Here is a 115,343-nt window from a genome sequence, read left to right as displayed (position 1 = left end):
ATACAACGTCCCGGTATCGGCCAGTTGGGAGATCGATATCTTCGGCCGGCTGACAAACGCCAAACGCCAAGCGAAAGCCGCCTTGTCGCAAAGCCAAGCGTATAGCCAAGCCGTACAAACACAACTGATCGCCAACATCGCCAATTTATATTATACCCTATTGATGCTGGATCGGCAATACGAGATCACGACGGAAACCGCCGTGAGATGGCAAGAGAGCCTTCGTGCCACCCAAGCGTTAATGGCAGCCGGCATGACTACCGAGGCGGCCGTATCGCAAACCGAGGCTACTTGCTACTCCATCGAGACCTCTGTTAAGGATCTGGAACAGACCATCCGGGAGACCGAGAATACGCTTGCCGTCTTATTAGGAGAAACACCTCAAGATATCGAGCGAGGAAGATTGGAAGAGCAGTCCTTGACCCCGGATCTGGCGATCGGCATCCCGGTGCAGCTGCTATCGAACCGTCCGGATGTACGTAGCGCCGAGTACGCATTGGCGCAAGCGTTCTACGGGACAGCCTCCGCACGCTCCAATTTTTATCCCTCGCTACGTCTTAGCGGCAGCGCAGGGTGGACAAACAGCGCAGGCAGTTACATCGTAAATCCGGGTAAACTATTACTATCGGCGGTCGGCTCCCTCACGCAACCGCTATTTAACAAAGGAGCGAATATCGCCCAATTGAAAATAGCGAAAGCGCAGCAAGAGGAGGCCAAGCTCACTTTCCAACAAACCGTGCTCAACGCCGGAAAAGAGGTGAACGACGCACTTACCCAAGCCCAGACCGCAAAGGGAAAGATCGACTTGCGTACACACCAAATCGAATCGCTTGAAGATGCCGTGCGTAGCACCCAATTGCTGATGACGCATGGAAACACTACTTATTTGGAAGTGCTCACGGCACAGCAAACCCTGCTCAGCGCCCAGCTCTCCCAAGTAACGGATCGTTTTGACGAGCTTCAAGCCACCGTAAACCTCTACCAAGCCTTAGGAGGAGGCAGACATTAAAGAGAGTCCTTTCAGACTTGTATATAATTATGATTGTAACCTCCTTTTGTGCGTGACGCATAGAAGGAGGTAAAAAAATACCCGGTTTATGGTATATGCCGTAAACAATCCATCCACTATCTTTGTCATATAAATAAAAGAATCCAGAAACAACAAAATTCATTTGTATATGGCAAGAATAGCAAGACAACTGACCGACCTTGTCGGCAACACTCCCCTGTTGGAGTTCTCTAATTTCAACGCGAGCAAGGGCCTTAAAGCCCAAGTAATCGGCAAGCTGGAATATTTCAACCCGGCTGGTAGCGTAAAAGACCGCATCGCCTTGGCGATGATCGAGGACGCCGAGGCTAAAGGCTTGTTGAGACCCGGCGCTACCATTATCGAACCGACCAGCGGTAATACCGGAGTCGGACTCGCTTTTGTCTCCGCCTCGAAAGGCTACAAATTAATCCTGACCATGCCGGATACCATGAGTGCCGAGCGTCGTAACTTATTGAAAGCGTTAGGTGCCCGGCTCGTCCTCACCCCCGGGGCAGAAGGCATGAAAGGAGCCATCGCCAAAGCGGAGGAACTGCGTGATGCGACTCCCGGTTCCATCATCCTACAACAATTCGAGAATCCCGCCAACCCGGCCATGCATATCCGCACGACCGCCGAGGAGATCTGGCGTGATACGGATGGTAAAGTAGACCTGTTTGTAGCCGGCGTAGGAACCGGAGGCACGGTCAGCGGTGTCGGTGCCGGATTGAAAGCTCACAACCCGAACGTACAAATCGTAGCGGTAGAGCCTAGCGATTCACCGGTACTTTCCGGAGGCAAGCCCGGCCCGCACAAGATACAGGGCATCGGAGCTGGCTTTATCCCCAAGACCTACAACGGGGAGGTAGTTGACAATATCCTGCAAGTAACGAACGATGACGCTATCCGTACCAGCCGCGAACTGGCCGGGAAGGAAGGGTTGCTGGTAGGAATATCTTCCGGCGCCGCTGTATACGCCGCCGTGGAACTAGCTAAACTTCCGGAGAATGAGGGAAAAACGATCGTGGCGTTGCTTCCGGACACAGGAGAAAGGTATCTCTCCACGGTTCTATATGCTTTCGAGGAATATCCTCTATAGGCTTTTATCGGTTTATCTGATGTCATAGAATCTGAGTCGAAAACACTATAGTGTTTGTGGATAAACACAATAGTATTCAGACTAAAACACTACTGTATTCGTGCACAAATACAGTAGTGTTTTTTACAGATTACAAGAGCCCTTTCGTACTCGGTAGCTCAAACCGATAAATATCTCGTCGGATCGCCATCTTGATCGAGCGGGCCAAAGCCTTGAAGATACCTTCTATCTTATGATGCTCGTTCGTACCCTCGGCACGGATATTCAAATTCATGCGGGCAGCGTCGCTCAAGCTCTTGAAGAAATGGAGGAACATCTCCGTAGGCATATCTCCCACTTTCTCACGGTGGAACTCAGCGTCCCAAACCAACCAAGGACGGCCACCGAAATCCAGCGCCACACTACACAAGCAATCGTCCATCGGAAGGCAATAGCCATAACGCTCGATCCCTCGCTTATCACCCAGCGCTTTCAGCATCGCCTCGCCAAGGGCAATCGCCGTATCCTCTATCGTATGATGCTCGTCGACCTCCAGGTCGCCTTTTACCCGTACCGTCAGATCCGTACCGGAATGCTTACCGATCTGATCCAACATATGATCGAAGAAACCAAGCCCGGTAGAGATCGATGTCTTTCCGGTTCCATCCAGATTCCAGTCCACATAGATGTCCGTCTCCTTCGTGGCACGCCGTACGACCGCACGACGCTCGCCGGCAAACAGATACTCGGTGATCTTATCCCAATCATCCGTGATATAGGCGGGAGACAATGAGGTAGCGTAAGCCGCCAACTCACTCTCCGCTCCCTCCTCCGGGCGCAACCAGATACCTTTAGCGCCCAGATTATGGGCCAACTCCATATCCGTAAGGCGGTCCCCGATCACGAAACTATTCTCCAGATCGTATTCACCGGTCATATATTTCGTGAGCATTCCCGTACGAGGCTTACGATTCGGGGAATTATCCTCGGGAAAGGAAGGATCGATCAAGATATCGTCGAACACGATCCCCTCGCCTTCCAGCGTCTTTAGCATCAAGTTATGGGCAGGCCAGAAAGTCTCCTCCGGGAAAGAGGGCGTTCCCAGCCCGTCTTGGTTGGAGACCATCACGAACTCGAAATCCAACCGCTCGCGAATGAAATAGAGGTTACGCATCACCTTCGGGACAAACTCTAGTTTCTCCAAGCTATCCAATTGATAATCTACGGGCGGCTCTTTTACAAGCGTGCCGTCCCGGTCGATAAACAACGCTCTTTTCCTCGTGCTCATAATTTCATGTTTTTCATCGCGTTCAATAAGCTATCATTCTCTTTCGGCGTACCGATCGTAATACGAAGGCAACCCCGGCATTTCTGCACGTTACTACGGTTACGCACTACGATCCCTTTCTTCACGAGCCCATTATACATGGCATCCGCCTTGGCGACATTCACCAACAAGAAATTAGCGTCCGAAGGATATACTTGATAGGAGAAAGGAGGCTCGGACAGGATCTTCTCCAGCCGGTTACGCTCCGTGAGGATCTCGTTCACTTGGTGCTTCATGGTCGCCTCGTCGTTCAAGAGCTCCAAAGCTTTCTCCTGTGTAAGCTGGTTGACGTTATACGGATATTTGATCTTATTCAAGACACCGATAATCTCCGGAGAGGCGAATGCCATACCCAAACGAATACCCGCCGCTCCCCACGCTTTCGACAAGGTTTGAAGAACGATCAGATTCGGGAACCCGGATAATTCCTTCAAGAAAGAGGGATAAGCGGAGAAGTCGATATAAGCCTCATCGATCACCACGATTCCTTCATAATTCTTCAAGATCTTATAGATCGAGCCACGATCCAGACTGTTGCCACTAGGGTTATTCGGAGAACATAGGAAGATCACTTTTGTCCACTCGTCCGCCGATTCCAATACGGCTTCCGCATCCAAATCAAAGTTTTCGTCCAAAGAAACCTTACGGCATTCCACGTTATTTACATTCGCTGCCACCTCATACATGCCATACGACGGCGAGATCGTCACTACACTATCCAACCCCGGCTCGCAAAAAGCACGGATCACCAGATCGATGGCCTCGTCACTGCCATTGCCCAAGAAGATCGAGCTACGGTCCACGCCTTTCAACACGGCCAGACGATCCTTCAATTTCCACTGCAAGGGATCGGGATAACGGTTATACGGCATATTCCACGGATTCTCATTCGCGTCCAGAAAAACGGAGGCATCCCCATGAAACTCATCACGTGCGGATGAATACGGTTTCAAATTCCAGACATTCGGTCTTACTAAATCTTTTAGGTCTTTCATATCGTGTTCAATCTAATTGTTACTGCGTTGCGGTGAGCATCCAGCTGCTCGTTGGCCGCCATGGTTTGGATCGTACTACCCAAGGCACGGATACCATCGGAAGTGATCTCTTGGAAAGTGATCTTCTTGATGAAACTATCCAAGTTCACGCCGCTATATGCCTTGGCATAGCCGTTGGTCGGCAAGGTATGATTCGTGCCGGAAGCATAATCGCCTGCGCTTTCCGGAGTATATGGACCCATAAAGACACTGCCGGCGTTCTCGATTCGCTCCGCGATAGCGGTGTAATCCGATGTTTGGATAATCAAGTGCTCGGGAGCGTATTGGTTCGTGAAGTCTACGACTTCCCGCGAATCTTTCAATACGATGATACGGCTGTGCGCTAATGATTTCTCGGTAATCTCCTTTCGGGGCAAACGATCGAGTTGCTCTTGGATGGCACGGGCCACGGGTTTCACGATCGTTTCCGAAGAGGTTACGAGGATCGCTTGGCTATCCACCCCATGTTCGGCTTGCGAGAGGAAATCGGCGGCGATAAAATCGGGATTCGCCGTCTCGTCCGCGATCACCTCTACCTCGGATGGTCCGGCGGGCATATCAATGGCGACCTCTTTCAGGCTTACTAATTGCTTTGCCGCCGTCACGTATTGATTACCGGGGCCAAAGATCTTATACACCTTGGGGACCGATTCCGTCCCATAGGCCATCGCCGCTATCGCTTGGATTCCTCCAGCCTTGAATATCTTACTTACACCTGCGACCTCTGCGGCGAACAGGATAGCGGGATGTACTTTCCCTTCCCGGTTCGGTGGCGTACATAATACGATCTCCTTGCAGCCGGCGATACGTGCGGGCACTGCCAACATCAATACCGTGGAAAACAAAGGCGCCGTTCCGCCCGGAATATATAAACCGACTTTCTCAATCGCTACCGCTTTCTGCCAACAAGTGACTCCCGGGGTAGTCTCCACTTTCTTTCCCTCGAAACGCTGCGAGGCATGGAACTTCTCGATATTCGCCTTTGCCGTACGGATCGCCTGTTTCAAGTCCTCAGCGACCAAGGCATCCGCTTCCCGCATCTCCTCTTCCGAGACTTGAAGGGAAGAAAGCTGCACCTTATCAAACTTTTCCTCATACGCTTTTACGGCGATGTCACCCTGCTCACGTACCTCGTCCAATACCGTACGGACCGTATCGAACAAGGTGGTTACATCCAACGCGGGACGTTTGATTAGTGAGCTCCATTCCTCACGTCCGGGATATTTTATAATCTCCATATTATACAATCATTTTCTCGATCGGAAGCACTAAGATGCCTTCAGCCCCCAATGATTTTAGTTTACCAATAATTTCCCAGAAATGCTTCTCGGCGATCACGGATTGAACAGAGACCCATTCATCGTTCGCCAAAGGCGTGATGGTCGGGCTCTTCATACCGGGAAGCACCTCGATAATCTCATCCAGCTTTTCTTTCGGAGCGTTCAGCAACACGTACTTCTTGCCCTCGGCGACTTGAATCGCTTCAAAGCGGAATAGAAGCTCATCCAATATCTCCAGTTTCTCTTTGGATAGATTATTGTTGGCGATCAATAAAGCCTCACAAGGAAGGACTACCTCCACTTCTCTCAATTGATTGCTTACCAAAGTACTACCGGAGCTTACGATATCAAAGATAGCGTCCGCCAAACCAATGCCCGGGGCGATTTCCACAGAGCCGCTGATTACATGAATATCCGCCTTCACGCCTCTCTCCTCCAAGAAAGACCGTAGGATCGCAGGATAGGAAGTAGCGATCGTTTTTCCCTCAAACCACTCAGCCCCCTTATATTCCTCATCTTTGGGGATCGCTAAGGATAGACGGCACTTACTAAAGCCCAGACGCTTGATCAATTTCGCCTCTTGCCCTTTCTCTACGTACTCGTTCTCTCCGACAATACCAATATCCGCCACACCGTTAGCTACAGACTGAGGAATATCATCATCACGAAGGAATAATACCTCTACCGGAAAACCTTTTGCCGATAATAACAGGATGCGTTTGCCCCTGTTTAGTTTAATACCTGCTTCTTCAAGCAACATCATGGTCTCGTCGTACAGACGGCCTTTCGATTGTACCGCAATTCTCAACATAACTATATCTTATTTTTATATTATAAATATCAACAAAAAAAGGCTTACCGCAAAACGGCAAGCCTTTATCTTTTTATCATGAGTACATACATACCATTCAGCCCACCGAACTATTGCCCGCTGTAATGATGATGGTGATATAATGTAGTCGTTATTTTCATTTCTTTTGTTATTTACGTCGCAAAGTTACAATAATAATTGAAAGAACAAATATTTCTGACAAAATATTATCACAATATCGATATTACTTCAATCCGTTCTTACGAAGCAACTCTTCTATCTCTTTCAAGCTTATAGATTCACGTTCTGCTTTGTCGTAGATGTTAGAGCAAGTTGATCTCTGTCTCATCGATGCTTAACAATTCTTCGACCAAATCCATCTTTAGGCATTTTAGTTCCATTGCCGTCATACAAATGCTCCTTTCTTATTAATTCGTTCTCAAGGACAAATATAATGATTTACTTTAATACAAATGACTCGCTTGCTGCTTAATCTTATTGGAAAGCATCAAGGGGAAGTCCGGATGCGCGGTAAAAAACGCATCAACTTCTTCCCGAGCTTCCTTCGATGTATGGGCGGAAAGCAAGGAGCGAACCCAAGCGGTGGGGAAAAAGATATCGCCAGTCCGCTGTACTTCCGGCATCGCTTCCAAGGCCGGACGGATATAAGCGACCGACTCTTGTTCTCGTAGGCGATGGTTCAAATTAGCGAGAGCGGAAGAGGCCCATGGCTCCACCCTACGATTCCCGGCGATCAACAAGGAAGCGAAGACACTGTCACGTTCCGCCTTGCGGGGCGATACGGATGGGGAGATAAATTGATACTCCTTCTTCCGGTCCGGATTCTGTATGCGGGATAATTGCGTAGCGATAATCTTATCCGCTTTTTCCGGCAAATGTATCGCCAATATATAGGACAAGCCAATATAATCACTCTCGCTCAATGCGCAATCTTTCGGAGCTTTCCGTTCCTGCCATAACGTATACAGACGTTGTACCGCCTCCTCCGAATCCGCTATCGAACGATACAAACGAAACGCCTGCAAGCGATGTTGGGATACGGGATTCGTTGTCACGATCCTCCACAAGGCCTCTTCCAACGGACGAGAATCCGACGGGAATATCCGCTGGCAATCTCCTAAATAGCTTAAAGCCATCGAGAACAATAAAGAATTAGACTCATTCGGTAAATACGCTAACATTTCATCACGGAACCCTTGTGGAGAAATCGTTTTCCAACGAAGATTCTCATAAAGGGTAATCAGCAAAGATCCCTTCAACACCTCATCTTCCGATAAGCGAAGCACAGACCATAGACCGGAAGACTCCCCCTCTGTTATTTTAAAGAAGCCATAGCCACGCCCATTTGTATTCGGAAGAATGACACAATTTCCATTCGGAAGAAAACTTAATTTCATTCGGAAGGAATCAGAGTTTCCTTCGAGAGAAACCGGGATTTCTTCCGAATCCGTTCCACAGATCACCCGATAGGTTAATTCTTGCGGCCATTTTAAACCCCGGCCCAACGGATCACGCTGCTCTACGACCAACTCGCCGTCCTTAACCGAAGCCGTAATCTCCGGCATACCCTTCTGATTCACCCACACCTCACTCCAAGCGGCCAGATCCTCTTCCGTATATTTATTCAAGATACGGATCAAGCCCTCCCACGTAGCGTTCCCATACGCATAAGTAGTCAAGTACTCACGGATTCCCTGCTGGAAAGCCTCTTCTCCCAGAACACGTACCAACATTTCCATAACCACGGGAGATTTATCATAGATGATATTACCATATACCAAACCGGCGTTCCGCAAATTATCCAAATCTTGCTTGATCGGATTCGCACCTGACGTACGGTCTTCCGAATAAGATGCGGGAATATAATCCCGAATAAAATTCAACCGGTGATTCACGTCCGGATATAAAGGTTCTACGATACGGGAAGCAAAATAATTAGCGAAAACCTCTTTTGTCCATACATCATCAAACCATTTCATCGTTACATAATCGCCAAACCACATATGAGAGGTTTCATGCGCGATCAAGGAACTCCGACTCAATCGCTCATTTAAGGTAGGATGCTCATCCAGAAACATCCGACGATCCGTATATAAAGTAGCACCCGTATGTTCCATACCCCCATATTGGAAACCGGGTAAGATAATCACGTCATATTTAGCGAAAGGATAAGGAATACCAGTAAAGTCTTCCTGCCATTCCAACGCATCGAACACCTCATCGGCGATGGCTGGGCATTGAGCGATCTTTTTCGGGTCCGTCTCCCGATGATAAATAGAGATATCCCGCCCGTTCCGGGAATAAACCTCCCGAGTCAGTTTACCGGCCACGAATGAGAACAGGTAGGTACTAAGCGGTTCCGTCTCCTTGAAAGAAATACGATTCCGACCGGAGACGCCCGTACTATCCGTTTGTGTGATAGCGCCATTCGCCACGGCCTGCCATGTGGAAGGAACTTCCAAGGTCAAGGTAAAAAGCGACTTCATATCCGGCTGGTCAAAACAAGGGAATACCGTACGTGCCCGGTCCGGAACCAATAACGTATACAGGAACTCATCTCGTCGATTCAAGGATTGATCCGCCGGAGTAAAAGTGATCGCTACCCGGTTCTCTCCCACCGCTACCCAATCTGAGGCAATCACGATATGCTCATCTTTCACTTCATAGGGAATATCTCCTCCGTTCAAGGTTACGGAGGTCACTTGCTCCGGTTCTCCGCGGAAATCAATAATAAGCGGCTGTTTCTCGTCTAATCGCAAGGATAGCTCCACTTTTCCCCGGATCGCCTCGTCACGAGATTCCGGGATCGAGAAGAAAAGATTATAACGGACATTTGAGAAATGCTCCTTCCGGAATTGAGCTAGCTCAAGGCTCACACCGGGCCGGGACAAACCGGCCTCATCTTGTTTAACAGAGCTACAAGCAACCAGACCGGACAGTACGCAAGCTCCGATAAATACCTTTAGATTCATATCTCGTAATTATTCTCTTAAGTATTCTGCTATACCCATAAAATTTCGTTCCAACAAATACATCTGGCTAGCCATAAAAGTAAAAAAATCTCCCCAATGCGCTCTCCGATGCAAATCCAATCCTTCTTTTGCTACATAGATACGGGCCACTTGTCGGCCATTCTCACGGACAAAACAAATATCCCAGATCAAGCCTTCGGGAAAATCCTGTTCCAACGTCTCTTTATACCAAGTCAGGCGCTCAAACATTTCCAGACGTAAATCCTCGCTACGGTGGTTTACCTCAAGAATAACGTAAGCCCCTTGGCGGTTCGCGTCGAATTTCAACTCAACGCCCTTTACCTTCGTATCATATAATGTCCAAATTTTCTTACGCCCCCGCAAATAGGGTTGCACCTCACAAAAAGCGGCGAAGCTTTCCCAAAACTCCAATTTGAGATTCTTCAGTTCCTCCTTACTATACATTACCTATAAATGTCTTTCTTTGTTACCTTAACGATCTGTCCGAATTTAGAGAGTTTCTCCATATCCATACTCTTTGAATTACCGACTATCGCATATATCATTAAATGATCTTGTATATTCTCCCTATAAAAACGAAGGATATCCTCCATAGTCATCCGATCGATAACCTCCAGATAATCCTTGTTCGGATCGCTCTCGTACCCTTCACGCCGGAAACCGGCGATCTTCAAGGAAAGGGAGCGACTAGTAGGATATTCATTATTCACCCAATTACGAATCGTCTGCTTCACCGACTCCACCCGTTCCGGACGTTCCGGCATATCATGCACCAAATTCTCCAACACTTCCATCGCATCGATCATCTTATCCGTCTGTGTAGCCAATTTCATCACGAAACTAGCGGGCTTCTCCGATCGATTCAAAGGAGGATGTTTCAAACGGGCATTTACTTGATAAGCGAACGAACGAAACTCACGGATCTCCTGAAACATCAAGGATGACATATCCCCTCCGAAATAAGCACTAAACAACCGGGAAATAGGACGATCTTCCTTAGCCTTCAACGGATCGATATACATATAGGCATAGATTATGCTTTGCGTGACATCCTCCATGTCCATGAAAAAGACAGTCGGCTTATCATACGTCATAAGATCACGGATATAGGGAGAGTTCGATGGAATACTTACCTCCTCCAAGGGTAAATGCTGCTTGATCTGCCGGGCGGCCTCCTCCATAGACAATGTACCACAATAATGCAGGTTACAAGCGACCGAACGTACCTTACTGAAAGTGTCCAGCAACATCTTTCCTTTTAGTTTCTTGATTTCAGCGAACGATAATTTAGTCAAATAACGGGATTGCTCCCCAAATTTGACTTTCTCTAACAGCATATCGGCTACGTTCTCGCTGGAATTGAACAACGATTTCTCCGTTACCTTCGCCTCGTCCACAATCTGCCGTAACTTCTTGTCATCTGGCTTGGCGTGCCGCAAGAAATCGCCGACCAAAGCCATTGTTTGGGTAAAATGCCCATCAAAACCATTCACCACCACCAGAAACTCAGAATCCGTGGAATCAAAAGTCAATGTACTACCAAGTTCCTGCAATTTACCCCGAAAGACCTCAAAAGACATCGATTCCGTCGCTACGAAAGGTAGATAAGCGGACAATTTATCAAGATCACGAAGCTCCAACTGCCCCACTCCATAAGATAGTGTCAGCGAGAATATATCATTTACGGAATTATGAGTCTTATACAACGTGACAAGCGGACGCAAGGATACGACCTCGGCGTCTTTCTCAAAATCGAGAAAATGCGGTTTCAATTCTTGTACGGGTATCTTTTCCAGACGTTCCACATAAGCGGAGGAAGCATCGGAGTTCTTCGGTATAATCGGTGAATAATCCGGCTTGGGCAAGATCGTTTTCGGATAGCGTCCGGTCTTCTTCGTGACGTACATATAATTCTCCGTAAAATATTTCTTGGCGATCTCAATCACGTCTTCTCTCGACAAGGCATCGATACGGGTGACCTCATCCAAATAATCCTGCCAGCTTTTCCCTTGAGAGAAAATACGCATCATCACCTCGGCCCTTGAGTTTATGTCTTCCAATTTGGAGGCATATTCGCGTTTCTGTTCCAATTTCAAGCTTTGAAACATCTCATCGCTAAAATCCCCCTCCTTAATGCGGTTGATTTGTTTCCATACTAATTTCTCGGCTGCCGCATAGGTCTGGAAAAAGAACTTCGGAAATACCAACAAGCCTAATATTCCAGCCTCATTCATACTTTGGTTAACCGCCATCGCACCCATCACCTTATGATCTACCGTCAGCTTATCCAAAAATCCCGTACCATTGGAGTTATTCAATAAAGATACGGCGATATTGAGCGCAACTTGATCCGGATGATTCGCGGGAACTCCCCGGAATCCCAATGCCATAATTTTCACGAAAGGCATAGGAATACGTACGCTCACCTTCTCCCGTCCCTTGAATGGCGGTAATGTAACAATATCCCGGTGAGGCGGCTTCCCTTTTCGTATCCGTGAAAAAGTAGATTCCAAGATTGGCAAGACCTCCTCCGTATCGAAATCCCCGCTTAAGATCAATCCCATATTGGAAGCGACATAGTATTTCTCGAAGAACCGGCGCATCTCCGAAAGACGGGGATTCTTCAAGTTCTCCGCACTTCCGATAATCGGATAAGCATACGGATGCGGATAGAAATAACGCTCTGTCAATTTCTCGATGGCGACACTAGCCATCGTATCTCCATACATGTTCTTTTCCTCATAGACCGTCTCCAGCTCACTCTGGAAAAGACGAAATACGGGATTTACCAAACGCTCACTATTGATCTCGGCCCATTGGGAGATATATTGCGGAGAGAATGTATTGAAATATAATGTATAGTCGTAAGAAGTCCCGGCATTCAACTTCGTACCACCGAAACGAGAGATCAACCGGTCGAACTCATTCGGTATTACATACTCAGCGGCACGTACGCTCAGGTCGTTAATGATTTGCTGCAAATGGGCACGCATCTTGGGATCCTCGGTATCCGCCAAAGCGTCATATTTCTCGGCGATAATGTCCAGCAAGACTTTCTCGGACTCATAGTCGATCGTCCCGATCTTATCCGTTCCTTTAAACATCATATGCTCGAAATAATGCGCGATACCTGTGTTAGGGGAATCTTTAGCTCCGGCTTTTACAACTACGGCTCCGAATATCTTAGGTTGGCTATGGTCCTCATTCAACCATACCGTCAAATCATTACTTAATTTATGCTCTCGTACCTGTAGAAAATCTGAGGTTGACAACAGAGATCTCATGGAATCCATTTAAGTTTATATTATTTCACAAAGATACATTTTTCAATTGGATTAATACGCTTACATTTACAAGCAATCTTAACAAAAGGGCAAATTTAACGTAGGATTGAACCTATTTTTAAGAGTAGTGTTATATCAAAAAACGATTATTATGATAAATTTAGGTAGTTGGATGAACAAAGTCCTCACCGGATGGGGTGTAGACGAGAAAATAGCGAACACATTTGACGAGGCGATCATCGCCATCTTACTAGTGGCGGTCGCTATCGGATTAGATTATTTATGCCAAGCTATTTTTGTCGGAGGGGTACGTAGTATCGTTAAGCATACGCATTATAAATGGGATACGTTATTAATTAAACGTAAGGTCGTACATTATCTCGTACATACGATTCCCGGCATTTTAGTATATGTTTTGCTCCCGATGGCTTTTATCCGAGGAAAGGAATTATTATTCATTTCCCAGAAGATTTGCGCGATCTATATCATATTTTCCCTGCTGTTAGCGCTCAACGGTCTTCTCTTAATGATGCTGGATTTGTTTAACCAACAGGAGAAAATGAAAAACAGGCCGATGAAAGGTTTTATACAAGTATTACAAGTGCTTGTTTTCTTCGTTGGCGGCATTGTCATTATAGCGATTCTCGTCAATAAATCCCCGGCTACCCTTTTCGCCGGATTAGGTGCATCGGCAGCTATTCTTATGTTGGTCTTTAAAGATAGCATATTAGGTTTCGTGGCAGGTATACAGCTTTCGGCGAATGATATGTTGCGCCCCGGCGACTGGATCACGATGCCTTCTGCCAATGCGAACGGTATTGTTCAAGAAATAACCCTAAACACCGTGAAAGTTCAGAACTTCGATAATACGATCTCGACAATCCCGCCTTATAATCTAGTGAATAGTTCTTTCCAAAACTGGCGCGGGATGGTTGAGTCTGGAGGACGCAGGGTTATGAAGTCCATTTATCTCGATTTGAATACGATCAAGTTCTGTACGCCGGAGATGCTAGATACCTTCCGCAAGGAAATTCCTTTATTAGCGGATTACCAACCGGATAAGGATGTAGTACCTACAAACTCCCAAGTATTCCGTGTATATGTAGAGCGTTATCTGACAAGTCTTCCTGTCGTAAATCAAGATTTGGATTTAATTATCAGCCAACTTCAATCCACGGAATATGGTGTTCCCGTCCAGATTTATTTCTTCTCCCGGAATAAAATATGGAAAGAATATGAACGGATCCAGTCGGATATATTCGACCATTTCTTCGCTATGATTCCTAAATTTGAATTGAAAGTATATCAATATTCAGACTAAAGTACGTGTTCGGATTATTTTTCCTATCTTCGTCTCCGGATTGTCTACTTAAAGTTTAAAATCGTATTTATGAGCAAGATACAAGAATGGGTATATAATTTATTAGTTCAAATGGGGTTGATAAGCGAAAATTCCAGTTACCTAGACAATATAGTGATCTTATTACTTATTATAGCCGTCACCGTTGGGATCGATTATAGTTGCCGGTATATTTTCCTAGGTATGTTCAAACGATTAGCGAGGAAGACGAAAAATCAACTGGATGATTTAATCGTGGATCGTAAGATCATCAATAAGATGATGCATATGATCCCGGCCATATTGATTTATATATTGTTACCATTCGCCTTCTCAGCCGAAGAGACACCGAAGATTTTAATAGTACTCCAAAAACTTTGTCAGATTTATATCATAGCGGTTTCTTTAAGGTTTATAAACGCTTCCTTAAATCTGATCCACGAGATCTATAATAAAAAAGATTCCTTTAAGAACAAGCCGTTAAAAGGCTTCATACAGATCTTGCAGGTTACGGTTTTCTTTATTGGGGTGATATTGATTATCAGTATTCTTATCAATAAATCCCCGGTTTCTTTACTGGCCGGATTGGGTGCGTCTGCCGCTATCTTGATGTTGGTCTTTAAGGATACGATCTTAGGTTTCGTTGCCGGCATCCAATTATCCGCCAATGATATGCTCCGGGCCGGAGACTGGATCACGATGAGTAAATATGGTGCGGACGGCACGGTTATCGAGGTGACATTGAACGCCGTGAAAGTAAGAAACTTTGACAATACCATTACGACCATCCCTCCTTACGCCTTAGTAAGCGACGCTTTCCAAAACTGGAGAGGTATGAGCGAATCCCCGGGCCGCCGTATCAAGCGCTCTATCAATATCGATATGAACAGCGTACATTTTTGTACCCCGGAAATGCTAGAGAAATTTCGTAAGATCTCTCTTATCACGGATTACATCGATGGAAAAGAACAGGAATTAGATGAATATAATGAAGAACATCATATCGATAGTTCCATTTGGGTGAACGGACGTAGACAAACAAATCTGGGTGTCTTCCGTGCTTATCTCGTACGTTACCTAAGAAGCCTCCCGGAAGTAAGTAAGGAATTAGTCTGCATGGTAAGGCATCTACAACCGACTGATACAGGTATTCCCATCGAACTTTATTGCTTCTCATCCAATAAGGTATGGGTCGAATATGAAGGAATTCAAGCGGATATATTCGACCATGTACTTGCAGTAATACCGGAGTTTGGGCTAAGCGTATTCCAAAATGTATCCGGGGCGGATTTGAAGAATATCATCATCAAACTTCCCGCCGGCTCACAACCCTCAGAGTGTTTCTAGAAACTCATGTACATGTTTTTCCGGAAATGATAGGAACACTCTAAGATGTCAAAAAAATATCTTAGGTGCATCGGCCGACGATCCTAAGATACTTCGCCAGTGAACCTAAGATACTTCAGTAATGAACCTAAGATACTTTGCCTATGAAATCAGTATCGGCGTAGCCTTACGGCACTAGTGGTGTAGGGTTGTGCCTATACTGGCGTGAGGCTATGCCGATATATGTATTTGTCCCCTTAGAATTGGAAATAAATAAACGGCTGCACTCCCGCACTCTTAAACTGAACAACAATGAAAATCGCTATCGCCAATATAGCGGCCTGTATCAATAATGGGGAACGGGTCACGACTCCTCTCAAGGCATCCTCAGAGCGTTTAGGCATAAAATGCAGCACATAACCGATCACCATCAGCGCAAACACCCCTTTATATCCTAAGACGAATTGCATGAACACCTCCGGATGAAAATTCGTGAAGATCTGGCGAAGCATCTCTCCCACGGCCTTCATCGAGGTAGCTCGGAACAAGATCCATCCGAAACAAACCACATGGAAAGTAATCAGGACACCTAATACCCGTCGCCAAGGCTTCATCTCGCATCCTAAGGCCTTAAAGCTACTGAAATGCCCCATGATGAACTTATGCGCAGCCAAAGCTATACCATGTAAGGCTCCCCATAAGATGAAACTAATGGAAGCCCCATGCCATAACCCGCCTAGCAGCATCGTTATCATCAGATTCATATAGGTACGAATCTTCCCCTTCCGGTTCCCCCCTAAGGATATATACAGATAATCTTTTAACCAAGAGGAAAGGGAGATATGCCAACGACGCCAAAACTCGGTAATCGTAGCCGATTGATAGGGAGAGTCGAAGTTTATATTAAAGCGGAATCCCAACAACAGAGCGATACCGATCGCCATATCCGAATAACCCGAGAAGTCACAATAAATCTGTAGCGCATACCCATAGACACCCAATAAATTCTCCACACCCGTATAAAGCAACGGAGCGTCAAAAATACGATCCACGAAATTCATACTGATATAATCCGAGATAACCGTTTTCTTGAAAAGACCACATAAGATAAGGAACAATCCCTCACCAAACTCAGATCGCGTCACCGTAGGATTCTTATACATTTGAGGGATAAAATCCCGGGCACGAACGATTGGCCCGGCAACCAGTTGAGGAAAGAACGATACATAGAAAACATAATCGATCCAACGGCCGAGAGGTTGGATTCGTCCCCGATAAACATCTATCACATAGCTTATACTCTGGAAGGTAAAGAAAGAGATTCCTACCGGAAGGAAGATGTTCATCTTAAGCCATTCTCCCCCGGCGGCCATAGTAAACAGTTCGCCTAGGAAATTGAAATACTTGAAATACCCCAGCATACCTAGGTTTATGCAGAGACTAAGCGTAACGAATAATTTACGTTTTAATACCGATGTCGTATGCGAGATACATTGCGCTATCAAGAAATCGGAAGTAGCCGTAAATACCAGCAGCCCGAACCAAAGTCCACTACTTTTATAATAGAAATAAAGGGAAAACAATGTCACATAAATAATACGAGCCAACGTATGTTTCCTTAGCGACATATAAATCATCAGGAAACCGATAAACAAGAAGAAGAACAACCCGCTACTAAACAAGATCGGGGCATTATGATGATACGTCAGGATATCTCCCAGTTTCTCCCACGTGAATTGATGATTACTAAGCCAATCTCTAAGTATATTATATTCCATATAAGATTCTTATCGGTTATTATATGATTCCATGAACGCCCTAAACAAAAGCGTTCCTTGTTCTTGATACCCTTCTTTCGTAAAGTGAATCCGATCCCGTCCCATCAAACGAGAACTATGCCATTTGCGGCACGAGTTTTTCCCTCCCGTCGTAGTGAATAAATCCCAGCAAGCGACCTCTTCTTTCTTCGCTACATTCCGGATAGCACGGGCAGCCCGCTCGGTATTATCATTACGCACATACGTTCGCTGTTTTCCCGATCGGACTCTCCTATAACATTCCGGAGGAGTCGTCAGTAAGATCGCCGTATTCGGCAGCTCCTTCTTGACGATCGCCAAGAAAGCCTCTATCTGACCGGAAAACTCATCGGTATTAAAACGTCTGCCGAATGTCTCGTTGGTCCCCATAGAGATGATTAATAAGGACGGTTTTAATAAAGCCAACTGACGTATATAAGCCTCGTCCGTATAATTCACATACATCGCCCCATTCACTCCGATGGAATGGTATAAGATACCCTTGCCTCCATTCTTCAGTGTCAGGCCATAATATAAATTCGTAAAGGATGAGGCCGGTCGCAATGTATTCGTGCCCTCTTTCCGTCTCGTACTCTGCAATTGTAGAGTATCGGTCAAGCAGGAGATCCGGAAAGTGTCGGCTAATACACCAGGAACACATACGGTATCCGCACGGAATGTTTGGACCGAGTCTTTCAAAGCGCCAGCAGGAAGCATGGGCATCGACTTCTCCCCTCTATATAAGATCGCCTCATTAAACTCGTATCCGGCACCATTATTCGGAGTTATCACGACATCAAAATTAATCGAGGGGGAAACAGACTTAATCCCGATCCCACCGATCCCTATCGGGGTTTTCCGGACATGCTGAATACAACGTCCGGCAATCCAATCCTTAGCGACGGATTTGATAAAGTAATCATCCGGCTCGTTGGTCCTGCTCAACTTAAAAGGAGCGATCCAGCCTCGTCCGGCATTCCCGAACGCCTGTTGGAAAAGGCGCATGACACGACCGCTTAAATGTCCGGCTTGGATATGCGAATCCCCCAACTGGACGATCGTGATAGCCGTATCTTTCCCTGCACGCAACGAATCCAGTTCATTGAAAAAATTATTCCACGCCTTACTAGAATCCGGTAAGATCAACGTATCTTTTCCCACTTTCATAGAATAAGATAAAGGAGGCAACGCTACAGTATCCCGAACCGCCAAACTATCAAGAGATACATCCCCGTTTATTCCGGCTTTAGGTTTCGGAACAGAGAAGCCCATGATCACTCCTAAAACAACCAGACTAATTAACCACTTTCTCCGCTTCATCATAAAAATCTTTTTCTGATAATAACGCTTTCAGCAAGGCATCGGCAATCTCCCGTCCACCCCTGAAGCTTAAATGCGTATAATCCTTACTAGCCCAGTTTAATTCTACGAAACGGACCATACTATTCTCTCCTCCCATGGCACCGAATACATTCCAGAAAGGAACCCCTGCCTTTTTAGCAGCTTGCCTTTGCGCATGCAGCAAGGCTAACACGGCTGGCATCGTCTCGAATTCGCCATCGTCTTGACGGCTTCTGTCCGACACCCCCAACATCAATATATCAGCTTCCGGAAAACAAAGTTGTATATGGTTAATGACCTTTACCATCCGGCTACTATACCATCCATAATTCATCACGCTATCGCTCACGACATTCAACCCATACTGCAAGACAATCAAGTCATACGGACGGATCTTATTCAATGCTTGGCAACGGGAGACATCCAATCGCTCCAATATCATACCCGAGTTTCCCCGAAGAGAGAAATTATCGACCACAACACCTGAATGATCCTCCATAGCGACCCCTAATGCCCGGAACTCCGGAGTATTCTTAAAAGTGAAATCCGCTTCGGTGAACATCCCTTCCAACTCGTATTGGGTTACGATCGATGTGGCGGGAAGCATCTCTTGTAGGGTATCGGCGGAAGCGTTGCAAACCAAGCGCATCTCCGTATTCTTATTCTGCTCATAAATCAGTTTCAAAGAAGAGAACGTCTGGAGCTCCGGATAACGCTTAGTCGTCTTCACATGGATAGAGGCGTTCTCCTCGTTTGCCTCGAACATCATCCCGGATAAAGTATATCCATGCTCATGATCTGTCAGCATAGACCAAGTAGTCCATCCGGAGGCACGTTGCTCCACGGTTGGACGGAACTGTGCCGCTACGGATGTGACCGGTACAAAACCAACACCCCGCCCCCCAAATTCCTTCTGCATCCCGGAACGGAAATCGGCCACCATAATATCTCCTTCAATAAAAGAATCTCCAAGGAAGGCCACACGTACCGGACGATTCAATTCCCGCCTGTTTTTTAAGGCGGCGAAAAATCGTTGCAAACCGATATGTCCAAGAGAATAGTCCTCGATATGAGCCCCCAGCGAATCCGCCCCTTGAACAGCATAGACCGCTTTGTATAACGAATCACGAAGGGCCAAAGCCGCAGAATCTATTCCGGCGGAACGCATGATAGAATCCCTTAATGCTACCGAATCTACTTGAAGGGTGTCCGCTTGTTCCAATTGTTGTTTCAAAGAATCCAAGGAGAGCTTTTCCTCTTTCACCTTGAAATCCGATAAAAGATCTACCTTTTTGATCTTATACCCGAACAATGTATCCGGAAGGCTATATAAACCAAAGCTCATCAACAACGTCAGCGACAGTAACGCTAACACTCTACCCAAATTATTATCTTTGTTCATCTAACTTTTGCTTATAAGGGGACAAAGATAGACAAGTTTACCTACCCGGAAATAATCTTCGGACAAAAAATAACCTTAAATTATCCGTTCAGGGTGGATCATCCCTTAAACGTAAGTTGAGACAAAAAGAGATGCAATAACGAAGGCTCCAGCAGCATTGGGAAAATCAATCCATAAATAGCCCCGTAGAAATGGGCATTATGATTTATGTTATCTCCTGTTTGTTTCGCCATATACTGGCAATAGGCCAGATATAGCAAGCCGAATACGATTCCGGGGACAGGCAGCACGGCGAAAAACAAGATCTTTCCCCAAGGATCAAGGAATATAGAGGTAAATAGAACCGCCGATACCGCTCCAGACGCACCGATAGAGACATAATACGGATCATTACGTCGTTTTATCAAATCATAAAGCGAAGCCACGATCATTCCCCCGAAATAAAGAGCCAGATAAGCCCCTTTGCCGAATCCCATATATCGAAACGTTCGTTCAATATAGAGACCAAATGACCAGAACGTGAACATATTCACTAGCAAATGTGTCATATCCGCATGGATAAATCCATGTGTCACGATACGATAATATTCATGATTCCGGATCGTACGATATGGGATAAACGCTAATTTCATAAATAACTCCCTATTACTAAAACAGATAAAAGAGAGAACCACTGTTATTCCAATAATCAAATAAGTAATCATATATTCTATTATTTTTCTGATGAGCCACAAAGCAAAGCATAAATTCCGGTTTATACAAATATCAGGTATATATTATCTAAGCCAAAGGAAAAACAAGAATCCCCAAAGAAAAACAGATAACAGTAAAACCAAAGGCTTCAAAACTTTATCGCAAAAATAGCTCCTTACTTTCTTTCGATAAGGAATATTTTCCACTGCGATAACACGATTCACCTTATTCGTCCTATCAAAATAGGAAGAATATAGAATCAATATATAAAAACCGAATATTTGCAAAAGAAATAGGATGGAGACTAATGGCTTTTCATATCTTTTCTGTTTCTCTTCTATTTTAAATTGCTTTAAGTCAATCTCTTTTATAACCCGAATCAATGTTTTCTTTTCTTCCAATATTAAAGAATCTAGATTCTCTGAAAAAGAAGAATCTAGACTTTTTAAATTCTCATAGTACCGGACCATACTATCAATTCTATTTCTTTCTGTATTCAAAGAACTCAATTTCATACTTTCAGCAGTCATATCTATATATGATATAGAAAAAGGGAAAAGTAAGAAAGCTAAAGACAACACATTACCACTAATAACAACAAATGTTTTATTCAAGCCTCTGTTTAGTTCCTTCCAAAAAATATTTGTCAAAAAGAACACACTAAGCTGTATAATACAAGCAATACATAAAGTACGTATGGTATACCCCACTAATTGCAGCCAATTCTCCATCGCTTCTACATCTACAGTAATACCAAAGAGGGTCACCGCATAAATCAATGTTATAACTATCATTAATCTATGTTCTTTCTTTAATCCAAGTACCAGATCAAACATTCTTTCCCACATACTATCCTTATATTTTTTCGCCAAAGATACAAAGATTGCTTTAAGCACATGGTATATAATAAAAAAGTGGATAAGCCTTTTCTCATATCCACTTTTTATTTGTTACTTGAATAAGAAGCTATTTCTTGCTATCGATTACCAATAACGGAGTATCGGTGTGGAATAACATCTTTCTCGCGATCGAAGGATTGAACATCCGGGCTAGGATATTACGGCGATATGTGCTTAGGGCTATAACATCAATTTGTTTATCACGAACAAATTTCTCGATGGCTAACAGCAAGTCACCATCGGCTAGAACCGTATGGGAAATATGGGCATGTGGATATTGTTTCTTGAAATATTCACGAACGCCCGTTAAACGAATCTCATTCCATTCATCATTACTGGTAGAGATATTGAATAGATGGATATTAAGATCAAAGCCTTTGATGATTTCCATAAACTCGTCAAACGCAACCAAATCTCTCTGGTTAAACGATGTCGCGAAAGCGATATTCTTAGCGTCTCTCAAATCCGTGAAAGGAACATTCTCCGGTATCGCCAATACAGGAACCCGGTTCACCTCGATAACCTCTCCGGTCACGCTACCGATCAGATCCATATCTTTTTGGCTCTTACCTCTCGTTCCCATCACGATCAATGTCGGATGATACTCCTTACTATAAGCGATGATCTCCTCTTCCGGCAAGCCTTCACGTAATACATAATCGTATTTTACCTTTGGTAATTCGCCAGAGGACATCTTCCGGTTGATATGCGTACAAATATTCTCCATATCGATACGGACACGTTGTAAGATATGCTGTACGGATTCCTCCTCGTTTACTTGGTAAGCCAATGTATCTCCCATCGGGATAGCGGATGGAAAATAGGGGCTGAAATAGGCGTGCATGATCATCACCTCCGCACCTACCGCATGAGCGTAATTAATTCCCAACTCACAAGCCTTGGCGGAATAATCCGAGAAATCAATCGGGATCAGAACTTTCTTGACCGCATTAACCTTCGCCTCTTCCTCCTTTGGTTCCTCAAACCACTTATTGTCTTCAATAATGCGTAAAGCATGCGGTAAATCACTCTCCTTAATACGCACACGTACTCCTGCCGAAACGACAGGCTGGATCTGGTTTACATTATGTATATAGACCTCTATGCCTTCTGTTTCGAGGATTGTCTTGAGAATCTGGGCTTTCTCAAACGTGTGGATAGCCAATGTCACTAATTTATCTTCCATACTCAATACATTTTTATAGATGAAACAATCGGGATTTATGAATTGTTGAATATAAAAAAATCCCAAAGCGTTCTTTCATTTAGCTATGGGATTTTTTATACGAATGAATTTCTCTTACGCTTTTTGTGCTTCGGCATCCTGACTCTCGGCCAGTATCTGCAAAGCACGCTCGAAAATAGTCGTGTCATCTAAAACAACCAACCCTCCGTCCGGACCGGGCTCGATATGGAAACCACAACTCCGTCCATCTTGAAAATTATGTCCACCGAAATAGTTACGAACTGTCTCTACCTTTAATCCCAGCTCATCGGCGATGCGTTGTGTACTTCCGTCAGGTAACGAATCTTTAATTCTTCTCAGTTCGTTAAATGTAATCGTCTTTGTCATGGCTTTCTTATTTTGAAGGTTAATACTTTTGTTTAATATTATGGCACTAACTTAGTCATTTAATAGCATTGAAACAAATTATTATTGAGAAAATGAGCTGAAAACAAATATGCTTTACGACATACTTAACGAAAATCTCTTATATTAAGCACGATACCAATTGCTCATTAAATAGGGCTATTAAAAGGATGGTCAACCAAATCGCATAGGTGATCCAGCGTTTCCGGATATCCGAGTAAATGGCCTCCGGACATACCCAAGAATCTGCCGGAATCAATTTAGGCCTTATATAGTGGTATAACAGATATACAAGATACCCGAATAGCAGACCGGATAAAGCTCCCGGAATAATATCCGTGATAAAATGCACTCCTAAATAAATACGAGTATAGGAAGTCAAAATCGCCCAAAAGAAAATAGTCCATCCGAATAGTTTATTCCTGAAGATCAGCGCCATCAAGGTCGCAAAGCCGAAAGCATTCGCCGCATGGCTGGAGATAAATCCATACATACCGCCCCGATAACCGAACACCACCCTTACCTGATCCATAAAGTCAGGGTGATGAGTCGGACGGAAACGGGTGAAGATGGGTTTACAAACATGCGAAGCGAACTGGTCGCATAACGTGATCGTCAAGACAATGGCCAATAAGATCAACAACCACTCCTTCCAGTTCTTCTTATAGCACAATACCACCAATATAAAAAAGGCTAACGGTAGCCAAACCGCCTTGCCTGAATAGATCCACATAAAGCGATCTAAAAAAGCGGAGTCGCTACCGTTAAGCATAAAGAACGCATCACGTTCCCAAACCAATAATTGTTCTAGCATGTATCAGATTTTTTCTATGTCTTTACTAGGCATCCATCCTACGTTCCCGTCCTCAAGCTCGATCTCGCTCCATTCGCCGAGCGTGCTCTTCACGGTCACGTTCGTTCCCTCGTGTAATACGAAAAGATCCGTACCGCTAGCGTCAGGCGAGCTTTTCACCGTAACGGTCGGGGCGAATACGATAGCGTGTTTACGGTTTATCATCTCATCCTTCTGGTCGCTGGCGAATATATTGGCAAAAACAACCATGATAATAAATAGGACACCCAAATAGAAACCGATCTTCTTCAAGCGTACCCAACGAGAGAAAAAGAACAAGATCAAGCAACCGATAAACAACAGGAAGCACACGATACCTGTCTTCGCCCAAGAGTCTGCGGAACCGAGGTTCTCCACGCTCTTAAACCATTTGACCAAGAAGAAATCACCAACCGGCTCAATCTTATCGATGGTCTTCTGACGGGCCATCTGTAAATTGAAGCGAGCATCGCTATCACCCGGATCCAGCAGAAGACAACGTTCGTAGTTCAATATAGCCGGAGCGATCTTACCCGCCTTATAATAGGTATTTCCCAAATTATAATAAACGGCGGCAGACTCGCCATTGCTCTTCAAGATTCCCTCATATAGCTCGATCGCCTTTGCGTAATCTTCTTTCGTGTAAGCGACCTCGGCCTCCTTCAAGGCGGTATCTTGCGCATAAGCAGATCCTATCAGACATAGAGTCAATAAGAAAAACAATACCTTTCTTAAATTTATAGTCATCTTCATCTTCTTACTTTTTAATTGTATTCTCCATTTTACCAATAGCGTCTACCGTCAGCTCATACAACTTATCCATAGCGTCCGACGCTTGGGACGGAGCGTAACGAGCGAACTCACAAGTATTCAAGATATCCATGAACTCATTCGTCAAGGATTCGTCTACACCGTATTTAGCCAATTCTATCTCTACGTTATCCTTGGTCAGATCGGATTGCGGGATACTCAGCTTATCGCTCAAATAGCCCCACAACGCACGCAGCACCTCGTCGTAGAATTCTTCCTTCTTATTCTCTTTCATCAGCTTGCCAGCGTTCTTCAGACGTCTAACCGCCATCTTGTTCGCCTTCTTGGTACGAACCAAGGCGATGTCGGCGTTTTCCTTCACCTGCTTACGATAAATAAAGAAGAATACGATAAACAAGATAGCTGGTACGATATAGCAAAGATAATACATAAAGGAACCGAAGAAAATACCATCACCTCCCTCGATAAAGGAGAAATCTTTCGTCTTCAAGTAACGGATATCCTTGCCTAAGTATTTCACGCTCTCTTTATTACTAAAGTTCGATACGACCGGGGAAGAACCGCTACCGCCCTTACCTTGCTCCACATGCAACTTATAAGGCTCGGACTTGATGGTCTTGTACGAACCGGACTTGATATCGAAATAGGAGAAAGCGATCGCCGGGATCTCGAAATCACCTGCGTAACGGGGTATCGCCATATATTCGATCGTCTTGCTTCCACTGACACCGGCGGTCGTGGTCTTGATGTCCATCTCTACTTTCGGATCGTAGACATCGAAATCGTTCGGGAAAACCACTTCCGGATTCTTCACCAACTTCACGTTTCCGTTACCCGTGATTTTCACCTTTATGGTTACAGCCTCGTCTGTCTTGACGTTGTTCGAGCTGATATCAGCCGTCATGGAGAACGTACCTACGGCACCGGAGAAAGAAGCGGGCTTACCGGAGGGCAAAGGCTTCACGTCGATAGTAACCGGAGAAGTGGTCAACACCTTGCTCACATCCCGATACGAGTCGAAAAAACTATCGAAGATGCTACCGCCGCCCGCTTGTTGCATACGGACACGCACCACGGCATCATACTTTCCACCTTCGATCGTGATCTTACCGGAACGTTGGGGATACAGGATCACTTGACGCATTACGGCCGACTGGTAGTTACGCCCGTTGTAGTTTTCCAAGGTCAGTTGTTTCTCTTGCGGCAACTCAACCTCTTGTACCAAGAAACCCTCGAACTCCGGATATTTCAATCCCGTAATCGAGAAATTTTCCAAGGAATAGACCTTGAAAGTCACCAAGAAACCTTCTTGCTCGAACACGCTTCGTTTGGATACGTCCATCTTCACGAACAGCCGATCGTTAGAGATCGCCCCGCTCGCCGTCGTTGTCTCCGCCTCTTGCTTACCCGCCTTATCAGCAGGAAGCACCTTGATGGCCAAGCCATTCGATGTATAATTAGAGCCGTTCACCTTGATCGTTGCCGGAGCGATATTAAACGTACCTTCCTTCTTCGGCATCAAGACATACGTATACGTAACGGTTGTCTCGCTGGTACTCTTCCCGTTCACCCAGCTACTGCTATAGGAGGTGGATTGGGAGGGACCCATTAATACGTCAAAGTCTGGCATCTCCTGTACTCTCAAATCCCTGCCTTCGGCATTGACGGTGAAAGTCAAGCGAAACTGCTCTCCCATTACCACCGCTTGGGGCGCCGAGGCCTTGAAGGTCACATCCGCGGCCTTTGTCGCCACCCCTACCGTTAACATCAGGATGAATAAGAAAATTAATTTCCTCATTGTGTATCTCATTTTTTCGTTAATTATCCAGTTTACCACTCCTTCTCGGTCTTCCGGCGTTGTTGCTGCTGCATCTGCGCCTTCTTCACCTTCTCTTGGGTGTCTTTCTCGTCTTGCAGGAAGGCGTCCAACATCTGCTGGGCATTGTCCTTGCTCATTTGCTCGTTGGATTGCTGTTGCTCTTGGGTCTTATCCTGCTTCTGGTCGTCTTGCGGCTGTTGTTGTTGCTGTTGCTGCTGATCGTCCTTCTGATCCTTGTTCTCCTGCTTGTCGTCGTTCTGTTGATCTTGGCTCTGATCCTGATTCTGCTGATCCGACAGCAGTTTCTGGGCCAAGGCCAAGTTATAACGGGTCTCGTCATCTTTCGGGTTCAAGCGAAGCGATTGCTTATACACCTCCACGGCCTTGCCGTAATCCTTGTTCTGCATGAAGATATTCCCCATATTATGATACACCTCCGACAAGCGTGCCTTCCCTTCCGGCGTAGCCACCATCTTCTCCCCTTGCCCGGCGATCAATTGATATTGCTCGGCGGCCTCGGGGAACTTGCCTTGCTTGTATAGGGAATTCCCCAGATTATAGGTTCCTTCCGTAGAGCGGGGATTCACCTCCAAGCTCTTGCGATAAGCGATCTCGGACTCGGTGTATTTCTCGCTCTCATAAAGCTTATTCCCCTCACGCACGTTCTTCCGTTCCGCTTTCTGGGCAGAGACCGCCCCAGCGCTGAGCGCCAAGACCGATACCCATATCATAGATTTATATATACGTCTCATCACTTCGTCGAATTAAGAGAATAATTTTACTTTCCTAAATATATGGTTCTTACGATCCAAGGTCATGAAATCGGCGATCAAGAGGAACAAAGCTATCCAAGCGAAAATCTGGAACTGCTCGTCATACTCGGAATAGACCTTGCTATCCAGCTCCGTCTTGTTCATTTTCTCGATTTCTTTCTGAAGGGCTTTCAAGGCGGAGTTCGTATTGTCCGCACGTACGTACATACCGTTTCCGGCGGCGGCGATCTCTTGACCCATCTGCTCGTTCAGCTTCGTGATCACCACGTTTCCGTCCTTATCCTTCATATAATTATTGCTTCCTTGGATGGGGATCGGAGAACCTTTCGGATCACCCATTCCCACGATGTTCACGTGGATGCCCTTCTCGGCGGCGGCTTTGGCGGCACCGATAGCGTCGTCCTCATGGTTCTCGCCGTCGGTGATCAAGATGATCGCCTTATCGGTCGTCTCGTCCGGGGTAAAGGAACGGGCGGCCAAGTTGATGGCGGCACCGATCGCCGTACCTTGCGTAGAGACCATCGACGGGTTGATAGAGGACAAGAACATCTTGGCGGAGATATAATCCGAGGTGATCGGCAACTGCGTGAAAGCGTCGCCGGCGAACACGATCAAGCCTACCTTATCATTCGTAAAGCCGTCCGTCAATCGGGATAGCATCTGTTTGGCCTTATCCAAACGGTTGGGCGACACGTCCTCGGCCAACATGGAGTTGGATACGTCCAGACACACCATGATCTCTACTCCCTGACGCTTCACCGTCTCCAGTTTCGAGCCGAATTGAGGCCCCGCTATAATAAAGATAACCATGGTAATGGCTCCGAACAACAGCCAAAACTTCAGATGCTGGCGCTTGGTCGATACCTCGGGCATCAACTCGGCCAACAACGTAGGGTTACCGTATTTCTTTATCGCTTTCTTCTTCACGATCATGGCGTACACGTAGAACGCCACCAACGCGGGAAGGAGAAAAAGCAAATATAAAAAGTCCGGATGCGCAAATCGAAACATAAGCCTTTTATCTTTATGGTATATTTCTCAACAATGTATTTCTCAATAAGATCTCCACCAGCAACAGGGCGAACACCAGCAAGGCCCAGTTCTTATACTCCTCCTGCTTCTTGCTGTACTCTTGTACGCTGATCTTGGTCTTCTCCATCTGGTCGATCTCGGAATAGATCTCCTTCAGGCTGGCGTTGTCCGTAGCACGGAAATATTGCCCTCCCGTGGTAGAGGCGATCTGCTTCAACGTAGCCTCGTCGATCTCTACCGGTATATTCTGGTACTGCACGCCGAAAGCGGTCTGGAACGGATACGGCGCCATGCCTTTCGTTCCGACTCCGATCGTATAGACACGCACGCCGAACGTCTTGGCGATCTCGGCAGCGGTAACCGGAGCGATCTCGCCGGCGTTGTTCGAACCATCGGTCAGAAGGATAATCACCTTCGACTTAGCGTGGCTGTCCTTAATACGGCTCACGGCATTCGCCAAGCCCAACCCAATTGCCGTTCCGTCTTGGATCATACCGCTTTGGATATCCTTGAAGAGGTTCAGCAAGACCGTATGATCGGTTGTCAACGGGCATTGCGTAAAGCTCTCAGCAGAAAAGACCACGAGACCGATGTTATCGTTCGGACGGCCGTTGATGAACGACGCGGCCACATCCTTCGCCGCCTCCAAGCGGTTCGGTTTCAAGTCTTGCGCCAGCATACTCCCCGAGATATCCATCGCCAACATGATATCGATACCTTCCGTGGAAGAATTGGACCAACTATTCGTGGATTGCGGACGGGCCAAGATCACGATCAGCAGCGCTACCGCTACCATACGCAACACGAAAGGCACGTGACGCAAGTACACGATCCATGATACCGCTCCCGGCGCCTCGAACGCCTCCGACGAGGAGACCTGCAAGCTGGCCTGACTCTTGCTCAGCTTGTAGACGTACCATCCGATCATCGGGATGAGCAACAACAATAAATATAAATAATTAGGATTCGCAAATACCATCTCTTAATCCTTTAAATTAGTTGTATCGTTCGTAGACTTGGGCTGATAGCGTGTCAAGTCGTCTTGACACGGGGCTACCGGCTCATTTGACAGAGGGCTGTCAACGGCTTTGACAGCAGGCTGTCGCTCCTCTTGACCCGAGGCTGTCAGCTCATCTGACAGGGGACTGTCAACCAGCTCCACCATCTCCTCCTCCTTCGTCTGGTTCACGAACAAATACGCGTTCATCATACTCAAATCATTCTCATCCGGCAGCGGGTTCATCTTGGCGAATTTCACGAAGTCGGCCAATTGCAGAATCTGCCTCAAGTTATCGTACACGCTCTGCGCCTCGGAGTTCTTGCGGATCAGGTCCAAGATCTCACCGGAAGTCATCTCCATGGCATTGATACCGAAACGTTCCTCGATATACTTACGCAGCGTATCCGTGATCAAGGTGTAATACTCCTTGCTTCGTCCTTGCTGCCAGAGTTTCTGTTGCTTGATCTCATCCAGTTCCTTGATGGCCTGCTCGTGAGGCGGAAGTTTCGGCTCCTCTTTCTTGAATGGGATCAACGACTTCTTCGCACGGATCCGTTTCACGATATAGGCGATCACGCAAATCAAGAACAGGGCCAGCAAGATCCCGTAAATGATCGGATAATAATCGGCCCATACGAAAGGTGGCTTCCATACGGTCTTGATGTCGTTGAACTCCTCCGGCTTGTCCGCGTTCACGGGAATCGTGGAGACCTTCAAGGCGACTTGGTTGGAATATACGGTATCCACCCCGTCTATCACCTTCAACGGAGGCAACAGATAGAGTGACGAGTCAAACGAGGTAATCAATACATCCTGCTTGATAACGAGCCGGTCGTTCTCGATCTCCGTGGAGTCCGCCTTGGAGAGGTTCAGTACCTCCACCCCCGTCATCAAGGTATCGTTCGGGATCACGATCTGCACGGGGCGATCCTTATCCGCCGTTACCGTAAGGTGCAAGGTAGTCTGCTCTCCGATCAATATGGCGGCCGAGTCGATAGCGACATCGATCAACGGCCTTTGCGCATATGCCCTTCCCCCCACGAGGGAAGCGGCGGCGACCAGAAACAGGATACTTTTCTTTATCAATTTCATCTGCTTGCTTTAATTACGTTTGTCAAAAAGAGCAATCAATGCTTTCACATAATCATCCTCGGTACGGACAGATACGGAGTCTACACGGCATTTCTTGAACGTATCGCTCATCTTCGCCTGCCGTTTCTCCCACCATTCCTTATAGGCCGCGCGCACACGGGCGGAGGAACTGTCTATCCATTGCTCCTTCCCGGTCTCGGCGTCCTTGATCTTCATAAGGCCTACGGCGGGAAGCTCGGTCTCACGACGGTCGTACACCTGAATGGCTACCATGTCATGCTTGCGGTTGGCCACCGTCAGGGCGTCCTTGAAACCCTCCTTATCGATAAAATCGGAAATGAGGAAAGCCGTGCAACGCTTCTTGATGGCGTTGGTCAAGTATTTCAACACTTGGCTGATATCCGTTCTCGTCTCCTCGGGATGGAAATCGATCAGCTCCCGGATGATATATAAGATATGTTTCTTTCCTTTCTGGGGCGGGATAAACTTCTCGATCTTGTCCGAGAAGAACACCACGCCGATCTTATCGTTGTTCTGTATCGCCGAGAAAGCCAAGGTAGCGGCGATCTCGGTGATCACCTCCTTCTTCATGACGTTGACGGAGCCAAAGTCACGGCTACCGGACACGTCGATCAGCAGCATCACCGTCAGCTCACGCTCCTCCTCGAACACCTTGACATAAGGGCGGACGTAGCGGGCGGTCACGTTCCAGTCGATATCCCGGATATCATCGCCGTACTGATATTCCCTCACCTCGCTGAACGCCATACCACGGCCCTTGAAAGCCGAATGGTACTGGCCGGCGAAGATGTTACGGGAAAGACCACGGGTCTTTATCTCGATACGGCGTACCTTCTTTAATAATTCGCTTGTCTCCATTTAAGGAACTTCTACTTTATTCAAGATCTCGCTAATTACCTCCTCAGAAGTCAAGTTGTTCGCCTCGGCCTCATAACTCAAGCCGATACGATGGCGCATCACGTCGTGGCATACCGCACGGATATCCTCCGGGATCACATAGCCCCTGCGCTTGATGAAAGCGTACGCACGGGCGGCCAACGCCAAGTTGATAGACGCACGAGGGGAAGCGCCGAAAGAGATCATGCTCGCCAAGTTCGGCAAACCAGCCTCAGCCGGGAAACGGGTAGCGAAGACGATATCCACGATGTAACGCTCGATCTTCTCGTCCAAATAAACCTCACGAACCACGTTACGGGCGTCGAGGATCTCCTCTTTCGTTAAGATCGGCTTGATCTCCGGACGTTCTCCGGATATATTCTGGCGTATGATCAGTTTCTCCTCCTCCTTCTTCGGGTAATTGATGATCACCTTCAACATGAAACGGTCTACCTGCGCCTCAGGCAACGGGTACGTACCCTCCTGCTCGATCGGGTTCTGGGTAGCCATTACCAAGAAAGGCTTCGGCAACTTGTAGGTATGCTCGCTGATCGTGACCTGACGCTCCTGCATGGCCTCCAACAAGGCACTCTGTACTTTCGCCGGGGCACGGTTGATCTCGTCCGCTAACACAAAATTAGCGAAGATCGGGCCTTGCTTTACCTGGAACTCTTCGCTTTTCTGACTGTAAATCATCGTACCGATCACATCGGCCGGAAGTAAGTCCGGGGTGAACTGGATTCGGCTGTATTTAGCGTCGATCAACGACGACAATGTTTTAATGGCAAGTGTCTTAGCCAAACCCGGCACACCTTCCAACAGGATATGTCCGTCCGAAAGCAAACCGATCAACAAGGATTCAACCAAATGCTTTTGTCCGACGATTACTTTGTCCATACCCATCGTAATCATGTTCACAAACGAGCTTTTACTTTCAATTCGCTCATTCAACTCACGAATGTCTACTGTCTGACTCATAAGATTTATTCTATTATATTGTTATTATATTGTCCCAATTTTACGTTGATTTTTTAGGATGCACAAAATTAGAAATGTTAAATTCGTATCCTTCACTTTTGCAGTTAAATAATACTAACCAACACTTCCTCGTTTTGTTTTATTTTACTTAAAAAAGGGGGATTTCTCTTACTCCCCGGCAAGTATCTCTGTTTGTAGGGCGGCGGCTTTCTCCCGCGACTCACGGCTCTTGGCATCGATGCCATACGATTCCGGTGCGGGTATCTCGATCACGGTACCGATCGGGACGTTGTTCGGGTCTTTTATAACAGCCTTATTATGTTGGTAAATATACACCCAGAATAATTTATTGCCATAATATTCCAAGGCGATCACGGTGAGGCGGTCGCCATGCTTGATCTTCACCTGCCCCAATGGTTTTGGCGCCGGTTCCACATAAGGCTCCGGTTCCGTATGCGGGGTCTTCTCCGCTACCGAGTCCGGATGAAGCATCCAAGCTGATTCTTGAACCGTGTCCTTGGCCGTATTCTTGGCTTCCGTTATCACCTCTTCTTGGGCAGGCGCCGGTTTCCAATTATTTCTTCCCAGATAGAAGAATACAGAGATTACGATTATCAAAAAGGCGACGATCATTAATACCCCCTTTTCCTCCGGTTTCCTACGGGCTTGCTCTTCCGGTCTCTCTGGTATGGGAGATGGCTCCGCGGGCAGTTCCGGTTCCAATCCACGTTCCGGTTCAGATACCGATGACGGCTCCGGATCAAACGCTTGCTCTGGCTCAGGCAATGGTTCAGGTTCAGGTTCTAGTATCGGTTCGGGCTTCTCTTTGGGCTGAGTATTTGCCAAAGGGATTTCCTTATCCGGCATTACCTCCTCCACGGACTCGTCTTCCGCTTCCTTCTCCTCTACGGACTCATCCATGTCCGAGAAATCCACGTTCTCGTTGATCTCTGTCGTCTCAAAGATAGAGAAAGGCTTGTTTACCTGTTCCCGCAGGTCTTTATCCGGCAGGAAAGAGAATTTATAATGTTCGGGGATCAAGAAACGTTCACCGGTATTCACGTGGATACTCTCCCGCTTCTCCACAGAGATAATCTTGAAAGTACCCAAGCCCTTTACTTTTACGATCTTATCCGTATAGACCCCTTCGGATACCACCGAGATAAAATCTCTCAAGAAGCGCTCTACCTCTCCTCTGTCCTTGCCGGTACGCTCCGATAATAAACCGGCTAAATCTTGTATATTCAGCCGGTTATTCATGATCACCCAATTCCTTTAAACGATTCTTCACGGTCGTTCCGGGCTTGAACACGGGAACTAATTTAGGGGGAACCAGATATCGCTTCCCGTTCGCCGGATTCACGGAAATACGTTCCGCTTTCTTTTTCACCTCGAACTGGCCGAAGCCTTGCAGATAGATCGTATCGTTATCCACTAATTTCGAACTTACGACGGAACTGAGCGCAGAAAGCATGTCGGATACCTCCTTCGAGGTCCAATCCATGCGATTCGCCAATTCCGTTATAAGTTCCTTGTTTTTCATATCTAATTCCATAACAGTTCGTGCTGCTATATTAGTTATTTTTTCGTTAACCGACAAATATATTGACAGTTTTTACATCAATTCAACACTTTACCATACAGATCAAACGCTTGTGCGTCAATCACCTTTACTTGGTAAAAGCTACCCGGACTCAAGGGAGTATCCTTGGAGATCAATATTTCCGGATCTACCTCGGGCGAGTCGTATTGCGTACGTCCCACGTAGAAATCCTCCTCCTCCCGGTCTACGATCACCCGAAAGGTCTGCCCTACTTTCGAGGCGTTCACGTCGGCGGAGATGCCTTCTTGCACACGCATCAAGTAATCCAGCCGGTCTTGCTTCACCTCCTGTGGAATCTCGTCTTTATAATGCTGATAGGCGTAGGTACCCTCCTCGTGGCTATAGGCGAAAGCGCCCATGCGCTCGAAACGGATATCTTTCACGAAGCGGATCAACTCCTCGAAATCCTGTTCCGTCTCGCCGGGATGACCCACCATCAAGGTGGTGCGTAGATGGATGCCCGGCACTTCCCGGCGCATACGCTCCAACAGCTCATAGGTCTCGGCCTTCGTGATATTGCGGCGCATCATCTTCAACATCGGGTCGCTGATATGCTGGAGGGCGATGTCCATATACTTGCAAACGTTATCACGCTCACGCATCACCGGCAACAGGTCATAGGGGAAATGAGACGGATACCCGTAATGCAAACGAATCCACTCCACGCCCGGGATGTCGGATACCCGCTCCACCAGTTCCGGCAAGGCCATTCGCTTATAGCGATCGAGGCCATAAAACGTAAGATCTTGGGCGATCATCTGGAATTCTTTCACGCCTTGCGCGACCAAGCCACGAACCTCGTCTACGATCTCGTCCATCGGACGGGATTGATAAGCCCCAGTTATGATCGGGATCGAACAGTAAGAACAAGTACGGTTGCATCCCTCCCCGATCTTCACGTAAGCGTAGTGCCTCGGGGTGGTGAGCACACGATCCGTAGCCAGCTCTTGATGGTACGACTTGCCCAGATCGGAGATCAACTCCTTCCAATTGAATTTCCCGTAGAAACGATCTACCTCGGGAAGTTCCTTCTCCAGATCTTTCAAGAAACGCTCCGACAAGCACCCCATCACGAAGAGCTTCCCGATCCGTCCTTTCTGCTTTTGCTCGCCCAGCTCGAGGATCATATTGATCGATTCCTCTTGGGCGTCGCCGATGAAACCGCAGGTATTCACCACCACGATCTCGCCATTGATCTTATGGGGATCATGCTCTACCGTATAGCCATTGGCAACGAATTGGCGCATAAGTTGCTCCGAGTCCACTAGGTTTTTCGAACACCCCAGCGTAATAATATCTACTTTATTTTTTCTCATTCTCCAAATAACGAATTGACAAACTCACGTTTGCGAAATACTTGCAAATCCTCCATCCCCTCGCCGAGTCCGATATATTTCACGGGGATACGGAAATGGTCGGAGATACCGATCACGACACCCCCCTTGGCGGTACCGTCCAACTTGGTCACGGCCAAGGCGTTCACCTCGGTGGCGGCGGTAAATTGTTTCGCTTGCTCGAAAGCGTTCTGCCCGGTAGAGCCGTCCAATACCAACAAGATCTCGTGGGGGGCGTCCGGAATCACCTTTTTCATCACGTTCTTGATCTTGGTAAGCTCGTTCATCAAGTTGATCTTGTTATGCAGACGTCCGGCAGTATCGATAATCACCACGTCGGCATCGTTTGCCTTGGCGGAGCTCAGCGTATCGAAAGCCACGGAAGCGGGGTCCGAGCCCATGTTCTGCTTCACGATAGGTACGCCTACCCGCTCGCTCCAGATCACTAGTTGCTCCACGGCGGCGGCACGGAACGTATCGGCGGCGCCCAGATAGACCTTCTTGCCGGCTTTCTTGAACTGGTAAGCCAGCTTACCGATCGTGGTCGTCTTACCCACCCCGTTCACGCCTACAACCATGATCACGTAGGGTTTCTTGCCCTCCGGAAGCGCGAATCCCTCGGCATCCTCCGTATTGTTCTCTGTCAGCAAGCTAGCGATCTCGTCACGCAGCAGGGTGGTCAATTCTTGGGTGGTGACATACTTGTCACGGGCCACACGCTTCTCGATACGGTCGATGATTTTCAACGTGGTATCTACACCGACATCCGAGGTAATCAGTACTTCCTCCAAATTATCCAACACATCGTCGTCCACCTTACTCTTACCGGCGATCGCCTTGGTAATCTTGGAAAAAACACTCTCCTTCGTCTTCGACAGACCTTTATCCAAGGTTTCCTTCTTGTCCTTACTGAAAAAGCTAAAAATACCCATATTTATTTTGTTTCTGTTTTTATTTACTTCAAATCACACTTATCAAGTAGTTTCCGGATCTCCTTAACGGACATAGACTCAATCTCGCTCTTATCATACATCGTCACAAGATAAATTGTTCCTTCATCAACGCTGACAAGTACCGTAAAAGTTATCACCCGAGCTCCCCCTCTCTTGCCCTGTGATTTCGAACGGATGGACATCCGGACCTTACGGAGGGCGGTAATGCCTCAATCTTATAACTCATTCAATAGATCCTCCAATGGGCGAGAGGTTATTTTTCCCGCCTTCAAGTCTTTTACGCTCTGGAAAGCCTCTTCCAGCACCTCCCGCTCGCTTCGCTTGGCAGGCGAGAAGGTCTTCTCTTTTAAGTTCCGCAAGAGCGATAAAGCCTTACGCATAAGCTCCTCATTATCCAAGATACTCATGGCTTCCTCCATGTATGTATATTTCAACTCATTCGCTGTCATGGTCATATTCCTCCCTTTGCTTGTTTTTAATCCATCCTGTTCTTATAATCCTCATAGCCGAACGTACGGTACATCACCAGCTGGTCGTCCTTGCTCCAAAGGGCTAAGGAAGGATGCGGGATGCCGTTGAACATATTCGTTTTCACGATCGTGTAGTGGATCATATCCTCGAAAATCAGCTTGTCGCCGATCTCCAAAGGCTTGTCGAACGACCAATCCCCCATATAATCACCGCTTAAACAGCTATTCCCCCCGATCCGGTACGTAGGTTTCCCCTCCACGGCATCCGTGGCGAAACGGATAGCCGGCTTGTAGGGCATCTCCAGGCAATCCGGCATATGGCAGGTGAACGAGGCGTCGATAATCGCCGTCTTGATACCGTGGTTCTCCACGATGTCCACCACGGTTGTCAGCAAGAACCCGGTCTGCCAAGCGAAGGCGCTACCCGGCTCCATGATCAACTCCAAGTTCGGATATCTTTCCTTAAAGCCTTTCAGCAAAGCGATTAAATGCTCCACGTCGTAGCCCTTACGGGTCATCAGATGGCCGCCTCCCATATTCAGCCACTTGACGTGAGGCAGGAAACGGCCGAAACGCCTCTCCACCTCGGCCAGTGTCCGCTCCAGATCATAGGAGGTAGACTCACACAAGGTATGGAAATGCAGCCCCTCGATACCCTCCGGCAGCTTATCTCCCAGCAAGTCGCCGGTCACCCCCATCCGGGAACCCGGGGCGCAAGGATTATACAGGTCCGTCTCCACGTCCGAGTATTCCGGATTGATCCGCAATCCACAAGACACCCGGTTACCATCCGCCCGCACCATCGGATAAAAACGATGGAACTGAGAGAGCGAGTTGAACGTGACATGACTACTGTATCTCAAGATCAACGGGAAATCAGCCTCCGTATAAGCCGGGGAATAGGTATGCGCCGGACTTCCCATCTCCTCGAAGGCCAACTGGGCCTCGAATTTAGAGCTCGCTGTCGAAAAAGGAATGTACTCACGTACGATCGGGAACGCTTTCCATAAAGCGAAAGCCTTAAAAGCCAATATGATATTCACTCCCGCACGTTCTTTTACGCTCTTGATCAAGGACAGGTTGTTTCTCAGTAATTTCTCCTCCATCACATAGCAAGGCGAGGGTATCTTGTTGATGTCTATCATGCTGTATCTCAATATTTCATAATAAATATGCAAATATAGCGAAAACATTCGGAGAAAGCAAGGTTTCCGCTCCGAAAAAGCAATAAAAATACAACTATATTTTTCATTTAAAGACTATTGTGTTTAGCCACGAACACTATTGTGTTTGGCGGCGAACATTATTGTATTCAACCGTGAACACTATTGTGTGTTTTAAAGGAAAAAAACGGCGACGTGACGTCGCCTCTTCTTTTTTTCTTATCTTTCCTAATATACTTATATATAGTAGTGCGAAACGCAGTGCGAAAAAGCGATACCTTTTTCATTCAATCAACTAAAAACCAACACCTTGGTCATTCGAAACGTAGTGCGAAATGCGGTGCGAAATACGATGCGGCTCGTAGCATGCCCAGACATGCCATAAGCTAACCGTCAATCATTCAACATAGTGAGTTTAGCGAACTTCAAAAGTAACTGCTTTTGTCCGAAATGATCGAAGGCCACTGTAGCCTTTGCGTTACCACCCTCTCCTTCTATCGAGACAATCTCACCTTCCCCAAAACGATCATGGCGAACCTTGGAACCCACATGTAACCCCGATAGATCTGTGGCTGGAGCCGCCGAAAAGGACGATTCCATCGTGTTTTTTAACTTCGTAAGATGCCCTTGACGCTGTGCCGCTTGCTTCACCGGCGACACGAAATCATCCTCAACCGCCCTTGGTTGCCGGAATGGAGAGGCAAAAGCCGGGCGCCCGTAGCGTTCACGGGCCGAGGCGAATGCATCTGAAGCGCCGGCATCCGAAGGCATATCCAGATACTTAGCGTCTATATCCTTCAAGAAACGGCTGGGCGTACACATATCCGTCTTCCCATTACGATAGCGGCTCTTCGCATAGCTCAATACGCAATTTTGCTCCGCACGGGTAATCGCCACGTAGAACAAACGACGCTCCTCCTCTACCGCTCTCGGGTTATCTTTCGACAGGGACGAGGGGAATAGGTCTTCCTCCAAGCCTACCACGAAAACATTCGTGAATTCCAATCCCTTGGCGGCATGTACGGTCATCATCGTGACCTTATCGGAGTTTTCCTCTTTATCGTTATCTTGATCGGTGAGCAAGGATACCTCCGCCAAGAAGTCGGACATGGCGACTTGCTCCATGCCCTCCTCACGCCGGATCTCGCAAAACTCAGCGATACCTTTCAGCAACTCCTGCAAGTTCTCTTGCTTGCTCACGCCCTCTACGGAACGGTCTTGAAACAGGTCGGAAACGATGCCGCTACGCTTCACCACCAAGGTAGCCAATTCCTCTGCGGAGAGTTTTTTATTCTCTTCAATGAAAACTTCAATCAAACTACGGAAATCGCTCAGTTTCTTAGCTGTACCATTATTTATCGGTAGCGAATATTCCAAGGGGGCTTGAAGCACGGTCCATAGACTTACCCCGTATTCAGTAGCGGCGCCAACAAGCTTACCTACCGTCGTATCCCCGATTCCCCGGGTGGGATAATTGATGATTCGCTTCAAGGCCTCCTCGTCGTGCGGGTTCACGATCAGGCGGAAGTAAGAGATCACGTCCTTGATCTCTTTCCGCTGGTAAAAAGACAAACCGCCGTAAATCTTGTAAGGGATGCCCCGCTTTCGCAACGCCTCTTCCAAGATACGGGACTGGGCGTTGGTACGATACAAGATAGCGAAATCAGCATACGAGAATTTCCCTAATATCCCGTGCATCTCGTTGATTCGGGCGGCTACGGTGTAGCCCTCCTCATAATCGGAGTACGAGGTGAAAACACTCACCTTGTTGCCCGCCTCTTTCTCGGAATAGACCGTTTTGGGTATCTGACGTGTATTCTTGTCGATCAAGCTATTGGCAGCGTTCACGATATTCTGGGTGGAACGGTAATTCCGTTCCAGCTTGAAGATACGGCAACCGGTATAAAGATTCTTGAATTGCAGGATATTATCTATATTAGCGCCTCGGAAGGAATAGATGCTCTGGGCGTCATCCCCTACCACGCAGATATGGCCGTGTCTCTCGCAAAGCCGTTGCACGATCAAGTGTTGGGCGAAGTTCGTATCTTGATACTCATCCACCAATACATACCGGAAGAAGTTCCGGTATTTCTCCAAGACGGCCGGATGATCCCGGAACAGGATATTGGTTTGCAGCAACAAGTCGTCGAAATCCATCGCTCCCGCTTGCAGGCAACGGCTCTGGTAACGTTTGTAGATTTCCCGGAGCAAGGGGACCTTGGCGTTCATATCGCTTTCCACGAGCTCTTTATTTTGCTCGTAGGCCGTATAAGTTATCAAGGAGTTCTTCGCATTGGAGATCCGGCTCTGCACCATTCCTAGGCGGTACACCTTATCGTCCAATTGCATTTCCTTGATGATGGATTTCAGTAAGCTCTTGGAATCAGTGGCGTCATAAATCGTGAAATTGGAAGGATAACCGATATGCTCCGCCTCGTTCCGTAAAATACGGGAGAAGATGGAATGGAACGTTCCCATCCATAGCCGACGGGCCGTTTGGTCACCGGTGATGGCCGCAATACGCTCTTTCATCTCCCGGGCCGCCTTATTGGTAAAGGTCAGCGCCAAGATACTATAGGGAGGCAATCCCAATTGCAATAAATAAGCGATCTTATAGGTCAGTACCCTTGTCTTACCGGAGCCAGCCCCGGCCACGACCAAGGATGGCCCCTCATTGTAAACCACCGCTTCCCGCTGGCTCTCATTCAGTTGATTCAAATACTCTTCCACATTCATCCGTTTTAGGGATACAAAATTAGGGAAAATAAGCGATTCCACATAAAAAAGTTGGGCAGGTCGCCGATAATATATACATTTGCCTACATATAATCAGTAGTATTAACCAAAACAAGAGACTATGGGGAAATGGGAAATTTTGAGAAAATAATTATTAAGAAAGAGCGGGACAAGATCAGGAGGGAGACTTTAGGGAAGTTCTTTTTTGATTTGGCTAAGTTGGTTTTCGCCGCTATAGTATTGGGAGAAATACTCCTTTTGCAAGAGAATGTTTTTGATAAGAGTTGTTGGGTCATGATAATGACAGGTCTTAGTGTCACCTATTCATTAGCTTGGTTAGGAAATAAAATTTTAAAATAAAAGAATATGATATTAAATCCATTAAGTGCCCTATTCTTAGTAGTAGGAGTTATTACAGGTTTATTTATCGCTTGGCTTTACACGAAGCCCGGCAAGAAATGGCTGGACGAGTTATGATACCGTAGGGAGCGGGCCTGTGCCCGCCCTACTTATCTAGGGCGTCCAACAGATCATCATTCCTTATGCTTCTCCCCGCCTTCTTCACGCTCGCTTTTAAATCACCGATCCGGTAGCTAATGGCGATGCCGAAACCACGACTAAACATACGCTCGGTCTGCCGGATATGAAAGTCCGGATATCGCTCGTTAATCTGTATCGTCTTATGATCTCCCAGAAAATCTTGCGCCCGCAGCGTACAAGTCAATTTATCCTTCAAGAAGCTCTTTACCACACTCAAGCCGTAAAAATAAAAGCCGTACGAGTCCATCCCCACATTCGGCTCGGAACGCACGTACCCACCCGACAGGACAAAACGCCACCCGTACTTAAACTTCTGCGAGAAATCGACAAAAGCAGAGCCACAAAAGCCGGAATTACGCACATCCGTATCGTAAACCTCATTCCCCTCCTGCGCCCGTAAATCCAGATAATGCAACATGCTGTTCAGCGACACGCTTGTCCGGGGCGAAGGATTATAGCTTAGATAAAGGTTTCCTCCCGCTGCTTTCACGTCCACGAGATTATCATACGTACTATTCACCACATTCGCCGAATCAATGAACAGATACTCATCAATCACCCCTTTTCCCAAGGTGCAGAGCACGGAAGCTTGCACATTCAATTTCGTTCCGTAATAACTGTATGACGCCGAAAGACGATGATGTTTCTCCGATACCAATCCCGGATTTCCATACGAGATAGAGGTCCCAGACACGAACACCGTAGGATTCAAATAGCTGATATTCGGGCGACGTAAACGTAAGTTGTAAGCCAAGCGAAACAAACTCCGGTCATCCAAGCGGAAAGCGGAGGTCCAAGAAGGAACCCAATCCGTTACACGATAATTAAAATCCTTGCCTTCGCCTTGTTTATAAGTCACGTCCTGCCAAGTATGTTCCATACGAATGCCGGGGTTCAAGCTCCATTTACCATACTTAAATCCATATCCCGCATAGGCGGAGCATATATTCTGCACATGCCGATATTCCACCAAAGGCTGTAAATCTGCGGGTAACCAGACACCCTCACCCAACTCCTTTACCTCCGAAGTAGCGTGGCTCGTACTGCTACGCCGAATCAGCTTCAAACCTCCCTCGATGGAATGTATACTTGTAAAAGGATTCACGTAATCAAGCTGGGCCGTATGCTCATGGGTGCGGGCATGACTGATTTGCCGGGTATAATCGGCCTCCAGTTGGGGTAACGAGACATTACCCATCTTATCCTTATCGTAAAACACGCTATAGATATCGTTCGGGATATAATCATACTGATAGGAAAGCGTTAGCATCTCTTCCTTATTTCGTTTGAATAAACGCTGATAATCCGCTTTTAAGGAGGCGCTACCCCATTCGTTCTTTTTACTCATATCCTCGTTATAAGCATAGATTTCTTCCCCCTCTTTATCAAGCCTGCTATAATGGCTATTCCAAATAGAGTTGCTGTTTCCGATATTCAAGTTTCCGGACAAGGAGATTAAATTCAATGTATCGATCTCGAAACTGCCTTCCAGACTTCCATAATGAGCCGGATATTTCACGTCTACGTCTGAGAGCATCCGGAGCTTCCCACCGTCTCCCGACTGAGTACGGAGATAATCCGACTCGCTCTCGGACGATTGTTGGCTAAACGTATAATTTCCGGAAAGCGATAATCGGCCATATTTCAGCGTAGCGAAACCACCGACACTCTTAAATAAGTTCATCACCGTAGTGTTTATACTCGCGTTATATCCCTCGAACTCCGCTCCTTTCGTCACGATATTCAAGATTCCGCTGACACCCTCCGCATCGTAACGGGCACCGGGATCTGTTATCACCTCCACTTTCTTGATCATGCTGGCGGGGATACTACGCAAGACCTCCTTGGGATTATTGGAGAACATATTCGAGGGACGCCCATTCATATAAATCTTAAAACTGGATTGTCCGTTTACCTTCACGTTATCCTCGCCATCCACGGTCACTAGAGGGACTTTCCGCAACATCTCCAGCAGGGTATAGGTTCTGGAATCCGGGTCCTCGGCGATACTGTAAGTAGTCTTATCCGCCTCCGCCTTTATCAAGGGTTTCACGGCGACAATGTTTATCTCGGGTAAGTCCTCGTTCAAATACAATGAATCGGGAGAGACGAGTTGGGCGGTCAACGTCGAGTTCCAGTTTCCCACAAGCCCTATCAAGGTCATCATCATCAGAAATCTTTTCATATCTGTATCTTATTTGATTTGTTTTCGGGCAAAAGTAGAGGCAACAGACAACGACAACGTAAATAATCGCCGGATAAGTAGCTGACATTTCCATGACATTTCCATGACATCCGGTCATTTAGCTGGATTTATGTCTATTTCATCCCGAATCCTATCGAAAAGGATACTTTCCTTCTATAATATTTAGTACCTTCGAACGTTCTTTTTATGTTAATTCTAATCTAGCGAATAATGAATACACGACTATCGGCCAATCTATCTGTTTTGGGTACCTCCTTAATGCTGATTCTCTCGTTCAGCTTCGGTTTCCATAGTTATACGGAAGCTAAGAAAACGATCGTGACAGACTTGAACCAAGCGTTGCAACAAACGATCCTGCAAAATTCCCACCTATGGATGAGCCAAGATTCCATACGCACCTATGCCAATCTATCCAAGCTTTTCGGCAATCCGGTATCCATAGAAAGTTATAACAAGGACTTTTCCGACGCACTGAGTTATACGCCCGACAAGAAGAAAACGGGAATCGTGATCCACGTACTCAATAAAGATCCTCAAACCGAAAACGCTCCCGCTAATGCCAACAAGAAACTCAACGAATATTATATCGCCAGCGATACGATTATCTGGGCATCATCCATAGCGAACAGCCCCAATGCTACCACGGATCATATCGGGATCTCATTCCAAGGGTACGCCAATTGCTCCACCTTTGCGGTTATCGGGCTATCGGACAAATCTTTGCCCGGCCTATTCCTCGGGCTTGCCTTTTTATCCGCTACCCTGCCCTTATTGCTTAAACGTTATAGAAAGGAGTTGATAATGCCTCAGCCTATCCATCCGGGAAAGACCATCTCTTTCGGTAATTTGAACCTTTCTTGCGAGACCGCCTCCTTCTATAAGGAGAATGAGGAGAAACTAAAACTCACCCCTCAGCAATATGCCTTGATGGAGATGTTTTTCCTATCGCCTACTCATATCTTGAACCGCTCGGATATCTGCGAGAGCTTATGGCCGGGAAAGATCAACGCCGACGAGACCTTGAACACCTTGATCCGAAGGCTACGGCCTTTAGTGGAGGAAAACAGTAACCTAAAGATCACGACAGACCGTGGACGAGCCTATGTGCTTGAAATAAAAAAGAGCGACCATCTCTGATCGCTCTTCCATTTTTATCTAGATAGAATTAATATCTTCCACCGTCCCGGTTAGAACCATAACCGCCACCTCTGTTAGAGCCATAGCCACCGCCTCTGTTGGAACCGTAGCCGCCACCTCTGTTGTTATTGAAACGACCACCTCTGTCGCCTCTATCCTCTCTAGGTCTGGCTTCTGTTATATTGATGACTTTGCCGTCATAACTTGCTTGGTTTAACTCCTCGATAGCCTTTTTAGCTAGCTCATCATCGCTCAGCTCAACGAAACCGAAGCCTCTTGAACGGCCAGTTTCTCTATCCATAATAACTTTTGCTGAAGTAATCTCACCGTAATCAGCAAATAACAGTCTTAAGTCCTCATCAGAGATGTTGTAACTTAGATTTGAAATGTAAAGATTCATTTTGTAAACTTTAATTAAATGGTTAATTGAGCTGAGTATGTCGACTAAAAAAGTTTACCTAACAAATCAAGTTGTGAGCAAATACTTTCTAATACTAACTTAAATCAATCTCAAATATGCTGCGAATGTAATGGTTTTATTCGAGCATACAACTATAAATCCAATAAATTTCGAAAAAATATAAGGGCGGGGTCTGCCCGCCCCCCACGAAATTAGAATACGGTAACTTCTTGTCCCGCGGTATTCGCACGGATTAAATAATCGTACATCGCCTCGCAATACACCGGAGGCAGGTAGAAACGGCCCGGGTAGACTGCGCAAAGATTAATCTTCACGGTCACTTGACTGCCTGCCGGCAGACGGTCTATATAACTATAAACACGGTCGTCACGAATATCCTGATAATTCACTCCGGCGCTCAAGCTGTCCGTAACGGACTCATTCAAGAAACGGGTATTCAGTATTTCCCATCCGGCAGGGAAGATCTCCGATAATACCAAATTATTATATCCCCGGGCCGAAGGGTTCTTTACCGTAACCACGGCGGAGAAATTCGTACCTTGCTCCAATTGGGCGACATTGACCGGACTTCCGTTCAAGTCCACATAGCTAACCGCCAATGAGACACCGTTCGCATACGCTTTTTCCTCTCCCTGCTCCGGTATTCCCTCGGTTATGATACGGGCGAAGAGCGTAGATTTACCCGTGTTCTTCAACTCGACGCTCGCCGAGGTCCCCGCCTTATCCAATAAGGTCTCGGACCATATATTCTTATCCGTTTTCACCTGTCCATCCTTTCCGCCACAAGCGTACGTGAAATCCATGGCCCCGTCTACCCGATATTTAGCTAGGTAGTCCGACAAGGCAACTAAAGCGAATGCCGTAGATTGTGTGCTCAACCAATCATCCGAAGAAAGTTGTTTGGACAATTCTTCCACCAAGGTAGCGGCCTCCTTGCCTTTATCCAACAAGCAAAGCGTCATTAACTGGATGGATTGATCCCGGACATCACTGCCGAACGTCTCGTCATACTCGGAATAACCGGAAGGAAGAGCCGTCGTCTTGCTGATCAGGTCTTGAGCGACATCCTCACGGCCGACCAAGGCATAGGCGGAAGCTAGCGACCAGCGACTCATGGAGGTCAAATCTTTCATCTCTTTCAAGCGGTTCATGGCACCCATCTCCGGCGACCCGGCCAAAGCCAATACATACAGGCGATAGGCTTGCGTAGCCTCTTCCGAATCTTTATAATAAGAGGTAACCGGCTTCCAATTACGAGCTACCCGGCGTAGATTATTCAATACGCTTTGTTTCATGGCCTCGGGAACCAAGTAGCCTTTCTTCGAGGCTTCCAGCAAGAAATGAGTAGCGTAAACCGTACCCCAGCCATTGCTGCTCGTTCCACCCGGCCAATAGGCGAAAGCCCCATCTACGGTCTGGTAAGAGCGCAGACGGCGGATCACCTCTTTCACGGCCTCCTCCGTGGATTTCGCCTGTTGCAGGGGCAAATCCGTAAACGAGGAGATATAAAGCTGTGGGAATCCTTTCGAGGTGATCTGTTCCAGACATCCGTGCGGATAACCCAACAAATAAGATAGACGTGAGGATACGTTCACGGGGGCGATATCCGACACTTCTAAGGTCAACTGGTTCGTACCCGTGGCACCCGGCATCGCAACCGTCTCTTTCCAAGACTTGCCGGCCTCCAAGGTAGCGGCGGTAACTTTCACTTGCGGGCGGCGTACCGTACGGATCTCCAGCTCCGTCTCATAAACAGATTTATCCCCTTTACCTGTAGCGGTTATCGTTACCTTCCCGATACCCGGGTTCTTCTTCACCCGGATACGGAACGAGGCTTGCTGATCCCCTTTCCGCTCGAAGCTCAAGCTCCTCGTCGTCTCGCCGACCACTTCCATATTCGAACTGCAAGCGATAGATACATTCACGGCCCCTACGCCATCCTCGGTAGCGAATACCGTAGCGGGTACTACCATCTCCTCGCCCACGCCAATCACCCGGGGCAAGGTTCCTAGCAGCATTACGGGCTTACGTACCATCACGCTCTTATCGGCATGTCCATAAGCCTCCCCGTTTCCGGCTACCACCATGATCTTGACACACCCGTTATAATTCGGCATCTGATAGGTATGCCGGGCGGTCTTCCCCTTCTTCAGCAAGAATGGGCCGTCAAATCGCACCACGGGCTTGAAGCGGTTCACGATCGCTTTCGGGCCTTTGTTCAGCGCATCATCGCCGCCGATACTGAACAATTGCTCGATACGGCCGCCATAAGCGCCAACCACGTAGTTATACAAATCCCATGTATTCACGCCCAACGCTTCCCGGGCGTTAAACGCCTTCCAAGGCTCCGGCGTACGGAAACGGGTCAGGTCCAGCAAGCCCTCATCCACGATCGCCAGCGTGTAAGCCATCTCCTTTCCATTCTTCTCGGAGACGGATATGGTATAAGAGGCATCCGGTTTCAACTCGGCGGGAGATTGGATAACCGGAGTCAGATGGCTCTCCGGAGAAGTTACCGTGAACGGGACCACGCCATACAAGCGGATCGGCAAATCGTTCTTCGTAATGCCATGAGGCTGCAAAAGGGTGATATAGACGTAAGCGTTCGGCTGCATATCTTTCGTCACATCCAGTCTCACGGTCGTTTGTTTATCCTCGCACGTATGTTCCGTCAAGGAAAGGACACGCATGCCGTTCTCTATACTGATAATCGCACGGCTTCCTTTCGTAGAGGGGAAGGTGACTACCATCTTCTCGCCGGGTGTATAACTATCCTTATCGGTCTTGAAACTAAGCATCGTGGCGGACTCGCTGCCATCGGTGTTACGTCGGCCCTCGTTATAAGGCCAGTCGAAATAACTCATCACTCCCGTAGAGTGCTTGCTCTCCTTATCTTTCACGGAGATGAAATACGTTCCCCACTCCTTATCCGGGAACGAGAGCTGGAACGTACCCCGGCCGTCCCCATCCGTACGGACGGTAAATGTCTTTACCGGCTTATTGTAGGAATCCGATACGTAATTGGCCAGACCGCTACTGTTGGAGTCCCACCACCAATACCAGTAGACCTTATATACTTTCACATCTAATTCCGTATTCGCTTGCGGTTTCCCTAAATAATCAACAGAAGCGACCTCGTAGGTGTAATTGGTTCCGGTATTTAGTTGTTCCTTATCTTTCTGCGGAGACTTGATACCGGCATACCGGCGATAAGGCGAGTAAAGCATCCGATCCGCGTCGATACTGAAATCGCCGGATTCCTCATATACCCGGGTCACTAGGTTTGCCAGCAACATTCCGGGAGCGGTAGAACCCAGCTCGAAGCGGGCTTGTACCGTGGCATCGCCCCGCTCATTGGTAACGCCGGAGATCAGCTTACTCTCTTCCGTATTAAATACACGGGAAGGATCGTCGAAATAGAAACCCTTATAACCCTCGAAGGTAGTCGGGGTAGCGATAAAGGTACCTTGTATATCATATTTCAAGTTACGGGCGATAGCTCCTTGCAGCCATTCCACATGCAGGCGGGCATCCATAGGCTCACCACGCAACAAAGTCTTCTCCGGCATGGATAAGGCGATCTTCAGGCGGTTTGGCTTGATGGACTCGATGCGTAAGCGCTTCGAGAAAGAGACCCCACCCACTTGCGCCTTCACATTCCACGCACCCGTGGGGGCATCCGCCTCGGTAACGAAATCGAAGACATAAAGCCCTAGCTCGCCACGGGTCTGCGTCTTACGGGCATACATTTGCCCTAACGGGTTGTACAGCTCCATCACCACCGGATGCTCTGCCGGCAATTGCTTCGCCCGGTCGTTCAGCATAAAGCCCAGATGCAACGTGTCACCCGGACGCCATACGCCTCGCTCACCATAGATAAAGCCCTTGATCCCTTTCTGGACTACCTCGCCCGATACATCGAACGAGCTGAGCGAGAGAGCCGATCCGTTATCCACCCGCAGATAGGAACGTTGGGTTCCCTGTGAGGCGATCAGGTAGAACGGACGTCCCGAGGAGAGATCCAGCCGTACCTGCCCCTTGTCATTGGTCGTGCCCGAGGCCAACGCTTGGTGTTGGTAATTATAGGCGGTAACCGTAACTCCTCGCTCCGGCTCCGTATTCTGTATATTATGCACCAACACGGTCATATCATTATCCTGCCCCAGCATGGCGACCAGTCCTAAATTAGTAGCCAAGACATTCTTTCCCTCCACCTTATTAAAATAATAACTGTCCGAGCAAGGATCATCCCGTTTCTCCCAATTATAATCAGACCAATCATATTGGCGATAATAGTAATACCCTCCCTCGTCAAAACGGGCGGACTCTTCCTTGAAACGGATCTCATCCGAGGCCAAGATCTGTTCCTTCGAGAGGACCACCGTATCATTCCCGCAAGGATAAACAGACAAAGAACGGTCAAACGAAAGCTCCAGACGGTAGATAGCGCCCGGTTCCGGCTCGATCAATCGTTTCAAATCGATCGCGAAGGTATTCCACCGGGATAAATCAAGACCCTCTTCATCCAAGAAGATCGTCTTACGGGCGATCAAGCGCCCGACACGCATTAACTCCCCGGACTCATCCAAGTTGTTCGATTGCAGGAACTGACCGATATTCTGCTCCAATATCTTGATAACGCTCACCGTAACCCCTCGCAAATAAATCGCTTGGAAAGGAACGGATAATTGCGTGGATTGCGGGATGATCACTCCTTTCCCGATAAAACGGACGCCGGGTTTCTGCTCATCTAGGATTATTTGACGCACGACAGCCTCTTTCAGGTTCAAGCCGCTCTTGCTGCGGATGCCTTGGTTCAGGTGGATATTCATCACGCCCTTTTGCCACAAATCGGCATCCGGATATAGGCGTAGCTTGTTTCCGTCCACGGTTACGGTCTCCGACGTATTCTCGGCGATAAAGGCCAAGCCTCTCATATCTTGGCCCACATCCAATAACTTCGTGAAAGCGACCTCCACGTAACGCTCCGGCTCGGACACATACGTCACGTCGTACACCGAGAAATCATTCTGATCCGGAACGCTCACTGTCACGACATCGGCCTTTTCCACGCCTAGTTTATTAGAAGATACGGAAAGCTTGAGTGTCCGTTCCCCCTCCATCCCGGCGGAGACATTGAGTAAGGTCACCTCATGTTTCTTCCCATCCGGGCTGTGTTGCCAAGTAGCGTCTACCTTCTCCGAGAAATCCACCAACGACTCCACGGTCTCCGGAGATTCCTTATCCGGCGTGAAAAGCACGGCGGTCAGATCGTACCCATTCTCGTTTTTCTTGTTGATATCCATCGATTCCAGATTCCCCCGAAGGGCTAAAGGGAGCGTGGTAAAACCAAAAGCGAACCACTTATCCTTACCTTGTGCCTCAAACCATTCGGACAAATCGGCTTTCACTTGATAAGAGGTGTTTCGCTCAAAGCCTTTCTCCGGCTTGAATACCAACGTCCGGTTATTCTCGAAAGCCCATTTCCCCGGCACATCGGGCTTGAGGCGCACGAGTTTCCCCAATCGGTCCGCCTTTAATCGATCCGCCCGGATCTCTTGATTAAAGATCAGGTAAACGGGAGAATACCGGGAAATCTTCCCGGTAGTAAACGCCTCTACATTCGGATTATAAGGAGGGAGATCTTGATCCGCAGGGCTTGTCGTATGACAACTTGTCAAGATAGACAAGAGACAAAGTACGCAGAATAAACCGATAGACCGTATCATACACATGAATGTTTAAATGGTTAATCCACAAATGTACATAAATTATACCAAGATGCAATGATCTATCCGTATATCTCCTTTTCGAACAATCACTTCTCGAATATATTCGCTATATTTGCGTTCAATGAAACATCTAAGATTGTAAAACAAGATCATGACCAAGAAACTACACAAGGAAATCCCCATCGACTACGCCGTCTGCCAGCAACAAGATTGCCCTCGGGCCGGAAAGTGCCTGCACCAGATCGCCTACCAACCGCTCATCGAACAACCGGCAACCGTATTACGGCTGCTGAACCCCACCCTCTGTACCCGGGATGAGGCTTGCCCCTACTTCCGAGACTCCGCTCCCGTCACCTACGCACGGGGCTTCACCGGGATGCAGAGCCGGATGTTCCCGGCGCAATACCAGCAATTCATGTCGATACTCATGTCCCATTTCGGACGTAACCCCTACTTTGAGCGGCGAAGGGGCGAATTTCCACTCTCACCTAAAGAGCAAAGGATCGTGCTAAACGCCTTGCGAAGAGTCGGAGTGACGGAAGAGCTAAGGTTCGATCATTATGAGGAGAGTGTCAATTGGTATGATTGAGGCAGTACTCCTTATAAAGTACCGCAATACTCAGCCGGACAGTACCGCAGTACTTCTTAAGGAGTACCGCAGTACTTTGCGCACAGTACTACAGTACTTCCTACGGAGTACTGGCAGATGCCTCAGCCATCTATCCAAGTCGCTACTACCGAGGCCGGGACGAGTGCCATGGCGCCTCCTCGCATCCCTCTTGGGGATCGGCGTGACGGCGTGGTGTATCCTGTATGGCATCGTGCCCCGGCAATTATTTCCCGCCCCCTGCTCTACCTTATTATATTCGGCCGAGGGCGAGCTTTTAGGCGCACGTATCGCACCGGACGGGCAATGGCGTTTCCCGGCGGCGGATAGCTTGCCTGATAAATTCGTGGATTGCTTGCTCACGTATGAGGATAAACGGTTCTTTTACCATCCCGGTATAGACCCCGCCGCCATCTTCCGGGCGATCCGCTTGAACGGGAAAGCGGGGCGTGTGGTGAGCGGAGGAAGTACCTTGACCATGCAATTGGCACGCATAGCGAGAGGGAACCAAGACCGGACCTTCTACGAGAAAACGATCGAGATGTGCTGGGCGCTCTTCCTGGAAACCACCTATAGCAAACAAGAGATACTGAACCTCTATGCCTCGCACGCTCCCTTCGGGGGAAACGTAATCGGGCTGGAGACCGCCGCATGGCGTTATTTCGGGCGAAGCGCCTCCGAGCTATCGTGGGCCGAGAGCGCCACGCTCGCGGTTCTTCCCAACTCCCCCGCCTTGATCCACCCCGGGAGAAACCGGAAACAACTGAAGGAGAAGCGGGATCGCCTGTTGGCTTCCCTTCAGAAGAAAGGCGTATTGGAGGAAACCGAATACGAGCTGGCCTGCATGGAGCCACTTCCCGAAGCCCCTCTCCCTTTACCTAATGATGCCCCTCACCTGTTAGAAAGACTGGCCGCAGAACAACCGGGGCAACGCATCCAAACCTCCGTCCGCCAAGCCCTGCAACGGCAGACACAGGCCCTCGTAAACCGTTATGCCCGTGAATACAGTTCCAACCATATCCATAATCTGGCGGCGATCGTAGCGGACGTGGAGACCGGGGAGGTATTGGCCTACGCCGGAAACGCTACCTATCCGGCCGACGAGCGGCGGGGGAACCAAGTGGACATCATCACCTCGCCCCGCAGCACGGGAAGCATCCTCAAGCCCTTCCTGTATGCCGGTATGCTGCACGACGGGCTGTTGCTCCCCTCTATGCTGGTATCGGACGTGCCCTTGAATATAAATGGCTTCTCCCCCCATAATTACAACAAGACATTCTACGGGGCGGTACCGGCCCATGTAGCCATCGAACGCTCCTTGAACGTCCCCTTGGTACGAATGCTCTCCCGGTATAATACCGGACGCTTTATGTCTTTACTGAAATCGTGGGGAATGACTACCTTACGTTTCTCCGAGGAACATTACGGGGCCTCCTTGATCTTGGGAGGGGCCGAGGGAACCTTATGGGATCTTTCCGGTATGTATGCCTCCATGTCTCGTGTGCTTAAACATTACCGTACTTACAACGGACGCTATAATCCGGCGGACATCCATCCGCTGACTCCCTTTCCGGCGGAGAGGAAGGAACCCATCCGTTCCCTTACCGATAGCCGGCTCACCGATAAGGCTCTCCTTTCCTCCGCGGCCCTGTGGTACACGTTCGAGGCGATGTCCGCCCTGAACCGTCCCGAGGAAGAGGCCGACTGGCAACAATTCGAGTCGATGAAGCGGATCGCATGGAAGACCGGGACGAGTTACGGGGGACGAGACGCTTGGGCGATCGGCACGACTCCCCGCTACGTCGTCGGCGTATGGGCCGGTAACGCTTCCGGCGAGGGCCGTCCAGGACTTACGGGTGTCGGCAACGCCGCCCCGGTCCTTTTCGATCTCTTTTCCCTATTGCCCGGTAGCGAATGGTTCGACCTGCCCTACGATGAGACGCTTCCCCTGGCGATCTGCCGGAACAGCGGACATAAAGCCTCGCCCTACTGCGAGCAAACGGACACCTTATACATGCCGCTGTCCGGCAATAACACGGGGGTCTGCCCCTACCATAAGCTCGTACATCTATCGGCGGACGGACGGTACAGGGTCAATAGTTCCTGCGAGTCTGTCGACCGGATGATCAGCCGCCCGTGGTTCGTGCTTCCTCCCGCGCAGGAGTATTACTACCGCAACTATCACATCGATTATATCCCGCTCCCTCCGGTAAAACCCGGCTGCGGGCAAGACCAGAACCGCCAGATCGAACTGATCTATCCCGAGCATAACGCCATTCTCTACCTTCCGAAAGGCTTCTCCGGAAAGTCCGAGAAATTTATCTTCAAGGCCGCCCACGCCCGCCGTGACGCTACGATTTACTGGCATCTGGACGAAAGCTATCTGGGAGAGACCACCGATAATCACCAGATCAGTTGCTCCGTGAGCCAAGGAAAACATCTCCTTACCCTCATCGACAACGAGGGGAACCAGAAGAAAATACAATTCGAGGTCAAGTAAAGCATCCGTTAAGCCTTGACCTTGACCCAAACAGCCAATTTGCCTCCCTTGACAAGGAAACGGCCTTTCCCTTCCTCATCAATCGCCACGGTATCTTTTACCGAGCCTGTGATCTCATGCCATACCTCGCCTTTCCGGTTCTCCCCCACAGACATTGTTTTCTCTCCATCTTCCCCGTTCGAGATAACCAACGCCAAGCCCGAATCAGCATGTCCCGAATCTCCCAAGCGTACGAAGCCAATCGTGTTCGGATGATCAAAATAATCCACCTCTTCCCCGTACGCATATTCTTTCCGGGCACGCAATAGCATATCCAATACCTTACGATGGGGAGATTTCTTCCCTTTTACGCCATAATAATCCCCATAAAAGATGCACGGATACCCTTTCTTCATCAACAGGATCAAACCGTAGGCGGAAGGTTTGAACCAATCCTTTACCTGCGACTCCAAAGAACTGTTTTTCTGGGAATCATGGTTATCCACGAAGGTGACGGCTTGATCCGGGCATATCTCGACCAAGGTCCCTTTTAATAGATCGCGTAAATCATAGTCACGACCTTTCTCGGAAGCCTCATTCAAGTTATAATGTAAGGCTACGTCAAACAAATCCACGTTATATTCTACTTGCGACAGGTAAGCCTCCAACGATTCGGTATCGTTTTTCCAATATTCCCCGACAGCGTAGAAACCCTCTCCCCGATCCGCTCTCACCGCCTCCAGAAAATGCTTGATAAACTGGTCGTTCATATGCTTGATCGCGTCAAGGCGCATACCGTCCAAGTTTAGTTCGTTCGATACCCAGATCCCCCAGTCCTGCATCTCACGCACGACTTCGGGGTTATCGAAATCCAGATCGGCGAACATGAGATAGTCATAATTTCCATTCTCATCATCGACTCCCTCACTCCAATGTTTTCCCTCTCCCAGAATCTGGAATATACCTTCCTTCTTGCGGGACACATCATAGTCCGTCCCGGAGAAATGAAACCAATGCCATTTAAAATTAGAATACATATTGCCACGCCCCGGGAAGTCGAAGCCGGTCCAGCCCTCTATCTCATGGGGTTCGCTGGTAGCGTTTTCCCGTTGCCCAGGATCTACCTCTTGCGCCATAAACCACTCGGTATAATCGGCTCCCGCCTTATGGTTCATCACGGCATCCAGATATACGCCAATCTGGTTCCGGTGAAGTTCCTCGATCATTTCTTGAAGTTCCTGTTTAGTTCCATACTTGGTACGTATGGTCCCTTTTTGGTCAAACTCCCCCAAATCATATAGATCATAGGTTCCATACCCCTCGTCCGCTTGCTCATGGCCTTTGTAAGCGGGTGGAATCCATACGGCGCTGATCCCGATCTCATGTAAATGCGAAGCATCATCCTTCAGCCGTTTCCACAGCATTCCATCGTTCGGCAGATTCCATTCGAAATACTGCATCATTACTCCATTTTCCATATGTTTCTTCTATTTGTTGATAAAACAACACTTCTCAAGCGTCATAAGTTGCTGAAACTAACCACCACCTCCTTTTGTTATAGTAAAAAACTAAAGAATAATAAGATGGATTCAAAGCATGTTACAGAGAGTACGTCCGGTCAAGAGGACATTCAAAAGACTTGGTGGAAAGAAGCGATTATATATCAAATCTATCCCCGTAGCTTTCAAGACAGCGATGGCGACGGAATCGGTGACTTAAACGGTATTACCTCCCGCCTGGATTATATACAAAGCTTGGGTGTGGATATCATCTGGTTAAACCCGATCTTTCTCTCTCCCAACGATGATAATGGCTACGACATCAGCGACTATCGGGAAATCATGCGGGAATTCGGTACGATGGAAGATTTCGACCGCCTCCTGAAAGAGATTCATAAACGGGAGATGCGACTGGTACTGGACTTGGTAGTAAACCATACCAGCGACGAGCATCCTTGGTTCGAGGAAGCCCGTAAATCCAGACATAATCCCTATTATAATTATTACCATTGGTGGCCGGCCGAGAAAGGTGAGCCTCCCTTGCGCCTCAGCTATTTCGACGAGGAAGGCAACGCTTGGATGTATAACAAGCCAACCGACTCGTATTACCTGCATTATTTCTCCCGGAAACAACCCGACTTAAATTGGGAGAACCCGGAGGTACGCCAAGAGATTTTCGATATGATGCGCTTCTGGTTCGATAAAGGGATAGACGGTTTTCGCATGGATTCTATCTCTCTTATCGCCAAAGATCCCTCATTCCCTCTCATAGATTCCAAGAAATATCCGGATATCTTTTCTTTCTATGCCAAAGAGCCTCGCCTACACCTCTATCTTCACGAGATGAATCGGCAGGTATTAAGCAAATACGATTGTATGAGTGTTGGAGAAGGTTCGGCCGTGATGGTAGATGATGTCGCTAAATTTGTCGATCCGGCCCGGGAAGAGTTGAATATGCTTTATCATTTCGACGCCGCCCGCATCCGGAATACAACCCTACCGGACAATCCGGAATCCGGTATAGACTATAGCTTGATCGCCCTAAAGAAGATGTTTACGGAATGGGATAAGGCGGTAGATAAGGGTTGGCCCTCGATCTACTTGGGTAATCATGACCAGCCCCGTATGGTCAGTCGCTTTGGTAGCGATAAGGATGAGTTCAGGGCCTTGTCCGCCAAGATGCTTATTACTTTTCTGCTTACGATGAAAGGAACGCCTTATTGGTTCGCCGGGGACGAGATAGGTATGCGTAACATTCGGTTCGACCGTATCGAGAATTATAACGATATCGATACGATCAACCGCTATAAGAAAGCGAAAGCAGAGGGTAAAGATCCGCAGGCGGTATTGGACGAACAGAAAGAGACCGGACGAGACAACGCCCGCACTCCTTTCCAATGGGATCGCTCGCCGGAAGCGGGATTTACGGCAGGAACCCCTTGGTTAAAGGTAAATCCAGATTATACTTGGATAAACGTAACGGACGAAGAAAAAGATCCGACCTCCATACTTAATTATTTTAAGAAAGTAGTCAGCTTCCGTAAGGAGAATCCGAGTTTGATTTATGGCAGTTATCATTTGCTGGATGCGGAGAATCCCCAATCCTATACCTTCTTACGCAAGACTGGGGCCGACACTTATCTGATTATGCTCAATTTCTCCCCCAAGGCGGCAATCTCCACTCCGGGGATAGATATGAGTAACGCACACGTCCTATTGGACAATTACGGGGCCCGAAGTCATATGGCGCCTCAAAAAGATATCACGCTCCGTCCTTTCGAAGCGATTGTCTTTCAATTGAACCATCCCGTCTATGAATCCTTCATAGATTCGCTAGATCTTTTGGAATGATTCGTTAAAAAGAGGTACAAAGCGCAACTAAAGACTTTTAGGATGTGTTTAAATACAAAGCATCAGAACTTTTTAATAAAATATAAAACTATTCGTTATGGGATTTATTTGGTCTATTATCATCGGTATCGTAGCCGGTTATCTGGCTGGTAAGATTATGCGTGGAGGAGGTTTCGGGGTCATTGTTAATTTGATCCTAGGTATTATTGGAGGTGTATTGGGTGGCTGGGTATTCAGTTTACTAGGCATATCGGCCGGTGGTATCTTAGGGAGCTTGATAACCTCTACGGTCGGAGCTATTTTGTTATTATGGATCGGCTCGCTATTCAACAAATCCAAAGAGCTTTAAGAAGGCGTGCTCAATTATCAAATCATATATTACATGGCAACAAGATCTCACGAAACTTTAGTTACGGCATAATATAATGTAAAAGGCAGTCCTTGCCGGACTGCCTTTTTATTTAGATCGTTTCCACTTTTTCTTTAGGTAAAACCCATTTCAATACCAGATAACCGCAAAGACCGGATATAAACGATCCCGTGAATACACCCAGCTTCGCCTGATTCAAGAGATCGGCACCCGCCGCCGTACTGCCGTCAAAGGAAAGATTCGCTATAAACAAAGCGACCGTGAAACCGATTCCTCCCAACATGGATACTCCAAATAAATTACGCTTGCTCATGCCTGTAGGCATGGAGGCAAATGGCGTACACGCGAACAAGTAAGAGAAAGAGAATATACCTAATGTCTTTCCTACAAATAGGCCCACGAACACCGCCAACGGTACATTAACTAATGTCTGGGGTTGGATATCCCCGAATGTCACACCGGCATTCACGAAAGCGAATAAAGGAAGTATCACATAGTTTACCAAAGGATGCAACTTATCAGCGATGGTCTGCAACGGACTGATCGTTTTATCCGCCAACGTATGGATGTTATTCAATACCTGAATTTGTGTAGGCGTAAGCACTTCCGCTTTACGGGACTGACGAACCTCGGTATAGTCCAGCATATTCAAATACCCGGTCATATCACACGTGAAATCATCTAGCTTAACAACCGGACGGGCAGGAACCGTAAAGGCGATCAACACGCCGGCGATTGTCGGATGGATTCCTGACTCCAGAAATAGCAGCCAAACGATAAAGCCACCGATATAGAAAAACAATCGGTTGTGTACCCGGAACTTTCCTCCCACATACAACAAAGCGAGGACTATCAGGGATATCAACAAAGGCTCGAAAGCGATATGCCCGCTATAAAACAGGGCGATAATTATGATACCTCCAATATCATCCACCACAGCCAAGGCGGTCAAGAAGATACGCATGCTCAACGGCACCCGCTTCCCCAACAAGCCCAATACGGCCAAGGCGAAAGCGATATCCGTAGCCATCGGAATAGCCGCCCCGTTTACCTCGGGAGGCGTATTACATACTAACATATAAAATAAGACCGGCACGATCATTCCACCACAGGCGGCGATAATAGGCAATAGCGCCTTCCGCACGGAACTCAACTCACCGATCAATACCTCTTGCTTGATCTCCAGACCGATCACGAAAAAGAAAACCGCCATAAGGGCGTCGTTCACGAAAGCCAGCATAGACATGGTCTCGCCATGATGCGCAAAGAAGTTAAACTGCCCGGCTTGCAGATCGATTGGAAAAGCTAATAACTGGTGATACCTATCTGCCCAAGGCGAATTGGCCAAGACCATAGCAACGATGGTAGCGGCAAACAATAAAAGACTAGCGTTCGGCTTCTGTATAGCGAAGCGACGCAACGGTTTAAGGATAACATTAATCGTACGGTCCATAAATAATAAGTTAGATGAAGGTCTTCAACAATTGATCGTACTATGACTATTCCGTTTCCCTCCCAAGAGGGAAACGGAATATCATCTTGAAATACCTTCAAGTGTTTTTTCTATTAATTGACAGCTTTGGCTTTTCCTGCTTGCTCCAGGTTATAAGCGCTGCGTGTGAGTTTCTCTACCCAGATGACAAAGATACCAGTTAAAATTAAATTAAACACAATAGTTAACACAGAAATTATCAACATAGGGCCACCTAATCCATATCCCAAGGCTATGAAAATAACGCCGGCTCCTACCTCTCCACGGGTAAACATACCGATAGACAGCGCCAAACGCTCCCGTTTCATCCGGTCACGGTAGAAAAACAAAGGAAATAGTTTACCGATATTGGATAAGAATGAGACGATTACGACGTGTAAAGCGATCATCGACCATGACATCATCGGCTGGGAACCTGTCACCGTAGTTACTTCCGCCGCTTGCTGAGCGAAATCCACGCCCATAAACACCGGCATGCTCACTCCGACAAGGAACATAAAGAGATAAGAGATAAAATCGGACACTTGATGCTCGATCTTGGTATCGATATGCTTATGCCGCATGATCATACCTACGACAAACGCAGGTAAAAGTACCTCGATATGGATGCTAGCCTCCTCCCCGTACATATGTTTCGATACCAGATAAATCACTTGCGTGATACCAAACGTCACGACAGCATAGAACAAGATGGCTTTCCAGTCTTGACGTACATTATAATATCCCATTTTCTTCCAACCCAGAATCAAGAGCAATACCACAACCAGAATAATGACTCCCAATTGCCAGCGCAAGCCGATCATCATGATTTGCAACGGGATCATCAACAGGATCGTATCCAAGTCGTCGAAGATCGCCAATACCTGTACCTTCTTATACACCCAAGAGGCTTTTAGCCCGGCGGCGGCCAACATCGTAAACAAGATACCCGCCGAGGTAGGCGCGGCGAACCGGCTTAGCAACAGGTTCTCCTTCCAAGCGTCCCAACTTCCCCATAAATCGCCCGGAAGCAAGACAAACATATAATATAAAGCCACGAATATCCACGGAAACGCAGCCGTAGCCATCGCTATGAAATAATCTTCGGTATAAGACTTCCACCGGGTCTTATCAATCTCGAACTCACGCCCCACATTAATCATGATAAACGCAAGGCAAATAAACAAAAATGTATTAGAGATCGTCTTTACCAGCGAATACTGTTCCCCCACCATAGCGGGAAGCATTTGCGACACGACCAAACCCAACACTAGAAAAAAAGAGAATAAAAGAACTTTTTTCATTCAGATAAAACTATATTAATATTTACACAATAAAATGCAGGGGCAGGGTTCCTCATGAGCCTTGTCTCTACAAAAAACAATTGAAAATTGAATTAGTTGATCGCTTGCTACTCTTTTAGATAAGCGGTCTCAACCTTTAACAAGCGATTCTTGAGGCGTTCGGCCTCCCCTTTACGGATACGAAGCGTCATCTCGCAATCCATCTCGAACTTCTGTGAGATGATAGCGGGGTTATCCTCTTTTACGATACGCATGATCCCGTTCAGGTATGGGTATTCGAAAACGACCGTGATGTCCTCGTCTACCGTACGTTCCTCGATCTCTGCGGCGGCGATAGCCTCGGCGGCGGCCGTGCGATAAGCGACGATCAGCCCGCTGGTTCCTAACTCGATTCCACCAAAATAACGTACTACGACAATCAATAAATCGGTCAGCTCATTCGAGTTGATCTGTCCGAGGATCGGTTTCCCGGCCGTGGAAGAAGGCTCCCCGTCATCGTTGGCCCGGAACGTCTGCCGCTCTGGACCTAACATATACGCCCAGCATACATGGCGGGCATCATAATATTGTTTACGGTATTTCTCCAGTTGCTCCTTCACCTCTTCTACCGTACGCACGGGGATAGCATACGAGATAAAGCGGCTGCGCTTCTCGGTATAATATCCCTCGGCTACTTGCTTGATGGTCTTGTAACTGTCGTCTGCCATAAATCAATCCGGTATTTTAGTGTTAGACACTTCCTCCCGGTACGCCCGGAAATCTTTCATGATCTCTTCGATCTCCTCGATGAAATAAGGATCTTTCACCTTATTCCTCACCTCCTCATAATAGGTCTCTATGGCAGCCAACGCACATACGTCCTGCCCTCTCAGCACGAAGTAAGGTTCCTCCTTCTCCACGCACTGCTTGATCATTTGTATAGGATTCTTCATTTTTTCTTATTTGCTATATCTAACTCTTCTTTCAAGAACGGAGCCGTAAACCCGACGCCACTCTTTGCTAAAGCTTCCGGAGTTCCGGTAAAAAGGACATTGCCTCCACGGCGACCGCCCTCGGGGCCCATATCGATCAAGTAATCGGCGCTCTTGATAACATCGAGGTTATGTTCGATAACGATGATCGTGTTGCCTTTATCCACCAACTTGTTCAATACCCCCAGCAAGACCCGGATATCCTCGAAGTGCAGACCGGTGGTAGGTTCATCCAATACATAAAGCGTCTTTCCCGTATCCCGCTTCGCCAGCTCGGTAGCCAGCTTGACACGTTGGCTCTCGCCACCGGATAAGGTAGTAGAGGGTTGCCCCAACTTGATATATCCCAGACCTACATCTTGCAGGACCTTGATCTTGGATAAGATCGTCGGGATATTCTCGAAGAACTCCACTGCCATATTAATCGTCATATCCAAGATATCCGCAATTGATTTCCCACGAAAACGAACCTCTAGGGTTTCCCGGTTATATCGCTTGCCGTGACAATCCTCGCAAGGCACCAGCACGTCCGGTAGGAAATTCATCTCGATCGTCTTATAGCCATTTCCCTTACAGGTCTCGCACCGTCCGCCCGATACGTTAAAAGAGAAACGTCCCGGTTTATACCCTCTCACCTTCGATTCCGGAAGTTCCACGAACAGATTCCGGATATCCGAGAATACCCCCGTATAGGTAGCCGGGTTGCTCCGGGGGGAACGACCGATCGGAGATTGATCCACATTCACGATCTTATCTACATGCTCGATTCCCTCGATGACGTCGTATGCCAAGGGGTCTTCCAGCGAGTGATAGAAATGCTGGCTCAAGATCGGTTGCAGCGTGCGATTTATCAAGGTAGACTTTCCGCTACCCGACACACCCGTGACGCAAATAAGCGTACCCAAGGGAAAAGACACGTCCACATGCTTCAGGTTATTGCCACTGGCTCCCTTGATCGTAATAAACTGCCCGTTGCCTTTCCGACGCTCGGCAGGAACGGCTATCTCCGTGTTTCCATTCAGATAGGAAGAGGTCAAGGTATCTACACGCAACATCTCCTTGGGCGTTCCCTCAAAGACGACCTCACCACCCAGACGGCCCGCTTTAGGCCCCATATCCACCACGTAATCGGCACTCAGCATCATATCCTTATCATGCTCCACGACGATCACGGAGTTTCCCGTATCACGCAATTGTTTCAGGGAATTAATCAAACGGACGTTGTCCCGTTGGTGTAAACCGATACTCGGCTCATCCAATATATAAAGTACGTTCACCAATTGACTTCCGATCTGGGTAGCCAAACGGATACGCTGGCTCTCACCGCCAGACAAGGTAGCGGAACCCCGGTTCATGGAAAGATAATCCAATCCCACATCCAGCAAGAAGCGCAGGCGGGAGCGTATCTCCTTCAATATCTCCGTAGCGATCCGAAGCTGTTTCGGGTCCAGCTTCTCCTCGATACCCTCCAGCCACTCGTATAATTCCGAGATATCCATGGCCGACAACTCGGCGATATTCTTTCCCGCTATCCGGTAGCTCAACGCCTCCTTATTCAATCGCCAGCCGTTACATTCCGGACAAGTGGCCATCTTGATGAATTGTCCCGCCCATTTCTGCGCCGAGGCGGATGCCTCGCTCTCCTGTTGCATCAAGATATACTTGGCGACTCCCTCATACGACAAAAAATAGTTAGACGATCCTAACGAGTCATTCTTGATCTGCAACCGCTCGTCCGTACCGTTCATGATCTCGTCCATCGCCTCCTCGGGAATATCCCGTATAGGCGTCTTGATCGTCACGCCATGCTTTTGGCAAAGCGCCTCAATCTGCCAGAATATCAACGAATTCTTATATTTACCCAAAGCGACGATGCCACCGCTATATATACTTAAGGATGGATCGGGAACGATCTTGTCCATATCCAACAAATTGACCTGTCCTAAGCCTTTACATTTCGGACACGCTCCTTGAGGGGAGTTGAACGAGAAATTATGCGGAGCCGGCTCACTGTAAGACAATCCGGTCACCGGGTCCATCAAACGACGACTATAATGGCGAACCTCGTTAGTCTCGGCATCCAGTATCAGCACAAGGCCATCGCCTTGCTTCATGGCGATCTTCAAGCTCTCTTTCAAACGACGCTCGTCTGCCTCGGAGACAATCATCTTATCGATCACCACCTCGATGCTGTGCATCTTATAACGATCCAGCTTCATCCCATGGAAGATCTCTTTCAACTCGCCATCGACACGGACGTTCAGATATCCTTTTTTACGTATCTGCTCGAAAAGTTCCTTATAGTGCCCCTTACGATTACGGACCAACGGAGCCAAGAGATACGTTTTTTTCCCGTTGTACTCATCCAAGATCAGCCGTAAGACTTGATCCTCGGTATATTTCACCATCTTCTCCCCGCTCAAATAGGAATAGGCCTCTCCCGCCCTAGCGTAAAGCAAACGGAAAAAGTCATAGATCTCGGTAGTCGTACCGACGGTGGAACGAGGATTCTTATTGGTTGTCTTTTGCTCAATGGAGATAACCGGACTCAGACCCGTTATCTTATCCACATCGGGTCTCTCCATATTCCCTAAGAAATTCCGGGCGTAAGCCGAGAATGTCTCCACATACCGCCTTTGTCCCTCAGCGAAAATCGTATCGAACGCCAATGATGACTTGCCGCTACCACTCATGCCGGTAATCACCGTCAACTTATTCCTCGGAATCTCTACATCTATATTCTTCAGATTATGAACACGTGCGCCAAGTATGGATATGCGCCCGCCTTCCAATGCCTGCTTATCTTTTATCATCTTTTACCTATCTGGTTTTAGGGGCCGTAAAGATACGAAAAAAACAGAAGCCAATCAAACTTTCCAGCAAATCATAGTGTAATCTCCGCCACTTCCTCCAGCCTGTTTGTTCCCTACGGGAAGACCTCGCAGTATCCACTGTAGGAACTAGAGTTTCTATTTATCCTTCACCTCTGGCTGGGGAGAAGGAGCCTGCATGTTCTCATAAAACCTTTTTTTCTCCTCGTTACTTTTTTGGACAAGGCTTGTCACATATACCGTAAATATTGGAAACATCATCATGCCCAAAGCAGCCAATACGACCGAAAGGACTCGCCCCGTAACCGTAATAGCGGATATGTTAGAGCCAACCGTTGTCACATCCATAAACGCCCACCATAGAGCGTCCCCATAATTAGCCACCAACGGGTTCACCTTGTGCTCCAAGACAAAAAATATAAGACTTGAGAAATAAACCGTGGCCAGCAACATCGTCAAGTAAGAGACAAACAAGCCCGACGCCTTATTGTACGACAACCATCCCACCACGATCGCCAACGCATACCCACCCCGTACCAAAGGAACGAAACGTAAGAAATAACTAAGCTCGGGTGAGGTGATAATATGATAATATTCTATTATATTTTGGTAAGGGATCGCTACGAGCAAGAAAATAAAGTGCGTTCGCAAATAACGTAATTTATCTTTCGACAGGAAAAATTCCAAAACAAAATCGAAAAGAAAAAACAAACAGATCCATAATTGAATCTTCTTATAAGAAGTTTGCGTGTAAAAGGGAATATTCTTAAATGTATCGATGGAGATACTGATAACCAAGAACAGCGACAACAATAGTATAATGATATGTAACACACCATATACTCCCTTCTTTCTCAATGCGAAATCAAATACGGCCATTTTCATAAGCGTTACTATTTATTTAATTATAATCCTTTTCATTTTGGTTTATGACAACAAACCTCATATACCATTTGTTTAAACAGCGAAATGTGTTAATTAACCAAGTTTTACGTAGCAAAAACAAAACATCTTCTTTGATTCGCTGTTATAAACTCAGACTTAAACGAGAGAAGTAATTCTCATTTTTAAAACATAAATCTATGGCAAATATCAACAAGACAGTAAAGCTAGGTGTGTTTACCCTAGCAATCATGAACGTGACGGCAGTAGTATCTTTACGCGGACTGCCAGCAGAAGCCGTATACGGACTAAGTTCGGCTTTCTATTACTTATTCGCGGCAATCGTATTCTTAATCCCGACCTCTTTGGTGGCAGCGGAATTAGCGGCAATGTTCCAAGACAAACAAGGTGGTGTATTCCGTTGGGTAGGTGAGGCCTATGGAAAACGTCTAGGCTTTCTGGCTATCTGGGTTCAATGGATTGAAAGTACGATCTGGTATCCGACAGTATTAACTTTTGGAGCCGTATCCATCGCCTTCATCGGTATGGATCATCCCGAAGATATGCTGCTGGCGAATAACAAATACTACACATTAGCGATCGTGTTAATTATTTATTGGCTGGCTACATTTATCTCACTAAAGGGATTGAGTTGGGTTGGAAAAGTAGCGAAAATCGGAGGTATGGTAGGTACTATCATACCAGCGGCGTTACTCATCATTTTAGGTATCGTATACCTAGCGACTGGCGGGCATTCCAATATGGATTTCCACAGTAACTTCTTCCCCGACTTCAGTAAATTCGACAACTTAGTCTTAGCCGCAAGTATCTTCCTTTTTTACGCAGGTATGGAAATGGGCGGTATTCACGTGAAAGACGTTGACAATCCTTCTAAAAACTATCCGAAAGCTGTATTTATCGGTGCCTTGATCACCGTTGTAATCTTCGTACTAGGAACTTTTGCGTTGGGTATTATTATCCCAGAGAAAGACATCAATCTTACGCAAAGTTTATTAGTGGGATTCGACAATTACTTCAAGTACATTCATGCCTCATGGTTATCCCCAATTATCGCTATCGCTTTGGCATTTGGCGTATTAGCAGGAGTATTGACATGGGTCGCTGGTCCTTCCAAAGGTATATTCGCAGTTGGTAAAGCAGGTTATCTGCCCCCGTTCTTCCAGAAGACCAATAAGATCGGCGTACAGAAAAACATCCTTTATATCCAAGGAGCGGCTGTTACACTTCTTAGCTTATTATTCGTGGTAATGCCATCCGTACAAAGCTTTTATCAGATCTTATCACAGCTTACGGTGATCTTATATTTAATAATGTATATGTTGATGTTCTCCGGAGCGATCGCATTACGTTATAAGATGAAAAAGGCAGGTCGTCCTTTCCGTATCGGAAAAGGTGGCAATGGCTTGATGTGGTTAATCGGAGGTTTAGGATTCTGTGGTTCCTTATTAGCGTTCGTATTAAGTTTCATTCCTCCTAGCCAGATTTCTACAGGAAATAATACGGTTTGGTTCGCCGTTCTCTTCATCGGTGTAATTGTTGTCGTTGCGGCACCGTTTATTATCTATGCGTCTAAGAAAGCATCTTGGGTAGATCCGAACACTGAATTCGAACCGTTCCATTGGGAAGTAAAAAATGACGTATCCGAGACGAATACGACAAAAGCATAACACACATTCATCTCGATAATTACCTAGTCCGGGCTGCGAAAATATTGCAGCTCGGACTTTTTCGTAAAAATAGCACAGAATATTTACGTTTTATTATGTGTATTATAAAAATGTAATTATCTTTGCGATAGTATTCATAAAATAAAATATCAAAAGAACTATGGCACGTACAGTAGATTATTCAAAAAAGGCAGAGAAAATCAAAGAGCAAGTAGATGAATTAGTACAAGAATTAATGGCTGCTAAATCGGCTCCGGTAGTTTCCAAAAGAAGTTTAAAAGTAGCTGACATCAATTTCGAGAACGAGGATGTTAATACATTAATGCAAATACAAGCTCGCCTCGCTCGCGTTATCTTGGAGAAGAGCAAATAAGAAAAAACTCTGCTAAGGTTTTAATAAAAGTGCCTTTCCCGTCTTTAAGGATGTTTCGGAAAAGGCACTTTATTTTTTAGGTCTCGTGCGAACTTTCAAAGAAAAAGCTTATCTTTGAAAACCTAATCAATAACATGTATGGAACTAACACTCCCAACGAAAGTTAATGTGACACATCCCATCATGCTAGACACGAAGATATTAGTCGTGATCGGAGCGAACGGTGCGGGAAAAAGCTCTTTTGGCAGAGATTTATTGGAGAGATATGCGGGTCAAGCGAAAAGAATATCCGGTATACATGCCTTATTCATCAGCGATGACGAATCTAAATTATCGGCCTCCAATGAATTCGCACGTTTACAGTCTATGATCAAAGAACGACTGTTCATGCCACGTATTTCTGAATACGAGAAACTGATTTTGCAACTCCAGAGCGAGGAGTTCGAGGCGGCAGTCAATTTCAAGGAAGCCTGCAAGACTAATAACGAAGTAGATCCTCCGATCACCAAGATAGATATTATACAAGCGATCTGGGAAAAGATGTTTCCGCATAATCGTCTGATACGAAAGTCGGGATTTATCGAGCTTGTATCCACGGGGCGTGATTCAAATTCCTACACCGCCGGACGCATGAGCGATAGCGAGAAACTGGTGTTCTACTTGATTGGGGCCGCATTATGCGCATGCCCGAACGCCTTGCTCGTGATCGAAGAGCCGGAAACCCTTCTCCACAACTCCATAAAGAACCAGCTTTGGGACGAGATTGAGGCGATACGTCCGGACTGTACGTTTGTTTATCTCACACATGACATTGATTTCGCCACCTCCCGCTCCGACAGCAAACGGATCTGGATTCGTTCTTACGACGCGGATCATTCCGTATGGGATTACGAGTTGATCGAGAGTAATGAAAGTTTCCCGGAAGAAGTATATATGGAAATACTTGGCAGCCGGAAACCGATCTTGTTTATCGAAGGGACCGACACGAACAGTATCGACAGTAAGCTTTACCCCTTCATATTCCCCGATTATTTGGTGAAACCGATGGGTGGTTGCCAAAAAGTAATCGAGACAACCAAAGCGTTCGGCCAACTGAAAGACTTCCATACATTAGATAGCAAAGGTATCGTAGATCGTGATAGGCGTACACAAGGAGAAATAAACTATCTACGGGAACAACATATTTATGTACCGGACGTAGCGGAAGTGGAGAACCTATTGATGATAGAGGATGTGATCAAGACGGTCGCCAAACGGTTGATGAAAGATCCGGACGATGTTTTCAAGCAAGTGAAAGAAAACGTAGTACGTCTTTTCCAAAAAGAACTGGACTCGCAAGTAATCCTTCATGCCAAACATCAAGTCCGTAAAAAACTGGAGACTACCGTTGATCGCAAGATAACGACGGTGGAGCAATTAACCGAACATGTAGAGAGTATCCGTCTGAACATCCATGTGGAAGAAATATACAAAAACATAAAAGAAGAGTTCGAGTCTTATATAGAAACGGAGAACTACAAAAGCATCCTCCGTGTTTATAATCAAAAAGGGATGTTACCACAGAGCCGCCTATGCGCGATCTGCGGTATCAGTAACAAAGAGAGTTATTTAAACCTGATTCTCTCCATATTAAAGGAAAACAAGGAGGATGCGGAAGCGATACGAAAGGCTATCAAACATTCATTGGGCACATAAAAAGTTTCTAAAAATGCGGGGAAAGTCCATAAAAAATTGTTCTTTTGCAAACTGTTTTATAACATTAATGGGCCAAAGCCCTATATATTAATTGTCATATGCGTACACCTACACTTCAATATCTTTACTTGCAAAAGCCGGTAACCATGATGGTAGTAATCTGTATTATATCTGTGTTACCTTGGATCGGCCTCGGCGACTTCTCCACCAAAGGGGAACCCCGGGAAGCGGCCGTAGCGATCTCCATGCTCGAGACGGGCAATTGGGTCTTGCCACAATCCTACGCCAACGAGTTCGCTTTTAAGCCACCGATGGCGCATTGGTTAATGGCTGCTTTCTCCTATCCACAGGGATATGTTTCCGAGTTCACCTCCCGCTTGCCATCGGCTTTAGCCTTTATTACCTTGATCGGGTTCGTATTGGTCTTTTTCGGTAAACGAATCGTAAAGTTTCAGGAGGCATTCATAGCGACCCTCCTATTGGTCACCTGCGTAGAGATACATCGGGCGGCCATGACGACTCGGGTGGATATGTTGCTCACTACTTTCATCGTCATAGGGCTTTTCCAGCTATATCGATGGGAAGATAAATTAGAGCTGAAAGGACTTCCCATATTCATACCTTTATTATTAGGATGCGCCGTTCTGACCAAAGGACCGGTAGGCGTAGTATTGCCCCTATTCGTATTCGGCATTTATCTATTAATGTTAGGTCAATACAGTTATCTCACCATATTCAAGACTTTATTATATGCGGGAATTTCCTCTTTATTCCTACCGATGTTGTGGTATACCGCCGCATGGAAGCAGGGGGGAGATGAGTTCCTTAATGTCGTATTAGCGGAGAATTTCGCTCGTTTCTTACACCTAAACACTCCTGAAATTTCCTATGATCTGGGGCATGAGAATGGTGTTTGGTACAATTTCATGACGTTGGCGGCAGGCTTTATACCTTGGACTATTTTCTTTTTCTTCTCTTTATTCGGGCTGAAACTTAGCAAGCCTGAGCAACCTATTAAAGAGATCTTAAAGAATACGTGGAAACGTATCCGCTCCATGGAAAAAGTTCGTTTATTTAGTTTGGTTGCTTTAGTCGGCATCCTTTTCTTCTATTCGATCCCTTCCAGTAAACGAAGCGTATATTTAATGCCGGCTTATCCGTTCATTGCCTTGTTCTTGGCTCAGTATGCCTTATATATTACAGAATACCGTACGAAAGTAACTCGGGTATTCGCTGCCTTTTTAGCTTCCGTAGTAAGTGTCGTCATGATAGCGATCTTGCTTACGGTATTCGGTATTATTGATCCTGTTGGTATCGTCGGTCAATATACACAAAACGCATCGACCTTGGACATGGTACGAATGGTATCAAAAGTATTGGTTCATCCCAGCACACTTACGATCTGTATTATCTTCATAAATCTATTGATATTAGGAACGGTCTATTACCAGATGTTCAAGAAAATAAATATCAAGATTCTCTATGCTACGATAGCCTTGACATTCTCGATTAATTTATTAATCGACGGTGTCATTATGAGAGGTATTCGTGAAGGGGATTCTTGCCGCGTTTTCGCTGAACGTATCCTGAAAGAATATCCATTGAATAAAAAGAATGTATATGTCGTAAATAACCTTCGGATTTATCGGAATCTGTACGGGTTAAACTTCTATATGGGAAATATCTTCCATGACTTCGATAAAGAAACACCCGCCAAAGGTTATTTCTTGATCGGAGAAAATGAGATGGAAAAGGTACTTTCCACATACGGGGATAAATATACCTTCCGTACACTGACTAAGTCCGATCAAACGTTCAGCGAACTAAAACAAAAAATTGTACTTAGCGAGTTCGAGTTGAAATAGAAATGTAACATCTAATAATATACCATGAATAGTTCCTATATTTCCCCTTTCGCTAAGCCGGTCTACATCATGTTGAAACCGGTTGGTTCTGTTTGTAATTTGGCATGCGAGTATTGTTATTACCTTGAGAAAAGCAAGTTCTATCCGGATGTAAAGAATCACATCATGACAGACCAGATACTCGAGAAGTTCATCAAGGAATACATGGAATGCCAGACCATGCAAGAAGTCTTGTTTACATGGCATGGAGGTGAGACGCTGATGCGGCCTATCAGCTTCTATAAAAAAGCCTTGGAGTTGCAGCGTAAATATGCGGGAGGACGGCAAATAGACAACTGTATCCAAACCAATGGTACCCTATTGAATGATGAGTGGTGCCAATTTTTCAAGGAAAATAATTTCTTGGTGGGTGTATCTATCGATGGCCCGCAAGAGTTCCACGACGAATACCGTAGGAACCGGCAGAGACTCCCCTCTTTCTATAAGGTGATGAAGGGAATCGAGTTGCTGAAAAAACATGGGGTAGAATATAACGCCATGGCCGTCGTGAATGACTATAACGTGGATTATCCGCTGGAATTCTATAATTTCTTCAAGGAACTGGATTGCCGTTTCATCCAATTCGCCCCGATCGTGGAGCGTATCGGCCGGCACAAGGAAGGCACCAAGCTATCTTCTCCCGAGGAGCAAGACGCAGCGATCGAGCTAGCTCCGTTCTCGGTAGATAGCGAGAAATGGGGGGATTTCCTTTGCGCCTTGTTCGACGAGTGGCTGAAAGAGGATGTCGGCAAGTTCTACATCCAATTATTCGATTCCACCTTGGCGAACTGGGTAGGCGAACAACCCGGGGTCTGCTCCTTGGCCCGCCATTGCGGTCACGCCGGGGTAATGGAGTTCAATGGCGACGTATATGCTTGCGACCATTTCGTATTCCCGGAATACAAACTCGGGAATATCCAAACAAAGACATTAACGGAGATGATGTACAGTCCGGTACAACAAAAGTTTGGAACGGATAAAGAAGATAAGCTCCCTACGCAATGCAAGGAATGCGAATATCTTTTCGCTTGCCATGGAGAGTGCCCGAAAAACCGGTTTCTCCATACGCCGAATGGGGAGCCGGGACTAAATTATCTATGTAAGGGATACAAGAAATTCTTCAAGCATGTAGCTCCTTACATGGATTTTATGAAAAAAGAGTTATTGAATCAACGTCCACCCGCAAACGTGATGGATTGGGCTAAACAACAACAACATGAATATTAACAGACGTGATTTCATTAAAACAGGAGGTATGGTTATGCTTGGAACATTAGCGGCTCCTTCCTTACTAGGAAGTTGCACCGGTAGTGAGGGGGATAAAGCAGCCGGTATTTCATTCGCCATGAATTATTTCAAGGTGAGTGAGGGGGATTTGAGGAAGGTATTGGCGGCAGCCTTGGAGAAAGGCGGGGATTATGCCGATTTGTTTTTCGAGCATTCATACAGGAACAACGTGGGGTTGCAGGATGGTGCCGTAAACCGTGCCTCATCCAACATCGATTTTGGGATGGGCGTACGAGTCTTGGCTGGTGACCAAACGGGATACGCCTACGTAGAGAACGTTACCTTAGACGAGATGCTGAAGGCGGCTCGCACGGCCGCACGGATCGCCACCGGATCGGCGAACACCACCGCAATAAACCTGACGGAAAAAGCGTGTACGAACAATTTCTATAACGTACAAACACCTTGGGACGAGATAGCCATTAATGACAAGATGCCTTTCTTGCAGAAACTGAACGATCAGATATTCGCAAAGGACAAGCGGGTCACCAAGGTGATGGCCTCTTTGGGAGACACGACCTCTCATATCTTATTCTGTAACTCGGAAGGGCAGATTTATTACGATTATCGCCCGATGAGCGCCTTGAGCGCCGTCTGCATCATGGAGGATAACGGGAAGATCGAGAACTCGTACGCCGCACGGGCTTTTCGTATGGGAGCGGAATTCCTGACGGACGACCTGATCAACGAGCTTGCCCAAGAGGCAGTGGATAAGACCTCTATCTTATTTCAGGCGATCAAGCCAAAAGGCGGGGAAATGCCTGTTGTCATGGGTGCCGGTGGCTCTGGCATCTTATTGCACGAGGCGATCGGCCATGCTTTCGAGGCGGATTTCAACCGTAAGAACACCTCTATTTTCTCCGATCAGCTGAACAAGAAAGTTTGCAACGAGCATATCAACGTGGTGGACGACGGCACGATTCCTTTCAACCGGGGCTCGGTCAATATCGATGACGAGGGTGTGGACGGACAAAAAACCTATATCGTACGGGAGGGAGTCTTGACCAGTTATCTGCACGATCGTATCAGCGCAAAACATTACGGCATCCCCTCTACGGGCAATGGCCGCCGGGAGTCTTTCCGTCAGATGCCTATCCCCCGTATGCGTGCCACTTATATGGAAGCGGGCAACGTGACGGAAGAGGAGATCATCTCTACCGTAAAGAAAGGTATCTATGCCGCCAACTTCACGAACGGGCAGGTACAGATTGGCGCAGGCGATTTTACCTTCTTCGTGAAGGATGGTTACTTGATCGAGAACGGCAAGCTCACCCAACCTATCAAGGATATCAATATCATCGGTAACGGCCCGAAAGCGTTGGCGGATATCACGATGGTGGGTAATAATTATAAAATGGATAACGGCACATGGACCTGCGGTAAGGATGGACAGTCTTGCCCGGTAACCTGCGGTATGCCGTCGGCCTTAGTCAGCAAACTTACAGTAGGAGGAGAAAACTAATATGATAACAAACGAAAATAAGAAATTGGCTCAATGGGCCATGGAATATGCCTTGAAGAATGGTTGTCAGTCTTCACGTGTCACGCTTTACAATGGTTCCAGCAGTTCGTTTGAGATACGGGATATGAAAATAGACCGTCTGCAACAGGCGTCCGAGAACAGCATGGTGGTTCATTTGTTCGTGGACGGCCGTTACGGCTCCTACTCTACCAATCGCTTGGATAAGAAAGAGCTGGAGAAGTTCATCAAGGATGGTATCTCCGCCACTCGTTTCCTCGCCGAGGACAAGGCTCGCACGCTGCCGGACGCTTCCTTGTATTATAAAGGTGGGGCGGCGGACTTGCGATTGGTCGACCCGAATTTCGACTCCGTGCAACCGGACGACAAGGTAGCGTTGGCCATGAGCGTCTGTGAGGAAATCATGGGCAAGGACGACCGGATCATCTCCGCCAACGCTTCCTACAGCGACGAGAAGGACTTTAAGTACATGGTAGCCAGCAACGGTTTCGAAGGCGAGGCTTCTGGTTCCTCTTATGGCTTGGTGGGGAGTGTCAGCATCCGTGGGGAGGGTGACGCCCGTCCCGAGTCTTATTGGTACGACTCTTCCTTGTATTATGACGAGCTGGTGAAGACCGGTATCGGTACGAAAGCGCTGGAACGGGTGCTTCGAAAACTGGGACAGCGGAAAGTGGCGTCCGGTAAATATACCATGATCGTGGATAACATGAACTCCAGTCGTCTGCTTTCTCCAGTAATCGGAGCCATTTACGGTTCCTCCATCCAGCAAAAGAACTCTTTCTTGTTGGATAAGATCGACCAAAAGGTAGCGAGCGACAAGATGACCTTGATAGATGAGCCTCATTTGGTAAAGGCTTCCGGCGCACGTTATTTCGATAGCGAGGGTGTTGCCACGAAACGTCTTCCGGTATTCGAGCAGGGTATATTGAAAACGTATTATATCGATACGTATTCCGCCAACAAGATGGGCATGGAACAAACGATCGGCTCTCCCTCGATTCTTACCATGCGGAATGGTGATAAGGATCTGGACGGATTGATCGCCTCTATCGACAAAGGTATATTGGTGACCGGCTTCAACGGTGGAAACTGCAATAGCACGACCGGCGATTTCTCGTATGGTGTGGAAGGTTTCTTGATCGAGAGAGGCAAGCTATCCCAACCGATCTCCGAGATGAACGCCACGGGTAATATGCTCTCCCTATGGAGTAACCTAGCGGAAGTCGGAAACGACCCCCGCCTATCCTCCAGCTGGCGAATCCCTTCCTTGCTTTTCAATGGGGTTGATTTTAGCGGATTATAAATACAAGAAACAACATCCGGAAGAACAAGAATAAAAGAAGCCGGAACCGCTAAACACAGTTCCGGCTTCTTTATTTTTCCTTACACCAAATTATAGATCGCTATAAAATGGCAAACCGTTCCCCCGAGAACGAATAAATGCCATGCGGAATGCATATATTTATATTTATCCAGAAAGAAAAAAATCGTTCCTAAGGAATAGAACAAGCCTCCTCCGATCAACCAATATAAGACATACATCGAATCCGTACGCTGGAAAACATCGATCAATGGTTTGAAAGCGATAATCACCACCCAGCTCATCAGCAGATAACAAACCGTTTTCAGATTATCCTTTTTCTTCATCCGACGGAAGCTAAACCATACGCCGATAACCGCTGCCAGCCAAACCGTAATAAATAATCCCCAGCCCCAGAAACCCTCGTCGCGGAGAGCCACCAAGGTAAATGGCGTATAAGTACCCGCAATATGCAAATAAATAGCGCTATGATCCCAACGGCGCAACTGGCATTTCCGCTTGGGATCGGAAGCGGCGTGGTAAAAGGTAGAGGTCACATACGAGGAAGTCATGCACAACGCATAAACGGCGAAACTACCGATCACCCACGGATCACCTGTACGAATCCCGGCGATCATCAAGACGACAATCGCCGTTAAGCCGAACAACATGCCCGCACCATGCGTAAGCACATTCGCTACTTCCTCACCATGAGTCTGTCTTTGTTTTCTCATCCATCCGATCGCTACGACTACAAGGCGCTAGCCTTGAAACCGGCCTCCGATACGGCGGAAAGAATTGTCTCCGCCGGAAGATCGGTTGTTATAGTCAATGTTTTATCCGGGGATTTCAAGTCGATCGACCATGCGTCCTCTTTTACTAATTTATTCAATTTAGCGCCGATAGCCGCCACGCATCCGCCACATTTAGCGTTTGTCTTAAATTTTAATGTTGCCATATCTCTACTTATTATTTAAAGTTTACTCCATTTCAACCGTAAGCTATTTAATACCACCGACACGGAACTGAAAGCCATCGCAGCACTCGCCAACATCGGGTTCAGTAACAATCCGTTCACCGGGAATAAGCCCCCCGCCGCCAATGGGATTCCGATCAAGTTATAGATAAATGCCCAGAATAAATTCTGGTGGATCGAGCGAACCGTACGTTTCGACAAGCGGATCGCATCCGGCAATAACATCAAATCCGAAGTAATCAACGTGACCATCGCCACATCCATGGCGATATCCGTTCCCTTACCCATCGCAATGCTCACATCCGCACGGGCCAAGGCTTGCGAGTCGTTGATACCATCCCCCACCATAGCCACTTTCCTTCCGGCGGCTTGCAAGGAACGGATATACTCCTCCTTATCGCTCGGCAAGACATCCGCCTTATAATGACGGATATCCAGCATGGCCGCAACGGTCTCGGCGGTCCGTTTCCCATCGCCGGTCAATAAATGAACCTCGATACCCATTTCTTTCAAGGCCTCTACCGCCTCTCCCGACGTAAGTTTCAACCGATCCGAAATAGCCATGACCGCAAGCAATTCCGATTCCCAACCGTAATAAACGATACTCTTGCCATCCTCTTCCCACCGGATGATTTCCCGCCCAGCCTCGGGCGGAACCATCGCCTTGAAGGTTTCCAAAAAGCCTTTGCTTCCTACCCAATACGTCACGCCATGTACCTGCATTTGGATACCACGCCCCGTTACGCTCTCGAAACTATCAGCGTCGATCTCCGCAGCCTCCGTTCCTTTCAACCATGAGAGGATAGCGGACGCCAAAGGATGCTCAGACTTCATCTCGGCGGTATAAAGGATATCCAGCATATCCCGGCTTGCCTCCGATACCCAGAAAGAGTCAGTCACCTCGGGTACGCCCTCGGTCAAGGTCCCGGTCTTATCCAGCACGACGGTATCCACCTTACAAAGGTTTTCCAAGGCAAAAGCGTCTTTGATCAATATATGATGCTCGGCGCCTTTACCCATCCCGACCATCAAGGCAGTTGGCGTAGCAAGTCCCAACGCGCAAGGGCAAGCGATCACCAATACCGATACCGCCGATAAGAGAGCGTACGAGAAGTACCCGCTTCCTCCTACTACCAGCCAGACGATAAAAGTAAGTATCGCCAATCCGACAACGATCGGTACAAATATACCACTTATTTTATCAACGATACGCTGCACGGGCGCCTTACTTCCTTGAGCGGCTTGTACCATCTGTACGATTTGCGATAATACGGTAGCGCTCCCCACCCCGGTCGCCTCCATCAAGAAAGCGCCCTTTTGGTTGATCGTCCCGGCCAAGACTCGGTCGCCTTGTGATTTCACGACAGGAATCGGCTCGCCACTCAACATGCTCTCATCCACGGAAGAGGAACCTTGAGACACCGTGCCGTCCACCGGGATCTTCTCACCGGGACGGACACTGACAAGATCTCCCACCCGCAAGAACGAGATAGAGACCTCTTCCTCCTGACCATCTCGCACACGACGGGCGGTTTTAGGCTGCAATCCCATCAAGCTCTTGATAGCGGAAGAAGTGCTGTTCTTCGCCCGCTCCTCCAGAAGTTTACCCAACAGAACGAATGCTATGATCACGCCGGATGCCTCATAATAAACATGCGGCTCCAATCCTTTCTCATACCAGAACTGCGGGTATACGGTATTGAAGAAACTGAACAGGAAAGCGATCGAGGTACTCAACGCCACCAATGTATCCATATTGGCGCTACCGTGCAACGCATGGCGCACGCCGTTCACGTAGAACGACCGCCCGAACACGATCATAATCACCAAGGCCAGCGCCATCATGATCCAGTTACCGCCGGGCGTATGCATAAACACCATTCCCAGCAGGGCCAGCGGAATGGAAAGTACCCACGCCCCGATCGTATTCCGGCGTAGCTTCCGGTAATGCTCTCGTGCCATCTCTTCCTGTACCGCCGTCGGATCCTCTACCTCCACGACCAAATCGTATCCGGCCTCCTGCACGGCCTCTCTCATTTTCTGAGGAGTAATCAAGGATGGATGGTATTTGACGGAAAGCGTATTCGCCGCGAAATTCACCGATGCCTCTTCCACGCCGGGAAGTCCCTTCACCGTATTCTCTACGTTATTGGCACATACGGCGCAACTCATCTCGAGAACCGGTAGTATAATTGTCTCCAAATCTTTCATAGATCGTATCACCTGTTTAGTTATATATAAATGAATAACAAAGATACGATAAATATGATTGCAACCAGATTGCAAACTTTACGAAACAGTATTTACGTACGTTAAGAAACCTAGGAACTTAATAGATTTATTTGAGAAATATGACTATTATTTAACAGGGAAATACCCGACATTTGTAAGGATTTTCAAACCAATTACTAAAACTTAATAACAATATGATTCTAGACTCACTTGAGAACTCTAAGCGGATCGAATGTATCCATCCGCTGTTTAAGCAGGCTTTTGACTATGTTAAGTCTACTGATTTTTCAAAAATGGAAGATGGTAAATACGATATAGCGGACGCTGGTTTCACGGTTAGCATCGCCAGCCTCTTCGGAAAGGAGAAGTCGGAAGCGGCCATCGAGACCCACAAGAAATTTATCGATATCCAATTCCCCTTATTGGGCGTAGAGAAAATCGGGTGGAAACCGGGAGATCAATTACTAGAGGAGTCCGTTCCATACAACGAGGAGCAAGATATCGCCTTTTATATCGACAAACCTACCGCCTATACGAAAATCTATCCCGGACAATTCGCCATTTATTTCCCGGAAGACGGGCACGCCCCGGGTATCGGCCAAGGGAATATCCGGAAGGTGGTTATCAAGATCCCGGTCCAATAGTATCGAATACCCTATCTGTTCCGCAAGAATAACCAGCTGAATACTTATATATTCTATATCGGATCTACTTCTATTCTACAAACCACGGCGTGGTCTTTGTAAACCACGCCATGATCTGTAAAGACCACGCCGTGGTTTATAGGATTCACGACGAGAATCAAGGAATAGATACAGATATGATTATCTTTATTCATAAGAAGATTTCCCTATTCAACCGTATATTCGCATATATGCGTTTGTAATACTTTATTCACCTCAAATCCACTTAAATCTCGTAAATTCTTGTTACCTTTGATGCCCGGTACAAAATAAAAGTAATACAAAGGAAGATGATTTCAGAAGAATTGAAGAACGACCTAAAGATAAAATGGGATCGGATGAGAGATGGTATGGCAAAGATGGGTATGGATGCCTGTTTGCTTACCGTAGATGTAAATCTTTATTATACGACAGGACAAATCTATAGTGGTTATTTTTATTTGCCGGTAGACGGTGAGCCGTGGTTCCTGATCAAGCGACCGAACGGGCTTTCAGGACATCAAGTGGAATACATCCGTAAGCCGGAAGACATCCCAACCTTATTTGCGGAACGAGGAATTAAGATGCCGAAAAGACTCTTATTAGAGGCAGATGAGTTAACTTATAATGAATATATCCGTTTACAAAAGGTATTCCAACCGGAGGAGGCCGGTAACGCCACCGCTTTCATGCGAAACCTTCGCCGGGTAAAAACCCCTTGGGAGATCGGGCAATTCCGTATCGCCGCCCGCAAGCATGAGGCTACTTATAGCGAGATCCCGGAATGTTTCCGTCCCGGTATGACAGACTTGGAGTTTCAGTACGAGATCGAGAAACGTATGCGCAAGAACGGCTCGATCGGTCTTTTCCGTGCTTTCGGAGCCAATATGGATATCTATATGGGCAGTATTCTCGCCGGGGAAAACGCCGAGACCCCATCCCCTTTTGATTTCGCTTTGGGTGGAGGCGGCATAGACGCTTCTTGTCCGCTGGGCGCTAACGGTACTTTATTAAAAGAAGGTACCGCTATCATGGTGGATATGGCCGGCAATTATACGGCTTATATGACGGACATGACCCGTGTCTTCTCCGTAGGCCGCCTGACGGAGGAAGCTTATCGGGCGCATCAAGTGGCCCTTACGATACAGCAGGAGGTAGAAAACGCTACCCGCCCGGGAACCGCTTGTTCGGATTTATATAATATAGCGGCGAATATCGCTAAGAAAGAAGGTCTTTCGGCTAACTTTATGGGAACCGAGCAACAGGCTAAATTCGTAGGACATGGCATCGGTATACAGATCAATGAGCTACCTGTGCTTACCCCTCGCTCGAAAGAGGAGCTTTTACCGAATATGGTGTTCGCCTTGGAGCCCAAATTCGTGATCCCGGGTGTCGGTGCCGTGGGTATCGAGAACAGTTTCCTTGTAACGGAGACGGGCGTGGAGAAGTTGACACGGTTCAACGAGGAGATCATCCCACTTGGAAATTAGGATTTAATAGAAGAATTTGTTATACATTATTAAATTAAAGCACATGAAAAAAACATTAGCTTTTCTGCTTTTGCTGGCTATTATCATCATGCCGGCCAATGCCGTGGAAAAGGAGAACGTGAAGCCTGTCAAGAACGTGATCCTTTTAATCCCGGACGGAACCTCATTGGCGACTATCTCTATCGCCCGTTGGTTGCAATGGTACCAAGATCCCAGCAAACCGAAATTGAACATCGACCCGTATTTGTGCGGAACGGTGCGTACGCATTCTTCTAACGCCCCTATCGGCGACTCCGCTCCTACTACATCATGCTACATGACCGGACAACCGAGCCGTACGGGTTATGTATCCACTTACCCGGAGAACGACGGTGATAACGATATCTACCCGACCGACCCGGCCCGTGCCTTCCAACCGCTTACCACTGTATTGGAGGCTGGAAAGATGTTGCAGGGCAAAGCCACGGGATTGGTTTTCACTTGCGAATTCCCGCACGCTACCCCGGCGGACTGCTCCGCTCATAGCTACAACCGTGGTAAATACGACTGGATCGCTCCGCAGATGGTTCATAATGATATCGATGTCGTTATCGGTGGTGGAGTTTCTATCCTTACAAAGGATATGGAAGATTATCTATTGGCGAACGGATACGGCGTATATAGAAACGACCTGAAAGGTATGCGTGCCGATAATAATCAGAAGATGTGGGCTTTATATGGCAACAAGGAAATGGCTTACGATATCGACCGCAATCCGGAAGAGCAACCTTCTATCGAGGAAATGACTCGTAAGGCGATCGACAAATTATCCAAGAACCCGAATGGCTTCTTCTTAATGGTAGAAGGCAGTAAGGTAGACTGGGCCGCTCATGGAAATGACCCGGTAGGTATGGCTACCGATTTCTTGGCATTCGATCGTGCCTGCGGTGCCGCATTGGAGTTCGCACGCAATAACGGCGAGACTGCCGTTGTCATCGTACCCGACCACGGAAACAGCGGTATCAGCTTAGGTAGAAGAGATTGTAAAGGTTACGATAAATTGACGAAAGATCAATTGTTCCACCAATTCTCCCTGTATAAATTGACCGCCGAGGGTTTCGCCAACAAGGTAAACAGCGTTCCTAACTCAGAAGTGCAAAACGTATTCCGCACCTACGCCGGCTTCGAGCTGACACCGGAAGAGATGAATGCGTTGAACAATTGCAAGGATTATAAGAATAGCCCGATACCGGAAGACCAACGCAAACCAGAAGATAATTCCTCCATGTACAGTGGCTCGTTAACCGGATTGATGGCGCATATCATCACTTCCCGCACTTGCTTCGGTTTCACGACCGGCGGCCATACGGGCGAGGAAGTATTCCTTGCCGCTTACCATCCGCAAGGAACCTTACCCCTAGGTATGAATACGAACATCGAGCTGAATGAGTACTTATGCAATTTGTTCGGATTGACACACGAAAACTTGGAAGATCTTACAAACAAGAACTTCGCACGCCACACGGACGTATTCGAGGATTACACTTGCGAGATCGTCCCTGCCGCCGACGAGAAAGGTTCTCCAACCTTGATCGTTAAGAACAAGAAAGATAAGAAAAAACAGCTAACGATCACCCCGTTCTCCAATATCGTGAAGTCCGGGAAGAAAGGCCAAGATGAGATACGGTTAAACTCTGTCGTCGTTTATGTCGATAAAAATAACACGTTCTATCTTCCGGCAAGTCTAGTTGATTTCTTAAAATAAAATATAAAGCGGAGGCCCTTCGGTCTCCGCTTTTTTTATACATTCGCGTACATAAGACAGAATATACACAACCTATGAAAAGTAAAAGTTATTGTTCAATTATTAGCTAATGCACTGCCTTTCCTCGAGGTCAAAGCATTAACATTTTATTAATAATCAAGCAATTAACCACACATATCATATTATCCTACTAATTAAATAATCCAAACACGTACATATAAAATATCTTTTTGACGTACTTTTGTGTACTATTTTTTTTACAAATGTTTTACAGTGCACGATTATGGCTACATTCAAATTTTTAGTACTCCCGCATCAACGGAAAGAGGATGGTACATATAACGTAAAAATCCGTATAACACAGAAAGGCAAGTCCAAATACATCAAGACCAGCCACAATGTGTCAGTTTCAGATATTATAAAAAAGAAAGACAACGGAAAAGAAAAAATCAAGATCAAGAATCAAGCCGTAATCGACCTAATGGAAGAGATGATATTAGGATTTAAGAAAAAATTGACATCCGCAGGTGTTGAAGCAGAGCACTGGGAGGTTGATCGAATTGTGGAGTACTTGACTACAGAGGAAGAGAATTTCAGCCTGAATTTCATTTCCTATGGACGAAAAATAGCGGATGATCTCGAGCAGGACGGAAGACTAGGTACGGCAAAGAACTATCGGATAGCCATAAATGCGCTTGTCAGGTTCATCGGAAAAGAAGAGCTCGACATAAACCTCATTACAGCATCTTTTATGAGAGCGTTTGAGAAGTTCCTAAAAAATGAACCTTCTTTTAAAGGATGCCGCGATGGTGGATCAAAACCAACTGATAAGCCTAAAGGCAAACGGGTCATATCCCTTTACACATCACAAATCAAAACATTACACAACCTCGCTAAAAATGAATATAACGACGAGGATAGAGGAATCATACGCATCCCATTTTCCCCGTTCTCAAAATACAAAATCGCACCAGTTCCCCAAAGTGAGCATCGAACATTGTCTATAGACCAAGTACAGCAAATAATAGATCTTCCGTATAAACAAAATGCTCGCAATGGAGGTCAGCCTGTTTTCAATTTAGCGAAAGACATTTTTATCCTATCATTTGCGATGATGGGCATGAATAGTGCCGATTTCTATAATGCTCCTACCGTCGAAAACGGAATTATTTCCTATCAAAGGACTAAGACACGTACTAGGCGTGAAGATAAGGCAGAAATGAAAGTCCGGATTGAACCGGAAATAAAAAAACTGTTTGAGAAATACTCCGACCCATCTGGAGAGAAAGTCTTTATTTTTCATAAGCGGTATAGAAGTTCAGAGAATTTCAATAAATCAATAAATAAAGGACTAGATGAGATAGGAGAAATAATAGGAGTTCCGGATCTGAATTATTATTATGCCCGGCATACAATGGCAACGTTAGCCGCTAATAAAGCGGGCATTGATATTGCAAGGGTAGATGAGATGCTTAACCATACCGATTCCACATTGAAGTTGGCTCGTGTGTATATCGAACGGGATTACAGTGTACTTTGGGAGGCCAACAGGAAGTTGTTATCCTTATTCAAATGGGATAGTCTAAAATAAATTAGGTCGACCTGTTAGAGTTGTCCGAAAAAGCCAAACGGATCTTCGCTTGGAAATTTTTTGCAGGAGAATCTTTTGCCGATTGGCCGGGGCAGGAAAGCCGGAAGGAGTTGTATGAGACCTATAAAAGTGTTTTCAATGCGGTGATGGATAAGAAGGAAGGGAGGTTGCTGTTGTGATATTTAAGACCTCTAACATTCCTACAATACAAGAACAATCGTAACACGAAAGAGGGTTTTCAGCTCTGGCCATACAGTTTGCTCACGTGTTTTGCGTTAGTAGGAAGGTTAGAGGTTTTACTAACGGCTGGGGACTTCTTCTGCCCCCAATCTATAAGTTATTAAATGCCCAGCTTGTATCATGATCAGCACGTATTTCTAACTTATTTAGCATTTTACCGTCTGAATCGAGATAAATTGTATTAGTATTTACAATGCAATGCTTGTGCTCCTTTAAAGATAATTCAGACATGCGACTTTCTAATTCTCCCATTTTTGAATATTTATAATGAAGTTCTTTTTGTGTCAATTTTGAATCAATATCCACATCTCTGAAAGTACTTCCAAATTTTTCTTTTATATCTTCATAATAATAAGAAGTAGGATCTGTCCAGTCAAAGCAAGAAGATAAAAGCTCACAATAGGTTTCTTTACCATTGACGACAACAACTGGTAGTGCTAAATTATAAAAAATATTTTCTGGAAATTCCAAATCTCCATTTATGTGAGTAGACGTATAGTATACTCCCAATATAAAACTAAAAAGATCACGTTTTCCTTCTTTATATTCATTCCGATTATTCGTAATAATATATTCTATTATAAGTTGTGGAATAATATATTCTGGCTTAAAAGAGGCGTCTGTGTCTATTACAACTATTGATACACTCATAATAAGCGGTATTTTTTTCAATATCTCTGCCAACCTATCACTTTTCAAGGCATCTTTTTGAGGCACCCTTAAATCTAACACCTGAAATTCATTTTTAACAACAAAACGAGAAATCATTAGATCATCAAAACGAGGCCGTCCAAGTTCTTCCCAACAGACGTTAATACTTTTTCCTAAATATAAACAAGGATATCCAGGAGCACTATAACGTTGTGTTTTCACTATTCCCCTTTGATTTAAAGGTATATGAAACATATCTTCAAAAGTAAGTTTTTGATATTTTCCAATAGTCCTTGCTTTATACAAAACACATCCTGACTGAATCGGGAGATATGAGTTCTGATAAAGAGAATCTGATAAAATTTTTGCTATAGACTCATATGCAGAGCTATACATCCCTTCATAATAATAATTCACACACTCCTTTAGGTAGTTATTACATTCTTCGACCTTTGCTATAATATCATCTATATCTGGTCCAAGAATTTCTTTATACTCTTTCAACAATGAAACATAAGCATCCAATGCACATGACAAACCTTCTCTAAAATCCTGCTTTTCTCTTTCTTCTAAGATCAAATCATTCCAATTCTTTAAAGGCATTAACTTTCTTAGTTTTTCATAAAATCCTTCCATTATCTAATGATTTAATTTTAACACTTACAAATATACAAAAAACGCCCGAAATATTACAACTCCGAACGTTAACCTTAACTATATATGCCGGTACCCGATCGATAAATTTGAGAGAGCAGTTCATGATATAGTTCACTTTACCCCCCATATCGCAGGGTTGATACGGTCTTTCCCGGTTGAGAGGATGGAGGCTTATGGGGTTGATGATCACAATTCTTGTCGTTGTTCAATCTTCGGTTATTTACCAAATTTGTGAACACCTCCTCTGACCTTCCCTTGTTCATAAATAGTTATTTTAGGAATACCATCAATATGATTGTCTTGAGTTGTAAAAGTATATAATTCATCATCGTTAGGATGGATATAAGTAGGAATTAAGGTACCCGCCATCTGAGCTGAACGATGAATTCTGTGTTCATTTCCATGTGCTATATCTATTAAATGATCAAGAGCAACTCTACCTACCACATAATCGTTGGGATTATGCAAATAAGCCTGTCTCCCTACTGAGTCAGTCACTAATGAGTAACCCAATGGAGGCTCAACATCTTCTACCGCATCTTCTTTAGTTGCTACTACTTCATATAGGTAAGCTCCGGGCCTATTTGGTTGTGCTGAAGGATATCCATCTGTCCTTAAGGCATCCCAGTAAGTACCAGTCCATTGCCATGTTGTTGCTAGCTGAACTACAGGTCCAGAGATATTAGGCTTTCTTGTATTAATAAACTCTATATTTTGTACAGCACTATACCCCAGGTTTCTTTCAACCTCATAAAGCTGTTTAATCTTGGAGATTTTATTATCTGCAAATTCAAAAGATCGCATTCCTCCTTTTGAAGGTTGTATTACCCGTGAAGTAGCCTCTCTCTGTTGTTTTTCCGCTTTCATGGTCAATCAATTTAGGGATTTAAACTATTCTTTATCTTTCGCATCTTTATCCAGATCAAGCCCAGCCTCTTTCATGAACTCAGCAGCAGTCTTCTCTAATTGTTGAGCCTCTATACAAGCATTCAAGGGGCCTCCGATAATATTATCGAAAGGGAGTGATTGTAACGCATTGGTCGCAATCTGCGAGGGTGTAGAATCTTTTGCCATAGTGATTACTTTTAAGGATTTCCCAAATGTAGGGAATTATTTTGGAAGGGAGGGTAAGGAGGAAGAGAAAAACGTCCGGATAATTATTTTACCCAGACGTTCACATAATTTCTGTAATTTGAATCATGAACGTGGCTCTCCATAGCCTTTGGATATATTCAAATCTCTAATTTTCACATATAATTCATACATACCACCTTTTGATGATATCCAATCAGTCACAATGTTTATTAACTCATTCATATCCGGTATATAAGACATCCGTCCATCTGCACCACGAATACCTTTGTCATCTTTCCGGTGTCCACGTGTTAAAAAGGTATTTTTCTCTTCATAAATCAAATCTCTTGCAGCTTTATGATCTTCTCCTTTCGGTAAATACTTCTTTAACAATGAATTCAGCACTTTATAATACAAGTTATATTTTGTTTCAGGATCATCTATTGCTTCAAGTGCCATATCTGCTAGTTCACTTTTTAGCTCAACCTGTCCATCGATATCAAAAGAAAAAGTCTCCTCTTTTATCTCATCCGCTTTCATTAATATAGAAAGACGTTCTCTTTCTTCTTCCCGTTCTTTTTCAATTCTCTCAAGTTCTTCTTGAGTTATTTTTTTATTTTCTTCCATAATTATATATTATATATTAAGTTCTTAATCTGTAAAACTGATTCTAATAACGTTTCTTTTTCAAAAGGATGGGTATTTAACAAACTTAATGCGTCATCCATTTTGGGTATATATTTTTGATATTTTGGCCATTCATTTGTTTTATAACAATATATAGAGTATATAATAGAAGAATGAACACACCATTCTCTTGCTAACTGTTCTATTATTTTTTTTGAATTTATGTATCCAATGGCATATCTTAATCTCGCCTCACTAAGCAAATATTCAGTAGCAAAATTATCTGCACGTTCCTCATTCATTAAAAAAATATCTCCCTCCCCACTACTCAAATGAAAGACTCTCTTATTAATCTCATCAAAATCATATAAAACATGATGCAACTCATGTAACAAAGTAAACCACAAGGTCGGATAGTTCTTTTGCAAGTCGGATAGTACTATACAAGGTTTTTTATTGCATGAGAAAGTTGCCCCTCTTATTTGCAATTTCTCAATAGAAGGTTGAAATATAACAGTAACTCCTACTTTATATAATGCCTTAGCCACTTGTACTAACCCATTTTCTATATCACGCGTAAAGGGTCTTATTTTAGGCATCAAATCAATCAAAGAAGTTCGATCATATTTGTTAGGATTATTTATTTGTTGAAACTGAGTTAACGCTGATTGTACCCAAAAATTGCGGATTAAATTATTAGAATTTCTCTTTGTCTTGCTAAATACTGGAAAAACAAGAGTTTCCGAATAATCATATATTGTATTAAATCCAAAAAAATCCTTTATTCTTTGAGACATATCTTTAGAACTGGATTTTTTCTTAAAGAACTTTATTTTTGTTAGTGTTACTGTATCAAAGTTCTCAACGATATAACCAGCTTCACGAGCCCTTTGTATATCACCAATTTGCTCCGCTCTCATTTCAGGGACATAAATTTTAATTAGATCATTTACTGATACTCCTAAAAAATGAGATAGTTTAATAACACTAACAACATTTATGAATTTCGCAGAGCCATCTATAATTGGGTTTAGAACATTTTTATCCATCCCTAATAAATTCTGAATTTGATAATCAGTTAGCCCCAATTCATCTTTTCTTTTCTGATACAGCTCTCTTACAGAAGTTACACTTTGTAAATCTACTGAAGATTTAACCGCTGCATCTATTACTTTTTGTAGTTCTATATTTATTTCATCCATCATGCTTTACAGGAATATTTTCCCGCAAAAATAAGCATTTTTAAACGCAAAACAAATATTTTAAGGAAAATTTTCCCGCAAAACAAACATTAAATAGTATATAATCAAAAAAATGAAAGTTTCATAGTGTTAGTACCATATAGCAAAAACCACTCTACTCATCGCAAGCAGAGCAGCACAATCACTAACCTAAAAACTAATACCATGAAAGACACTACTATCTCCGATATGGGAATCCTCATATCGGAGATTTTTATCTCTTTTTATATGCCAGCCATCTTACGACATAACCTATACCTATAATCAGACACCCAGACAAAAGACCTATCGCCCAACCACCAACCTCTATCTTGATGGACTCCCACTTAGATAGTTCCTTCTCCACCGGTATCGGAACCTCTACCCTCCTATCCACGTATATCTCCTTAGACGGAAGATATAACGTATCCCGGGGAATCCTCATATTGGCGATCACGTTACCGAGGCTATCCAAGGCGAACATGAGCTCAACGTTCTTGGTGTTGGCCATGTCCAGCCAACGAAGGACTACCTTACCGTTCTCATCGCATTCCATCAACGCACGGATGGAGGCGCTATCGGCTGGCATTGGGTAAGGCACCAACTTGTCTAGATAGATCGAGTCTATACGATTCTCGATAGCGACAGGCTGTATCTTGGTTCGACACCCGGACAAGGCGAGGATACCGGCTATCGCCAGCATCCCGCAAATCATTCCCGTTCTCATAATAAATTCCACCCCGCAATAACATCCGACATATCTGCCTCTCTCCCATTCTCAAAACGGCTCATCCCTGCCACGATCCGGATCATCTGTTCTCGGTCGTTGATGTTTATCGGATCGTCAGCCGGGATTCCAGCGTAGTCAGATACAAATTGAATATACTTTTCCGTATGGTTCTCTTTCGGCGGAGCCCATCTTCCTATCATCTGACGGATAGTCTTTAGATGGTAGTTCCTGCCGTAGTTCGACAGGATCTTGAAGATCGCCCTATACCCGTATGCCATCGATTTAAATTGCTTGAACTCTTTGTCTGAGCTTGTCTTCTCGCCTTGGAAGACATCGCTATTCCTTCTGATGTTCCCGGGGTTGTTGTTACGTAATCCCCGGGGTAAATTGTTATTTCTCATTCCTTATCCTCCCTTCTTAATAACCGTTCTGCGGCTCACGATCGCCGCATTTCTTTTTCTCGCACCTTTTTAAAGCCAGTTCTATCTTCACGTCCGAGTAGCTCTCTTTTAAGGTGAAAAGCTCGTCCTGCACCTGCCGGAGCCGTCCGGTCTGCTCAACGAACCGTTCCTCCTTCTCAGACAACTGCTTTTGCAAGAACTCATTATACTCACGCAGGGCCTTGAACTCCTCCACGTCAGCTTGAGCGTCCGCTATACGGGCGTTAGTCTTACGGTTCGCCCACGCACGGATGCCCCATTTTATCCCCTCGATCCCGCCCATCGCACCGATTATCGCCAATATCGTATTCAAATCAACTCCCATAACTCGTTTTCTTTTAATATATACGGGGACTTTTATTTGCCCGCCCCCGATAAAGGCTTATATCCCGTTAAGCGATAGGATCTATTCCCTTTAGCTCATTCCATCTATCTTGGTATTCCTCCCCGGAAAAAGGCTGGTCGAGTATCTTGGAATAAGAGTCGATCGTCTCGGCGGAGAACATCCCCTGCCGATCAAGGTAATCCACCCGCTGTTTCAGGTACCATAACTCATCGTCCGTGAAATCAAAGGACTTGACCCCTGTCATGGCGTCCACGGTCTTGAATGAGATCTCGTATTCCCCGTTACCAACAGGGGTCATAACCACTTCCTTCCGCTCCGAATCCAATAGCTGGACCTTGCCGGAGATAGATATTTTCAAGCCGATATTTTTGCGATTGTCGTACATCGGCAGCACGTTATTGAGTATTAATACCCTGTCTTTCAATGTCAATTTCATATCTATTATTTTTTTAAATTAGTATTTCATACATAAATAACCTGTTTTGTTATCATAGTAAACAGGATATAGCTCGGGCGAAGAGCTTAACGCCCCCAATTGCACGTGTGTCATCATGGAGCCGACATTAATGACAGTTCTCTCCATGGCACCATCGTCATTAAAATACCGGGACTCGACCCGGAAAGCGGAACCCCAACCAGCCTTATGCACGCAATTAATCCATATCCTCGGATAATTGGTATAAGCGGAACGCCCACACCTCAATGTCAAGATAGGCGGGACACTCATCGCCGTAGCGGAGTCTAATATATCGGTCAGATCAAGTACCGAGTTCACGTAATTCGGATACGTCTGCATTATGACATTACGCAGGTGGTTACCACCATTATCGGTATCTACCGATCTTAGCGTGACTTGTCCGTCGTTGTGGATGGCCAACGCCCCGTTATACATATAATGTCGCTTGGAGAGCATCAACCCGCTAGCGGCCACCAAACCGCTTAGCCCGACCCGGAAAGGGGCTTCATCCCTTCGCTCGTAAGTGCTGCCGACCCATATACGGACAGATCCCGGATCAAGGTTCGAGATATCGCCACCGCTATTACCGTCACTGGCGAAACCGCATGAGACCTCGTAATTACGGTTCATGCACATGATGGAGTTGCTGCCATATACCTTGCCGTCACTGAGCACCTTGAATGTCGGGGAAGCGGGAGGCTCCCCGTTCGCCCCGGAGTTCCCGCCGGACCATATCCTTACGGTACCGCTAGCGGCCATGCCCCCGGTATTACCGAACGCTATCGCCCCCGTGGACACGAGGCCGCCATTGATCTCGGTAATCGTGCAGTCGTACTCGGAGGCGAAAACCCACCCTTCACCATTATAGCGATAGATATTCACGCCGTCTACCCAAAGATCGTTCTTCCGCATTCCCGATCTCGGGGCCGTGGATTGGTAGAACACCTTCGCCTTGTCATTGGCCATGCTCTGGGCATCGTTAGCCGATCCTTGGGCGTTATTGGCAGCGTTACTGGCATTTTCCGCCTCGCTAAGAGCGTCCTGCGCCTTTTTCATGGCTGTATCTGAATACCCTTTCAGCGTATCTTGAATAGCCTTGTTTGCGGCCTCTACGGCTGTGTTAAAAGAGGACATGGCGGTATTGAAGGCCGTGAACTTGGCGTCAACGTCTTTTTTCTCGGCCTCTGTCGCCTTGCCGTCAACGATAGCGGTATTGATGGAGGACAATAGGTTGTCAATCGCCCCGAACAATGTCACCTTCGCGTTCAAAAGCCCGGTCTTGGCCGGGCCGGAGAGATAGGTATTCTCATATAATTTTTTATAAGTGGCCTCGACCTCGGCCTTGGAAACATTGACCGTATTCAGGTATTTCTCGATCGCTACGGCCTCCGTCTCCGTGACTATACCATCCTTGAACGCCCCGTCCACGTAATAGTTCAGGTCCTCCACGGATTTCTTGGCCTCCTTGATAGACTGATCCAATTCCGGCCACTCATCAAGGTTTTTCAGCCCCGAACCGGCGGTAAAGACCATACGCCCATGAAACTCGCCAGAGCCATCCCCCTTATTCAGTATGAAATAGGTATTACCATCCGTCGAGACAATCCTATCCACCGTCACCCGGCCGGGGAGTATCTCCGTGAAACCGTACACGGTAACGAAGGAACGGGCCCCGTCAAACTGGCTGCCCAATAAACCGGTCAAGAAATAATAGTACCCATCCTCCTCGAACTTATGAGGGCTCCCGGACATCTCGAACGTCCCCTTCCCACCGCTCTTGCCGCACTTCGCATAGAGATAGAGTTTCCCGTAATCCCCCAAGTAGGGACTCGTATACGCCCCCATATCCCAATACTGGTATTCGGAAGGCTTATGGGACTCCTTGATATCACTGATGCCCAGCGTCATGTGCTGCAAGATCAAAGCCGGGGCGGTAAACACCCCGGTGTTGTCATCATACCTGAAATCGGGCATGACGGTCACAGGAGCGGTCTTGCTGTTGACGAAACGGAATTGCAGGGACTCATCACCCACCAAGAGCGACATGGTACGTACCCATATCGGGTCTATGCCCTTGGAGTAATTATCGAAGGCCACTTCCAGCATCTCTTGCGCCTCGATAGCGTCACGGTAACGGCGCTTGGTAAACTGTAACGCCTCCTTATACCTCTTGTCATTAACGACCTCCTCGCTCTCCAGCTTGCCCAACTCATCGGACAGGAAACCGCCTACCGGCGTGTTGGATAGCTCAAGCTCCGGACTGTGGGGCCTATTAATGTGATCCCTCACCCCGGTGATCCGGATCAGGATACCGTCCGGCTGGAACTGGGGATCGCTGAAATCGACATAACCGCCGGGTACCAGCTTGGCGCCGATCGCCAACCAATTCTTCTTGGCCCATATGCCGTCCAGCTCTCCGCCGAACGCGAATTGCCGCTCCTCACGCTCGTACAGGTAGCGTACCGCCTCCCGGAACATGTCCCAGCTCGCCCCGGTCTTGGTGGCGTTGTCGCATACGTAGGCGGCGGGAAGGGATATGTTGAAGACGGCGTACTTGTCTCCGACCTCCGGATACAGGGAGGCGTTCGGCAGCGTCATGCCATCCTGCTCGGACGAGACGATCTCGAACTTACGCCCCTCGTGTACGTACTTGACATCGAACTCACGGCCCGCCAGACGGCCTGTCTGGAAGATCACGGTCATGCTCTGGCCAGCGATCAGGCAATCCTCGAAATTAAGGTTATCTGGAATTGACGAGTCGTAGAAATCATAGAACGTGACATCGTTCCCGTCCGTGTCTTCGCCCGGCTCCGTATCGGTCTTGCTCACCGTACCGACCCGGGATGGATATATATCGCTGGCGTCGTAGCTGTCCTCATTATAAGAGGAAAGGGGCCTGTCCGCGCGAGTGACATACATCCCATCCGGATCGGTCTTGTACCGTCGGCCTTGGTACTCCAGCTCCTGTGACTTGGGTAACAACAATGTCTGGCTGCCATAGGCCGAGTAATCGATATTCCGCTCACCGCCTTGCACGTACAATATCTCCACGGGGAGGTTGTCGCCTTGGTTCGCACGACCTACACCCGGAAGGAAACCGTTTCCCTTGCCATAGCTGAGAGCGACCGGGGCATCCTTGAAGTACTCCACCTTGCGCAAGTGAACTGTCTTTCCGACGATCTCGAACTCCGTGTCGAACTCCTCGGCCAAACGCCCCAATACAGCCCAGCATTTCTCATGGTTGAACGACAACAGTTTCTCCGGGGCCTCGATCACCGTGCCGACCGTCCAGCCGGAATCATAGAGATTGAGGTTGTCCACCAGCAGCTCCACGAACATCCTCGGCGTGGCCGTCATGACGAACTTGAGCTTGTACGGCTTGTCGGACAACAGCTTGTACTTATATTTTTTCAGGATCTCCTCGTTGCCGCCGAAGGTGACGGTATAGTCGAATACCCTCGTGCCCTCCTTCTTGAAATCCGAAGGGTACCACAGCGTGTACCTTTCCCCATGGTACTCGATATACGTCCCGGTGGGCAGCTCCACGTGATCCACTAGGGAGTAACGCAGCTCCACCTTCTTCGCTTGCGCTATCGCCCGGTAACGATAGCTGTCATCGTCCACCGGGATGTCAAGCAATACCTCGCCCGTCTTATCATAGATACGCATCTCGAACGGTATTTAAAGGGTGTTCGAGACGCTTTCGGGCATACCCAGCAAGGCACGTACCCTCGCCTTGCAGTCGTTACGGTAACGTTCCAGACAGGCGAACTCGGCCTCAAACTCGGCCTTTCTCTCATTATCCGAGCTCAATTTATTCAGCGTTATCGCCTCTACCCGATCGGCGGAATACTCTCTCCGGATCAATCCGGACACGAGACTGTCATAACTTGCGGAAGTAGCCTCGACCAGCGTGCCGCCATCCTCGCACGTGCCGGTATAGGCGTAAGCCGTGCAAGGCTCCGGTTCCGGTTCGCCCCCGTGGCCCTCCGGAACGTGGTTCTCCAAGACCTCCTCGTTCAGGTATAGCAGGTAATGGTTGTCATCGTATTTTACGAATGTCTTTCTCTCCGTGTAAATCGCTCTTGTCTCCATATATTTAAATGTTTTTTAGCCGACCCGGAAGGATCGGCCAAGAGCGATCCCAACGGGTCAAGTGAACCTGAAAAATTTCTTACCGAACTTGTTGGTGAGCACCTTTATCACGGTATCCACCGGCAAGTCCTCGTGAGAGAAGTCCGTGAGCGCCTGATCAATCAAGACGGCGGAACCGGTGAAAGCGTAACGCTCCTCGCCTTTCCATCGGAAACGTATGGCGAGGCACTTCTTTGGCGTGCCGTCCTCGTTTTTCTCGATCTTGCTATCCTCGATTTTATAATCAATCAACTCTATGAGTTTATCATCCTCCAGCCCTCGTTTATCCTCCGGTATCCGGGTATCATAAAGTATATCCTCGAATCTCATTTTCCGGTCGGCCGGGAGATCCTCCCACGGACTTTTTTTATTCCTTATCACCTGTCCCAGTCTTTTCCTTGGTGTTTCCATTCCTAATTTATTTAATAGATTACTCGTATCAGCGTGTTGAATGAAGCCTATACGGGAAGAGGCCCTCTTCCTTATCTCCTCGTCCGGCAAACCCTTCTTTCTCAATCTCGCTATCTGGCGGCAGAGAGCCACCTTGTTACGTTTCCGGACACGGACGTGATCCGGGAAATGCACGTATCCCCCCGTATCGACACCGTCCGTCACGTGCCCGATCTTCCATCTCGGGTTAAGACCGATCCTAAGCTCGTTAGCGTAATAAAGACCGATCCACTCGATGACAAGGTGCAAGAATACGGTGTCCTCATGCAGTATCAGGACATCATCGGCGAGACGGTAGCAGAAATCCAGACGGTTCAGATATCCCTTGAACCTGTCCGAGAGATATTGGATCCCTTTGGATAACTCCTCATAATCATGTTCTGTTTTGGCCGTTGCGATACTTTCCTCGATATACCTTTTCGTGTAGTACTCAACCAAAGCCGGGCATTCCCCGACATGGAAGCACCGCTTCAAATCGTGATCGAAAAGATAAAGATAGACAAGCGAGAAGAACTGCGCCAGCTTCGTGCCGGGAAACATACCGGTATCCCCCTCGACGCTATCGATGATCTCATCAAGCCTTCGCAATAAATGATTATCCTTGATACGTGTCCTGAGCTGGCTTTTCAGTACAGGGTGATTGACGGTCGGATAGAAGTGGTGGATATCGCACAGGAGATAGTCGGTGGTACGTTCCGGATATTTTCTCAGGACCTTCCGGATCATCCTCATGTAGGCGTGGGGACCGCGTCCTTTCACCCCTCCGTAGGTATACGCGGAGAAGGATCTCGTAAAATAATCCTCCACCTCATTGAGCATCGCCCAGTGCTGGACATGATCCGGGAAAGGGAGCATCCCGATAAGACGTTTCTTCGGCTCATGGACGGTCATGAAACGATACGGGGAGGTTACGAACGTCCCGTTTTCAAAAGAGTATAGGAGATCGGAAAGGTTCTTTTCCAAGTCCGCCTCGAACTTTATTATGGCCTTTTTGCCATGCTTGTTCTTGCTGGCATGATCAAAAGCCTTGTAATAGTTTTCTTTCCGGGCTATATCCCCGGAAAAGTCACCTTTTCTCCTCATGGTGTCCCAAGTGTCTTTTAGTGTCCAGTGTCTGCAATCGCCATCGGGTCATGAGCCGTCGGTTTATCAACCTACCGGGACTATACCTTTAGCCTTGATTTTTTGTCCAGTGACAGGGTCTCTCCTCCACTTCTTCTTACTGAATAAATCAGCGGCATATCCTAGGGGCGACGACCAGTTCACGTTAGCGTTCGAGACCGCATTGTTACCATTGAGGTACGCTAAGCCGGCAAAAGCACCGTTGTTCGCATGACCACGACGGAACGGACAGCGAAGGCCGGAACTGGACGTCAGAGAAGACAACCCGCCCAATCAATAGGCGGCACAAATGTAATATTTAATTTTTCAAGTGCGACCGCCTTACGGCGGGAAAAATAAAACAGGAACGGAAACAACATGTCAAAGAACTAAGATGCGGCACTTACGTGCCTTGGGTGCTCGGGCGCTTCGCACCCTAATGGACACGATGGACACCCGAACACAATGAACGCTAGTACTGCACGGGCACGGGGCTTACGTCCTCTGCAAAATAGCAGAGGGGCGACGACCAGTCCACGTAAGCGTGCGAGACCGCAATGCTACCATAGAGGTACGCTAAGCCGGCAAAAGCACCGTAGTGCGCATGACCACGACGGAACGGACAGCGAAGGCCGGAAATAGCGTTGTCGTTATACCAACCGTCGCAATAATAGGTGCTGGAGCTGCCGGAGGCGACAGTCGGGGCGGAGCATAGATTCTGCATACTGAGCTCAGTGATATATTTCCAGCCACTGGGATCGTTCTTAGGAACCTTCGCAGCCTTTATCAGACCCTCGATCGAGTTGATGTTGAAAGCCGAGTAAAGGGACGGGGCGACATAATAATCTCCGCTACCGTCGGACAGCTTGTTTATCAAAGCGCCACGCTCGATCAGACCGATATGCCCGTAGAAGTTCTTCAAGCCTAGGAAGCAAGGGACGTGCGCTTGGTGGACGGTACCACCGTCCGAGCCCTTCACGGCGTAGTCGCTCACGCCGACCGAGTCCCCCAACTCGATCCCTACGCTCGTCGGAATAATCGGATAACCACCGTTATGGCTCGACCAAGGATCCCAAGACCATTCCGTAACCCCCTTACCGGTACCGCCCTGATATAGGCCATTGGAGTCCTTTACCGGGTTCAACGCGGACTGGCAATCACGGGTACCCATGATAAGGCGGTAGAGATAACCGACGACGCTGTTCGCGACGAACCAGCCGGATTCCCAGCCCTCACCCTTCTTGCGGGCGGCCGTGCCGAAAGCCGCGGCGTTCATGTTCGTGGCAACCATGCCTAGCTGCGTGTTGTGCTTGCCATCCCTCGTCGCATCGTTGTTCCCGCCACGATAACGGGGATCGTCACTGACGACGGAGACCAACGTGCCGCTCGTACGGTCCATGACGCCGGCTCCCAAGGCCGACGTACCCCCGGCCGGGATGTAATAGTTCAAATGACCCTCGATCGGGGTCGGGCTGACAGCCTCGTAATAATAGGTGGAGTCAACCCACCAAGAGTAGTAGTGGGCGTTCCAGCACCACAGGTAATCGCCCATCGTGCCGTCCAAGGCAGCGGGACTGCCGTCGGCGAAACGACGGTGGTTCGTCGGGTCAAGCTTACGCCGGCTACGGTCAACGGACACGAGGTAGCAGCCCAGACCGATCACGGAGGGAAGATCCCGCAGGAAATCGATATTACCGTAAGCCTCGCCGACTGGCGTGCCCTGACCACGTTTCCAGCGACGGATAGCGACGTGCTTGTTCACGATCGATACCGCGTCGGCGAAAGGGATCTTAACCGACTCGCCCGTTTCCTTGGACACTCCCTCGATCAAATACTTGGAGGGCTGGCTCGTGTCGGCCAAGGGCAGCTGGTCGATCGTCTTGCCGTTATCGAAGGCCGTGATAATCGCACGTACCTTCTCCTCCTCTGCTGTTGTTAATGACATGATTCTGTATATTAAAATGTTAGACAATTATACCTTTCGTATCCGGCTACCGGATAAAAATCTCATCACGCTACCGGCCTTACGAATGACCGGGGCAGTAACCTCAATGACTATCGTTTGGGACAACGAGGTGTTATGCGACGGGATAACGTGGATCGTGGCCGTGCCGGTCTTACAGACAGTCAAGTTTCCACGTGGGTCCACGTACAACGCATCACCGGAATAAAACGCCTGTTGAAATATCACATTAGGTAATACATAAGCTGGAAAAAGACTCACGGCTATCTTCTGGGCGACGGCATTCCCTAACGTTATCCTCTTGACATATTTCAGCTCCATACGGGTAGGGGCAAGAAGCGCTTGACTCATCAACGATTGCTCGGCCGCTTTCATGGAAGCGATCTGCGCATTGCCCTCGGAAATCATCGCCTCAGCCTCGACAGCGGCAGCCAAAGCCTCATCAGATGCTCGACCGGCCAAATCAGCCTGTTTCCCAGCCTCCAACGCTTTAGCGTTAGCCAAACCCGCAGCAGAGATAGCGTTCCTCGTGGCCTCGATAGCCTTATTCGCCTCCGCAAGGGCGGTCTTGGCCGCTTCCGTTGCCTGCGTACCACGGGCGATACATTTCCACCAAGCCGTATCGGTCAAGGGGTGGTTCTTGTTTCCGTCCTTGACACAGAGGTAGCAGCTATCATCCGTGACGACGAAATCGAAGGTGTTGTACGTACTCGCCGTGGCATAAACGCCCTTATCGACGAACGCCACCTTCCCCAATACTATCTGACTCATTATAATTCCTCCTTCCTTTTTTTGGTCATACGTTCAAATACAGCTCACCGGTCTCTTGGTTGAGCTTGACAAGGTTTGGTGACACCTCGTCCTCGTAGGACATCACCAGCGTCATGTCGGCGGGGTTGATCGTGAAGGTCGGGTACAAGACGCCTCCCTTAGCGAGGATGCCCGTATCGACATACCTGTCCCCATCCAGATCCCATTTCCACCAGTTGCCGTTATCGCCAACCTTCCACGGGTGGTCGGCCAGCTCTTGCGCGCGGTCACCCTGTGTCTTGGCGAAGTTACCCTGCGTGTTGGCGTAAGAAGCTTTCTCATTCGCCAATTTCGCCGCGTCATTTGCGTTTTTAGTTGCGATTTCGGTATCTTCCTTGATCTTCTCTAACCCATCGTGAGCGGCATTAGCGTTAGCCGCGGCTTTATTGGCTAAATCAGCTGCGGTATTAGCCTTACCGGTTGCGGTATTGGCGTTCCCTGTCGCGGTGATGGCGTTCGCCGTAGCCGTATTGGCCTTTGACGTGGCCGCCTCGGCGTTCAGCTTGGCGGTGTTGGCATTGGAGGCCGCCGTATTGGCCGCCTTAGTGGCGGCACGGGCGTTGGAGATCTCCGTAAGCATGTCCTCGTAAGCCTTCTGGATCACCTCGAGGCTCACCTTCACGCTGGTTTGTATGCCGTCTATGATCTTGCAACCGATCGTGTACAGACCGGTAAGGCTGTCGGCCAGCGTGAGTTCTGATATTTTCTTTTTCTTAGTTCTCATATGTTCCCAGGTCTATGTAATACTCTCCATCCTCCGTGACGATAAGGTCACCATCCTCCGTGGCCAGCAGGTAGTCCGTCCCGCCAAGGCGGAACACCGTGAACTCCAGTGCGAGGTTGAATGTCACCACCACACGCCCACGGAGGCTCTCAAGCTTCCATCCGGATGTCCTCTTGTAATAGCAGGGGTATTCCTCCACGTTGTAATCCACGTACAACGAACGCTCGCCCGGTTGGATCAAGGCGTGGAGCAGGGCGTCGTAACAGGTCCAGAACGCCGTCATTGAGCCGGCGATCAGGCAGCATTTAAGCGTGACCTCCTTGCTGTTGAAAACGACGTTTTCCGTATCATATATCCTGCCGTCAACATCCAGTACCGTACGGGACAGGTTAGTCTTCACGGTCGGGGATCTCATGATCTCGTCACGACCCTCCGTCACCATCACGCCGTACCGGTCCAGGGGCACGCCGTCAAGCTCGTACTCGGAGAGTGGGACGTACCAGCCTCCACCCTCCGGGATCGCCACGGAAGAGGGTCTTACGGGCCGGTCCTCAGCGAAACGTAACGTGAAGGCCTCCAACATGTCCCAATCCTCATACGCCGGGCTCTGGATGAGCCGCAAGCTCCACTCCCTGCCCAGCGAGGGGACGCGGAAGGCATGATACCCGGGCTTCGATAGGTGCTCGACAAGATCGCCGGCGGATCTTCCCTCCACGCTGCGGACGAACGTGATGTTGAGCTCCCGTGGTTTCAAGGTGGGCTTTTCCAAGTCCGGCTCTATGCCGTCCTCGTCCGGCCAGTCGTTCCTGTCCGGCTCCACCAGCTCGGGGAAAGGCAGGAGGCCGTCGTAACCTCCCTCCGTGATCCATACGCCGAAATCGGTGTAGGCGTCCTTGCCGTCTATGTATAACTCACCCCTCATAAGATCACCACGGTATTATCCTTGTTTATCTCAACCTCTCCCCCGATATTCACCAGCAGGATCACGGCGTAGTCGCTCGCCACGACCCTAGCCTTGCCGCCGTGCATGAGGATCACCTTGTGAACACGCTCGTTATCGTCTATCGTTATCACCGCATCCGTATCACCTATCACGGCGATATTGCCGGGATTGGTTACGTCCACGTGGCCGGAGTCAACGTACACCCCATAGGGCATCACGTGACCGGCCATGCCACGGAACATGTCTAGCGACGGGAAATCATTCTCCGCGCAAAACTCACGCCCCTGCGGGCTGAAGAACAGCCACACGAGGCTTCTCCAGTCCGTCACCCCGTTAGAACCACTGCACGCCCCGAGCGAGAGGGCCGATTTGATTATGTCGTTAACCGTCTCCATCATTATCTTGATCTCATTAATATCCCCTTGTCGTTAATAGTCTTTATACCGGAGGCCGCCGACTTGGTATTCGCCTCTATCTTCTCGGATAGGGCCTCTATACGTCCGGAGATCTCCGCTACCTTGGCCGTGTTCTCCGACACCTTCCCGGACAGGTCCTTGATCGCCTCCACGTTCTTCCAGCCCCTTGTCTGGAGGTCGTAGATGAAGCGCATCTGGTCGGCTATACCCGTCACTTGCACCAACGTCCTATCTAAAAATATAAGTTGGGTCGACATCTTACCGTCTATAACATCCGCGGAGTCCTGGGAGATGGAACCAACACCTTTGGACGAGGCCGTACGCCCGTCGTCCTCCTCTACCGCATTACCGGTATTGAAATATTTGTCGGCCCAACCAAACTTACGGTCGAGGTCGTCGGCCAGCTCCTGCGCCTTCCGATCCAGATAATCCTGTTCCCAGTCGCTGATATAATCGTCGGACCAGAACTCGAGCAGCTTCTCCCGGATCTCTTTCATGGGATCGGAAGCGGCGGCCTTGATCGACTCCGTGACCATGTTCCTTATCATCTTCCTCACGAGATCCTTGGCCGATCGCGCCTTGTCCTCCCCGGCGGCCCACGCATCGGCGTAAGCGTTGGCGAAATCGTCGATCGCCGATTTTATGTCACTACCGAAAATGGCGTCCTTGCCGGCCTCCTTATTATCCGCTATGGTGTTATTGATCTCGTCTATCTGGTCCCGCCACTCCTTGATGCGGTCATTGTCGGTTTTCTTCTTGTCCTCCTCCTCCTTGATCTGGTTTTGGATAAGCACTTTTTGCTGTTCCAATAGCTTATTCTGCTGGTCGATAAGCTTGGAGGCATCCTTGGAATAGGCTTTCTCGATGGACCTGCCCAGCTTATCGTACGACTTGCCCAACGTGTCGATCTGATCCTGCAAACGCTGGATACGACTCTCGTTCTTCTTGTCATGGATCTTGGCGATAGAGGAGGCAAGGGATGTGACCACCCCGATAGCGGCACCGGCAGACGCACCGATCGGCCCGAACATCGCACCGGCTTTCGCCCCGTCCATGGCGGAATTGACCGCGTCCATGGCCACATTCAAGCCTTCGGCTATCTCACCGAACGCACCACCGAACGAATCCCCGAGTTTCGAGAAAGTATCAGAGAGGAATTGCCCGGACCGCATGATTTCGCCAAGCCCTTCCTCTATATCGTCAATTGCCTGTCGCAGCTTTTTCGTATCGTTACCAGCCTCAAATACGCCTTTCAGACCTTTGGCGACCTTCTCGTATGCCGGGCGCAACTTGTCCGCGGCTTCCTTGTTCTCCTTGAGCGCATCCGAGATATCTTTTAGTTTATCGGGTGATTTACTCCACAGTTCAAACGTCTCTTTCGTGATACCGAAATCCTTGCCCTTGCTCTCATCCCAGACACCGCTTTTCAAGAACTCCAAGGCTTCACGCCCCTTCCGGTTGATGGCCTCCAACTCGGAGAGGGTCTTGTCTTTCATGTCACCGAACAACCGACTGATAGCGGAAGTCGTCTTGCTCGCCTCTATGTCGAGATCAGACAGTTCCCTTTTCATGGCCTCGGAAAGGGACTTACGCTCGCCTTCCGTCGTAGCCTTGGCTATCTTCTCGTTATAAAGAGCCGTGATAGCATCTCTCTTATCAAGATAAGAACCGTATTCTTTCAGATACTCGTTCATGGCACGTTTCTCTTCCTCCAGTTGTTCCTTATTCACATTAGAGGTCGATCGCTCCCGTTTGACGTATGAGTTCACCAAGGCTGTACGAATCTCCACGGTCTGTTCCTTAGTCAGTTTGCCACCTTGAGCGTCTTTCCACTCTTTTTCCTTGGTAAGTATGGCGGCGATCTCATTGTCATAGTCTAGGTTTATCTGGGCGATCTTCTTTGCGGAGCCTTCTTTCATCAGGTCGATCTCGGATTGCTGGTTCTGCCGGCGGAGGGATAGGAGTTCGTCTATCAATTTCTCTTGTTGCTTGAGTTGATTATCCGTACTCTTATCCTTCTCATTTGGATTTGAATATTTGTCTATTTGTTCCTGTGCCTCCTGTATCTGTTTAGTGTACTCATTCCATTTCTTTGAATTTTTCTCAGAAACAGCTAAAGCGTCACGAGCGGCTTCCGCTTCTTTTTTCTGCTTCTCCCAGTAGGATTTATTTTTTATTTCTTCTTTTGTCGTGTCTGTTGTTGATTTTGACAGCTTTCTTTTGAAATTTTCTAACGCTTTTTGTAGGAGTTTGATACGTTCTTCTTCTTCCGCAATCGCTTTATTGTTGTTTACAGTAAGCGGTATTCCTGTTGAAGGAGATACGCCTATAAGTCTCCCGTTGTCCTCTCGTAATTTCTTTAATCGCTGCGTAGACTCATCTATGTTTCGGATATACGAATCATAGGTATTGGTATCACGTTCTTTATTTAATAACTTATTTGCTTCTGCTAAATCAAGCACGGCCAATTCTTCCAACTTGTACGCTCCTGTTATCGCAGGAGATAGTTTCTGTAGCTGTTCGTAAACGGATATTTTAGCTAATTCCGTTTCTGTCTCATCTTGAATTATACGTATCAATGATTCAACTTGATTCTTTCGATCTGTCTCTTGTTGAATCATTTTATCCTGTTCATCATTGAATCTCTTTTGAGCCTTTTCTGCTATGGTTGTACTGTCAGATAGAGCCAACATTGTAGCTGTCAAACCAATAATTACCGTTCCCAAAGCAACATAAGGATTGGTAAGCATTGAGGCATTAAGAGCAAGCTGTACTTTCCGTGCCAATACACGAGCATTGGTAAGCCCTATCTCTACAATAGTATGTTTGCTTTCAGCAGCAGTAACAAGCATCACAGCGGTACGGTATGCTCCATAAGTAATCACCAATCCTGCTAATACTTTACCAACTGTTTCATAGTTCTCAACCAAGGATGTAGTCGCCTGAATACCAGACATGATAACACCTTCCGATTTCTGACCCAAATCATTGAAAACGCTATCCAATGCATCGTACATCATAGATAGTTGACCATTTATCTCCTTGGAAGCATTCTCTGACATATTATAGAACCTACCACCTGCGGAGGTAGCATCAATAAATGCTTGCTGTACCATCTCAGCGGAAATAGCCCCCTTAGACATCTCATCTTTGAGCGTAGCAATAGATTTTCCGGTCTTATCTGCCATGATTTGCAATGGATTGAATCCGGCATTAATCATCTGATTAAGATCTTGCCCCATCAACTTTCCTGCCGCCGACATTTGAGAGAAAGCCAACGTAAGCGAGTTAAACCTTTGGGTATCTCCCATAGAGACATCGCCAATAGCCTGTAAATAACGTGGTACTTTCTCAGCCTCGATATTAAAGCCTAACATCATCTGCGTAGCTTGGGTTACATCCGAAAACTCTAACGGAGAAATCTTAGCATATTCACGTACTTGCGACATAAGCGCATCCGCTTTTTCCTTGCTTCCCAACAAGGTTTGAATAGCCGTATCTGCGGCTTGGAACTCGCCACGCACACGGATAATTTCAGAACCCAACGCTTTCAACACACCTACCCCACCGATAACAGCCAATACCTTCTTCCAAGAAATAGCAATACCGTTATTACTCTCTACTACCTCTTTAGCATCGTCTTTATAAAGGGCATATTCGTCACGAAGTTTCTTTACAGACAGACGTGCCCCAGCTTGTTGTTGTGTCAAGTCGAACAAAACTGCCTTCTCTTCATCCAAAGCCTTACGTACAGCATTATATTCTTCCAATTTCTTATTAGCGGACAATGGATTTCTTTTCAATGCGATGCGATAGGCTTCACCAAGGCGTTTTACATCCGCTTCTATGCCTTTAATTACCGACTTTTGAGCGATAATCTTTTCTGAGAACCCGTTTACAACTTGCGAGGCATCAAATATTTTCTTTTTAAAACCTTGATTTATCTCATTACCAGCACGTACAGCTGAAGCGACAAGAGAATCCAATTCTTTCGTGTTTTTAGCTAATTGGGCTTCCATCGCACGGAAAGTAGCCGGAGATGTATTACCATCCATCCCGGAAATAGTAGATTTCAGCTTATCTATCTCTTCCCGTAACTTAATGACTTTTTGATAGTCTGCTTCTATGTGAAACGCTAATTTGGGCATACATCAATGTTTTGGATAAAAGTACATTAGACAAATGAAGTAGTAGAATTTTATGAGAATAGATACATGACAATGGAAAGATTGTCGTGAATATAGAATCATGCTCCTCTTTTTTGTCTCATAAGATCCTTTCCCGACATCTTCTTTACTTCTGTTCCATCTTTATCCTCATGGATATCGATAGGTTTATCAGCACTCATCAAGAGCAAAAGAAGATAAGGAAGATCCTCATACACCTCCCTGTAAGAAAGATGCAAATTTTCCATAAATAAGGTGATACTTCCTACGATGGTATTTCCTCCTACTATTTGGGTTTTACTGTTAGATTTGCCAGCTCCATCGCTAACTGGCAGACTACGAAAAAATCACGTCCGGTTATTAACTCAAAAGCGACAAAATACGCTTGCAATAATTCTTCTTTAGAACCTGAAAGCATCTGCCGTTCGAGGCTTTCAGCTCTTTTTTGATAATTCGGGACATCACCAACCACCAAGAATGAAAGTCCCTTGACGATATTCTCCAAATTGACAGGAGCGACCTTCATTAATTCCCGCACAGTGCCATTTTCCGGTAAATCGACCTTACTTAAATATTGGGTAGCCCTCATTATCACTTTGATAGAAGGAGCTTTGATTACATATACTGTTCCCCCTACAACAATAGCTTTTCCATAAGTACCGGAAAGTAACTCTGATATGTTTTTTGAAACCTCACTCATAGTTTAAATATTAGAGGGTGATTGCTCACCCTCGTCATTAACTTATCCACCCAAAGTTGTATCCTCCCCGTCTTCCCAGCGCTCAATAGGAACGCCGGCTTTGGTTGGTTTCAACGCCGTAAAAACAAGGGCTAAGCCAATTGCCTTTTCATTCGCTTTACCAGAAGCAGAAACACCGGCACGAGGAAAAATAATTTTCACACCATCTTCAGTTGTGGCACGGACGGTAAACTCTTTACTCTCTACATGGTCGGCACGCTCCCATGTGCCCGGCTTACTCTCTGACCCCGCCGTAAACTTACCACCTTGGAATTTAGCCTTAGTCTCAAGATCATACATACCAATAGAAGCATTGATCTTAACCGCACCCGGCTTTTTAGAGGAATAATAGGTATTTCCAGCTACATCTTTGTAATCCTTAACCTCCGGATCTTCATCCTCATAAGTGAAGGTGTCCTCATGAACTACCGGGACTTCTTCAAAAACAGAACCTTCGGCACCACCAGCCCCGATCGGCGCAACCTCCAGCTTCTGAAGGTTTACCACCACAATTTTTTTATTCTCTGCCATAACTATTTTACATTTAAAACTTCAAACAAAACACTAACATTCACATAATGACACTTTAAAGCAGTGTCCGCTTCCGTTCCTATATTATAGATAGAATAGCGATAAAAAGAACCATTATAGGAACCTATACTCCTTAATATCTTCATAGCTTGTCTTTCAAGCTCATTCAGTCGGATAGAGTTGGCTTCATTCTTGCTCAAATCGGGCACACAAAAATTCACTTCTGCGAAAGATTTCTTCCAATACTTTCCCGGCTGTTGTTTCTTCGTGTGGATGACAATCCTTTCGGACTTCAATTCACCCGTCAGCGTTTCACCATCAGGCACTATATCTATTCCGAAAGCCTTGCAGTCCCGATAGAGAATGTTTCCTATGTCGGTAGTTACTATCATACTATCAAATATTGGACGTTTTCGTCATATTCGAGAAATACGTGACAAACCAAATCTCCAAGTTGAACCGTTCCGGCAAATCTTTTTCCAGCCAAATCTGCATCTGATACGTGTTGCCCCGTTCCGTACATATAAATATCCACAAAGCACAATTCTTTCTGATATTCATCTACAATAGCCCACAAGCAAACAGTACCTCGTTGTACTTGAACAGACAATATCCTCGACCCGATAGGCAGACATAGTTTTGAATGGTCTGCAACAATCAATTCATACTTGAATATTCTTTTCATTTTTCAAATTCTTCTTTTAATCGTTTCTCCGCATGAAGAGCGGCACCACTTAAAACATCATACCCTTTAGATTCTACGAATGATGCGTATTCCGCTTCGTTTTTCAATGTCAAACCGTCTTTATCGACATCGTAATCATTGGACGTTCTCAAAGTGAGTGTATGGTCTTGATAATCCCCATGTTCCTCTGCGTACTTCACGGCTTCATCGCCTACATCAATCATCTTCTTTTCGACCTCCCATTCTCCTTCATCGAAAAAGGAGTCGACATCTGAGAAATCGAAATCTACATCCATAATTCCGAGTAGTTAAAGTAGTTTGTACTCTTTACCGTATAGACTTCGCCTTGACCTCTTACGCCATCACCATCCATGCAACGTACTTCATCACCAGCCTTGACAGTAATTCTTTTCTCACATACTACATGATAATTCGGACGATACACAGAGCCGTTATCAGATGAAAACTCTTTGGTAGTGTTATCATCACAACGGCACTTGCATACCTCCTGCCAGTATTCACCACCTGTTCCGGGAATAGGTCTGCCAAACTCATCCTTGTCCATCGGGGTGATAACTTTTACCTGCAATATGTGTGGGGCGAATATCATAAGAAAGTCACTTTAGGCTTATCACTCAATTCGTCTTTCAAACCGTACCGCTTGCACAGAAATGAATAGTAATCCTTAATGCCTTGAATGTCCCAAGACATAGAAAAACCGCTTTCGCTGATGGAAGTGGCACGAAGCAATAGAGAGGGGATGAACTTCGCAATTGCCACCGACACCCGTGTTTGGCAATCCTCGTTCATCTCCCCCCCTCCGCTTATCTTTGCGTTCAGACATATATCGAAAAGGTCAGCCTCCGACAAGTTAACGCCGAAGGTCTGAAACTTCTGTAATATATAATCGTTTACTGTCATGCGTTCATCTCACTCAAATCGAAGTTCACAATCAGGTTCGGGTTCGCAATCTGCGGAATCCATTCGGCTGTGTATTCCAGATAGCGACCATTGCCGTCCTTGTAACCTGAAATCAGCATATCGCCATCTGCCTGAGTGTAATTACGTCCCGGTACACCATCCACAGCTTCATAAGGAGTGTGGAAGCGCATATAACCGATTTTATCCTGCGGAAGCAGGGAAATACGACCATCTGCATAAATGGGGATATTCTTACCTGTTTGGTCTACCACATAATCTTCCTTGATTTCAATAGCCGGAAGTCCGATACCTGTAAAAATGGTAGAAGCCAGTTGCGAGGTGATAAGCCCGGTAGACATATACATTTCATTGCCTGTAAGCTGCATTTTGAACTTATCTCCAAATTCACTTGAACCGATAATATTCTTGACGAATGTGCCACGGCTCATAATCATTTTCGGGAATGTACCGTAGATAGCTCTCAATTCATTAAGTGTTTGCTGCAAGTACGTGATAAAATGGTCTTTATCTTCAGTGCCCGGTTTGATGAACTTGAAGGGTAAGTCGATGTTCAGTAATTCAACACCTCCTGCGTTTTTGTCCTTATTCTTCACGCTTGCTGCTCCAGTCATCAACAGAGAGCCTACAATAATATCCATACGCTTGTGGGCTGCAAGAAGTACCTGACGATAATCGTCATAGATAAAATCCACGATTTCACGCATGGCTGCTTTCTGGTCTTCCGGTTTGGCGGCATTATACTTATCTATCAAGTCCTGCAAGTCAGACAAACGGTCGATTGAGATTTGATAGCGGTCACCCAAATAGGCAATCTCACCATATCCGGAACCGATATTCCTGCGTTCACGGATAGGCTTTTCGCCATAACGGGAGTTGATGGAACCAGCCATCACGCCAGTAACCTGACCGATGTAGTCTTTAAATACACGAGTAGTAGTCCTACGGAAGCTCAAATACTGCTGCCAATAAATTGTGTCCTTTCTTGTCTTGAGGACACGCTGAATCACTGCATTTACAATGTTCGGGTCATTAAACAATGTATGAATAGTTAGCATCATATATTAGTCCTCCTTTCTTTATTTTGCCATTATACCTGCGTTTTTCAACGCTGTCAATAATCCGTTAAAGTTTTCTACCGACACCGTACCAGATGCATCATTCACTTTGGCTGCCTGCTTTACACCTCCAAGAGCAGAAGGCGTAGCTGCTGTTAAAGTATACTTGTTAGCTTGTGCTGCAACCCCATCCAATTTGGCTTTATCTTCCTTACTCATCAAACCGTCCTGACTAGAAGAAGCCTTAGGAATAGATACGGCTTCTTTTTCTTGTTTGACATCCAAAGCGTTAAACTGGAAGTACGGCATATTCGCCTTGTCAATATCTGCGAAAGGCATTACCAGCTTGGTCGGTTCGATTTCAAACGCACGCATCAAAAGGGAAACCAATACTATGCCATCCTCTACCTGCTTCCTTTCATACAGAGCTGAATTTGCGATAACTTTGGGTGTTGTGCCGTCTGCGGCTGTCGCTTCGTAAAGAACTGTTCCAGCTTCTAGATTTTCTCCAAAGTCTGCCGCTAACGTCAGCTTATCAAAAGCTTTGTCAGCCTTGTCAATAGCGTTGATTGTCGCTCCATGCGCACCGTTACCCAAGTGCATACCTTTGTAAGCCAAAGAACGTTTCTTGATTTTCAATGTGGTATTGGAGCCTGTTGTAAACTTCTCATATACTTCCACACGGATAGCCACTTGGGATGTTTTCTTCACCAAGTCAGCTGCAATCGGTGTGAATGAGGGCAAGTACGAGCCGACAACGAGGTTGGTTGTGTCCAACTTATACGGACCTCTGCGTCTGCGTCCGGTTTCTACGTCGTAGCGTTCTTCCTGCTCAACTTCCGGTTCAAGATTATACTTAAATCCTGCTGCCATAAAATCACTGTTTTTGTTGTTCTACAATTTCTTTAGTGTCGTCTGCAATCATTTTCGCAAACGCCTGAGTTTCATTCTCCAGTTCTTTTTTTGCTGTATCTGGAGGAACTACACCCTTAAAGCCGTCATTCGCAAACTCCTGCTTCAAGTCCTTGAAGTATGCGTCCAAGTCCTCATCGTCCTTAATGGCGCATCGTTTGGCGTAGTTTTCGGGAATACCATACTCCTTTGCCTTTGCCAAAATCTGCTGGCTACGTGTTGCTTGAGCCTTTTCCGTTTCTAACTGTGTTAGCTTATCAGAAAGGTTCTTGTTGGAGTCAATTAAAGCTTGCGCCCATGCAGGCACATCGTCTTTATTCTCTTCCGTTTTGGTGGTTGTGGTAGTCTCGATTGGCTTACCGTCTTTAAGGTTATGCCTCTTTTCGTAGTTGGAAACTGCGGTCTTGGAAGCATCCCCGGCACGGAAATCACCATAGGAATTTAACACGTCCGAAAAGCTGATACCCTCAACAATGGAGTTTACCTTTGTCTCGTCCGTTACACCCTCTGCCTTTTTAGTGGCTATCCGGGTTAAGATAGCAGTGTCCACCCCAGAGAATTTCTGTTGTAGTCCTGCTAAGATTTGTTCTAAGATTGTCATACCGTATGAATTATTAAATTTGAAATTCAATTTGTGGAAGTAAAAATACCACCAATACAAATGATTTGTAAGTATTTGAACTCCTGATTCGTGACCTTCGCATTGATGTCACAAATATGATATAAAAGTAAAAAGTAAGTGGGTGGAAGGGAAATAATTAGATAGGTGATACACGACAATGAAACGATTATCGTAAAATGATATAAAAAAGGCGTGAAACCAAATGGAATCACGCCTAAAATATTCTTCTTATGAACTAATCAGAAACCCAACATCGCAGCTGGAGGTATATTCAGCACTCGACATAGCAACCTCGCAATTTTGAGGGTCGGTTCCGAACGTCCAGAAATATAGTCATTCACACGCGATGGACTTATTCCAATCTCACCAGCAAGTTGCTTTTGGCTCATCCCTTTCTCTTCAAGGGATAGCTCTATCAATTCCGCAACAGTCGGTTTTTCTATCGGATAATGTTCTTTTTCGTATGCTATCACAATATCGGACATAACTGTAAGCTCCACCGCATTCTTATCATTTGAAGGCGTATTGTCATCAACCAATGGCAGAAGTTCCTCCACTCTCGCCAAAGCAAATTCATACTGTTCTTTCGTTACTTTATTCATACTTCTATCTCTTAAATGGTTGAACAATCTATCTTATCGTAATCTTTATGAGTACCAACCCAGCGAATGAAGACGTACCCAATTGTAAACTTAACAACGACAACCAACCGATAGTTGTTGCCTCTGATATTGAATACATAGTGTTGATTGCCTACATAATCAACTGAAAGAAAATCCACTTTAATGTCTGATAGATTCTTCCATTCAGCTTTTTCTGCTATATCATACCAACGTTCCAAAGCTATGCGTGAATCTTCATAACCTTTCGTCTCGTAGAATTCCTTCAATTTTCTATGTGATACAATTCTCATACCTCTTTTATTTAATGCAAAAATATGAATTAATTTTGAATTATAAAATTTTTCCAGAAAATATATTCTATAATATAGAATTTAGCAATAAAAAAAGCGGAACTAAATTAGCTCCGCTCAATAGTACTATAAAAACATGAAGTAATGAATTATCCCTTGGAGTTAGGAGACGCTGCTTTGTTATTCTTTGCCCCTTGTTCCTCCTTGATTTCTGCAAGCTCCTCTTCTACCCTATCAGCATTCCCGGCAAACATGATACCTTCACGGGTTGACCAAATTCCACCACTGACAGCGGAAACGGCAGTAGTCACCTTATCATTCAAATTATCAATCATATATGGAACCAGTTCTGTTTCTATGTCAATGGTCTGCGATGCCTTGCTAAACTCGGTTGGATTGATAGAGCCTAAAGCGGAAACAATGAAATTCACTCTCCGCTGTAAGAACTCACCGATAACCTCACCGTGATTTTCTACCGCCATATGTGCACCCATGAACATAAAACGGAAAGCGGTTCCTGATGCTTTGCCTACCCCCTTCAACGTTTCAAAGGATATTCTTGGAGTGTTTGACATATCATAAGCCATATTGGTGAGTGTTTCTGCTTCAAAACGTACCGTATCCGGAACTTGGTTCCACGTTAGATACTGGGCATCCGCACCTTCACCTGTAAGTTTGACCATTCTATCCTTAACCTTACCCATGAAACCCTCTACATCTCCAATTAGCTTCAGCAGTGGGAAAAAATGGTAGTCTATACAATCAGCATAATTAGATAACAGTTTTTCCAGCCGGACCCGAAAAGTCTTTATCTTCTTGCAATAAGGTTCGGGGCGGTAGGCATAAAGAACTGGTAACTTTCCGAAGCCATGAGCAAAAGGAGTTCTTTCTTCATACCCTTTAGACAAATCCCATTGATAAACCATTTTGTCCGTAATAGTCATAAAGCAGATGACTTCCGAATCATCCATGAGCTTCTTCTTGTACTCACGTGAGAAAGCAATCATTTTACCTTCATCGTTAAAGAACGGGTATAGCTTATCACCTCTGAATGGAGACCATAACACGCTTTTCAGTTTCTTGGTGGGCTTGACCTTCCCCCCGAAAGAAGTCTTTATTTTCTTCCAAAACTTTGCCCAAAACGAATCATCATCGGTAACATACCAATATTCTGCCGCTTCCTGTTCGGAGAGCCAGGCACGGACAATCTTCTTGTTTTGATATTTGATTTTATTAGACTTGAATACAGCCTTTACCGCATCCAGCAGTTTTTTTTCATCATCATCGGTTGGAGTGCAATCCATAGACGGTTCTGTGCCGACCGTGAAAGCTGTTTGAATGTTCACTATATCCTGTTCCAATGGAATGGAGATACGGTTCACCGGTTCAGTCTTATACTTTGCTTCGATTTCATAAGTCTTACCCGTTTTTTCATCGAAGTGTTTCTCAGCTTCTTTTCCAAGAACCTTTCTATCCGGATACTTTTTTTTGTCAACCATGATTTCATGTCGTTCGGGATTCCAATCATCCCAAAGTTTACAACGGTCGGGAAGCTCGGTCTTTCTGCCTTTCTTCAGGTAGCTTATCTTTTGTCCAATGTCGGGCAATGCTAATATTTCTTCGAGTGTCATACGCTATATTATAAATTTCTTATTGCTTCCTCCTTAGACTGATAGAACATAGGAATATTATGAAACCTATCATACCAATCTCTAAATTGCCATTTTGACCACCAATGCCTCTTGATTTGAATAGCCCATCCAAAGACAGGTTCTCCACAAATACAGCCAAAGTGAAACTTCATTATTTTCAATTCCATACAATTTATTTTTAGTGTGTGAATATTCCTGTTAAATCTTTCGGCTTCTGAATCTTACCTAGCAGCTCACCCAATACATAGTAACGGACTGCATCGATTCCGTGATTGTCGTGGTCTTCCGGCTCGTTAATATAGTTTCCGTCTTTATCCTTTGCCCATACATATTTTCTGTACTCTCTTTGTAAGTTATACGAACGTTTAGTGATATACATTTCCATGCCTTGCATCTTGTCAAGACCTGCGTTTACAGAGCCAGCCCCCTTTTCTACAGCATATATCTTAACACCTCCGTTGTGTATCTCTTGAATCAAACGAGGGTCAGCACTGTCGGCAATGACTTTCAAGCCCCAAGGTCTGAGAGATTTAATAATGTCGGAAGAAAGTAAACCGGTCCGGTAATCTATCTCATCCAAATAAAGGGCATTATCAACGATGCCGCATCGAATAGAAGCGGACGGATCGTGTGTATAACCGAAGTCTTGCCCGATAGCCACCTTCTTTGCCCAAGCAGGAAACTCATCGACAATACCCCACTTCTTGAACACAGCACCTTCCGCAACATCAGCCCAGCGACCTATAACGACATGAGCGTATTTCTCCGGGTTGTTCACCTTCATATCCTCGACCTCTTTCAAGAACTCCGGCGAAAGGTTCTCCAAGTTATCAAGATAGGTAGTATGAATGTGAAGCACATTCGGATGTGTGGAAATCTGTACCTGCACTCCGTCAATCTCTACCAGCTTGTGAGTGTTCTCAATATATTTCTTGTAGATGAAGTGATTGGAATCGCAGGGATTCATTATGATAATAATCCGGTTCTGAATCCCTTTCTTACGGATGGAGAGCATTATCTTATCAAACTCTTCTTCATTCGTCCATTCCTCCGCTTCATCACAGACGAAAGTAGTGATGCCTTGAATGGATTTCAGCTTTGCCGTCTGATTCCCCGAAGAAGTCTTGATACCCCGGAACATGATACGGCTCTTAGTCATCTTGTTGACTATATCCGTTTTGGTAGTCTTGAAATACTTGGTCGTTCCATCCAGCTCTATCTTCTCCATCATTTCAGGGATAATGGACATGCCAGCGGAGACCATCGTGTAACGTGTGTAGAGAATCTGATGAACTATCTTCTCTACAGGAGTAAGTTCAAAGGTCAGCCGTTCAATAAAGGTGGAAGCATTGAAAGATTTTCCCGAACCACGTCCACCAGTGATAAGAATTATAAATTTTTCCTTATCCTCGTATAATGGATGGTAAATTTCTTGAGGAACAATCATTTCAATTTATCTTTAATCCATGAATCAATAGAAATACCGTGGTCAATATCAGTTGGAATATCGGCATCTTCATCCTGTTTACGCTCAACCTTTCTCCAGTCTTCATCATGATGGTATAACCAAACGGACATCGCTTGCAGATTCGGTGCCAGTTCACTTTCGCTTACTTGCAATTCTTCTTCACCGGTCAAATTGCCTTCCATGTCACGCAGCTTTTTTACCACAGTGCTTTTCGTTTTAATCCCACCAAGAGCCATAGCAAGGAACTTAGCCCTTACCGTTGCGTTGATTGTCGCACGCCCACGCGCTAAGACTTGAGATAATTTAGGATACTCATTCTTCTTTATGCAAAAAGTCTCTGGTGCTATATCAAGAGCGAAGGCAATTTCCTTGTCAGTGAATCCCTTTTTGGCATACGATTCTACGAGAGAAAGAAAGTCTACGCTTGTATAATCAAACTTAGGCTTTCTTCCTCCCTTACCTTTTCTATTTTGAGATTCACTATTGCTCATATCAATCTACCCGTTCTACTTGTTCATCGAAAACTTCTCCCTTTATGAACTTCATATTCGGTCCATAGCCGAACCGTTCACAGAAAGCTGCTTTTGCTTCATATGTGTCGAAAGAAAGCATCACATAGGCATCCATATCCTCGGCTGTCTTCTGTGCGTTCTCCTTTACCTGCTGCTTGACTTCTTTCATGTGGGCAACCTTCTCTGCACGCTCTAATTGCTTGGCGGCTTTCTCGGCTTCTTTCTGTTCGGTGACAGGTGACATCATATCGGAGAGAGCTTCTGCAATGGAGTTTTCCGCTTCGGTCTGCAACAGATAATCAACGCCAATCATGTTTAGATCGGCATCGGTCAGACCTGCGTCTTTCCAATCAATATCGGGAACAAGCTGTGCAAGGGCATCAAAATCCCATGTACCTTGCGCATTTGGATTGTTCATTAAAATATTTAGTTCCTTCTCCTGCTTTTCGTCCACATCTATGACATCAACACGAATGCGATAGTCATTATCCGGGTATTTCTGCAAATCATCCATGACGGATAAACGCTGATGCCCGCTGACAACGGTCAATCCTGTACGCTTGTTCACGACAATTCCACCGACTAAACCAAACTTCTTAATACCACGCTTTAAGGTCTTACGTGATTCCTCTGATAGCTTTCTCGGATTATAATCAGCGAAGTGAATAGCAGAACGGTTAAGTTCCACCGATTCACTCTTGATATATTTACTTAGTTCCATGCCTATTGCTTTTGTTTATGTTCC

103 protein-coding genes (2 of these 103 cut by a window edge) are annotated in these 115,343 nt (G+C 46.7%); 21 read left to right on the top strand and 82 right to left on the bottom strand.

Annotated elements, in window-relative coordinates:
* Together BDI_RS04875 and cysK are read left to right on the top strand one after the other, a co-directional pair.
* Positions 1-1,009: the 3' portion of an efflux transporter outer membrane subunit gene (locus BDI_RS04875; RefSeq protein WP_011966261.1), read on the top strand. It extends 356 nt beyond the left edge of the window; 1,009 of the gene's 1,365 nt are visible here — the last part of the coding sequence; the start codon falls outside the window, past its left edge; it ends in the stop codon at positions 1,007-1,009.
* Between the two features lie 169 nt (positions 1,010-1,178).
* Positions 1,179-2,126 (top strand): cysteine synthase A, encoded by a 948-nt coding sequence (gene cysK, locus BDI_RS04870; RefSeq protein ID WP_005857189.1) that lies wholly within the window; start codon positions 1,179-1,181, stop codon positions 2,124-2,126.
* Positions 2,127-2,256: 130 nt separating this feature from the next.
* On the opposite strand, the gene hisB is transcribed toward cysK, so the two are convergent.
* From hisB to BDI_RS04835, 7 genes are all read right to left on the bottom strand, one after another.
* The gene (gene hisB / locus BDI_RS04865; protein WP_011966260.1) at positions 2,257-3,393 is read right to left on the bottom strand and encodes a bifunctional histidinol-phosphatase/imidazoleglycerol-phosphate dehydratase HisB; all 1,137 of its coding nucleotides are present in this window, start codon (positions 3,391-3,393) and stop codon (positions 2,257-2,259) included.
* A complete protein-coding gene (gene hisC, locus BDI_RS04860; RefSeq protein ID WP_005857193.1) occupies positions 3,390-4,427 on the bottom strand; it encodes a histidinol-phosphate transaminase in 1,038 nt (345 codons plus the stop codon). Before hisC ends, hisB begins: the two co-directional genes overlap by 4 nt.
* Entirely contained in the window at positions 4,424-5,704 is a 1,281-nt protein-coding gene (gene hisD / locus BDI_RS04855; protein ID WP_011966259.1) for a histidinol dehydrogenase, read from the bottom strand. Before hisD ends, hisC begins: the two co-directional genes overlap by 4 nt.
* 1 nt (position 5,705) lies before the next feature.
* Complete coding sequence (gene hisG / locus BDI_RS04850; RefSeq protein ID WP_008779818.1) at positions 5,706-6,557, bottom strand: ATP phosphoribosyltransferase; 852 nt, start codon at positions 6,555-6,557, stop codon at positions 5,706-5,708.
* A gap of 464 nt (positions 6,558-7,021) precedes the next feature.
* Positions 7,022-9,550, bottom strand: coding sequence for a M1 family aminopeptidase (locus BDI_RS04845; protein ID WP_011966258.1), 2,529 nt, complete (start codon positions 9,548-9,550; stop codon positions 7,022-7,024).
* Positions 9,551-9,559: 9 nt separating this feature from the next.
* Positions 9,560-10,015 (bottom strand): DUF4268 domain-containing protein, encoded by a 456-nt coding sequence (locus BDI_RS04840; RefSeq protein WP_005857205.1) that lies wholly within the window; start codon positions 10,013-10,015, stop codon positions 9,560-9,562.
* On the bottom strand, positions 10,015-12,864 hold the full coding sequence (locus BDI_RS04835) for a M16 family metallopeptidase (protein WP_008779816.1): 2,850 nt from the start codon (positions 12,862-12,864) through the stop codon (positions 10,015-10,017). Before BDI_RS04835 ends, BDI_RS04840 begins: the two co-directional genes overlap by 1 nt.
* 142 nt (positions 12,865-13,006) lie before the next feature.
* Between BDI_RS04835 and BDI_RS04830 the strand changes: the two genes are divergently transcribed.
* Together BDI_RS04830 and BDI_RS04825 are read left to right on the top strand one after the other, a co-directional pair.
* Positions 13,007-14,176: a mechanosensitive ion channel family protein gene (locus tag BDI_RS04830; protein WP_008779815.1), complete on the top strand. Its 1,170-nt coding sequence runs from the start codon at positions 13,007-13,009 to the stop codon at positions 14,174-14,176.
* A gap of 69 nt (positions 14,177-14,245) precedes the next feature.
* Positions 14,246-15,541: a mechanosensitive ion channel family protein gene (locus BDI_RS04825; protein WP_009275127.1), complete on the top strand. Its 1,296-nt coding sequence runs from the start codon at positions 14,246-14,248 to the stop codon at positions 15,539-15,541.
* A 236-nt stretch (positions 15,542-15,777) separates the two neighbouring features.
* Here BDI_RS04825 and BDI_RS04820 read toward each other — a convergent pair whose 3' ends face one another.
* From BDI_RS04820 to BDI_RS04705, 23 genes are all read right to left on the bottom strand, one after another.
* Positions 15,778-17,298: an MBOAT family O-acyltransferase gene (locus BDI_RS04820; protein ID WP_011966257.1), complete on the bottom strand. Its 1,521-nt coding sequence runs from the start codon at positions 17,296-17,298 to the stop codon at positions 15,778-15,780.
* Between the two features lie 9 nt (positions 17,299-17,307).
* Positions 17,308-18,639 carry a GDSL-type esterase/lipase family protein gene (locus BDI_RS04815; protein WP_011966256.1) on the bottom strand — a complete coding sequence of 444 codons (1,332 nt, stop codon included), beginning with the start codon at positions 18,637-18,639 and terminating at the stop codon, positions 17,308-17,310.
* Complete coding sequence (locus BDI_RS04810) at positions 18,611-20,059, bottom strand: hypothetical protein (RefSeq protein WP_005857217.1); 1,449 nt, start codon at positions 20,057-20,059, stop codon at positions 18,611-18,613. The genes BDI_RS04815 and BDI_RS04810 overlap by 29 nt, the downstream gene beginning before the upstream one ends.
* A 98-nt stretch (positions 20,060-20,157) precedes the next feature.
* Positions 20,158-20,763 carry a rhomboid family intramembrane serine protease gene (locus BDI_RS04805; RefSeq protein WP_005857219.1) on the bottom strand — a complete coding sequence of 202 codons (606 nt, stop codon included), beginning with the start codon at positions 20,761-20,763 and terminating at the stop codon, positions 20,158-20,160.
* A gap of 72 nt (positions 20,764-20,835) precedes the next feature.
* Complete coding sequence (locus BDI_RS04800; protein WP_009275124.1) at positions 20,836-21,600, bottom strand: hypothetical protein; 765 nt, start codon at positions 21,598-21,600, stop codon at positions 20,836-20,838.
* A gap of 118 nt (positions 21,601-21,718) precedes the next feature.
* The gene (locus BDI_RS04795) at positions 21,719-22,837 is read right to left on the bottom strand and encodes a universal stress protein (RefSeq protein WP_005857223.1); all 1,119 of its coding nucleotides are present in this window, start codon (positions 22,835-22,837) and stop codon (positions 21,719-21,721) included.
* A 114-nt stretch (positions 22,838-22,951) separates the two neighbouring features.
* The gene (locus tag BDI_RS04790; protein ID WP_005857225.1) at positions 22,952-23,224 is read right to left on the bottom strand and encodes a hypothetical protein; all 273 of its coding nucleotides are present in this window, start codon (positions 23,222-23,224) and stop codon (positions 22,952-22,954) included.
* Positions 23,225-23,363: 139 nt separating this feature from the next.
* Positions 23,364-24,056 (bottom strand): phosphatase PAP2 family protein, encoded by a 693-nt coding sequence (locus BDI_RS04785; protein WP_005857227.1) that lies wholly within the window; start codon positions 24,054-24,056, stop codon positions 23,364-23,366.
* Between the two features lie 3 nt (positions 24,057-24,059).
* The gene (locus BDI_RS04780; RefSeq protein ID WP_005857229.1) at positions 24,060-24,827 is read right to left on the bottom strand and encodes a tetratricopeptide repeat protein; all 768 of its coding nucleotides are present in this window, start codon (positions 24,825-24,827) and stop codon (positions 24,060-24,062) included.
* Between the two features lie 4 nt (positions 24,828-24,831).
* Positions 24,832-26,643: a BatD family protein gene (locus tag BDI_RS04775; protein WP_005857231.1), complete on the bottom strand. Its 1,812-nt coding sequence runs from the start codon at positions 26,641-26,643 to the stop codon at positions 24,832-24,834.
* A gap of 32 nt (positions 26,644-26,675) precedes the next feature.
* Complete coding sequence (locus tag BDI_RS04770) at positions 26,676-27,416, bottom strand: tetratricopeptide repeat protein (protein WP_005862642.1); 741 nt, start codon at positions 27,414-27,416, stop codon at positions 26,676-26,678.
* Between the two features lie 12 nt (positions 27,417-27,428).
* The gene (locus BDI_RS04765; RefSeq protein WP_009275121.1) at positions 27,429-28,448 is read right to left on the bottom strand and encodes a VWA domain-containing protein; all 1,020 of its coding nucleotides are present in this window, start codon (positions 28,446-28,448) and stop codon (positions 27,429-27,431) included.
* 13 nt (positions 28,449-28,461) lie between these two features.
* Complete coding sequence (locus BDI_RS04760) at positions 28,462-29,448, bottom strand: vWA domain-containing protein (protein WP_005857237.1); 987 nt, start codon at positions 29,446-29,448, stop codon at positions 28,462-28,464.
* Positions 29,449-29,451: 3 nt separating this feature from the next.
* Complete coding sequence (locus BDI_RS04755; protein ID WP_005857239.1) at positions 29,452-30,561, bottom strand: hypothetical protein; 1,110 nt, start codon at positions 30,559-30,561, stop codon at positions 29,452-29,454.
* 9 nt (positions 30,562-30,570) lie between these two features.
* Positions 30,571-31,440 (bottom strand): DUF58 domain-containing protein, encoded by an 870-nt coding sequence (locus tag BDI_RS04750; RefSeq protein ID WP_005857241.1) that lies wholly within the window; start codon positions 31,438-31,440, stop codon positions 30,571-30,573.
* Positions 31,441-32,436: an AAA family ATPase gene (locus BDI_RS04745; protein ID WP_005857243.1), complete on the bottom strand. Its 996-nt coding sequence runs from the start codon at positions 32,434-32,436 to the stop codon at positions 31,441-31,443.
* 168 nt (positions 32,437-32,604) lie between these two features.
* Positions 32,605-33,696 carry an HU family DNA-binding protein gene (locus BDI_RS04740; protein ID WP_008779808.1) on the bottom strand — a complete coding sequence of 364 codons (1,092 nt, stop codon included), beginning with the start codon at positions 33,694-33,696 and terminating at the stop codon, positions 32,605-32,607.
* Complete coding sequence (locus BDI_RS04735; RefSeq protein WP_008778384.1) at positions 33,689-33,979, bottom strand: HU family DNA-binding protein; 291 nt, start codon at positions 33,977-33,979, stop codon at positions 33,689-33,691. Before BDI_RS04735 ends, BDI_RS04740 begins: the two co-directional genes overlap by 8 nt.
* Positions 33,980-34,056: 77 nt before the next feature.
* Positions 34,057-35,355: a 30S ribosomal protein S12 methylthiotransferase RimO gene (gene rimO / locus BDI_RS04730; RefSeq protein ID WP_011966255.1), complete on the bottom strand. Its 1,299-nt coding sequence runs from the start codon at positions 35,353-35,355 to the stop codon at positions 34,057-34,059.
* Positions 35,352-36,305 carry a signal recognition particle-docking protein FtsY gene (ftsY, locus tag BDI_RS04725; protein ID WP_005857252.1) on the bottom strand — a complete coding sequence of 318 codons (954 nt, stop codon included), beginning with the start codon at positions 36,303-36,305 and terminating at the stop codon, positions 35,352-35,354. Before ftsY ends, rimO begins: the two co-directional genes overlap by 4 nt.
* Before the next feature lie 236 nt (positions 36,306-36,541).
* Positions 36,542-36,781 (bottom strand): hypothetical protein, encoded by a 240-nt coding sequence (locus tag BDI_RS04715; protein ID WP_005857256.1) that lies wholly within the window; start codon positions 36,779-36,781, stop codon positions 36,542-36,544.
* A gap of 20 nt (positions 36,782-36,801) precedes the next feature.
* A complete protein-coding gene (gene nspC, locus BDI_RS04710; RefSeq protein WP_005857258.1) occupies positions 36,802-37,941 on the bottom strand; it encodes a carboxynorspermidine decarboxylase in 1,140 nt (379 codons plus the stop codon).
* 411 nt (positions 37,942-38,352) lie between these two features.
* Positions 38,353-40,695, bottom strand: a complete 2,343-nt coding sequence (locus BDI_RS04705; RefSeq protein ID WP_011966254.1) for an ATP-dependent helicase — start codon at positions 40,693-40,695, stop codon at positions 38,353-38,355.
* A gap of 129 nt (positions 40,696-40,824) precedes the next feature.
* Here BDI_RS04705 and BDI_RS21390 point away from each other — a divergent pair, with 129 nt between their 5' ends.
* Complete coding sequence (locus BDI_RS21390; protein ID WP_005857263.1) at positions 40,825-41,055, top strand: DUF6722 family protein; 231 nt, start codon at positions 40,825-40,827, stop codon at positions 41,053-41,055.
* Between the two features lie 145 nt (positions 41,056-41,200).
* Here the strand turns inward: BDI_RS21390 and BDI_RS04695 are convergent, their stop codons facing one another.
* Positions 41,201-43,420 carry an outer membrane beta-barrel family protein gene (locus BDI_RS04695; RefSeq protein ID WP_011966253.1) on the bottom strand — a complete coding sequence of 740 codons (2,220 nt, stop codon included), beginning with the start codon at positions 43,418-43,420 and terminating at the stop codon, positions 41,201-41,203.
* Between the two features lie 231 nt (positions 43,421-43,651).
* Between BDI_RS04695 and BDI_RS04690 the strand changes: the two genes are divergently transcribed.
* Positions 43,652-44,578 carry a helix-turn-helix domain-containing protein gene (locus BDI_RS04690; RefSeq protein ID WP_011966252.1) on the top strand — a complete coding sequence of 309 codons (927 nt, stop codon included), beginning with the start codon at positions 43,652-43,654 and terminating at the stop codon, positions 44,576-44,578.
* 28 nt (positions 44,579-44,606) lie between these two features.
* On the opposite strand, the gene BDI_RS04685 is transcribed toward BDI_RS04690, so the two are convergent.
* Complete coding sequence (locus BDI_RS04685; protein WP_005857269.1) at positions 44,607-44,978, bottom strand: RNA recognition motif domain-containing protein; 372 nt, start codon at positions 44,976-44,978, stop codon at positions 44,607-44,609.
* 212 nt (positions 44,979-45,190) lie between these two features.
* Complete coding sequence (locus BDI_RS04680) at positions 45,191-50,728, bottom strand: alpha-2-macroglobulin family protein (protein WP_011966251.1); 5,538 nt, start codon at positions 50,726-50,728, stop codon at positions 45,191-45,193.
* 154 nt (positions 50,729-50,882) lie between these two features.
* Here BDI_RS04680 and BDI_RS04675 point away from each other — a divergent pair, with 154 nt between their 5' ends.
* On the top strand, positions 50,883-51,320 hold the full coding sequence (locus BDI_RS04675) for a DUF6078 family protein (RefSeq protein ID WP_008772284.1): 438 nt from the start codon (positions 50,883-50,885) through the stop codon (positions 51,318-51,320).
* The gene (gene pbpC / locus BDI_RS04670; protein ID WP_011966250.1) at positions 51,292-53,838 is read left to right on the top strand and encodes a penicillin-binding protein 1C; all 2,547 of its coding nucleotides are present in this window, start codon (positions 51,292-51,294) and stop codon (positions 53,836-53,838) included. Before BDI_RS04675 ends, pbpC begins: the two co-directional genes overlap by 29 nt.
* A gap of 8 nt (positions 53,839-53,846) precedes the next feature.
* Here pbpC and BDI_RS04665 read toward each other — a convergent pair whose 3' ends face one another.
* Entirely contained in the window at positions 53,847-55,295 is a 1,449-nt protein-coding gene (locus BDI_RS04665; RefSeq protein ID WP_005857277.1) for an alpha-amylase, read from the bottom strand.
* Between the two features lie 105 nt (positions 55,296-55,400).
* On the opposite strand from BDI_RS04665, the gene BDI_RS04660 reads away from it, so the two are divergent.
* A complete protein-coding gene (locus BDI_RS04660) occupies positions 55,401-57,167 on the top strand; it encodes a glycoside hydrolase family 13 protein (protein ID WP_011966249.1) in 1,767 nt (588 codons plus the stop codon).
* A gap of 97 nt (positions 57,168-57,264) precedes the next feature.
* The gene (locus BDI_RS04655) at positions 57,265-57,516 is read left to right on the top strand and encodes a GlsB/YeaQ/YmgE family stress response membrane protein (RefSeq protein WP_011966248.1); all 252 of its coding nucleotides are present in this window, start codon (positions 57,265-57,267) and stop codon (positions 57,514-57,516) included.
* A 112-nt stretch (positions 57,517-57,628) separates the two neighbouring features.
* Here BDI_RS04655 and nhaA read toward each other — a convergent pair whose 3' ends face one another.
* The 6 genes from nhaA to BDI_RS04625 all read right to left on the bottom strand — a co-directional run bounded on the left by nhaA (position 57,629) and on the right by BDI_RS04625 (position 64,999).
* Positions 57,629-58,990, bottom strand: a complete 1,362-nt coding sequence (gene nhaA / locus BDI_RS04650) for a Na+/H+ antiporter NhaA (protein ID WP_005857282.1) — start codon at positions 58,988-58,990, stop codon at positions 57,629-57,631.
* A 113-nt stretch (positions 58,991-59,103) separates the two neighbouring features.
* A complete protein-coding gene (locus tag BDI_RS04645) occupies positions 59,104-60,312 on the bottom strand; it encodes a cation:proton antiporter (protein WP_005857283.1) in 1,209 nt (402 codons plus the stop codon).
* 107 nt (positions 60,313-60,419) lie between these two features.
* Positions 60,420-61,019 carry an IMPACT family protein gene (locus BDI_RS04640; RefSeq protein WP_005857285.1) on the bottom strand — a complete coding sequence of 200 codons (600 nt, stop codon included), beginning with the start codon at positions 61,017-61,019 and terminating at the stop codon, positions 60,420-60,422.
* 3 nt (positions 61,020-61,022) lie between these two features.
* Positions 61,023-61,244 (bottom strand): hypothetical protein, encoded by a 222-nt coding sequence (locus tag BDI_RS04635; RefSeq protein ID WP_005857287.1) that lies wholly within the window; start codon positions 61,242-61,244, stop codon positions 61,023-61,025.
* The gene (uvrA, locus tag BDI_RS04630) at positions 61,241-64,096 is read right to left on the bottom strand and encodes an excinuclease ABC subunit UvrA (RefSeq protein WP_005857289.1); all 2,856 of its coding nucleotides are present in this window, start codon (positions 64,094-64,096) and stop codon (positions 61,241-61,243) included. The genes BDI_RS04635 and uvrA overlap by 4 nt, the downstream gene beginning before the upstream one ends.
* Positions 64,097-64,252: 156 nt before the next feature.
* On the bottom strand, positions 64,253-64,999 hold the full coding sequence (locus BDI_RS04625) for a potassium channel family protein (RefSeq protein ID WP_005857292.1): 747 nt from the start codon (positions 64,997-64,999) through the stop codon (positions 64,253-64,255).
* A 197-nt stretch (positions 65,000-65,196) separates the two neighbouring features.
* Between BDI_RS04625 and gadC the strand changes: the two genes are divergently transcribed.
* The 7 genes from gadC (at position 65,197) to BDI_RS04590 (ending at position 74,726) form a co-directional block, all read left to right on the top strand.
* Entirely contained in the window at positions 65,197-66,684 is a 1,488-nt protein-coding gene (gene gadC, locus BDI_RS04620) for a putative glutamine/gamma-aminobutyrate antiporter GadC (RefSeq protein ID WP_005857294.1), read from the top strand.
* A gap of 160 nt (positions 66,685-66,844) precedes the next feature.
* Entirely contained in the window at positions 66,845-67,057 is a 213-nt protein-coding gene (locus BDI_RS04615) for a hypothetical protein (RefSeq protein WP_005857296.1), read from the top strand.
* Between the two features lie 138 nt (positions 67,058-67,195).
* A complete protein-coding gene (locus BDI_RS04610; protein WP_005857298.1) occupies positions 67,196-68,752 on the top strand; it encodes a DUF4435 domain-containing protein in 1,557 nt (518 codons plus the stop codon).
* A 98-nt stretch (positions 68,753-68,850) separates the two neighbouring features.
* Entirely contained in the window at positions 68,851-70,617 is a 1,767-nt protein-coding gene (locus BDI_RS04605; protein WP_011966247.1) for an ArnT family glycosyltransferase, read from the top strand.
* Positions 70,618-70,641: 24 nt separating this feature from the next.
* On the top strand, positions 70,642-71,883 hold the full coding sequence (locus BDI_RS04600) for an anaerobic sulfatase-maturation protein (RefSeq protein WP_011966246.1): 1,242 nt from the start codon (positions 70,642-70,644) through the stop codon (positions 71,881-71,883).
* Positions 71,873-73,405, top strand: coding sequence for a TldD/PmbA family protein (locus BDI_RS04595; protein WP_010183233.1), 1,533 nt, complete (start codon positions 71,873-71,875; stop codon positions 73,403-73,405). Before BDI_RS04600 ends, BDI_RS04595 begins: the two co-directional genes overlap by 11 nt.
* Before the next feature lies 1 nt (position 73,406).
* Positions 73,407-74,726, top strand: coding sequence for a TldD/PmbA family protein (locus tag BDI_RS04590; protein ID WP_005857306.1), 1,320 nt, complete (start codon positions 73,407-73,409; stop codon positions 74,724-74,726).
* A gap of 80 nt (positions 74,727-74,806) precedes the next feature.
* Here BDI_RS04590 and trhA read toward each other — a convergent pair whose 3' ends face one another.
* Genes trhA through BDI_RS04575 form a run of 3 tightly spaced genes read right to left on the bottom strand, consistent with a single transcriptional unit; the run spans position 74,807 to position 77,910 of the window.
* The gene (gene trhA / locus BDI_RS04585; protein ID WP_005857308.1) at positions 74,807-75,457 is read right to left on the bottom strand and encodes a PAQR family membrane homeostasis protein TrhA; all 651 of its coding nucleotides are present in this window, start codon (positions 75,455-75,457) and stop codon (positions 74,807-74,809) included.
* Between the two features lie 17 nt (positions 75,458-75,474).
* On the bottom strand, positions 75,475-75,681 hold the full coding sequence (locus BDI_RS04580; protein ID WP_005857310.1) for a heavy-metal-associated domain-containing protein: 207 nt from the start codon (positions 75,679-75,681) through the stop codon (positions 75,475-75,477).
* Between the two features lie 15 nt (positions 75,682-75,696).
* The gene (locus BDI_RS04575; protein WP_011966245.1) at positions 75,697-77,910 is read right to left on the bottom strand and encodes a heavy metal translocating P-type ATPase; all 2,214 of its coding nucleotides are present in this window, start codon (positions 77,908-77,910) and stop codon (positions 75,697-75,699) included.
* Between the two features lie 215 nt (positions 77,911-78,125).
* On the opposite strand from BDI_RS04575, the gene BDI_RS04570 reads away from it, so the two are divergent.
* Entirely contained in the window at positions 78,126-78,575 is a 450-nt protein-coding gene (locus BDI_RS04570; protein WP_005857314.1) for a YhcH/YjgK/YiaL family protein, read from the top strand.
* Between the two features lie 53 nt (positions 78,576-78,628).
* On the opposite strand, the gene BDI_RS20980 is transcribed toward BDI_RS04570, so the two are convergent.
* Positions 78,629-78,769 carry a hypothetical protein gene (locus BDI_RS20980; RefSeq protein WP_170078648.1) on the bottom strand — a complete coding sequence of 47 codons (141 nt, stop codon included), beginning with the start codon at positions 78,767-78,769 and terminating at the stop codon, positions 78,629-78,631.
* Positions 78,770-78,904: 135 nt separating this feature from the next.
* Between BDI_RS20980 and BDI_RS04565 the strand changes: the two genes are divergently transcribed.
* The 3 genes from BDI_RS04565 to BDI_RS04555 all read left to right on the top strand — a co-directional run bounded on the left by BDI_RS04565 (position 78,905) and on the right by BDI_RS04555 (position 83,418).
* The gene (locus tag BDI_RS04565) at positions 78,905-80,083 is read left to right on the top strand and encodes a M24 family metallopeptidase (RefSeq protein WP_005857318.1); all 1,179 of its coding nucleotides are present in this window, start codon (positions 78,905-78,907) and stop codon (positions 80,081-80,083) included.
* Between the two features lie 43 nt (positions 80,084-80,126).
* Positions 80,127-81,827 carry an alkaline phosphatase gene (locus BDI_RS04560; RefSeq protein WP_011966244.1) on the top strand — a complete coding sequence of 567 codons (1,701 nt, stop codon included), beginning with the start codon at positions 80,127-80,129 and terminating at the stop codon, positions 81,825-81,827.
* 283 nt (positions 81,828-82,110) lie between these two features.
* A complete protein-coding gene (locus tag BDI_RS04555) occupies positions 82,111-83,418 on the top strand; it encodes a tyrosine-type recombinase/integrase (protein ID WP_011966243.1) in 1,308 nt (435 codons plus the stop codon).
* Positions 83,419-83,748: 330 nt separating this feature from the next.
* On the opposite strand, the gene BDI_RS19915 is transcribed toward BDI_RS04555, so the two are convergent.
* From BDI_RS19915 to BDI_RS04375, 38 genes are all read right to left on the bottom strand, one after another.
* Entirely contained in the window at positions 83,749-84,945 is a 1,197-nt protein-coding gene (locus BDI_RS19915) for an RES family NAD+ phosphorylase (protein ID WP_011966242.1), read from the bottom strand.
* A gap of 237 nt (positions 84,946-85,182) precedes the next feature.
* Positions 85,183-85,833 (bottom strand): hypothetical protein, encoded by a 651-nt coding sequence (locus BDI_RS04545; RefSeq protein WP_011966241.1) that lies wholly within the window; start codon positions 85,831-85,833, stop codon positions 85,183-85,185.
* Between the two features lie 24 nt (positions 85,834-85,857).
* The gene (locus tag BDI_RS04540; protein ID WP_011966240.1) at positions 85,858-86,040 is read right to left on the bottom strand and encodes a DUF2589 domain-containing protein; all 183 of its coding nucleotides are present in this window, start codon (positions 86,038-86,040) and stop codon (positions 85,858-85,860) included.
* Between the two features lie 123 nt (positions 86,041-86,163).
* A complete protein-coding gene (locus BDI_RS04535; RefSeq protein WP_011966239.1) occupies positions 86,164-86,667 on the bottom strand; it encodes a hypothetical protein in 504 nt (167 codons plus the stop codon).
* A 2-nt stretch (positions 86,668-86,669) separates the two neighbouring features.
* Positions 86,670-87,872: an ImmA/IrrE family metallo-endopeptidase gene (locus BDI_RS04530; RefSeq protein WP_011966238.1), complete on the bottom strand. Its 1,203-nt coding sequence runs from the start codon at positions 87,870-87,872 to the stop codon at positions 86,670-86,672.
* A gap of 250 nt (positions 87,873-88,122) precedes the next feature.
* Positions 88,123-88,614 (bottom strand): hypothetical protein, encoded by a 492-nt coding sequence (locus BDI_RS04525; RefSeq protein ID WP_011966237.1) that lies wholly within the window; start codon positions 88,612-88,614, stop codon positions 88,123-88,125.
* On the bottom strand, positions 88,611-89,018 hold the full coding sequence (locus BDI_RS04520; RefSeq protein ID WP_011966236.1) for a hypothetical protein: 408 nt from the start codon (positions 89,016-89,018) through the stop codon (positions 88,611-88,613). Before BDI_RS04520 ends, BDI_RS04525 begins: the two co-directional genes overlap by 4 nt.
* Before the next feature lie 16 nt (positions 89,019-89,034).
* Positions 89,035-89,382: a hypothetical protein gene (locus BDI_RS04515; RefSeq protein WP_011966235.1), complete on the bottom strand. Its 348-nt coding sequence runs from the start codon at positions 89,380-89,382 to the stop codon at positions 89,035-89,037.
* Positions 89,383-89,449: 67 nt separating this feature from the next.
* Positions 89,450-89,839 (bottom strand): hypothetical protein, encoded by a 390-nt coding sequence (locus tag BDI_RS04510; protein WP_011966234.1) that lies wholly within the window; start codon positions 89,837-89,839, stop codon positions 89,450-89,452.
* Between the two features lie 18 nt (positions 89,840-89,857).
* The gene (locus BDI_RS20975) at positions 89,858-93,529 is read right to left on the bottom strand and encodes a hypothetical protein (RefSeq protein WP_011966233.1); all 3,672 of its coding nucleotides are present in this window, start codon (positions 93,527-93,529) and stop codon (positions 89,858-89,860) included.
* A 12-nt stretch (positions 93,530-93,541) separates the two neighbouring features.
* A complete protein-coding gene (locus tag BDI_RS04500; protein WP_022192588.1) occupies positions 93,542-93,955 on the bottom strand; it encodes a hypothetical protein in 414 nt (137 codons plus the stop codon).
* Positions 93,956-94,012: 57 nt separating this feature from the next.
* Positions 94,013-95,527 carry a reverse transcriptase gene (locus tag BDI_RS04495; protein ID WP_011966232.1) on the bottom strand — a complete coding sequence of 505 codons (1,515 nt, stop codon included), beginning with the start codon at positions 95,525-95,527 and terminating at the stop codon, positions 94,013-94,015.
* 66 nt (positions 95,528-95,593) lie between these two features.
* Positions 95,594-95,830 (bottom strand): hypothetical protein, encoded by a 237-nt coding sequence (locus BDI_RS20695; protein WP_127908266.1) that lies wholly within the window; start codon positions 95,828-95,830, stop codon positions 95,594-95,596.
* Positions 95,831-96,017: 187 nt separating this feature from the next.
* Complete coding sequence (locus BDI_RS04490; RefSeq protein ID WP_011966230.1) at positions 96,018-97,490, bottom strand: hypothetical protein; 1,473 nt, start codon at positions 97,488-97,490, stop codon at positions 96,018-96,020.
* 27 nt (positions 97,491-97,517) lie between these two features.
* Positions 97,518-98,279 (bottom strand): hypothetical protein, encoded by a 762-nt coding sequence (locus BDI_RS04485; RefSeq protein WP_011966229.1) that lies wholly within the window; start codon positions 98,277-98,279, stop codon positions 97,518-97,520.
* Positions 98,280-98,304: 25 nt separating this feature from the next.
* The gene (locus BDI_RS04480) at positions 98,305-99,042 is read right to left on the bottom strand and encodes a hypothetical protein (RefSeq protein ID WP_011966228.1); all 738 of its coding nucleotides are present in this window, start codon (positions 99,040-99,042) and stop codon (positions 98,305-98,307) included.
* Positions 99,032-99,964, bottom strand: a complete 933-nt coding sequence (locus BDI_RS04475; protein ID WP_011966227.1) for a hypothetical protein — start codon at positions 99,962-99,964, stop codon at positions 99,032-99,034. The genes BDI_RS04480 and BDI_RS04475 overlap by 11 nt, the downstream gene beginning before the upstream one ends.
* On the bottom strand, positions 99,961-100,383 hold the full coding sequence (locus tag BDI_RS04470; RefSeq protein WP_011966226.1) for a hypothetical protein: 423 nt from the start codon (positions 100,381-100,383) through the stop codon (positions 99,961-99,963). Before BDI_RS04470 ends, BDI_RS04475 begins: the two co-directional genes overlap by 4 nt.
* A complete protein-coding gene (locus tag BDI_RS04465; protein ID WP_011966225.1) occupies positions 100,383-104,549 on the bottom strand; it encodes a tape measure protein in 4,167 nt (1,388 codons plus the stop codon). The genes BDI_RS04470 and BDI_RS04465 overlap by 1 nt, the downstream gene beginning before the upstream one ends.
* 98 nt (positions 104,550-104,647) lie before the next feature.
* Complete coding sequence (locus BDI_RS20130) at positions 104,648-104,815, bottom strand: hypothetical protein (RefSeq protein WP_005638382.1); 168 nt, start codon at positions 104,813-104,815, stop codon at positions 104,648-104,650.
* 38 nt (positions 104,816-104,853) lie between these two features.
* Complete coding sequence (locus BDI_RS04460; RefSeq protein ID WP_005638386.1) at positions 104,854-105,267, bottom strand: hypothetical protein; 414 nt, start codon at positions 105,265-105,267, stop codon at positions 104,854-104,856.
* A 42-nt stretch (positions 105,268-105,309) separates the two neighbouring features.
* Positions 105,310-105,837: a hypothetical protein gene (locus BDI_RS04455; RefSeq protein WP_005638390.1), complete on the bottom strand. Its 528-nt coding sequence runs from the start codon at positions 105,835-105,837 to the stop codon at positions 105,310-105,312.
* Between the two features lie 2 nt (positions 105,838-105,839).
* Complete coding sequence (locus BDI_RS04450; RefSeq protein ID WP_011966224.1) at positions 105,840-106,229, bottom strand: hypothetical protein; 390 nt, start codon at positions 106,227-106,229, stop codon at positions 105,840-105,842.
* Complete coding sequence (locus BDI_RS04445; RefSeq protein WP_011966223.1) at positions 106,226-106,522, bottom strand: DUF7352 domain-containing protein; 297 nt, start codon at positions 106,520-106,522, stop codon at positions 106,226-106,228. The genes BDI_RS04450 and BDI_RS04445 overlap by 4 nt, the downstream gene beginning before the upstream one ends.
* Complete coding sequence (locus BDI_RS04440; RefSeq protein WP_005638402.1) at positions 106,519-106,818, bottom strand: hypothetical protein; 300 nt, start codon at positions 106,816-106,818, stop codon at positions 106,519-106,521. The genes BDI_RS04445 and BDI_RS04440 overlap by 4 nt, the downstream gene beginning before the upstream one ends.
* Positions 106,809-107,132, bottom strand: coding sequence for a hypothetical protein (locus BDI_RS04435; RefSeq protein ID WP_041525557.1), 324 nt, complete (start codon positions 107,130-107,132; stop codon positions 106,809-106,811). Before BDI_RS04435 ends, BDI_RS04440 begins: the two co-directional genes overlap by 10 nt.
* Positions 107,129-107,443: a DUF6706 family protein gene (locus tag BDI_RS04430; RefSeq protein WP_011966221.1), complete on the bottom strand. Its 315-nt coding sequence runs from the start codon at positions 107,441-107,443 to the stop codon at positions 107,129-107,131. Before BDI_RS04430 ends, BDI_RS04435 begins: the two co-directional genes overlap by 4 nt.
* The gene (locus BDI_RS04425; RefSeq protein WP_011966220.1) at positions 107,440-108,522 is read right to left on the bottom strand and encodes a hypothetical protein; all 1,083 of its coding nucleotides are present in this window, start codon (positions 108,520-108,522) and stop codon (positions 107,440-107,442) included. The genes BDI_RS04430 and BDI_RS04425 overlap by 4 nt, the downstream gene beginning before the upstream one ends.
* A gap of 18 nt (positions 108,523-108,540) precedes the next feature.
* Positions 108,541-109,392: a head fiber protein gene (locus BDI_RS04420; protein WP_011966219.1), complete on the bottom strand. Its 852-nt coding sequence runs from the start codon at positions 109,390-109,392 to the stop codon at positions 108,541-108,543.
* 4 nt (positions 109,393-109,396) lie between these two features.
* The gene (locus tag BDI_RS04415; protein WP_011966218.1) at positions 109,397-110,032 is read right to left on the bottom strand and encodes a hypothetical protein; all 636 of its coding nucleotides are present in this window, start codon (positions 110,030-110,032) and stop codon (positions 109,397-109,399) included.
* Positions 110,033-110,292: 260 nt separating this feature from the next.
* Positions 110,293-110,655, bottom strand: a complete 363-nt coding sequence (locus BDI_RS04410) for a helix-turn-helix domain-containing protein (RefSeq protein WP_011966217.1) — start codon at positions 110,653-110,655, stop codon at positions 110,293-110,295.
* A gap of 11 nt (positions 110,656-110,666) precedes the next feature.
* Complete coding sequence (locus BDI_RS04405) at positions 110,667-110,966, bottom strand: type II toxin-antitoxin system HigB family toxin (protein WP_009038468.1); 300 nt, start codon at positions 110,964-110,966, stop codon at positions 110,667-110,669.
* 149 nt (positions 110,967-111,115) lie between these two features.
* Positions 111,116-112,597 carry a phage portal protein gene (locus BDI_RS04400; RefSeq protein ID WP_011966216.1) on the bottom strand — a complete coding sequence of 494 codons (1,482 nt, stop codon included), beginning with the start codon at positions 112,595-112,597 and terminating at the stop codon, positions 111,116-111,118.
* Positions 112,598-112,605: 8 nt separating this feature from the next.
* Positions 112,606-112,785 carry a hypothetical protein gene (locus BDI_RS04395; RefSeq protein WP_041525556.1) on the bottom strand — a complete coding sequence of 60 codons (180 nt, stop codon included), beginning with the start codon at positions 112,783-112,785 and terminating at the stop codon, positions 112,606-112,608.
* Between the two features lie 11 nt (positions 112,786-112,796).
* Positions 112,797-114,065, bottom strand: coding sequence for a PBSX family phage terminase large subunit (locus tag BDI_RS04390; RefSeq protein WP_011966215.1), 1,269 nt, complete (start codon positions 114,063-114,065; stop codon positions 112,797-112,799).
* Positions 114,062-114,577, bottom strand: coding sequence for a hypothetical protein (locus BDI_RS04385; RefSeq protein WP_011966214.1), 516 nt, complete (start codon positions 114,575-114,577; stop codon positions 114,062-114,064). The genes BDI_RS04390 and BDI_RS04385 overlap by 4 nt, the downstream gene beginning before the upstream one ends.
* A 1-nt stretch (position 114,578) precedes the next feature.
* On the bottom strand, positions 114,579-115,319 hold the full coding sequence (locus BDI_RS04380) for a ParB/RepB/Spo0J family partition protein (RefSeq protein WP_011966213.1): 741 nt from the start codon (positions 115,317-115,319) through the stop codon (positions 114,579-114,581).
* Between the two features lie 2 nt (positions 115,320-115,321).
* Positions 115,322-115,343, bottom strand: partial view of a phosphoadenosine phosphosulfate reductase family protein gene (locus BDI_RS04375; protein ID WP_011966212.1) — the 3' end only. 650 nt of this gene lie beyond the right edge of the window; the window shows 22 of its 672 coding nt (coding positions 651-672); its start codon lies beyond the right edge, outside the window; the stop codon is at positions 115,322-115,324.

Source organism: Parabacteroides distasonis ATCC 8503, assembly GCF_000012845.1.
In the GTDB taxonomy this organism is placed as follows: domain Bacteria; phylum Bacteroidota; class Bacteroidia; order Bacteroidales; family Tannerellaceae; genus Parabacteroides; species Parabacteroides distasonis.
This window is presented reverse-complemented; position numbering and strand designations above follow the sequence as displayed.

Coding starts and splice junctions, on each gene's coding strand:
- cysK (WP_005857189.1), top strand. CDS start 1,179: ATGGCAAGAATAGCAAGACAACTGACCGACCTTGTCGGCAACACTCCC.
- hisB (WP_011966260.1), bottom strand. CDS start 3,393: ATGAGCACGAGGAAAAGAGCGTTGTTTATCGACCGGGACGGCACGCTT.
- hisC (WP_005857193.1), bottom strand. CDS start 4,427: ATGAAAGACCTAAAAGATTTAGTAAGACCGAATGTCTGGAATTTGAAA.
- hisD (WP_011966259.1), bottom strand. CDS start 5,704: ATGGAGATTATAAAATATCCCGGACGTGAGGAATGGAGCTCACTAATC.
- hisG (WP_008779818.1), bottom strand. CDS start 6,557: ATGTTGAGAATTGCGGTACAATCGAAAGGCCGTCTGTACGACGAGACC.
- BDI_RS04845 (WP_011966258.1), bottom strand. CDS start 9,550: ATGAATCTAAAGGTATTTATCGGAGCTTGCGTACTGTCCGGTCTGGTT.
- BDI_RS04840 (WP_005857205.1), bottom strand. CDS start 10,015: ATGTATAGTAAGGAGGAACTGAAGAATCTCAAATTGGAGTTTTGGGAA.
- BDI_RS04835 (WP_008779816.1), bottom strand. CDS start 12,864: ATGGATTCCATGAGATCTCTGTTGTCAACCTCAGATTTTCTACAGGTA.
- BDI_RS04830 (WP_008779815.1), top strand. CDS start 13,007: ATGATAAATTTAGGTAGTTGGATGAACAAAGTCCTCACCGGATGGGGT.
- BDI_RS04825 (WP_009275127.1), top strand. CDS start 14,246: ATGAGCAAGATACAAGAATGGGTATATAATTTATTAGTTCAAATGGGG.
- BDI_RS04820 (WP_011966257.1), bottom strand. CDS start 17,298: ATGGAATATAATATACTTAGAGATTGGCTTAGTAATCATCAATTCACG.
- BDI_RS04815 (WP_011966256.1), bottom strand. CDS start 18,639: ATGATGAAGCGGAGAAAGTGGTTAATTAGTCTGGTTGTTTTAGGAGTG.
- BDI_RS04810 (WP_005857217.1), bottom strand. CDS start 20,059: ATGAACAAAGATAATAATTTGGGTAGAGTGTTAGCGTTACTGTCGCTG.
- BDI_RS04805 (WP_005857219.1), bottom strand. CDS start 20,763: ATGATTACTTATTTGATTATTGGAATAACAGTGGTTCTCTCTTTTATC.
- BDI_RS04800 (WP_009275124.1), bottom strand. CDS start 21,600: ATGTGGGAAAGAATGTTTGATCTGGTACTTGGATTAAAGAAAGAACAT.
- BDI_RS04795 (WP_005857223.1), bottom strand. CDS start 22,837: ATGGAAGATAAATTAGTGACATTGGCTATCCACACGTTTGAGAAAGCC.
- BDI_RS04790 (WP_005857225.1), bottom strand. CDS start 23,224: ATGACAAAGACGATTACATTTAACGAACTGAGAAGAATTAAAGATTCG.
- BDI_RS04785 (WP_005857227.1), bottom strand. CDS start 24,056: ATGCTAGAACAATTATTGGTTTGGGAACGTGATGCGTTCTTTATGCTT.
- BDI_RS04780 (WP_005857229.1), bottom strand. CDS start 24,827: ATGAAGATGACTATAAATTTAAGAAAGGTATTGTTTTTCTTATTGACT.
- BDI_RS04775 (WP_005857231.1), bottom strand. CDS start 26,643: ATGAGGAAATTAATTTTCTTATTCATCCTGATGTTAACGGTAGGGGTG.
- BDI_RS04770 (WP_005862642.1), bottom strand. CDS start 27,416: ATGAGACGTATATATAAATCTATGATATGGGTATCGGTCTTGGCGCTC.
- BDI_RS04765 (WP_009275121.1), bottom strand. CDS start 28,448: ATGTTTCGATTTGCGCATCCGGACTTTTTATATTTGCTTTTTCTCCTT.
- BDI_RS04760 (WP_005857237.1), bottom strand. CDS start 29,448: ATGGTATTTGCGAATCCTAATTATTTATATTTATTGTTGTTGCTCATC.
- BDI_RS04755 (WP_005857239.1), bottom strand. CDS start 30,561: ATGAAATTGATAAAGAAAAGTATCCTGTTTCTGGTCGCCGCCGCTTCC.
- BDI_RS04750 (WP_005857241.1), bottom strand. CDS start 31,440: ATGGAGACAAGCGAATTATTAAAGAAGGTACGCCGTATCGAGATAAAG.
- BDI_RS04745 (WP_005857243.1), bottom strand. CDS start 32,436: ATGAGTCAGACAGTAGACATTCGTGAGTTGAATGAGCGAATTGAAAGT.
- BDI_RS04740 (WP_008779808.1), bottom strand. CDS start 33,696: ATGAATAACCGGCTGAATATACAAGATTTAGCCGGTTTATTATCGGAG.
- BDI_RS04735 (WP_008778384.1), bottom strand. CDS start 33,979: ATGAAAAACAAGGAACTTATAACGGAATTGGCGAATCGCATGGATTGG.
- rimO (WP_011966255.1), bottom strand. CDS start 35,355: ATGAGAAAAAATAAAGTAGATATTATTACGCTGGGGTGTTCGAAAAAC.
- ftsY (WP_005857252.1), bottom strand. CDS start 36,305: ATGGGTATTTTTAGCTTTTTCAGTAAGGACAAGAAGGAAACCTTGGAT.
- BDI_RS04715 (WP_005857256.1), bottom strand. CDS start 36,781: ATGACCATGACAGCGAATGAGTTGAAATATACATACATGGAGGAAGCC.
- nspC (WP_005857258.1), bottom strand. CDS start 37,941: ATGATAGACATCAACAAGATACCCTCGCCTTGCTATGTGATGGAGGAG.
- BDI_RS04705 (WP_011966254.1), bottom strand. CDS start 40,695: ATGAATGTGGAAGAGTATTTGAATCAACTGAATGAGAGCCAGCGGGAA.
- BDI_RS21390 (WP_005857263.1), top strand. CDS start 40,825: ATGGGAAATTTTGAGAAAATAATTATTAAGAAAGAGCGGGACAAGATC.
- BDI_RS04695 (WP_011966253.1), bottom strand. CDS start 43,420: ATGAAAAGATTTCTGATGATGATGACCTTGATAGGGCTTGTGGGAAAC.
- BDI_RS04690 (WP_011966252.1), top strand. CDS start 43,652: ATGAATACACGACTATCGGCCAATCTATCTGTTTTGGGTACCTCCTTA.
- BDI_RS04685 (WP_005857269.1), bottom strand. CDS start 44,978: ATGAATCTTTACATTTCAAATCTAAGTTACAACATCTCTGATGAGGAC.
- BDI_RS04680 (WP_011966251.1), bottom strand. CDS start 50,728: ATGATACGGTCTATCGGTTTATTCTGCGTACTTTGTCTCTTGTCTATC.
- BDI_RS04675 (WP_008772284.1), top strand. CDS start 50,883: ATGACCAAGAAACTACACAAGGAAATCCCCATCGACTACGCCGTCTGC.
- pbpC (WP_011966250.1), top strand. CDS start 51,292: ATGAGGAGAGTGTCAATTGGTATGATTGAGGCAGTACTCCTTATAAAG.
- BDI_RS04665 (WP_005857277.1), bottom strand. CDS start 55,295: ATGGAAAATGGAGTAATGATGCAGTATTTCGAATGGAATCTGCCGAAC.
- BDI_RS04660 (WP_011966249.1), top strand. CDS start 55,401: ATGGATTCAAAGCATGTTACAGAGAGTACGTCCGGTCAAGAGGACATT.
- BDI_RS04655 (WP_011966248.1), top strand. CDS start 57,265: ATGGGATTTATTTGGTCTATTATCATCGGTATCGTAGCCGGTTATCTG.
- nhaA (WP_005857282.1), bottom strand. CDS start 58,990: ATGGACCGTACGATTAATGTTATCCTTAAACCGTTGCGTCGCTTCGCT.
- BDI_RS04645 (WP_005857283.1), bottom strand. CDS start 60,312: ATGAAAAAAGTTCTTTTATTCTCTTTTTTTCTAGTGTTGGGTTTGGTC.
- BDI_RS04640 (WP_005857285.1), bottom strand. CDS start 61,019: ATGGCAGACGACAGTTACAAGACCATCAAGCAAGTAGCCGAGGGATAT.
- BDI_RS04635 (WP_005857287.1), bottom strand. CDS start 61,244: ATGAAGAATCCTATACAAATGATCAAGCAGTGCGTGGAGAAGGAGGAA.
- uvrA (WP_005857289.1), bottom strand. CDS start 64,096: ATGATAAAAGATAAGCAGGCATTGGAAGGCGGGCGCATATCCATACTT.
- BDI_RS04625 (WP_005857292.1), bottom strand. CDS start 64,999: ATGAAAATGGCCGTATTTGATTTCGCATTGAGAAAGAAGGGAGTATAT.
- gadC (WP_005857294.1), top strand. CDS start 65,197: ATGGCAAATATCAACAAGACAGTAAAGCTAGGTGTGTTTACCCTAGCA.
- BDI_RS04615 (WP_005857296.1), top strand. CDS start 66,845: ATGGCACGTACAGTAGATTATTCAAAAAAGGCAGAGAAAATCAAAGAG.
- BDI_RS04610 (WP_005857298.1), top strand. CDS start 67,196: ATGGAACTAACACTCCCAACGAAAGTTAATGTGACACATCCCATCATG.
- BDI_RS04605 (WP_011966247.1), top strand. CDS start 68,851: ATGCGTACACCTACACTTCAATATCTTTACTTGCAAAAGCCGGTAACC.
- BDI_RS04600 (WP_011966246.1), top strand. CDS start 70,642: ATGAATAGTTCCTATATTTCCCCTTTCGCTAAGCCGGTCTACATCATG.
- BDI_RS04595 (WP_010183233.1), top strand. CDS start 71,873: ATGAATATTAACAGACGTGATTTCATTAAAACAGGAGGTATGGTTATG.
- BDI_RS04590 (WP_005857306.1), top strand. CDS start 73,407: ATGATAACAAACGAAAATAAGAAATTGGCTCAATGGGCCATGGAATAT.
- trhA (WP_005857308.1), bottom strand. CDS start 75,457: ATGAGAAAACAAAGACAGACTCATGGTGAGGAAGTAGCGAATGTGCTT.
- BDI_RS04580 (WP_005857310.1), bottom strand. CDS start 75,681: ATGGCAACATTAAAATTTAAGACAAACGCTAAATGTGGCGGATGCGTG.
- BDI_RS04575 (WP_011966245.1), bottom strand. CDS start 77,910: ATGAAAGATTTGGAGACAATTATACTACCGGTTCTCGAGATGAGTTGC.
- BDI_RS04570 (WP_005857314.1), top strand. CDS start 78,126: ATGATTCTAGACTCACTTGAGAACTCTAAGCGGATCGAATGTATCCAT.
- BDI_RS20980 (WP_170078648.1), bottom strand. CDS start 78,769: ATGAATAAAGATAATCATATCTGTATCTATTCCTTGATTCTCGTCGTG.
- BDI_RS04565 (WP_005857318.1), top strand. CDS start 78,905: ATGATTTCAGAAGAATTGAAGAACGACCTAAAGATAAAATGGGATCGG.
- BDI_RS04560 (WP_011966244.1), top strand. CDS start 80,127: ATGAAAAAAACATTAGCTTTTCTGCTTTTGCTGGCTATTATCATCATG.
- BDI_RS04555 (WP_011966243.1), top strand. CDS start 82,111: ATGGCTACATTCAAATTTTTAGTACTCCCGCATCAACGGAAAGAGGAT.
- BDI_RS19915 (WP_011966242.1), bottom strand. CDS start 84,945: ATGGAAGGATTTTATGAAAAACTAAGAAAGTTAATGCCTTTAAAGAAT.
- BDI_RS04545 (WP_011966241.1), bottom strand. CDS start 85,833: ATGAAAGCGGAAAAACAACAGAGAGAGGCTACTTCACGGGTAATACAA.
- BDI_RS04540 (WP_011966240.1), bottom strand. CDS start 86,040: ATGGCAAAAGATTCTACACCCTCGCAGATTGCGACCAATGCGTTACAA.
- BDI_RS04535 (WP_011966239.1), bottom strand. CDS start 86,667: ATGGAAGAAAATAAAAAAATAACTCAAGAAGAACTTGAGAGAATTGAA.
- BDI_RS04530 (WP_011966238.1), bottom strand. CDS start 87,872: ATGATGGATGAAATAAATATAGAACTACAAAAAGTAATAGATGCAGCG.
- BDI_RS04525 (WP_011966237.1), bottom strand. CDS start 88,614: ATGAGAACGGGAATGATTTGCGGGATGCTGGCGATAGCCGGTATCCTC.
- BDI_RS04520 (WP_011966236.1), bottom strand. CDS start 89,018: ATGAGAAATAACAATTTACCCCGGGGATTACGTAACAACAACCCCGGG.
- BDI_RS04515 (WP_011966235.1), bottom strand. CDS start 89,382: ATGGGAGTTGATTTGAATACGATATTGGCGATAATCGGTGCGATGGGC.
- BDI_RS04510 (WP_011966234.1), bottom strand. CDS start 89,839: ATGAAATTGACATTGAAAGACAGGGTATTAATACTCAATAACGTGCTG.
- BDI_RS20975 (WP_011966233.1), bottom strand. CDS start 93,529: ATGCGTATCTATGATAAGACGGGCGAGGTATTGCTTGACATCCCGGTG.
- BDI_RS04500 (WP_022192588.1), bottom strand. CDS start 93,955: ATGGAGACAAGAGCGATTTACACGGAGAGAAAGACATTCGTAAAATAC.
- BDI_RS04495 (WP_011966232.1), bottom strand. CDS start 95,527: ATGAGGAGAAAAGGTGACTTTTCCGGGGATATAGCCCGGAAAGAAAAC.
- BDI_RS04490 (WP_011966230.1), bottom strand. CDS start 97,490: ATGTCATTAACAACAGCAGAGGAGGAGAAGGTACGTGCGATTATCACG.
- BDI_RS04485 (WP_011966229.1), bottom strand. CDS start 98,279: ATGAGTCAGATAGTATTGGGGAAGGTGGCGTTCGTCGATAAGGGCGTT.
- BDI_RS04480 (WP_011966228.1), bottom strand. CDS start 99,042: ATGAGAACTAAGAAAAAGAAAATATCAGAACTCACGCTGGCCGACAGC.
- BDI_RS04475 (WP_011966227.1), bottom strand. CDS start 99,964: ATGAGGGGTGAGTTATACATAGACGGCAAGGACGCCTACACCGATTTC.
- BDI_RS04470 (WP_011966226.1), bottom strand. CDS start 100,383: ATGATGGAGACGGTTAACGACATAATCAAATCGGCCCTCTCGCTCGGG.
- BDI_RS04465 (WP_011966225.1), bottom strand. CDS start 104,549: ATGCCCAAATTAGCGTTTCACATAGAAGCAGACTATCAAAAAGTCATT.
- BDI_RS20130 (WP_005638382.1), bottom strand. CDS start 104,815: ATGGAAAATTTGCATCTTTCTTACAGGGAGGTGTATGAGGATCTTCCT.
- BDI_RS04460 (WP_005638386.1), bottom strand. CDS start 105,267: ATGAGTGAGGTTTCAAAAAACATATCAGAGTTACTTTCCGGTACTTAT.
- BDI_RS04455 (WP_005638390.1), bottom strand. CDS start 105,837: ATGGCAGAGAATAAAAAAATTGTGGTGGTAAACCTTCAGAAGCTGGAG.
- BDI_RS04450 (WP_011966224.1), bottom strand. CDS start 106,229: ATGATAGTAACTACCGACATAGGAAACATTCTCTATCGGGACTGCAAG.
- BDI_RS04445 (WP_011966223.1), bottom strand. CDS start 106,522: ATGAAAAGAATATTCAAGTATGAATTGATTGTTGCAGACCATTCAAAA.
- BDI_RS04440 (WP_005638402.1), bottom strand. CDS start 106,818: ATGGATGTAGATTTCGATTTCTCAGATGTCGACTCCTTTTTCGATGAA.
- BDI_RS04435 (WP_041525557.1), bottom strand. CDS start 107,132: ATGATATTCGCCCCACACATATTGCAGGTAAAAGTTATCACCCCGATG.
- BDI_RS04430 (WP_011966221.1), bottom strand. CDS start 107,443: ATGACAGTAAACGATTATATATTACAGAAGTTTCAGACCTTCGGCGTT.
- BDI_RS04425 (WP_011966220.1), bottom strand. CDS start 108,522: ATGATGCTAACTATTCATACATTGTTTAATGACCCGAACATTGTAAAT.
- BDI_RS04420 (WP_011966219.1), bottom strand. CDS start 109,392: ATGGCAGCAGGATTTAAGTATAATCTTGAACCGGAAGTTGAGCAGGAA.
- BDI_RS04415 (WP_011966218.1), bottom strand. CDS start 110,032: ATGACAATCTTAGAACAAATCTTAGCAGGACTACAACAGAAATTCTCT.
- BDI_RS04410 (WP_011966217.1), bottom strand. CDS start 110,655: ATGAATAAAGTAACGAAAGAACAGTATGAATTTGCTTTGGCGAGAGTG.
- BDI_RS04405 (WP_009038468.1), bottom strand. CDS start 110,966: ATGAGAATTGTATCACATAGAAAATTGAAGGAATTCTACGAGACGAAA.
- BDI_RS04400 (WP_011966216.1), bottom strand. CDS start 112,597: ATGACACTCGAAGAAATATTAGCATTGCCCGACATTGGACAAAAGATA.
- BDI_RS04395 (WP_041525556.1), bottom strand. CDS start 112,785: ATGGAATTGAAAATAATGAAGTTTCACTTTGGCTGTATTTGTGGAGAA.
- BDI_RS04390 (WP_011966215.1), bottom strand. CDS start 114,065: ATGATTGTTCCTCAAGAAATTTACCATCCATTATACGAGGATAAGGAA.
- BDI_RS04385 (WP_011966214.1), bottom strand. CDS start 114,577: ATGAGCAATAGTGAATCTCAAAATAGAAAAGGTAAGGGAGGAAGAAAG.
- BDI_RS04380 (WP_011966213.1), bottom strand. CDS start 115,319: ATGGAACTAAGTAAATATATCAAGAGTGAATCGGTGGAACTTAACCGT.